Origin of the sequence: Micromonospora sp. NPDC049523 (genome assembly GCF_040676775.1) — a bacterium.
Taxonomy (GTDB): domain Bacteria; phylum Actinomycetota; class Actinomycetes; order Mycobacteriales; family Micromonosporaceae; genus Micromonospora_G.
This window is the reverse complement of record NZ_JBFAPP010000004.1, coordinates 114211-228503: the sequence shown is the minus strand read 5'-3', so window position 1 is coordinate 228503 and position 114293 is coordinate 114211. Positions and strand designations below refer to the sequence as shown.

Sequence of the window (114293 nt, the reverse complement as noted above, 5' to 3'; positions counted from 1 at the left end):
GATCCGCCAACCGATGGCGTAGACCAGGGTGACCAGCCCGCAGCCGGCCAGCACCACCCGCTCGTCGACGTGGTCGACCACGGCGGCGACCACGAGCTGGCTGATCGAGATCGCAAACGTGGCCAGCATCAGGTCGGTGGCGAACACCCGTCCCCGCAGCCGGTCGGGCACCTCGCCCTGCAACGCGAAATTGGACAGCACCCAGTTGCTGCCGCCGGCGAAGTGCGCCACGAAGACCAGCACCAGGACCAGCGGGAACCAGTTGACCACCGACACCCCGAGGTAGGCCAAGCCGTAGCCGGACATCGACAGCGCCAGGCCGGGCAGCAGCCAGGACCGCCGGGTGAGCACCCGGCGCATCAGCACCGGACCGGCCAGCGCACCCGCTCCCCGGCTGGCGAACAGCAGGCCCGCCCCGATCGCACCGACGCCGTACACCCCGGCGAGCAGGGGGAACACGGTCAGCACCCCGTTGCCGAGACCGACCGCCGACTTCACCGTGACCAGCGCGCGCAGCCGTGGCCGGGCCCAGATGTAACGCAACGCCTCGCCGAGCGCCGCCCAACCCCGCTGCACCGGCACCGCGTGGTCGCGCGGCGCCTGCAACGGGCGGCGGATCAACCAGGCCAGCCCGGCCGCGCCGGCCAGCGCCGCCGCCGCGATCCAGAAACAGGCGTACGGTCCGACGACCTCGCTGAGCACCCCGCCGAGCGAGGCTCCGACCACGCCCATGGTGCCCCAGGCCGCCCCCGCCACCGCGTTGCCGGTGGCCAGGTCCTCCGGATCCAGTACGTTCGGCAGCGCCGCCTGGGAGGCGGGTGAGTAGAACGCCTTCGCCACCGCGACCGCCCCGATCGACACCAGCGCCAACCAGGCGGTGTCGGCACTGCGTACCCAGAGCAGCAACAGGAGCGCGACCAGGCCGCACAGGTTCGACACCATCATGATCTTCTTGCGGTCGATCCGGTCGGCGATCATGCCGCTGTACGGCAGCATCAGCGCGGTGAGCCCGGTGTCGACGGCCAACACCAGCGCGCCCCACACCCCGCTGCCGGTCAACTGGGGCAGCAGCACCAGCAGCGGCACCATCACGAACCAGTCGGCGCCGAAGACCACCAGTTGTGCGGCGAACAGGTTCCGGAAGTCGCGGTTACGGACGACGAGTTGCAGCGGGGACGACGACACGGATCGGGACCCTACCCGGCGGCTGTGACCCCACAGACGGGTCGTCCCGGGCCGGTAACCGCACCGACCCGGGACGACCCGGACTAGCTGAACTGCTCGATCCCCCGGACTACTCCGCCGGTGGCAGCGGCGAGCGCCGGGTCTTCGGCAGCCGGAGCACCTCGAACTGGTCGGTGCCGTCGACCAGCGCACCCGACGGCCGGGGTGCCGCGTCGACACCGAAGCCGCCACCGTCGGTCGAGCCGCCGGCCGTACCGGTCACCGGTGCGCCCGCGCCGACCAGCGCCGGCTCGGGAGCCGTACCGGGCGGGGTGCCGCCGTCGCCCTTGGCCAGGTTGCGCCGCTCGCGGCGACGCTCCCGCCGGCCCTCCACCATGGTGTAGAGGGTCGGCACCAGCACCAGGGTGAGCAGGGTGGAGCTGAGCAGGCCACCGATCACCACGACCGCGAGCGGCTGCGAGATGAAGCCGCCCTCGCCGGTGAGGCCGAGCGCCATCGGCAGCAGGGCGAAGATGGTCGCGATGGCGGTCATCAGGATCGGGCGCAACCGCCGCCGTGCTCCCTCGACCACCGCCTCCTTCACGCCCAGTCCCTGTTCCCGGTACTGGTTGATCAGGTCGAGCAGCACGATCGCGTTGGTCACCACGATGCCGACCAGCATCAGCACACCGATCAGGGCCGGTACGCCGAGCGGCGTACCGGTGACCAGCAGTAGGCCGATCGCACCGGTGGCCGCGAACGGGATCGAGACCAGCAGGATCAGCGGCTGGATCAGGCTCCGGAACGTCGCCACCATGATCACGAAGACGATCGCGATCGCGGCGAGTACGGCGAGTCCCAGGTCGGCGAAGGCGTCCGCCTGCTCGGCGGTGACCCCACCGATGGTGAAGGTGGCCCCCGGTACGTCCAGCGTGTCCAGCTTCTTCTGCAGCTCGGTGCTGGTGGCGCCCAGGTTGGCGCCGGTGGCGGTACCGGTGACGGTCACACTGCGCTCGCCGTCGATCCGGGTGACCGAGACCGGGCCGGCCACCTCGTTGACCGTGGCGAGGTCACCGAGCTTCGCCGGGCCGATCGGCAGTGCCTTGAGCTCGTCCACCGTGGCCGGGGCGGAGCCGAAGCGCAGCACCACGTCCTGCTGGTCGTTGCCGAGCGACACCTGACCCAGCGGGCTGCCCCGGAACGCCTGTCCGACGAGCTGCCCGACGGCCGCCTCGGAGAGCCCGAACTGGGCCGCCTTGGCCCGGTCCACCGCGACGTCGATCCGCGGTGCGCTGTCGGCCAGGCTGCTCTCGACGTCCTCCACCTCGGGGGTGTCGGCCATCGCCTGGCGTACCTGCTCGGTCGCCCGCGCCAGCACGTCGTTGTCGGCGGCCTGGACGATCACCGCGAGCTGGTTGGTCGACTGGCTGCCGCCGCCGAAGGTGATCTCACCGGCGTTGCTCAGCTTGTCGAACTCCGCCCGCAGCGTGTCCTTGAGCGGACCTGCCTCGGTGCCCTCGTGCAGCGCCACCGAGAAGCTCGCGTTGGCGGCGCCACCGCCGCCCTCCCACGGGGTGCCTCCGCCACCGGCGGTCACCTGGTACGTCTCGACCCCGTCGGTCTTGGCCAGGATCGCCTCGACCTGCTTGGCCGCGGCGTCGGTGGTCGCCAGGCTGGTGCCGACCGGCATCTTCTGGCTGATGCTGACGGTGTCCTGGCCGGAGTCGTCCAGGAAGTTCGTCTTGAGCTGGGTGGAGAGACCGAACGTGGCGAAGAGCACCACCAGCCCGATCGCCACGGTGGACCAGCGACGCCGGGTGGCGAAGCCGATCACCGGGAGGTACGCCCGCTGGAGCGGACTGCGCAGTTCCTTCTCCTCGGCGGCGGCGCGTACCGCGGCCTCGCCCGCACCACCGGCGGCCGGCTTCAGGAACCAGTACGCGAGCACCGGGATGACGGTCAGCGAGACCACCAGCGAGGCGAGCAGCGCCACCGTGACGGTGATCGCGAACGGGGCGAAGATCTGCCCGACGAAGCCACCGACCAGGGCGATCGGTGCGAACACCGCGACCGTGGTGAGGGTGGACGCGGTCACCGCGCCGGAGACCTCACGTACGCCGGTGATGATGGCCTGGCGCTTGTCCTCGCCGTACCCGAGGTGTCGTTTGATGTTCTCCAGTACGACGATCGAGTCGTCCACCACCCGGCCGACCGCGATGGTCAGCGCGCCGAGGGTGAGCAGGTTGAGCGAGTAGTCGCCGACCCAGAGCGCGATCAGCGCGACCAGCACGGAGAGCGGGATCGAGACCGCGGTGACCAGCGTGGACCGCACCGACAGCAGGAACACCAGGATGACCAGGACGGCCATCACCAGGCCGAGCAGGCCCTCGGTGGTCAGGCTTTCGATCGACTTCTCCACGTACGGCGCCTGGTCGAAGACGATGGTGAGGTCGGCTCCCGACGCCTCGCCGAGGTCGGCGAGCTTGTCCCGGATCTCGTGCGAGATGTTCACCGCGTTGCCGTCCGGCGACGCGGTGACCTGGATGCCGAGGCTCTCCTGGCCGTTGGTCCGGGTGAACCCGGTCGCGGCGGCGACCTGCTGCTCGACCGTGGCGATGTCGCCGAGCTTGACCGCGGGAGCGCCGGGAGCGGTCGGACTGACGAAGATGCCGCGCAGGTCCTCGATGGTGCCGATCCGGGTACCGATCTGCACCGTACGGGCCTGGCTGCCGTCGACCAGCGTGCCAGCCGGGATGGCCACCCCGTTGGCCTTGAGCGCGGTGCCGATGGCGGTCGGCGCGATGCCGAGCCCGGCGAGCTTGGCCGGGTCGGGGGTGATCACGACCTGCTGGTCGGGCGCACCGGTCACCTCGACCGTGCGTACCCCGTCGATCCCCTCGAGTTCGGGTACGACGGTGGCCCGCAGCTTGTCGGCCAGCGCCTGCTTGTCCCCGCTGCCGCTGGCGGCCAGTACGACCGCCGGCAGGTCGTCGGTGCTGCCGGCGAAGACCAGCGGTTCAACGCCCTCGGGCAGCTGGGTGCTGATCCGGTTGAGCGCGGTCTCCATCTTGTTGACCATGCCGTCGAGGTCGCTGCCGAACTCGTACTCGACCTGGACGGTCGTGGCGCCCTCACGCGAGGTCGAGGTGACCTTGGTGAGGCCGGCGACGCCCTGGATGCTGTTCTCGATCGGCTCGGTGACCTGCGCTTCGACGATCTCGGGCGAGGCTCCCGGGTAGCTGGCCACGATGAAGGCCGCCGGGAACTCCAGCGACGGTAGGAGTTGCTGCTTCAGCGAGGGGACGGCGTACACCCCGAAGCCCGTGATCACCACCGCGATGAGGGCGACCAGCCCTCGGTTGGCGAGACTGAGTCTGGCAAACAACGACATGGGCGAGCTCTCCTGGGGAAGTCAGGGCGCGACACGAATATTTTGCCTGACACGAACAATTCGCGTGAGGCCGGGGGTGCCTGCTAACGTCCGGTGGCCAGTGGCAACGACCTCCGTCACCGCCACCACCGCGGCGAGGAGGCGGGCGGAGCGTTGGCCGACCGGACCCGGCTCATCGGGGCCATCATGGATGGTCAACGTCGGATGCAACAGCTGTTCGCCTCCGACCGCTCCGATCCGCTCCTCTCGCTGCACCTCACCCTGCCGCAGCTGAAAATACTGATCCTGCTCTCGTACAGCGGCAGCGCTTCCGGCCGGGAACTGTCCGGCACCGTCGGGGTCAGCCTGGCGACCATGACCGGCATCGTCGACCGCCTGGTCGCGCAGGATCTCGTGGTACGGGGTGAGGACCCGCGCGATCGGCGGGTCCGCCGGGTCGAGCTGAGCCCGTCCGGCCGCAAGCTCATGGAGGGCATCCTGAACGCCGGCAACACCCGGATGCAAAGCGTCCTCAGCCGGCTCTCAGTCGAGGAGCTGGCAACCGTCGAGCGGGCCACCGCCCTGCTCATCGCCGCCGCGTCCGCCGAGCAACTAGATGCCGACCCGTCCACTCCCAACCCCGGCCCGCCCCCCGGCGACAACCCCACCACAGCAGCAAGCCCCCACCCACCACCCCCCCACCGCTAAACCCAGCCCCCCACCGATTCCCTCGACGATCTTGCACTTGTGGCGCCTGGGTTCAGGGCACTCATCCGGATTTGTGTCCCACCACAAGTGCAAGATCGTCGCGCCGCCTGGGATGCGGGCGGGCGGACGGTCAGACCAGGTCGAGGGCGCGGGCGGCGGCGATCACGTCGTTGCCGATGGTGGTCGGCGACGGGGCGGTGGAGATGGCCCACTCCGGGTCCTTCAGCCCGTGCCCGGTCACCGTGCAGACGATCGTCGAGCCGGCCGGAACCGTACCCGCCTCGGCCTGCTGGAGCAGCCCGGCGACACTGGCCGCGCTGCCCAGCTCCACGAACGCGCCCACCTCACGGGCGAGCAACCGGTACGCGGCGAGAATCTCCCGGTCGGTCACCGCCGCGATCAGCCCGCCCGAGGCGTCCCGCGCGTCCAGCGCCCCGGTCCAGCTCGCCGGGTTGCCGATCCGGATCGCGGTGGCGATGGTGGACGGCTCGCGTACGGCCTCGCCGTTGACGATCGGTGCGGCGCCGGCCGCCTGGAAGCCGTACATCTTCGGGTGCCGGGTGGCGTTACCCGCCTGGACGTCCTCCCGGTAGCCCAGCCAGTACGCGGTGATGTTGCCGGCGTTGCCGACCGGCAGGCAGTGGATGTCCGGGGCGTCGCCGAGCGCCTCGACGATCTCGAAGGCGGCAGTCTTCTGGCCGTGCACCCGGTCCGGGTTGACCGAGTTGACCAGCGCCACCGGGTAGTCCTGGGCGAGCTTCGAGGCGAGCGCCAGGCAGTCGTCGAAGTTCCCCTCGACCTGCAACAGCTTCGCCCCGTGGACCAGCGCCTGGGCCAGCTTGCCCAGCGCGATCTTGCCCTGCGGCACCAGCACCGCGCAGCTCAGCCCGCCCCGGGCCGCGTACGCGGCGGCCGACGCGCTGGTGTTGCCGGTGGAGGCGCAGATGATCGCCTTGTTACCGGTCTCGACCGCGCGGGAGACCGCGACGGTCATCCCCCGGTCCTTGAACGAACCGGTCGGGTTGGCCCCCTCCACCTTGAGGTAGACGTCGCAGCCGGTACGGGCGGAGAGCACCGGCGCGGGCAGCAGCGGGGTGTTCCCCTCGTGCAGCGTGACGACCGGCGTGGCGTCGGTGACCGGCAACCGGTCCCGGTAGGCCTCGATCAAACCCCGCCACATGTCGATCTCCTCGTCGATGCGTCGCCGCCGGTACGGGCGGACGCCGGGTGAAGGTGGGTCCAGCGTGACCCAGGGTGCCGGTGGCCGCGCCCGCGCACCCATGGTTACCCATCTGGCGGGACACCACCGTCCCCCACCCGGTCCCACCGTCGGCCCGACCCGGGCGCGGCCCCGCCCGCCAGCCTCACCGTCGAAATCAGCTCGGGCGCGGCCCCACACCCCGCCCCGCCGTCGAATCAGCTCGGACGCGGCCCCACACCCCGCCCCGCCGTCGAATCAGCTCGGACGCGGCCCCACACCCCGCCCCACCGTCGAATCGGCTCAGACGCCGCCCTCGACCCGGAGCACGCTGGCGATCGAGCGGACGATGTCGAGCCCGCGCAGCTCCTCGACGGTGGCGGCCAGGGCCGCGTCGGGGGCGGCGTGCGTCACGATCACCAGGATCGCGTCACCGCCGCGCCCGACGGTCGCCGTACTGCCGGTGTTGCCGCCGGTGCTGGCGGACGCCTGCCGGACGGTCGCGATCGACACCTCGTGCCGGGCGAAGACCCCGGCGACGGTGGCCAGCACACCGGCGCGGTCGGCAACGTCGAGGCTGATGTGGTAGCGGGTGACCGCCTCCCCCATCGGCCGGATCGGCAGCGCCGCGTACGCCGACTCGCTGGGCGTACGGACGCCGGCAAGCCGGTTACGGGAGACCGCCACCACGTCGCCGAGCACCGCGCTCGCGGTCGGCGCGCCACCGGCACCCCGGCCGTAGAACATCAACTGGCCGGCGGAGACCGCCTCCACGAAAACCGCGTTGAACGCGTCGCCGACGCTGGCCAGCGGGTGGCTGCGCGGGATCATCGCCGGGTAGACCCGTACCCCGATCGACTCGGCCCCGGTGGAGTCCGGGCCGCGCGAGGCGATGCAGAGCAGCTTGATCGTGCAGCCCATGGCGTTGGCGCTGGCCACGTCGGCGGCGGTGACCTCGGTGATGCCCTCGCGGTAGACGTCGGCCGCGCTGACCCGGGTGTGGAAGGCCAGCGAGGCGAGGATGGCGGCCTTGGCCGCCGCGTCGAAGCCCTCCACGTCGGCGGTCGGGTCGGCCTCGGCGTACCCCAGTTCGGTGGCCTCGTCGAGCGCCTCGGCGAAGCCGGCCCCGGTGGCGTCCATCGCGGACAGGATGAAGTTGGTGGTGCCGTTGACGATGCCGGTGACCCGAGTGATCTTGTCACCCTGCAACGACTCGCGCAGCGGGCGCAGCAGCGGGATCGCACCGGCGACCGACGCCTCGTAGTAGAGGTCGGCACCGCTCTCCGCGGCGGCGTCGTGCAGCGAACCGCCGTCCTCGGCGAGCAGCGCCTTGTTCGCCGTCACCACGCTCTTGCCGGCTCGCAGCGCCTCGACCAGCCAGGTGCGGGCCGGTTCGATGCCGCCGACCATCTCCACCACCACGTCGACGTCGTCCCGTTTGACCAGGCCGAGCGCGTCGGTGGTGAAGACCGCCGGGTCGACCGGCAGGTCTCCCCGGTTGCGGCCCTGCCGGCGGACCGCGATGCCGGCGATCTCCAGCGGTGCGCCGATCCGGGCGGTGAGGTCGGCGGCCTGCTCGTGCAGCAGCCGTACCACCTCGCTGCCGACCGTGCCACAACCGAGCAGCGCCAAGCGGACAGGCTTCGTCATCCCACATCCAATGCCAGCAGATCGTCTTCGGTCTCCCGCCGGACAATCACGCGTGCCTCGTTGCCGCGGACCGCCACCACCGGGGGCCTCGGGACATGGTTGTAGTTGCTGGCCATGCTCCGGCAGTAGGCACCCGTGCCGGGCACGGCGAGAAGATCTCCGGGCTGTACGTCGGCGGGCAAGAATTCATCCTTCACCACCACATCCCCGGACTCGCAATGCTTTCCCACCACCCGGGCCAGGATCGGCTCGGCGTCGGAGCGCCGGTTGGCCAGCGTGGCCGAGTACGAGGCGCCGTACAGGGCGGTACGGATGTTGTCGCTCATCCCGCCGTCCACGCTCACGTACGTCCGCAGCCCATCGACGTCCTTGACCGTGCCGACCTCGTACGCGGTGAACATGGCCGGGCCGATGATCGCGCGGCCGGGCTCGAAGCTCAGGTGCGGCTTGGCCAGCCGCAGCCCCTCGCACTCACCGTCGACGATCTTGTTGATCCGCTTGGCCAGGTCGTGCGGGGTCGACGGGTCGTCCTGCGTCGTGTACGCGATGCCGAAGCCGCCGCCGAGGTCCAGCTCGGGCAGTTCGACCCCGCGGGCGTCGCGGATCTGCGCCTGCAGGCTCAGCACCCGCCGGGCCGAGACCTCGAAGCCGCTGGTGTCGAAGATCTGCGAACCGATGTGCGAGTGCAGCCCGCGCAGTTCCAGCACGTCGTCGTCGAGGATCCGGAACGCGGCGGCGGCAGCCGCACCGCCGGCCAGCGAGAAGCCGAACTTCTGGTCCTCGTGCGAGGTGGCGATGAACTCGTGCGTGTGCGCCTCGACCCCGACGGTGACCCGGATCAGCACCCGAGGCCGGACCCCGCGCTCCCGGGCCAGCTCGGTGAGCCGGTCGATCTCGTCGAACGAGTCGACGATGATCCGGCCGACCCCGGCGTCCAGCGCCCGGGACAGCTCGCTGACCGACTTGTTGTTGCCGTGGAAGCCGATCCGTTCGGCCGGCATGTCGGCGGCGAGCGCCACCGCCAGCTCACCACCGGAGCAGACGTCCAGGAACAGCCCCTCCTCGGCGATGATCCGGACCACCGCCTTGCAGAGGAACGCCTTCCCCGCGTAAAAGATGTCCTCGCCCGGGAAGGCGGCCCGGAAGTCGCGGCAGCGCGACCGCAGGTCCTCCTCGTCGAGCACGTAGATCGGGGTGCCGAACATCTTTGTCAGCGCCCCGATCCGCAGGTTGCCGACGGTCAGTTCACCGTCGGCGTCGCGGGTGACGGTCCGCGGCCACAGTTGCGGCACGAGGGCGTTGACGTCCTCGGGCGTACGCAGCCACGCCGGTCCCCGGCTGCCGAGGTCGCCGTGCAGCGCCCCGGCCTCGTGAGCACGCATCACTTACATCTTCTCCGGGGCCGAGACCCCAAGTAGTTCCAGTCCGTTGGCAATGACCGTGCGGGTGGCGTCGACCAGCCAGAGCCGGGCCCGGTGCAGGTCGGTGATCTCCTCGTCGCCCTTCGGCACCACCTGGCAGTTGTCGTAGAACCGGTGGAACGACTGTGCCACCTGTTCCTCCAGGTAGCGGGCGACCCGGTGCGGCTCGCGCAGCTCGGCCGCGGTGGCGAGCACGGCCGGGTACTCGGCCAGCGCCTTGAGCAGCTCGTTCTCCTTCTCGTGCGCGAGCAGTTCGGGCCGGAACGCGTCCGGCTCGCCCCGGGTCAGTCCGACCTCGGCGGCATGCCGGCTGACCCCGGCGGTACGGGCGCCCGCGTACTGGACGTAGTAGACCGGGTTGTCGCTCTTGGCCCGGGTCCAGAGCTCCACGTCGATGTCGATCGGCGAGTCGCTGGAGTAGCGGGCCAGCGCGTACCGGGCCGCGTCCACCCCGATCGCCTCGACCAGGTCCTCCAGGGTGACCACGGTGCCGGCCCGCTTGGACATCCGCAGCGGCTGACCATCCCGGACCAGGTTGACCAACTGCCCGATCAGGATCTCCAGGGTCTGGTCCGGGTCGTCACCGAAGCAGGCGGCCATCGCCCGCATCCGGCCGACGTAGCCGTGGTGGTCGGCGCCCAGCATGATCACGACCCGGCCGAAGCCGCGCTCCCGCTTGTCCAGGTAGTACGCGCAGTCGGCGGCGAAGTAGGTCCACTCGCCGTTGGACTTGCGCAGCACCCGGTCCTTGTCGTCACCGAAGTCGGTGGTACGCAGCCAGGTGGCGCCCTCCAGCTCGTACGTCCGTCCCTGGTCGGTCAGCCGGACCAGGGCCAGGTCCAGCTCGCCCCGGTCGTGCAGGTCCTTCTCGTTGAAGTAGACGTCGAACCGGACCCCGAACTGGTCCAGCGAGGACCGGATCTCGTCGAACATCAGCGCGACGCCCTCGACCCGGAACACCTCCTGGGCGACCGCGTCGGGGCGGTCGAGCACGTCCGGATGCAGCGCCTGGACCGCGGCGGCGATCTCGGCGATGTACTCCCCGCCGTAGCCGTCCTCGGGAGCCGGCTCGCCCTTCGCGGCGGCGAGCAGCGAACGGGCGAACCGGTCGATCTGCGAGCCGGCGTCGTTGAAGTAGTACTCGGTGGTGACGTCGGCGCCGGTCGCCCGGAGCAGCCGGCTGAGCGCGTCGCCGACCGCCGCCCACCGGACCCCGCCGATGTGCACCGGTCCGGTGGGGTTCGCCGACACGAACTCCAGGTTGATCCGCTCGCCGGCCAGCACGTCACTGCGGCCGTACGCCCGACCCGCCTCGACCACCACGCGGGCCAACTGCCCGGCGGCGGCCGCGTCGAGACGGATGTTGAGGAAGCCGGGGCCGGCGATCTCGACCGATTTGATGCCGACTGCCCGGCTCAGCTCGTCGGCCAGGCCAGCGGCCAGCTCACGGGGCGGCACCCCGACCCGCTTGGCGAGCTGCATGGCGAGCGTGGAGGCGTAGTCGCCGTGCTCGGGGTTGCGCGGTCGCTCCAGGGTCACCGACTCCGGCAGCAGGGACGGATCGAGCCCACGGGATATGAAGACCGCCTGAGCGGCGGTACGGACGACCTCGGCGAGATTGGCGGGAGTCACCGAAACATGTTACCGGGGGTAGACTCGGTCACTCGGCGGACACCCTGCGCCTTTGTGACCCGCCACCCCCTGACCGACCGACCTGACGAGGCACCATGAGCATCAGCACCCAGGGTGGCGATCAAAGCCGTCCGTCCGTGGTCAGCACCGGTAAGAAGCCGGCGGCCGGTGGAAAGCCGGCGGCGGGTGGCAAGCCAGCAACCGGTAACCCCGGTGGCGGCCGCCCCGGCGGGCAAGGTCGAGGCGCGGGCGGTGGAGGCAAGGGCCCCCGCAAGCCGATCGCCCCGGTCAAGGTCAGCCAGGGCCGCAATTGGGGCCCGATCGCCCTCTTCGTCGCCGTCGGCGTACTCGCCGTCGGGATCATCGGGTGGGGCGGCTGGGCGGTGTTCCAGGGTGCCAAGCCCTGGGCCGACCAGGCCGCCGGCATCGACGGGATCAAGGACTACCGGGAGTCGCCGGACAAGTCGCTGACCGCCTCTGACCACGCCTGGGGCCCGGTCAGCTACTCGCTCACCCCGCCGGTGGGCGGCAAGCACAACTTCAACTGGCAGAACTGCATGGGTGACGTCTACGACGCGCCGATCGCCAGCGAGCACGCGGTGCACAGCATGGAGCACGGCGCAGTCTGGGTCTCGTACAAGACCGGGCTGCCGGCCGACCAGGTGTCGAAGCTGGCCGAGAAGGTACGCGGCAACGAGTACATGCTGATGAGCCCGATCGACAACCTGGACAAGCCGATCTCGCTGCAGGCCTGGGGCTACCAGCTCAAGGTCGACAACGCGGACGACAGCCGGATCGACACGTTCATCCGGGCGCTGCGTACCAACGCTGGCATCGAGCAGGGCGCAAGCTGCTCCGGCGGCATCACCGCCACCGGCACCACCCCACGTGACCTCGGCAAAGACGGCGCAACCCAGTAAGGGACAAGACACCGATGGGTACAGCAACCCGCCCCGACGCGTCGGCTCCGGCCGGCGCGTCGGGCGCCGACGACCCGCGACTCGAACAGCTCGAAGACCTCGGGGACGAGGACTTCGAGCGGGACGGCTCGTCGGGCGACGACGACGATTCCGGCGACTTCGACGACAACTCGGCCACGGGTGAGGGCCGTCGCCGGTTCAGCACCGGCTGGGTGGCGATCGGGATCGCGGTCGGACTGGTCCTCGGCGTGGCCGCCGGGTTGCTGATCCCGGGCCTGACCCGGCCCGGCGAGACCTCGGTCGAGGCCGGGTTCGCGCGGGACATGTCGACCCACCACGCCCAGGCCGTCGAGATGTCCATGCTCGCGCACGAGAAGGCCACCGACCCGGACGTACGGACGCTCGGTGCCGACATCGCGCTGACCCAGCAGGCCCAGATCGGCATCATGCAGACCTGGCTGCGCGACTGGCACCTGACCCCGACCGGCACCACGCCGAGGATGGCCTGGATGCCGGACGGCGGCGGCACGATTCACGACGGCCTGATGCCCGGCATGGCCACCGACGCCGAGCGGGCCCAGCTACGGGCGGCGACCGGCCAGGACTTCGACACGATGTTCCTCCGGCTGATGCTCAACCACCATCTCGGTGGCATCCACATGGCCGAGGCGGCGCTGGATCAGTCCGACGACGAGCAGGTGCAGTCCCTGGCCGGGACCATGGTCGCCGGCCAAAAGAAGGAAATCACTGCAATCCAGGCACTGCTCGACAAAGTAGGCGCGAAGTAGCCCGCTCTACCCTGATACGTACCGTTATGCCCGACTGTGCACTTTAGGGAGTTTTCTCCGTAGATATCGTGACCAGTCATGATCCGGGCTCGTTGCCCCAGTCGTGGGGGTTGTTCTCAAGGACGCGCGACGTTCCGTCACCAGTTGGTGCCGGCGGCACACCATCGGCGGCGACGGCGCGGTGGCCGCTCGGCGCGGGCAGCGGTCGGGCCCGGCAGAGGCGCTCAGCCGCGATCAGGAACTTGAGCTGATCGACGCGCTGCGGGGCAGGTATCCGGACCAGTTCGGGTTCGACGATCCGCTCTGGACCCGACAGAGTGTCACCGCACTGATCGAGCGTCAGTTCGGGCTCACGATCGAACCGACCACCGTCAGCGAGTACCTGCACGCCTGGGGACTCGGCCCACGCGAGCCCACCGACCGTGCCTGCGGCCTCTGCGTCGACGCCGTACGCATCTGGATGCGCCAGGAGTACCCCGGGATCGTCCGCTCCGCCCAGGAGCACCGTGCGGAACTCTGCTGGCTCGGTCGTACGCGACTGCACGGTGTGGCACCGGCGGCGGACGTCATCTCCGCGATGTCCCAACGGGGGCGGATGAAGTTCATGATCACCACGCCCACGGTGGACCCGCCACTTCCCCGGGACTTCCTGCTGCGGCTGAGCGGGGTCGACGGCCGGTTGGTGCACGTGGTGGTGGACGGGTCCTGGGGCCGAGGCGAGTGGCCACGGCGACTCCCGCCCCGGATCGCCCCGTACGCGTTGCCTTCGTGTGGTCGTTCCTGAGGTTGGCGGGGTGGGGTTGGGGGCGGCGTACCCCACTCTGGGCGGTCACGCTTGATTCCGACGTGGGGCACGCCGCCCCCAACCCCTGGCGCCATGCCTGTTGGATACCGATTCGGCTGCCGGGCCGGGTGTTTGCTACTCTTTCCCGGTCGCTGAGCCCCCGTAGCTCAGGGGATAGAGCACCGCCCTCCGGAGGCGGGGGCGCAGGTTCGAATCCTGCCGGGGGCACACTTGCCAAGAAAGCTTCGACCAACACGAAGAGGCCCGTGATGAGGAGAAATCCGATCGCGGGCCTTCGTCGTGTGTCCGGCTGAATTCGGTTGTCGACAGCCATCCGCCGCCGGTAGCGCCAAATACCCGCCAAAATTTCGGGGCTGTCAGTGGTGCCTGCCGGGCGTCAGGCGGTTGCGGCGATCCGCTCGGAGAACTCGACGAGCCGGTTGGAGAATCCCCATTCGTTGTCGTACCAGCCGAGCACCTTGACCTGGTTGCCGACGGCCTGGGTCAGCGGCGCGTCGAAGATCGACGAGTACGGGTTGCCGACGATGTCCGCCGAGACCAGCGGCGCCTCGGAGTACTGCAGGTAGCGTCGCAGCCGCTCGGAGGCAGCCGCCTCGCGGAACGCCGCGTTGACGTCGTCGACGCCGACGCTCTGCCGCAGGACCACGGTGAGGTCGGTGATCGAGCCGACCGGGACGGGGACGCGCAGCGCGGCGCCGGTGAGGCGCCCGTCGAGTTCGGGGATGACCTTGCCGATCGCCTTCGCCGCGCCGGACGACGTCGGGATGGTCGAGACGGCGGCGGCACGGGCCCGGCGCAGGTCGGAGTGCGGGGCGTCGTGCAGCCGCTGGTCACCCGTGTACGCGTGGACCGTCGTCATCAGGCCGGACTCGATGCCGAACGAGTCGTTGAGCACCTTCGCCAGCGGCGCGAGCGAGTTCGTGGTGCACGAGCCGTTGGAGAAGACGTCGTGGCTGTCCGGGTCGAGCCTGTCGTCGTTCACCCCGAGGACGAACGTGGGAACGTCCCCCTTGGCCGGGGCCGAGATGACGACCTTCCTCGCGCCGCCCTTGAGATGGGCCGCGGCCGTGACTGCGTCCGTGAAGCGGCCGGTGGACTCGATGACGACGTCGGCGCCGACGTCACCCCAGGCGATGGCGGCCGGGTCGGGCTGCGCGAGGACCGTGATGCGCTTGCCCCGGACCGTGATCGCGTCGCCCTCGAAGGCGACACCGTCGAGGTGGCCGAAGATGGAGTCCCATTCGAGCAGGGTGGCCAGCGTGCGGGCGTCGGTGAGGTCGTTGACCGCGACCACCTCGACGTCCGCGTCGCTCGCCAGGGCGGCGCGTAGGTAGCTGCGCCCGATCCGCCCGAACCCGTTGATGCCGATGCGTACCGTCATGACGTTCACTTCCTCCTGTTGTTCTTGTCGTTCGGCGCGGATGGTGCCGCCGCCCGGAGCAGGTCGAGGGCGCCGGCACGGGCGTCGTCGAAGAGGCCCGGGTCCTGCTGCGCGATCGCGAGCACGTAGCCGCCCTGCAGGACGGCCATCAGGGTGTGGGCGAGGCGCTCGGGGTCGAGGTCGTCCCGCAGCTCGCCCGCGGCGACCGCCTCACCGAGCACCTTCACCCAGCTGACGTGGACCTGGGCGAACGCACGCGCCACCGGGGCAAGTAGCACCGGGTCCTCGCGGACCTGCGGGTCCTGGGTCATCCGGCCTACCTTGCAGCCCTTGAGGGCGTCGCGAGGACGCATCAGATAGGCCTCGATCCGGGCCATCGGGTCGCCCGGACCGTCGAGTTCGGACGCGGCCGGCAGCAGGTCGGCGACGTTGCGCTCAAGGGCGGCGAGGGCAAGGTCCCGCTTGGTCGGGAAGTGGTGGTACATGCTGCCCTGGCCCACCCCGGACCGTTCGCGTACGTCACGCGGGCTGGTGTCGGCGTAGCCGCGCGCCCACATCAGCTCGCTCATCGTCTCGACCAGCAGTTGTCGCGAGTCCATGCCGACAGTCTGTACATACCAGTAGGTACAGCGCAACCCATCTGCCGCGGAACTCGACGCGAAGCGCTTTGCGGCTGGGAAGTGGATCGTGACTCGGCACGTGCGTAACGTGGGCGAAGTCACGCTGACCCGATGAGGAGAATTGGTTCATGTCGAAGCCGCCGCTGCCCGAAACCGCGATCGCCATGCTGCGTAAGCCGAACCCGGCCGTCATCACCACCCTCAAGGCGGACGGTCAGCCGGTGTCCGCCGCCACCTGGTACCTGTGGGACGAGGGCCGGATCATGGTCAACATGGACGAGGGTCGCCGTCGGCTGAGCCACCTCAAGAACGACCCTCGGGTTTCGCTCACCGTGTTGGACGAGAGCGGCTGGTACACCCACGTCAGTGTCATGGGACGCGTCGTCGAAATGCGTACGGACGACGGCCACGCGGACATCGACCGACTGTCCCAGCACTACACAGGTCGGACGTACCCGCGACGGGATCGCGCTCGGGTCAGCGCGTGGATCGAGATCGACAACTGGCACGGCTGGGGCGCGCTCAAGGACAACAACCAGGTCGGCTGACTCCCGCCACGTTCCGGGGACCGTTACCTGAACTACCGGTCCTCGGCGAGGCGGGCCGCGCGGGTGTTGAGGTAGCGCTGTTGCGGCAGGCTGGTCGCCAGGCTGGCCGCCTTCTCGTACGCTGCGCGGGCTGCGGGGTGGTCGCCGGACATCTCCAGCAGGTGGGCGCGGACGGCGTGCAGGCGGTGGTCTCCGGCGATCCGCTGGTCGGTTTCGAGCTTGCCGAGCAGGTCCAGCCCCGCGTCTGCGCCCCGGGCCATCGCCACCGCGACGGCGTGGTTCAGGGCCACCACCGGGCTGTCGGACAGGCGCAGGAGCAGCTCGTACAGGGCGACTATCTGAGGCCAGTCGGTCGCCTCGGCGGTCGGTGCCTCGTCGTGGATCGCGGCTATCGCCGCCTGGAGCTGGTACGGGCCGGTCTCCCCGCGCGGCAGCGCCTCGGTGAGCAGGCCGACCCCCTCGTTGACCTGCCCCCCGTTCCACCGGCTGCGGTCCTGCTCCGCCATCGGCACCAGCGCGCCGTCCGGCCCCGTACGCGCCAACCGCCGGGCGTCGGTGAGCAGCATCAACGCGAGCAGTCCGGCCACCTCGCCGTCGTCGGGCAGCAGTCGGTGCACCAGTCTGGTCAGCCGGATCGCCTCGGTCGACAGCTCGGCGCGGTGCAGATTGGGCCCGGCGGTGCTGGCGTACCCCTCGTTGAAGATCAGGTAGAGCACGTGCAGCACCGCGCCGAGCCGTCCGGCGCGTTCGGTGGCCGGGGGCAGGCCGAACGGGATGCCGCTGTCCCTGATCCGCTGCTTGGCCCGGCTGATCCGCCGGGCCATGGTCGCCTCCGGCACGAGGAAGGCCCGCGCCACCTCCCCGGTGCTCAGACCGCCGACCGCGCGCAGGGTCAGCGCGATCTGCCCGGCCGGGGTCAGCGCGGGATGGCAGCACATGAACAGCAGGACGAGCGTGTCGTCGGAGTCCGCCGCCGGTTGGTCGGCGGCGGGCGCAAGCCACTGCTCCGGTAGGGCCCACCGGGCGACGGTGTCCTCCCGGCGCAACCGGGCCTGTTCGCTGCGGAGCAGGTCGGTCAGCCGGCGCGAGGCGACCGTGATCAGCCAGCCGCGCGGGTTGTCCGGGACGCCCTCCTCCGGCCACTGCGTCGTGGCCGCGATCAGCGCCTCCTGGGTCGCGTCCTCGGCGGTGTCGAAGTGCCCGTAGCGGCGTACGACCGCGCCGAGGACCTGCGGCGCCAGCACGCGCAGCAGGTTCTCGACCTCGGTGTTCGACACGTCGGCGATCAGAGGTCCAGTTCCTCGATGCCTGCCACGATCGGCCGTACGTCGACGTACCACTCCTGACCGGACCCACCCTGGTCCGGGTGGGGGGTGTTCGCCAGGCGCGCGGCGATCTCGGTCGCCCGGTCGAAGCTCTTGCACTCGACGATGGTGTAGCCGGCCAGGACCTCCTGGGTTTCGGCGTACGGCCCGTCGGTGACCACCGGTACGCCGTCGCGCAGCTGGATCCGCCGGGCGTGGACCGGGGCGCTCAGTCCCTGGGCGTCGACGAACTCGCCGGACTCGACCAGTTCGTTGTTCCACGCCGCCATGAACTCGTGCATCGCCGCCACGTCCGCCGCCGACCAGGCCGGGCCGTCGCCGGGCTTGCCGGCCAGCGCGTCGTAGTCCTGCTGCGAACCGGACAACAAGATCATGTACTTCACGAGCTTCCTCCTTCTCCGCCGACACCTCCTCGGTGCCGTTCAAGCGAGACGTCGGAGCCGCCGGCCCGGTCCGGACAGGTCAACCCGCCGCCGGACCGACGATTTTCCCGTCGTAGCGGGCGCGGGCGGCGTCGATCTCCGGGACGTGGCGCTCGGCCCAGTCGACCACGACCAGCATCGCTTGCAGGAGTCCCGCGCCGAGCGCGGTCAGCCGGTAGTCGACCCGGGGCGGCACCCCGGCGGTGACCGTACGGGTGACCAGCCCGTCACGTTCCAGCCCGCGCAGGGTCTGGGTCAGCATCTTCTGGCTCGCGCCGGCAACCGAGCGGGCCAGGTCGGCATGCCGTCGGGGGCCCGGTCCGAGTTCCTTCAGCACCAGGCTGACCCACTTGTCACCGAGCCGGTCCAGCACCCGGTGCCCCGGACACCCGGCCATCGCGTCCAGGTGCGCCTCCCGTGCCGCCACCCGCCGTTGCGCGGCGCCGCGTGTCACCACACGTCCTCCCGAAAGTGCCCTGGGCACCCGAAAGTGCCTACTACCTGCGGCTGAAGGTCAACCGTAACGTCGGCGCCGGCTCCCACTCCCCCGCGTCCACCCGCACTCGGAGGCACAGATGACCCGCATCGCCATTCTCGGATCCGGCAACGTGGCCCGCGCGCTCGCCGGCCCGCTCGCCGCCCGAGGCCACGCGGTCGTGCTCGGTTCCCGTACGCCGGGAGGCTCGACCTGGGGCGGCGACGGCGTCGCCGTCGCGTCACCGGCCGACGCCGCCGCCCGGGCCGAGATCGTGGTCAACGCCCTGCCCGGCGCGGTGTCGGTGCGGGCCCTGGCGGACCTGCGCGGTTCGCTCGCCGGCCGGATCCTGGTCGACGTCGCCAACGGGGTACGGATCGGCGACGACGGCTTCGCCACCGAATTGCTCCATCCCGGCAGCAGTCTGGCCGAGCAGATCCAGGCGGCCCTGCCGGCGACCTTCGTCGTCAAGGCGCTGAACACCATGCACGTGTCGCTGATGGCCGACCCGGGCAGCCTGCCCACCCCGCCCACCGCGTTCGTGTCCGGTGACCGGGCCGAGGCCAGGCGGGCCGCCGGGCGGTTCCTGGCCGATCTGGGTTGGCGGCCCGAGTGGGTGGTCGACCTGGGTGGCCTGGTCACGGCCCGGTGGACCGAGACCTTCCCGCTCGTCGTACGCCCACTGGTCGGCGCCCTAGGACCGGTTCCGTTCGGGCTGGCGATAGCCCACTGAGCCGCGGCCCCCTACTTCGCCCCGGAGAGGGTGTCGATCGCGTCGAAGAGGCCCAGTTCGCGGGCCGCGTTCGAGGCGAGCAGGAAACCGGCGATGCCGAGGATCCAGCCGGTGGTCTCGGCGGCGCTGCGCGTCATCCATCCGTTGACCCAGACGAGCAGCGGCTGCACCGCATTCGCCGCGACGATCCGGGCACCCAGCAGCACCAGTGCCGGCAGGATCATCACCAGGCAGTACCCGGCGAGTACGGCAGCGGTCAGCGGCAGTGCCAGCTCGGCCGCGCTCAGCAGCCCGATCGCGGCCAGGTACGGCAGCATCGTCGCCGCTTCCAGGGTGACCGCGGTCAGGGCCAGTGCGATCAGTGCCTTCGACGATCCTTCACCGGTCATCGCCCGCTCGCGCCACCGCATCAGCCGCCCCGGCTCGGCCCCTTCCTTCTTCCGGCCGGTGCGGAAGGCGAGCACGAGCAGGACGATGCCGAGGAGAAGCTGCACCACCTGGAACGGTGTGGTGTCGAGCAGGGGCCGGATGTCGTCCAGCAGCGCCGCGGCACCGGCGGTCAGCGCCACACCGAGCACGAGGTAGAAGACGGCGACCGTGCCCAGGAAGACCAGTAGCCGGGACGCGTGCAGGCGGCCGGGGGCCAGCATCATCCAGATCGGGATCAGCAGTGTTCCGAAGCTCGTGCTGTCGATCAGAGCTAGCAGGACCAGGGATCCGATCAACCCGGCGTTCATCGACCATCCTCTCGTACGGCGGTTTCCAGCATTTCGAGCCGTCGGCGCAACAGGTGGCGTACCTGCTCCGGCGGCAGTTCCTCGGGAAAGGTGGCGCCCTGCAGGGTGAGCCCGTCGACGAAGGTGTGCAGGTCCGCCGACTCGGCTTCGAGCACCTCGCCGGGCAACGGCGCGGTGAGGTCGGCCGGCCACGGGCAGCCGGCGATCTCGGCCACGGCGAGCCGGCAGACGTACCGTTCGCCGCGCCAGCCCACCTCGCGCAGGTCGTCGAAGCTGCGGTCGACCCTGGCCCTGGTCAGGAACGCCAGCCAGACCAGCCCTTCGGCGAGTCGTTCCTGGTCGAGTGGCAACAGTTCCTCGATGATCCGTTGCGCCCGGTCGAGGCCGGGCTGGCCGGTCGCGAGCTGGGCCCTGAGCCGTTCGGGCGTACGGCGGAGCATCACCTCCAGGGCGAACCGCAGCAGCCCGTCCTGGGTGGCGAAGTAGTAGCGAAGGGCCCCCATCGACCAACCGGCCTCGGCGGCCACCGCGCGTACGGTCGCAGCCTCGACGCCGGCCCGGGCGACCACGGCCCAGACCGCCCGGGCGAGTTCCTCCCGACGCTGATCATGGTCGACGACCTTCGGCACGACCCTTTGTAACACCCATCGACCAGCGTTTCAACACAAGCGTGCGGAATAAAATCCGACAGTGACCCTCAGTCGGCGAGCAGGGCGGCAATCCGTACCAGGGTGGTCCGCTCCGTCGGTGACCGGACGTCCCTGTCAAGGCGGCGAATCAGGTTGAACCCGCCGACCCGATAGGGAAAGGTCGGTGGGTGCGTTTCCTCTTCAGCTTCGCCGGTGGCAGTGGCCACTTCATCCCGCTCGTGCCGATCGCCCGCGCCGCCGAGGCCGCCGGTCACCAGGTCGCCTTCGCCTGCACCCCGGGCATGGCCGCGACCGTCGAAGCCGCCGGTTTCACGGCCGTCGTCAGCGAGGCAGCCCCGGCCGGCGCACCGCGCGCTACGCCCACCGCGCCCCCCGAGCGCATTCCGTTGCGGCCGATCGACTACGCGCAGATCGACCGCGAGATACACGACATCTTCGCTGGTCGGGCCGCCCGGCAGCGGGCTGCCCGGATGCTCGATATCTGCCCCACCTGGCAACCCGACCTGGTGGTCTGCGACGAGGCGGACTTCGGCAGCATGGTCGCCGCCGAACGCCTCGGCCTGCCGTACGCGAGTGTGCTGGTGCTCGCCGCCGGTTCGCTGATCCGGCCCGATCTCGTCGCCGAACCGCTGAACGGGCTGCGCGCCGCGTACGACCTGCCGCCCGATCCCGAACTCGCCATGCTCAGCCGTTACCTGGTCTTCTCCCCCGCCCCGCCGAGCTACCGCGATCCGGCCTTCCCGTTGCCCGCCACGGCGCACTCGATCCGCCCGGTCACGCCGACGCCGCCGGTCGTACCGGCAACCGCACCCTGGGTCGGGCGTACGGATGATCGGCCCGGGGTCTACCTGACCCTCGGCACCGAGTTCCCGATCGAGTCCGGCGACCTCTTTCCCCGGCTCATCGCCGGGCTTGGGAAACTTGACGTCAACCTGCTCGTCACGGTGGGACAGCAGATCGATCCGGCGGAATTCGGCCGGCAACCCGAACACGTACGCATCGAGCGGTTCGTGCCGCAGGCACTGGTCCTGCCCCGGTCCGACCTGGTGGTATCGCATGCGGGCTCGGGCAGCGTGATCGGGGCGCTGGAACACGGACTGCCGATGGTGCTGGCGCCGATGGGCGCCGACCAGCCGGCCAACGCGGCCCGCTGCGCGGAACTCGGAGTCGGCCGGGTGCTCGACGCGTTCAGCGTCACCCCGGAAGCCGCCGCCGCGGCGGTCAGCACCGTGCTCACCGACGACGGCTACCGCCAAGCCGCCGTACGGCTCCGGGACGAGATCGCCGCCCTACCCGGACCCGAACACGCGGTGCCGCTAATGGAACGGCTGGCAGTGGAAAGACAACCGGTGCTCGCCGCCGGATGAATACCGCCGAAAGGCGGGAAGCAAAACCGATCGCCCGTTCGGGGTAGGGCTGGCCATACCCGAGGTCTAGCCCCAGACGGATGTATCCACCGATGGCAGGCCGTTAGCGTCGATTCCGTGCTTCCTGACAAAGAAACCGCGGTCGTCGAACAGCAATCCGTACTCGACGACACCTCGCGTACCCCGCTGGAATCGGTGACCCGTCGGCGATTCCTGATCGGCGGCTGGCCCTGGCGGTCACTGGCCTATCTGCTCAGCACGGCGCCGGTGGTGGCGGCGGTGGCGTTGCCGGCGCTGGTGCTGGGCTTCCCCTGGCTGATCGCGCTCCGGCGGATCACCACCGGAGACTTCCAGCCACTGGGCACCCTGCTGTCGACCGTACTGTTCGGAGCGGTGCTGGTCGCGGCGTTCGGACCGCTGGTCGCACTGCCGGTGGCGGCGCTGGAACGGCGTCGGCTGCGATTGGTCGACACCGGCCCTCCGGTGGTCGTCCACCACCCCCCGACCGCACCCGGCCTGTGGCCCTGGCTCCGGGGCCGGTACGCCGAGGCGACCACCTGGCGGGCACTGGGCTACACGTTCCTGCTGGTCACCGCCGTCCCGGCGCTGTACGGCGCGGTGCTCGCCGTACCGCTGCTGATCGTGACCTTCGTGGCCAGCCCGTTCCTGGTCGGACAGGATGTCGGCCCGGTGTCGCTCGGTTTCGACACGGTCGACTCGGTCGAAGCCGCCCTGCGGTACGCCCTCGCCGGCCTGCTCCTGCTGCCCGCGGTGCCGTACCTGCTGGCGGTGCTGGCCGGCGCGCACGGCGCGGTCGCCCGGATGCTGCTGCACGACGGCGGCGGGGGCGAACGACTGCGGGCGGAGCTGGTCGAGGTGTCCCGCTCGCGGGCCCGGCTGGTGGACGCGTTCGAGTCCGAACGTCGCCGGATCGAGCGCGACCTGCACGACGGTGCCCAGCAACGACTGGTCAGCCTCACCCTGCAACTCGGCCTGGCCCGGCTCGACCTGCCCGCCGACTCAGCCGCCGCCGGCACCCTGGCCACCGCGCACGAGCAGGCGAAACAGGCGATGGTCGAGCTACGGGAGATCATCCATGGGATCCATCCGCAGATACTCACCGAGCAGGGGCTGCCGGCCGCGCTCGGCGAACTCGCCGACCGCTGCCCGATCCCGGTGACCGTCCACAGTGAACTTTCCGGACGGCTGCCCGGCCACCTGGAGGCGGCGGTCTACTTCGTGGTCGCCGAGGCGCTCACCAACGCGGCCAGGCACAGCTCCGCCACCGGTGTGTCGGTGAGTCTGGAGCGGCGGGCCGGGCGGGTGACCGTACAGGTCACCGACGACGGTATGGGCGGCGCCGACCCGTACCGGGGCACCGGGCTGACCGGGCTGGCCGACCGGGTGGCCGTGGTCGGCGGGCGGATGCTGCTCTCCAGCCCGGCCGGCGGGCCGACCCTGCTCCGGGTGGAGTTGCCGTGCCCCCGGTGACCAGGGTGGTCCTCGCCGAGGACGGGGTACTGCTCCGGGAGGGGCTGGTCGGGCTCCTGCACCGCTTCGGCTTCGACGTGGTCGCGGCCGTGGGTGACGCCGAGACGCTGGTCGCGGCCGTCGCCGAGCACACACCGGACCTGGTGGTGACCGACGTACGGATGCCGCCCGGCTTCACCGACGAGGGCCTCCGGGCGGCGGTACGGCTGCGCCGAACCCGTCCCGACCTGGCCGTGGTCGTGCTCAGCCAGTACGTCCGGCTCGGCTACGCCGCCGAGTTGCTCGACTCCGGCGATGGCCGACGGGTCGGCTACCTGCTCAAGGACCGGGTGGTCGACGTGGCCGAGTTCGTCGGCATGCTGCGCCGGATCGTGGACGGCGGCACCGTGGTCGACCCCGAGGTGGTACGCCAACTGCTGCGCCGCCGCCGCGACCCGCTCGCCCGGCTCTCCGTACGCGAACGGGAGGTGTTGGGCCTGATCGCCGAGGGGCGGTCGAACGCGTCGATCGCGAGGACACTGGTCGTCTCCGAGGCGGCGGTCGGCAAGCACGTCGGCAACATCCTCACCAAGCTCGACCTGCCGCCGACCGAGGACACCAACCGTCGGGTGCTGGCGGTGCTCGCGTACCTGGGCAGCGACGCCGATTTACCGGCGGATTGAACCTTTCCGGCCTCGCCTGCGAACTACCAGGATGGGGGGCACGGGTACGGGTCGAAGGAGGTCGCTGATGACAGGATCGGTACGGGCCGGAAAGAACCCGGCGGTACGCGCCGCACTGCTGGGCGCCCTGGTGATCGGCGCGCTCGGCGGTGGGACGGCGTTCGCCGTACCGGCGCGGGCGGACGTGACCGTGACGCCGGCCCAGGCGTACCGGGGTGACGCCGCCAAGCTCACCTTCCGGGTGCCGGACGAGCGTGCCGGTGCGTACACCACCCGGGTCGAGTTGCGGCTGCCCGAGTCGGCGCCGGTCGCCGAGGTGTACCCGATGTCGGTGCCGGACTGGGGACCGACGACCACCACCCGCCCGGTCACCCAGCCGCTCGGTGGCATCCACCACGGCAAGGTGACCGAAGTGACCTCGGCGATCATCTGGACCCGTACGGCACCGCCGGCCGCGCCGGGCGTCGCCGAGCTGGTGGTGTCGCTGGGCCCGATGCCCGAGACCGAACAGCTCGTCTTCGACGTGACCCAGACCTATTCGGACGGCACCCAGGTGCGGTGGAGCACCCCGCCCGGCTCGGCCGCCGCTGCCGGCAGCGGCCCGGCACCCGTGGTCGCCCTGCTCGCCCCGGCCGCTCCCCCGCCCGCGGCGGCCGGTGCCGCCCCCGGTGACGAGGACGGCACCGAGACCACCGCCAGCGACGACGTCGCCACCGACGGATTCTCGGACGTGTTGCGGGTCGGGCTGCTGATCGTCCTGGTCATCACCGCCGCGCTCGCCGGTGCCGCCATCGCCCGCCGCCGCCAGCCCGAGCCAGCACCGGATCCGGAGCCCACCGCCCCGATCCCGGCCCCGTCCGGTGTCGCCGATCCCACCGCCTCCGCCGCGACAACGTCCGAGCGGTCAACAACCGAGCCCGAACCCGAACCCGCCGATGCAGCGGCAGGGTCCTCGCCGGCCCCGGACACCCCCACCCGCTGGCGCCTCCGCTCCTGACCACCCCTGCCCCCATCACCCGCCCCACCCGCCCGCCCGCAAATCAACGCACTTTCACGGAAAGAGTGGTTATTCAGCGCGGGATAGCGACTATTTCCGTGAAAGTGCGGGTCCGGCGGTCAGTGGGAGTGCGGGTTTGCTGCGGGGGTGGGTGGCCCGGTGGCCGGCGCTGGTGGTGTCGACGCGGGGGCGGGTGGGGTCGGGGTGGACGACTGCCGGTCGCGAGACCAGCGGACGGCGAGGACGACCAGGACGGCGAGGAGAGGGAGACTGCCGAGCGACCAGAGCAGGCGGCCGGCGGCCTGCTGGTCGACCAGGGGTGGGTCGCCCCAGAGGCGGGCCAGCGCGGTGGACCAGTCGGCGGCGAGCAGGGTGTCCGAGCCCGCGAGGACCAGCCCGAACGCAACCTGCGACACCACCAGCAGCGCTACGGCCAGCAGCCGCTCCGGGTAGCCGGTACGCCGTGGCACCGGGTCGGTACCGAGCACGACCCAGAAGAAGAGCCAACCCGCGGCCAGGAACCAGCCGACCGTGACCAGGTGCGCGGCGTGTGAACGCAGGGTCTGGTCGTAGAGCCCGGTGTAGTAGAGCGGGAAACCCGTGCCCGCGAGCAGGACCGCCGCCACCACCGGCCGGGTCAGCAGCAGCCCGGCGCGGGACGCCCCGGCTCCCCGCAGCCACTCCCGTGGACCCGGCCACCCGGGAGTGACGGATGCCGGCAGCACTCGTCGGGCCAGGGTGAGCGGGGCGGCGAGCACGAGCAGGATCGGCGCGATCGTGGTCAGCAGCAGTTGCTGGAGCAGGTACACGCTGAACAGCAGCGGCGCGTACCGGGCCAGGCCGCTGGAGGTGGCGAACACGATCACGGCACAGCCGAGCAGGAACGTGGCCGTACGCCACACCGGCCACCGCTCGCCGGTACGGCGCAGCCGGGCCACCGCACCGAGGTAGTAGCCGGCGGCGGCGAGGGCGACGGCGACGAGGATCGGTTCGGGCAGCCAGTCACCGAGAATCCGACCGGCGTCGGGTGCCGCCGGCAGCGGGTAGCCGAGCAGCGCCTGCGCGATGCTCTCCTCGGGTCCGCCCGGCACCGGCGGCGGGGTCCGGGACAGCGCGACCGCCGTGCCCATCGCGGCGGCGAAGATCAGCACCTCCACCGTGGCGATCCGGACGAACCGGCTCCGGTCGCCGTCGAGCAGACCAGGCAGGGCGGAGCGCCGCTGCCACCAGCCGGCGGCGGCGAGCGTACCGAGCAGCAGGGTCTTGAGCAGGACGAGCTGGCCGTACCGGGTGTCGAGGAGTGCGCCGAGGCCGGGCAGCCGCACGTACGCCGAAACCAGGCCGGAGGCGGCGACCAGGAGCAGGCAGCCGGCGGCGAGCGGGGAGAACCGGCGTACGGCGATGGCGAGTTGGTCGGTCCTGGCGCGGCCGGTCAGCGCCAGGGCCAGCAGCCCACCCGCCCAGAGCGCCACCGGTACGACGTGCAGCAGCAGCCCGGAGACCGCGAGCTTGTGGTTGCTGGCCGCGGCGGCGTGTCCGGTGAAAACCGGCGGCACCATCGCGAGTACGCCGAGCAGGAGCGCGACACCGGCTGTTCGTGGCGTCAGCGCGGCCCGGCAGATCAGGAAGATCGCCCCGGCCAGCCAGCTGGAGAGGGCCAGTGCCTGACCCAGTTGGACGGTGGTGGCGAAGTTGACGACCGAGGTGACCGACACCGCCTCGCCGATCGGCAGGCCGAGTACGTCGGCGAGGGTGAGGCAGAGCGCGGCGACACTGGCTACGCACCAGCCGAGCGCCGACCAGGCCGCCGCCCGTACCCGTCGGTAGCCGGTGGCGGAGAGGCCATCACCGGCGGCACGGGCCGAGAGCAGCACCGCCGCGAGCAGGAGGCCGACGGTGACGACCGCACCGACCTGCATGCCGAGCCGGGCGAGGGGCAACGCCCACGGGGTGATCGGGCCGGCGTCGGCCAGGCCGGGCAGGATTTCCCGGCGGGTGGCGCCGCCGTACCACAGCAGTGCGGCCAGCACCCCGACGGCGACCAGCAGCCCGGCGGCGGCGACCGGCCACCCACCGGGGTAGGCGCGGCCCGCGGCGGTGGGCCGATCGGCGACACCGACCACCTGGTCCGGTGTGCCCACGGCCCGCTGGTCCGGGCCGGTCACGGCTGGCTGGTCCGGCGGCGCCGGACGAGCAGAAATCCGGTGCCGATCACCAGCACGGCGACACCGGCGAGCAGCAGACCGGGTACGAGGCTGCGCCCGCCTTCGGTGCTGGTCTCGTCTCCGGCGAGGTCACCCGGCAGGTCGCCCGGCAACTCGTCCGACGGGGACGCCGTCGCGCCGACGGGTGCGCCGGTCGGGTCGGGCCCGGTCGAGGGTTGGCTCGCCGCAGAGGGGGTCGCCGGTGCGCTGGCGGGCGGGGGCGCGGTCACGGTGAAGGTGAGCTTGCCGCTGACCGGGTGCCCGTCGACCGACACCACCCGGTACGCCACGGTGTAGTCCCCCGCGTCGAGCGGCTGCCGGAGCCGCTGCACCGCGCGCGGGCCGCTGACTTCCGGCTGCCCGGCGCCGACCACCGCACCGGCCTTGTCGGTCACCGCGACCGTGGTGAACTTGGGGTTGAGGCGTTCGGCGAAGTCGAGCACCACCTGGGCCGGCGCGCTGGCGAGTTGGGCGCCCTTGGCCGGGTTGCTGGCGCGCAGCTCGTTGTGCGCCCAGGCGGGTGCGGGCATGGCCGCCAGCACGGTGGCACAGGCGACGGCGATAACGGCAAGTGGGCGGAACACCCGCATCCAGCTCAACTCCCAACGGCGATGGCAAACGGCCCCCACGGGTAGTCGTGCCGGGCGACCGGATGGTTCCCGCCGAATCACCAGTGGCTGTCCTGGCACAACCGGGCCGAGGTTAGCGGCTCGACCTGAAGGGTGGCATGGTCGATGCCGAAGCTCTCGTGCAGCCGTCCCCTTGCCGCGGTGAGCACCTGGCCGACCTCGGCTCCGGGGTCGAGGCTGAGGTGGGCGGAGACGACGTCCATGCCGGAGGTGAGCGTCCAAACGTGCAGGTCGTGTACGTCGCAGACCCCGTCGACGCCGGCCAGGCTGGTGCGTACCTCGGTCACGTCGACGTGCGCCGGGGCGGCCTGGACCAGCACCCGGATCGCGGCACGGGCGAGTTGCCAGGTGCGCGGCAGGATGAACAGACCGACCGCGACCGCGACCACCAGGTCGGCGTAGAGCCAGCCGGTGAACGTGATGACCAGCGCGGCGACGATGACCCCGACCGAGCCGAGCAGGTCGCCGAGCACTTCGAGGTAGGCGCCGCGCACGTTCAGGCTCTCCTTGGCGCCGGAGCGCAGCAGCAGGAAGGCGACGATGTTCGCCAGCAGGCCGCCGAAGGCGACGACGAGCATCGGGCCGGCGGCGACCTCGGGCGGGTCACCGAACCGGCGTACGGCCTCGACCAGCACCGCGATCGCGACTCCGAAGAGCAGTACGGCGTTGCCGAGGGCGGCGAGCACCTCCAGCCGGTAGAGGCCGAACGTGCGTTGGGTGTCGAGTCGGGCGCGGCTGGCGGCGGTGATCGCGGCCAGCGCCATGCCGATGCCGAGCACGTCGGTGAACATGTGTCCGGCGTCGGAGAGCAGGGCCAGCGACCCGGTGAGCCAGGCAGCCACGGCTTCGACCAGCATGAACACGGTCAGTACGGCGAGGGCGGCCCAGAGCGGGCGGCGGTGCTTCTCGCCTGCCCTGAGCATGTGCCCGCCGTGGTCGTGGCCTGCACCCATGGGGTCGCCCTCTCTCCGCGCCGCGCCGACTCCCACAAAGTATGCGTACATCGCTATGTGTGCAAGTCAGAACTGGGACTCATTCCCACCTTCGATGGACGCGGGGAGGTCGAGAGGCCGCGAAAGCGACCCCGGAAGAACGACAGGCAGGGACGGTGCCGGGTCAGCCGGCGAAGAGCAGCAGCAGGCCGGCGACCGTGTAGCCGACCATCAGCACCAGCAACGGCACCTGCGCGGTGACCGCGGACCGGCCGGGGAACAGCACCAACGCCCGGTCGTGGCTGAGCACCGTACCGAGCAGGTGGCCGAGCACGATCAGCGTCACCTGCAACATGGCCACCCCGGTCGGGGTGACCAGGGCCGCGCTGACCGACCAGTCCGCCGTACCCAGCCAGTTCGCGTCCCCGGTGGCGAGCGGGTCGGAGAGCAGCGCGATCGTCCGCTGCCCCTCCAGGACCAGCAGCGAGTAGTAGTGCGCGAGCACGTACCCGACCGCGATCGGCACGATGCAGTGCGCGATCTCGGCCGCCACGTCGACCGGCCGCACCCCCGGTGCCAGCTTCGCCGCGAGCAGGCAGGTGAGGCCGTACGCGGCCAGCACCAGGCCGATCAGCACCAGCATCCCGACGGTGTTGGTGAACACCGCCGGCAGTTGCGTGTTCTGCACGAACCGGAACCACGCCGGGGCGTTGGAGAGGCTGTCGAACAGGGTGGAGCCGAGCAGGACGACCACCACCGCGGTGAGTCCCGGAGCCGGCGCCAGGCCGCTCATCCCCTCCAGCGGGTTGCGCCAGACCAGCACCCCGTCGTCGCGACGGCCGACCACCGCGAGCCGGCCCACCAGGTCGCTGTACACCTCGAAGGCGTCGCCCCGGTCGAAGAAACCGACCCCGAACACGGCCGCGCCAACCAGCATCAGCAGCGCGTACGCCACCAGCCAGGTGCGGATGACCGGCACGGTGGCCCGCTCCGGCGCGACGAGTTCGAGCCAGACGAACGCCAGCAGGCCGAACGCCGCCGGCCAGTAGCCCAGTCGCGCCGGCAATGCCCGCAGTCCCCGACGCGGATCCCGACGGATCAGCGCGGCACCCAGCAGATAGGCCGTACGCAGGGGATTCAGCGCCCGCCAGACCGGCCCGAAGAGTAGCGAGGCGGGCACCAGCCCGACCCAGAACAGCACGTAGAACAGCCCGGCGGTGGGGTTGCGGTCGACGTCCGGGCCGAAGAACAGGCCGATCGCGAAGTAGCCCGCGAACACCAGTCCCAGGCATCGCAGCGCCCACTGCCAACCGGCCGAGTCGAGCAGCCGGGCGACCCGCGCCGGCACCGGCCGACCCGCCTCGGCGTCACCCAGCCGCGGCTCCCGCCAGAACGCACCCAGCACCACGAACGAGATGACCAGGGCGAGCGCAGCACCGGTCACCGCGTACGCGAACGGGATGGGCAGGTCCTGCCGCCCGCCGACCCCGTGGGCGAGCAGCTCCGGGACCGTCCTCATCGGACTAACAGTTGGAACAGCAGCACGCTCGACTCGTGCGTCTCGACCTCGAACAGGCCGTCCATGTCCGCCACGAACTCGACCGTGGCCGGCTGACCGGCGGGCAGTTCCGCGCCGACGTCGTACCCGTGCACGTGCACCCGGTCCGGAACGTCGCTGGTCACGGTGATCCGGACGGACTGGCCCTTCTTCGCGTCCACCCGGCCCGGCTGCGGCTCGGCCCGGCCCTCGGTGATGGTGATGGCCACCTCGACGGGCGCGCTGGCGTCCACCGGTTCGTCGGTCGACCCGCATCCGGTACCCGCGACGGCCAGCAGGACAACACCGGTCAGTACGGCCAGTGCACGGCGACGACCGACAGAGGGCATCATCAACATCTCCCCGATCAGCCGGTCCCGTGACATTGGGAAGCGACTGTAGCGTCTTGCCGGGCACAGCGGAAGCCACCATGATGGGCCGATGCGATCGACCCGGCTGGTTACTGTCCGCGCGGCATGCCGCCTGTTCGCCGTTGTTCTCGGCGCCACGATCGCGCTCGCCGTGGTCGGGTCGCCCGCGTCCGCGCACGGCCAGCTCGCCGTCTCCAACCCGGTTGCCGGCGCGACGCTGTCCCAACCGATGCAGACGTTGGAGCTGTACTTCACCGAGACTCCGGCGGCGAACGCGTACTTCACCGTGACCGCGCCGAGCGGCGTACGCGTCGACGCCGGTTGGCAGCCCGGCGCGGACAAGCGACTCGACCGCCCGGTCACCGAGCTGAACCTGGTCAACGGCAAGTGGGAGCCGAAGCTCTACCACACCGGATACTCGGCGTTCGTCAAGGTTTCGCACTGGCCGGAGAAGGGCGAGTACACCGCCAGCTATCTGTCGGTGGCCTCGGACCGCGAGCCCGTACGCGGCACGGTGAAGTTCTCCTACTCCGGTGCGCCGACCCCGGCACCGAGGGGCTGGACCGCGCCGACGAACGCCGCCGACCCGGCACTGCTGGCCCTCGCCGAGAACCCGGAACGGCCGTCCTCGACCAACCCCGGTGCCGGTACCGGCAACACCGCCGCACCCGCGTCGCCGGTGCCGGACAATGCCAGTCGCGCCTCCGACGACGGCAGCCCGATGGTCTGGTTGCTGCCGGTGCTGCTGCTGGTCGGTGTGATCGTCATCGTCGCGCTGGCGATCCGACCCCGACGTACGGCGCGGATCAACACCGGTCCGGCGAACCGCGGGCGGCCCGCCACCACGGCGGCGGCCAGACGTGCGGCGGCGGCCCGGAAAGCCGCGGCTGGCAACCAGTCGGCCGGAAAAGCGCAGTCGTCGCGCAAACGCGGCAACCGCTGATCTCCTATCGCTGATTCGACAATCGGCACCACCACCATTACAGCGTGTATCCATGGTGGTCGGAACGGGGGATAATAACCGAAAGTTGTTGCACCATAACGCTTTTCGCACCCGACGGGCATGCCCATCGGGACGCGTCACACGGTAAGATTCTTCGCGGTCAACGCCAATCGGCGCCAACCGGTGCCGGCGGGACCGTCGCCTAATCGTCCTGGACGAATCGGGGAACCGAGTACGTGGGGTGAATCCGCGACAGCGGTAGGGATCACTTCCATCCCGAACCCGTCAGCTAACCCGGTCGGCGACCAACGGAAGGATCCTGCATGACGGCACCCCTCCGCCGATGGTTCACGCCTGCCCTGGCCCTGGTCACCACCCTGCTCATGGTGGCGCCGTACTCGACCCCGGTCCAGGCCGCACCATCGACGCCGGCCCCGGCGGCCGAGTCCGACAACCAGTTGCTGAGCGAGGTCCTGGAAGCGACCGGCCGGCGTTTCGCCGACGCCAAGGCCGCGCTCGACGCCTCGAAGAAGCGTCAGGCCGTACTCGCCACCGAGCTGGCGAAGGCCGAGGCCCAGATCGAGGCGCTGACCCCCCAGGTCAGCGAGATCGCCGCGCGCTCCTACCGCACCGGCAAGCTCGGCGCGGTGTCGGCGCTGCTCAACAGCGCGTCCCCGGACTCGTTCCTGGAGCGGGCGGTCGCGCTCGACGAGATGAACGCGGTCAACGACCAGAAGCTGCACGAGCTCAACATCGCCCAGGAGCTGGTCGAACGCGCCAAGGCCCTGGCCGACGCCGAGGTCAAGGAGCAGGAGAAGCAGCAGGCCGTGATGGCACGGCAGAAGCAGGACGCGGAACGCTCGCTCGCCCTGGTCGGCGGCAAGAAGCTCACCAACGGCTTCGTCAACGCCAGCTCACCGGTGGCCAAGGCCGCTCCACGTACGGCCAGTGGTGGTTGGCCGAAGGAGTCGTGCAGCAAGGACGACCCGACCACCAGCGGCTGCATCACCCCGCGCACGCTGCACGCGTACAACGAGGTGAAGAAGGCCGGCTTCAACCGCTTCGTCGGCTGTCACCGCAACGGTGGCCCGTTCGAGCACCCGAAGGGTCGCGCCTGCGACTGGTCCCTGTTGAACAGCGGATTCGCCCCCGCGCGTACGCAGGACCAGCGGCTCTACGGCAACAACCTCACCGCTTTCCTGGTCCGCAACGCGGAGCAGCTCGGCATCCTCTACGTGATCTGGTACAAGCAGATCTGGTTCCCGGCCACCGGCTGGAAGTCGTACAGCGGTGAGAGTGACCACACTGACCACGTACACATGTCCATGCTCTGACCCGTACCCTCTCGTGGATCTGGGGCAAATGGGAGTGGCAGAGATCAACAAGCACCCATTTGCCCTGGATCGACGCAGCACCGCGGTACGCGGGGCCGGTTTGAGCTGGGGTGACGTGTCATCCTGGCGGGTACCATGGGCAGGTGGCGGCGAACGGGGAACGGTGGCTCAGTGAGCGGGAGCAGCGTGCCTGGCGTTCCTTCATCACCATGCAAATGGAGCTACAGAGCAAGCTGAACCGCCAACTGCTCGCCGACACCGGTCTCTCCGAGAGCGACTACGCCGTGCTGGTGCACCTCAGCGAGGCACCCGGGGGACGGCTGCGGATCTTCCAACTCCGGGCCCATCTCCAGTGGGAGAAGACCCGACTCACCCACCACCTGGGGCGGATGGCCCGACGCGGCCTCGTCGAACGGGAGCCCTGCGTCACCGACCCGCGGGGCGCGTTCATCCAGATCACCGAGAGCGGCCTGGAAGAGATCACCAGGGCGGCCCCGAAACACGTCTCGCACGTACGGCGCCTGGTGGTCGACGTACTCACCCCGGAGCAGTTCGACACGCTCGGGCAGCTTTCCGACCTGATCCGGGCCGCGTTCGACCAGGAAACCGACCCCTGCGACACCGAGGCCGACCCGGACGACGCGGAGCGCCTGCCCTGCGACGGGTGAGGCCGGCCCCGAGCTGAGGCCGGCCCCGACAACTGCGAGCACGTGTGGCGGTGAACCGCCCGGTCAGGCGCGGTTGAGCACCCAGGTGAGGCCGCTGGCATCCTTCGGGGTCAGGGTCAACGTGTTGCCCCCGCACTGGTAACGACCCTCACCCAGCAGCGGCTGGATGTCGACCACGTCGCCGCTGCGGCTGGCGCCGTCACCGACGTACTCCGAGATCTTGACGTTCTCGAACAGCGTGGCCGGCGTCGGCTCGGTCAGCGCCACGGTGACCCGGGTGTCGCCCCACTGCAACGGCGGCACCGGCGCCCAGTCGCCGGTGGTGCCGCCACCGGTGCCGGTGCTGACCGTGCCGCTGGCCTTGCCGGCGTAGCTGAACGTGCCGGCGATCCTCGCGTCGCCGAGTTGCGCCTTGAAGGTCACCGGCTTCATCGAGCCGAAGTCGACCGTGGTCGAGCCGGTCGGGCCGATCTTGACCAGCACCCCGTCGCCGCCGCTGATGCTGGCGCTGGCCAACGCCCCGCCGGTCTGCCCGGCAGCCGAGGCGGTACGCCAGTCGCCGGTCACGCAGGACGCCACCGGACCACCGGTCGCCGCCGCGGCGGTCGCGCTGCCGGACGGCGCCGCGGTGCTCGTCGCGCCGGACGGGCTCGGTGTGGCCAGGCCGACGGCTCCCCCTTCGGTGCAGCCGCTCACGGCCAGGCCCAGTCCGGCCAGGGTCGCCACCGCCGCTATCGCCGAAGTACGCATTCGTCCTCCTCCAGTTCGTCCGGGGCGGTTACCCGTCGCGCCGATCGCGGCGCTGGATCGGGCATGCGACGCCGATCACGGCGCCACGGGATCCGCCCACCGCTTCTGCTACCCAGAACCGGACATCGACCAAACCGGAAGCCCTACGCTGCCTTGGGGGCCACCACCACCCCCGCGCCCGACCCGTCCCTCGGAAGGCACCCCATGAAGATCGTCGCCGCCGAAGTGTTCGTCACCTGCCCCGGCCGCAACTACGTCACCCTGAAGATCACCACGGACGACGGCCTGGTCGGGTACGGCGATGCCACCCTCAACGGCCGTGAGCTCTCCGTCGCGTCGTACCTGCGGGACCACCTCGTCCCGCTGCTGATCGGACGGGACGCGGCCCGGATCTCCGACACCTGGCAGTACCTGTACCGGGGCGCCTACTGGCGGCGGGGTCCGGTCACGATGACCGCCATCGGTGCCGTCGACGTGGCCCTCTGGGACATCAAGGGCAAGGCCGCCGGTCTGCCGGTCTACCAGCTCCTCGGCGGGGCGGCCCGGGACGGCGTCACCGTCTACGGCCACGCCAGCGGCGCCGGGATCGACGAGGCCGTGGCCGACGTCGCCCGCTTCCTGGCCGCCGGCTACCGGGCGGTCCGGGTCCAGTCCGCGATCCCCGGACTGACCTCGACGTACGGCATCCGGGTCGGCGGCGGGCTGACCTACGAACCGGCCGCGCACGACCGGCCGGCCGAGGACGTCTGGGACACCGCCGCCTACCTCGACTTCGTACCGAAGCTCGTCGCCGCCACCCGTGAACAGCTCGGCTACGGCTTCCACCTGCTGCACGACGTGCACCACCGACTCACCCCGATCGAGGCGGCCCGGCTCGGGAAGTCGCTGGAGCCGTACCGGATGTTCTGGATCGAGGACAGCACCCCGGCCGAGGACCAGTCGGCGTTCCGGCTGATCCGGCAGCACACGGTCACCCCGCTGGCGGTCGGGGAGATCTTCAACACCATCTGGGACTGCAAGGACCTGATCTCCGAGCGGCTGATCGACTACATCCGTACCTCGGTGCCGCACACCGGCGGGATCACCCACACCAAGCGGGTCTTCGACTTCGCCGACACCTACGGCGTGAAGTCCGGGTCACACGGGGCCGGCGACATCTCCCCGATCGGCATCGCCGCCGCCTTGCACCTCGACCTGACCATCCCCAACTTCGGCATCCAGGAGTACATGGACCACCTCGACCCGGCCGGTGAGGTGTTCCACGTCGGCTACCGGTTCGCCGACGGGATGCTGCACCTGGGCGACGAGCCGGGCATCGGCGTCCGGTTCGACGAGGAGGCCGCCGCGCGATACCCGTACACGCCCAGGTACCTGCCGGTGAACCGGCTCACCGACGGCTCGATGCACGACTGGTGAGCCGCCGCCGGGCCGCGCGGGGTCGGCCTCAGAGCCCCGCCGGGTACGTCTCCAGCTCGCCCGGCTCCGCGAAGGCCTGCAACTCGTGTACGGCGGTGGTCTGGTCGCACCAGATGAACGCGTCGTACCTGTCCGCCAACCGGGTCGGTACGTAGTTGCCCCACTGCTCGAACGACGGGTCGTAGACCACCCCGATCGCCCGGTGGTCGGCCGTTTCGTTCAGCCAGTCCGGCCGGTCGCCGTGGGAGAGCACGAGCAGTGCCCGTTCGGGCAGCATGCCGTGCATCCGGTCCTCCAGCGAGCCGGGTCGGGCCGGCGGCACGGTCATGATCTCGGCCGGTGCCCCCCAGCGTGGCGCGGCGACCACCGTCCCCTGGTAGCCGCCGAAGCCGATCAGGGACACCGCGTCGTCCCCGTGCCGCTCCCGGGCCAACTGGCCGATGTTGATCATTCCGGCCTCGGCCATGTCGGTGGCCCGCGCGTCCCCGATGTGGGTGTTGTGCGCCCAGACCACCGCCCGGGTGTCCGGCCCGTACCGCTCCAACAGCCGGTCCAGCGTGTCCGCCATGTGCGTGTCGCGTACGTTCCACGACTGCGGGCCACCGGCCACCATCGCCCGGTAGTAGCGCTCCGCGCCCGCCACCACCTCGGCGTTCTGCCAGGCGGCGAACCGGTCCGCGCCGTCCGAGGCGGCGCGGGCCCGGACGGCGGCCAGCAACCGCACCACCTCGTCCTCGCAACTCGCCGAGACGAACCGGCTGGCCAGCCCGTACTCCTCGACCTGCTGTCCGTACGGTTCGAAGCAGCGGTACGCGGCGCGCGCGGCAGCCAGCGCGTCCGGGTCGTCCTCGCCCAGGTAGTCGAAGATCGCCTGCATCGAGTCCCACAGGCTGTACACGTCGAGCCCGTGGAAGCCGACCCGCTCCGGCTCCGCCCGGTCCAGATTCCAGGCCCGCAGCCACCGGCAGAACCTGGCCACCTCGGCGTTGGCCCACATCCAGGTCGGCCAGCGCTCGAACCGCTCCAACGCGACCTGCGGGTCCGCGTCGCCGTCCGGCGCGCCGGTCACCGACCGGTGCACCCGGTCGCAGTCGGGCCAGTCACCCTCGACCGCGACGAAGTCGAAGCCGTGCTCGGCGATCAGCCGGCGGGTGAACTGCTCCCGCAGCCGGTAGTAGTCGTGCCCGCCGTGGCTCGCCTCACCCAGCATCACCACCCGGGCGCGGCCGACGTGCTCCAGCAACGGATCGAAGTCGCCCGGTCCCCCGAGCCGGTGCACCTGCATGTCCGGGCCTACCCGGACAACGGGGCGACAAACCGGGCGCGGCGGCCCGCCAGTGCCCGCCGGACCGCGCCCAGGGCCGCCCCCAGCACCGTGGCGGCGGCGAGCAGCAGAAGGTAGCCGCCGCTGTGACCGGTGTGCCAGTGCAGTTCGCCGTACCGGTCGAGCAGGAAGCCGGAGAAGCAGAGGAAGCCGAGCAGGGTCACCGCGACGTCCACCCGCGGGTTCGGTACGACCGCCGCGAACCCACCGACCACCACCGCGACCACCAGCAACCGGGCCAGGGGTGCGGACGCCGGGAAGAGCGCGGCGGCCAGGCAGGTCGCGGCGACGACCAGCGCCGCCCCACCGCCGAGGCAGATGCCGAACGGTGCCGGCGGGACCCCGGGACGATCCGTCCGACCACCGCGCTCCGGGTCCATGGCCGCTCCTTCCCGTACCTCGGTTCGCCGCGCCCGGCGACCCCACGGACGAGCAAAGCGTGGGTGTACGCCCTGGTGGCAGCCGCCTGACGGAGCCCATACGCCGGCCGGCAAGATCGCTACGCGGTCCTGACGGCCGGCGCTCCGGCAATGCCTGCCGCACCCCGGCCAGTACCGGTCGCCCGCCTCGGTCAGCGCCGGTCGCCCGGTCCCGTCACCGACGATTGGCCGGCAAGGTCAGCGCCGGTCGCCCGGTCCCGTCACCGACGATTGGCCGGCAAGGTCAGCGCCGGTTGTCCGGTCCCGTCACCGACGATTGGCCGGCTGGAGCAGGCGGAACAGGGCGAGCCACTGCTCCGGCCAGACGTAGCCGACCGGGGTGTCGACGGCCAGCCGGCTGGCCCGGCAGGCGGCATCGAGTCGCGCCCTGGGGTAGTGCCAGCGCAGCGACCCGTACAGCGAGCCGCCTTCGCCACCGAAACCCCGCTCGACCAGCCGCTGGTACGCCGGCAGCAGCGCCGACGCCACCAGCGGGGTGGTACGCCGGTCGAGCCGCAGGATCCCCGCGTCCACCCGGGGCACCGGACGGAACGCCGCCCGGGGCACCCTGCCAGCCAACCGCCACTGGAAGGACGGCCAGGTCAGTACGGTCAGCCGGCTCCACCGGCCGTAGTCACCGGTGCGTTTGCGGGCGTACTCGAGTTGGGTGAGCAGGGTCGCCGAGGTGAGCCGGGGCGCCCGCAGGCACCAGTCGACCATCCCGGAGGTCAACGCCCACGGGATGTTCCCCACCACCGAGAACGGCCGGTCGGGTGCCCGCGCGGCCAGGAAGTCCTCGGCCAGGCAGGTGACGTTCCCCAGCGGGGCGCAGGCGTCGGCCAGCACCGGGACCAGGTACGGGTCGATCTCGTACGCCAGCACCTGGCCACACTGTTCGGCCAGCGCCCGGGTCAGCACCCCCCGTCCGGCGCCGGCCTCGACCACGAGGTCGTCCGGCCCGGGTCGGGCGGTACGCACGATCTGCCGGATCGCCTCGGGATGGTGCAGGAAGTTCTGCGACAGCGCCCGACGGGAGCGGTCGCGTTCGGCCTTCCGCACCGGTCGGTGCGGCTGCTGTGCCTGGTGTGTCTGGAGCGATTTCTTGACGGGTTGGCGAGATGCCACGGCCGGTGTCCTTGTCTGCCGCCGCGGTGCAGGTGCACCGGGCAGCGATCCGGACAGGCACAACACGAATCGGGGCCTGTCCGAGCGGGATCTGGACTCGGGTGGCCCTGGGCGTGCGCGGCGAACGCGGCGCAGCGGAGAAAGATCAGGCGGCGGCGGGCTCGTCCTGGCAGGCCAGGGCGGTACGCCGGACTCGCGGGCGGGACGCCAGGAGCGGGCCCCACGCGGCCGACGTAGCGGCCACGTTGATCAGGGCATGCGTGAACGTGCACATGGCGGCCACGCTAACCAGGGCCGATATCCCCGGCAACCGATTTCCGCCGACGGCTCGACCGGCCGTCCCCCGCAGTAGCGATCTCGCCGGCTCAGCCAGGCAGCCGGACCGTACGGCTCTGCCTGCGGGCCGCCTCGGCGGCGTCGAGTACGGCCACCACCTCGCGGCCGAACCGGACGTCGCACAGGTTGTTCCGAGCCCCCGAGTCGACGTCCTCGACCAACTGGTCCAGGGCCAGCGAGAGCGCCTGTACGGCGGTGCCGTCCCCGCTCGGCACGCGCTCGACGCCGTTCTCGCCGTAGAAGACGAAGTCGAAGGCGCGGGCGGCCGGTGCCGCGTTCAGGGTCAGCGAGAGGGTGCTGGTGGCACCGGTGGCGTGGGCGAGCAGCAGGTGGACGGTGTCCCGGGGGCCGTCCAGCGCCGCCACCTGGGTCACCCGGCCGAGCACCGGCACGATGATCGACAGGGCGTGTGGGCCGATGTCCCAGAGCGCGCCCCGCTCCCGCCGCCAGGGTGACGCGCCGTACGGGTTGCCGGGCTCGAAGATCGAGGCGTACATGGTGGCGCGGGCGCCGTACCAGCCGCCGGCTGCGGCGGTCGCGGTCAGGAAGCCGGCGACGTTCGCGTGGAACCTGTTGGTGAAGAAGACCAGGGACGCCACCCCGGCCCGGGCGGTGGCGCTGACCACCCGTTCGGCGTCGGGCAGGCTCAGCGCCAGCGGCTTGTCCAGCAGCAGGTGCTTGCCGGCGATGGCGGCCTGGACCGCGATGTCGGCCTGGATGTCCGGCGGCAGCGCGACCGCGACCGCATCGGCCGCGTCGATCAGCGCGTCCACGTCGTCGAAGGCGGGTACGCCGTACCGCTGGGCGAGTGCCTCGGTCTTGTCGTGGTCACGGCCCCAGATGCCGGCCAGTTGCGCCTTCGGGTGCGCGGTGAGCGCCGCCGCGTGTGTCTCGGCGGCCCAGTGACCCGTGCCGAACAGCCCGAACCGTAGCAACGCCGGCTCCTCTCCTCGCCCCGCCAGCCGGGTAGCGCCGATGCCCGTCCGTACCCGGCCACCGTGGTTAACCTAGCGCCTCACCAACCCCCCAACACCCCGGGTCGGCCCCACACCGCCGGTTGGGGACGGCCCCTTCCCGTCGTTTCCGGTTGCCCGAGGGGCCTTTGCCGACCGGCGGGGAAGGCGGCGGCTAGCGGCGGAAGAGGCGGCGACGGGCGGTGTGCCGCTGCACGGTCAGCAGGGCCTCGTCCGCCTCGGCCGCAGATTCGGCCGCCTCGTCGACCAGCGCCTCCGCGGCCACCTCGGCAACCCTGGCCGCCTGTTCGGCCCGCCGCAGCCCGGCCGCGGCCCGGTCGTGGGCCCGCCGGGCGGCGCCCTGCTCGATCCGGCAGCGTTCGGCCGCCCGCTCCCGCTCCTCCTGCGCCGGGTCCCAGTCCCCGGACCGGCGGAACACCTCACGTAACTCCTGCACCGAGATGTCCCCACGCCGGTACGCGGAGAGCGCCGCCCGCGACACCGCCCGTTCCCGGTCCTCGTCGTCGGACGCCGCGCCGTCGGTCACCCTGGCCGCCTGCCTGCCGGCGAGCGCCGCCTGCCAGGCCCGGTCGTACGCCTGCTCGACGGTCTCCTGGGCGGTCCAGGCGGCGTCCCTGGCCTGTTCCGCCACCGCTACCTCGGCCCGCGCCAGGACCGCCTGCTCAGCCGCCGCGGCCGCGTCGAGTTGCGCCTGGGCGGCGTGCGCGGCCAGTTCGTCGGCCTCCGCGCGCAGTCGGGCCAGGTCGGGACGCGGGGTACGGGAGTGGTCGGCCAGCACCGCCAGCCCGAGCAGGGCGAGCACGACAAAACCGCCCGCCATCAGCAACGCCCACACACCCGTCGCGCCCACGCCGTTGCTCCCCACGGTCCGTGTCGCCCAACCGGAGCCTTACCCGGAATGCCGCCCGACGCCGATCGGAGCCGGTACGGCCCCACCGGTGCCCAACCGGACCGATGATAGACGCGTGTTGATGGCGTGACCAGCCGTGACGGATGGTCGGTGGGCAGGTCGGAGGGGCCGTGACCGGCTCACTAGGCTGTCGGGCGTGAACGGCTCCCTGGTGACGGTGACGATCGTGCTCTCGCTCGTACTCGCCGGGTGGAGCCTGATCACGACGCTGCGCAACCGGCCGCCGGACCTGACCCACCTGGTCAGCCTGGCGATCGTGGAGGCGAGCCTGCTCGTCCTGGCCGGCCTGGCGCTCGCCGCGTGGGCCGGCGGCGAGCATCCGGGCGAGCCGGGAACCTTCTTCGGCTACCTGGTCACCCTGGTCTGCCTGCCGCCACTGGCCGGGGTGCTGGCCCGGATGGAGCCGACCCGCTGGGGCTCGGTGATCGTGACCGTGGTCTGCCTGGTCATCCCGGTCGTGGTGGTACGGCTCCAGCAGACATGGGAGGTCACCGGTGGCTGAACCGTCGACGGGCACGTCCGAGACCGAGGCATCGACGGCCGGGGAGCCGCCGGCCCGGCGTACGAACTCCGGGCCGGGTCGGGTGCTGATCGCGGTCTACATCCTGTTCGCGATCGCCGCCACCTCCAGGGCCACCCTGCAGATCGCCACCAAGTTCCACGAGGCGCCGGTGGCGTACCTGCTCTCCGCGTTCGCGGCGGTGGTCTACATCGTGGCCACCGTCGGGCTGGCCAGGGGCGGCCCCGGCGGACGCCGTACCGCACTGGTCTGTTGCACGGTGGAACTCGTCGGGGTGCTCGCGGTCGGCGCCACCAGCCTGCTCGACCGGGCGCTGTTCCCGGACGACACGGTCTGGTCCGGCTTCGGCCAGGGGTACGGCTACATCCCGCTGGTGCTGCCGGTGCTCGGCCTGCTCTGGCTGCGCCGTACCCGCGAAGCGGCCTGACCACGGCGGCCCCGGCCTAGTCGCGCGGGCCGCCCGCGACGTAGATCACCTGGCCGGAGACGAAGGATGCGCCCTCGCTGGCCAGGAACGAGATGGTGTGCGCCACGTCCTCCGGGCGACCCACCCGGCGGACCGGGATCTCGGCCGCGCCGAGCCGCTGGAACTCGGCGAAGTCGACCCCGATCCGGGCCGCGGTCGCGGCGGTCATGTCGGTCACGATGAACCCGGGCGCCACCGCGTTCGCGGTGATGCCGAACGGGCCCAGCTCGATCGCCAGGGTCTTGGTGAAGCCCTGCAGGCCGGCCTTTGCCGCGGCGTAGTTCGCCTGGCCCCGGTTGCCCAGGGCGGAGGTGCTGGAGAGGTTGACGATCCGCCCCCAGCGTTGCTCGACCATGTACTTCTGGGTCGCCTGGGTGAACAGGAACGCGCCCCGCAGGTGCACCCCCAGCACGGTGTCCCAGTCCGCGTCGGTCATCTTGAACAGCAGGTTGTCCCGGAGCACCCCGGCATTGTTGACCAGTACGGCGGGCGCGCCGAGTTCGGCGGCGATCCGCTCGACCGCGGCCTGCACCTGTTCCCGGTCGGCCACGTCGGCGCCGACGGCGAGTGCCCGACCGCCGGCCGCGACGATCGACTCCACTGTGGCTCCGGCCGCGGACTCGTCGAGGTCGACCACGGCGACCGCCAGGCCGTCGGCGGCGAGCCGTTGGGCGGTGGCCGCTCCGATGCCTCGGGCGGCACCGGTGACGACGGCGACTCGGGACTGCTCCGACATGTCTACCTCCGGGTAACTTACGCTCGGTCGGAGGAGCTTAACCCCGACGCCGGCAAGTTGGGCGCTCCCGGCGACGCCGCCACTCCCGAGCCAGGCTCACCCCGGCAGGCCCTGGCCGCGGTGCAGCCGGATCCAGCGGTAGCCGTACCCGGCGACCGCCAGCGCGTCGAGTTTGCCAACCGGGGCGTACTCCTGGTCGGCGAGGACGTCACCGGGGAGTTCCGCCTCGGCGTACAGGTCGCCGAGGTCGACCACCGCGTCGGACGTACCGAGGTTGTGCAGGAAGAGCATCGTCCCGGTCGGACCATCGGCCCGGTGTGCCAGCACCCCCGGCGGCATCACCCGGTCGAGGTCCGTACACCGGCCCGAGCCGACCTCCGGAGCCTCCCGCAGCGTACGGATCATCCGCTCGAACCAGGACAGCAGCGAACCCGGGTCGTGCCGCTGCGCGGTCACGTTCACCGTCTCGTAGCCGTACTCGCCACCGGAGATGACCGGGCGGATCAGGGCCTCCGGCGCGGCGGTGGAGAAGCCGGCGTTCGGCTGGAAGGACCACTGCATCGGGGTACGGATCGCGTCCCGGCCGTCCAGCGACAGGTCCTCCCCCATCCCGATCTCCTCGCCGTAGCGGAGGACCGGCGTGCCGCGCAACGAGAACTGCAACGCGTACGCCAGCTCGATCCGCCGCCGGTCGCCGCCGAGCATCGGGGCGAGCCGCCGCCGGATACCCCGGCCGTAGAGGCGCATGCCCTCGTCCGGGCCGAACTGCTCGAACACCTGGTCGCGTTGCTCGGCGGTGAGCCGGGACAGGTCGATCTCGTCGTGGTTACGCAGGAAGGTGGCCCACTGCCCGCCGTACGGCAGTTCGGGGGTGTCCCGCAGCGCCTCGATGATCGGCTCGGGGTCCTGCCGGGCCAGGGCGAGCACCAGGCGCCCGTTGAGCATGAAGTCGAAGAGCATGTGCAGCCGGTTGGCGGAGCCGCCCCGGTCGCCGAAATAGTGCACGAGCTGCGCCGGTTCGACGTTCGCCTCGGCCAGCAGTACGGCGTCGGCCCGCCGCCACTGGGCGTGCTGACGCAGCTCGGTGATGAACTCGAAGTCCTTGGGTGAGTCGGGGTTGCCCGGCTCGGTCAGCTCGATGATGAACGGCACCGCGTCGATCCGGAATCCGGAGACGCCGAGCTGGAGCCAGAACGAGACGATCTTCTTGATCTCCTCGCGGACCGCCGGGTTGGCCATGTTCAGGTCCGGCTGGAACCTGTAGAACCGGTGGTAGTACCAGGCCTTCGCGGTCCGGTCGTAGCTCCACGTCTCGTCCTGCTCGCCGGGGAAGACCATGCCCTGCTTACGGTCCGGCGGCGCCTCGTCCGACCAGACGTACCAGTCCCGGTACGGCGAGTCCGGCGACGACCGGGCCGACTGGAACCAGGGGTGTTCGTCCGAGGTGTGGTTCACCACCAGGTCGATGATCACCCGGATGCCCCGGTTCTGGGCCTGGTGCAGCAGTTCGGCGAAGTCACCAAGGGTGCCGAAGCGCGGGTCGACGTTGTAGAAGTCGGTGGCGTCGTAGCCGTCGTCCTTGTTCGGCGACGGGTGGATCGGGTGCAGCCAGAGGCAGGTGACCCCGAGCCGGGCCAGGTAGTCCAGCCGCCCGATCAGCCCGCGCAGGTCACCGACCCCGTCGCCGTCCGTGTCCGCGTACGTGTCAATGTCGAGGCAGTAGACGACTGCCTCGGAATACCACCGGTCGCCCATGCCCGACTCCCTTATCCGGTACGCCGTAGCGGCAAACGAACCCCTGGTCAGGCCGGCGGGTGTAGAAGTGGATCGAGATGGGTAGGGATTCTCCGACAGGCGCCCGTCCGGCGGGTTGAGGGACGACGGAGGGAGCGGTGTCGATGTTGGTCACCACCGAGGCGGAGCCGACCGAGATGGGCGGGCTGACGGGCTGGGTGGCCTCGGTCATCGACGCGCTGGGCCCGCTCGGCGTCGGCCTGCTGGTCGCCCTGGAGAACATCGTGCCGCCGGTGCCGAGCGAGATCGTGCTCGCGCTCGCGGGTTATCTGGCGGCCGAGGGCGGCGCCAACGTGATCGTGATGGGCATCGCGGCGACCGCTGGCTCGGTGGTCGGCGCGCTCGCGCTCTACTGGGTCGGCGCGGCCCTGGGCGAGGAACGCCTCAGGCACTGGCTGGACCGGATCCCGCTGGTCGACGCGGACGACCTGGACCGGGCCGACCGCTGGTTCGAGCGGTACGGCAACTGGGCGGTGCTGGTCGGTCGGATGGTGCCGGTGGTGCGCAGCCTCGTCTCGGTGCCGGCCGGCGCCAACCACATGCCGATCGGTCGGTTCCTGGCGTTGACCACGCTGGGCAGCGGTATCTGGAACTCGATTTTCGTCGGACTCGGTTTCGCGCTCGGCTCGCGCTGGCAGCAGGTCGACCGGTACAGCACCTGGTTCGACCTGGCGCTGCTCGCCGGGTTCGTACTCGTGGTTTCGTCCTGGGTGGTCAAGCGGTTGCGTCGCCGCCGCTCCCGGCAGCAGGAGGGCCGGGACCACACCGAACGTACGCCGGCCCACTGACCCCGTACGCGGGACAAGCGGCTGATCGCCGTTGATCAGCCACTCGTCCCGCGCGCCCTGGTTGCGGGCCCTGGGTCGGTGCCGGGCCGGCCGTGTGCCGGGGGCTACCGGTCGTCAGTCCTGGGCGGTGATGGAGGTGAACGCCGTCGGTGCGGCCCCGGAGGTCACGGCAGCGTGGCCAGGTGCGGCTTGACCGTACGGGCGAAGTTGTTGCCGTTGGAGACGTCCCAGTTGATCGACCAGGTCATCGCGCCACGGATGCCGGGGTAGGTGCGCGGCGGCACGAAGCTGCCGCAGTTGGTGCCCCGGGCGAGGCAGTTGAGCGCCTGGTTGACCAGTGCCGGTGCGACGATGCCGCCGCCGGCCGCGCCGGGTCCGGCGGGCAGTCCGAGCGCCACCTGGTCCGGCCGGAGTCCGGCCTCGAGTTGCATGCAGGCGAGCGCGGTCATGAAGTTGACCGTCCCCTGGCTGTACGCGAACTGCTGGTCGCAGCCGAGCATCGACCCCGAGTTGTAGAACTGGGTGTGTACGACGGTGAGGATGTCCCGGATGTCCAACGCGAGCTTGAAGTAGCCGACCGTCGGGGACTGCATGTCGATGGTCTGCGGTGCCATCGTGATGATCAGGTTCGCGCCGACCCTGCTCCGCAGGCTGCGCAACGCCTGTGCCATGTACGTCGGGTTGAGCCCGTTCTCCAGGTCGATGTCGACGCCGTCGAAGCCGTACTGCTGGATCAGGTTGAAGACGCTGTTGCTGAAGTTGGTCGCGGAGGTGGCGTCGTTGACCGCCACCCGGCCGGTCTCGCCGCCGACGGACAGGATCACCTTCTTGCCCCGCGAGTGCAGCGTCTGCACGTCGGTGGTGAAGTCGGCGTTGGTGTAGCCGCCGAGCGCGCTGGACAGGCCGGGGTCGATGCCGAAGGTGACCGCGCCGGGGGTGCTGGTGGCCTCGGCGAAGGCGACCGCGACCAGGTCGTACTCGTTCGGTACGTCGCGCAGCCGCAGCTCGACCGCCGGGTTGTCGAAGTTGTGCCAGTAGCCGGTGAGGAAGTGCTTCGGCAGCGGCGAGTTGGGCGGCGGGGTGACCGGCGGGGTCGTGGTGGGTGGTGGCGTGGTCGGCGGGCGGGTGGTGGGCGGGGTGGTCGGTGGCGTGGTGGGCGGAGTCGTCGGCGGGCGCGTGGTCGGTGGCGTGGTCGGCGTGGTGCCGCCGCCGCAGGACGCGCCGTTCAACGTGCAGTTGCCGGGGCTGCCCGGACCGCTGGCCACGAACCCGAACGACGCCGACGCGCCCGGGGCCAGGTTGCCGTTCCAGGATCGGTTGGTGAAGGTGAAGCGCTGGCCGGACGAGGTCATCAGCGCGTCCCAGAAGGTCCCGACGCTGGTGCCGGCGGGCAGGTCGAAGGCCAGGCTCCAGGACGGGATGGCGGTCGTGCCGCCGTTGGTGATGGTGTACTTCCCCTCCCAGCCGGAGCCCCAATCGGAGGTTTTCACGAAGGTCGCGGTCGGGCCGGCGGCGAACGCCGGCATCGCCACCCAGACCGCCCCGAACGCCGCCACCAGCGACGCGACAAGGGACAGGAGCACAGTTCTGGAGCGCTTCACGCAGTCCTCCACGTCATCAAGCCATCGGCACCCATCAACAGTTGGCCAATTATTAAGACTCTTAACTGTTTCTGTCCAGACCCCACCCTCGGATAGCGTCGATCTTGCAGTTGTGGTGGCACACAAAAGGCACCAAAGGCGTATTACGGCAACCACAACTGCAAGATCGACGGGAGAATGGGCGGCGGGGTGGGTCAGTGGCGGAAGGTTAGCCAGTTGACGTTGGCGAAGTCGGTGGGGTGGGTGCTGGTGAAGGTCAGGTAGACGGTGTGGCGGCCGGTGGTGGGGGTGATGTTGCCGGGGACCGAGCGCCAGCTCTGCCAGCCGCCGGTGTTGGCCAGGGCGAAGCTGCCGATCGGCGGGTTGGTCGGGCTGTCCAGGCGTACCTCGACCAGGCCGCTCACCCCACCGGCGGCACCGGAGGCGACCCGGGCCACGAAGTCGCGCGCCGGGGTGGCGCCGAAGTCGATGTTGTCGTACCGGGCCCAGTCACCCGAGGCCAGGTGGCTCAGGTTCTGCCCACCCTCGCTGCATGCCTCGACCTGTACGCCGTTCTGCCCGTTGTACGCCTCGGCCTGGATCGTCGAGTACGCGCTGCCGCCACCACCCGAAGGCGGGGTGGTCGGCGGGGTGGTCGGCTGGGTGCCACCGCCCCGGCTCCACACCGCGACGTAGTCGACCAGCATCGGCCGACCCGAGACGGTGGCCGCGGTTGGCGTGGTCGCACCGGCCACCCCGTTCGGGAACGAGCCTCCCATCGCGACGTTGAGCAGCAGGAAGTAGCCGGCGTGGCTGGTCATGTTGTTCCAGTACGGCTGGCCGACCTGGTTCTGGGTGACGGTGTGGAACTGCTGGCCGTCGACGTACCAGCGCAACTGCTGCGGGTTGGCGCCGCTGTCCCACTCGAAGCGGTACGTGTGGAACGCCGACTGGCAGGTGCTGCCGGGGCAGGCCCGGTTGGTGCCGATGCCGTTGAACTCGTTGCACGGCCCGCCCGGCGCGACGCCGCAGTGCAGTACGCCCCAGACCGAGTTGATCCCGTTGACGTTCTCCATCACGTCGAACTCGCCGATGCCCGGCCAGTTCTGGTAGTTGCCCCGGTACGGCGCACCGAGCGCCCAGAACGCCGGCCAGTAGCCGGCCGCCGCGGCACCGGTCACGTTCGGCATCTGGATTCGGCCTTCGATGGCGAGCACACCACCGGCCGGCGGCTTGAAGTTGGTGCGTACGGTCTCGATCCGGGACGAGGTCCACTGGCCGTTGGCAGCGCGGATGGGGGTTATCCGCAGGTTGCCGCCGCCGTCGTGGCTGACGTTGGCGGTGCTGTTGGTGTAGGTCTGGATCTCGCCGGTGCCCCAGTTGGCGGGCCCGCCCGGGTAGCTGGTGCCGGTGTCGATGATCCAGTTGCCGGCCGACGGCAGGGTGTTGGCGGCGCCGTTGAAGTCGTCGCTCCACACCAGACTCCAGCCGGGCGGGGTCGGCGGTACGGCTGCGCGGGCGGTCACCGAGACCGTGCTCACCACGGTGACGATCGTGGTGAGCACGGCCAGCAGCAGGAGGCTGCGGCGTCTCGGTGTGATTCCGGCCGGAGCCGGGACGGTGCTGGTCATGATGTTGGCCTCTCTACGGGACGGATGAGAGAGCGCTCTCTCCCCGGTTGTACGTCCCGGACCCACTCATGTCAACGTTTGTCGATGTCTAGGTGGTCGCCACCTGGGCCGGCGGCCGGCGCAGCACCGCCCGTTCGAGTGCCGTCCAGGCGGTGGTGGTGACCAGGTAGAGCACCGCCGCCAGCGGCAACACCAGCGCGGCCAGCACCGTTCCGTACGGCAGCAGCGGCAACAACCGGGTCAGCACGGCCGCGCCGGGCAGTTCCGCGGCAGCCGGCTGCTGGTTGGCCGCGGCCACCGCGGCGTCCCGACGCATCCGCCGGGACGTCCACCACGCCAGGACCAGCAACAACACCAGGAGTACGCCGAACAGCGGCCCCGCCGCACCACCCAGCCCGTCCGCGACGTGGTGCCCGAGCGGCACCCCGGCCAGCCGCTCGGCGAGCATCCCCGGACCCCCGTCGTCCGGGCCGGCGTTGGTGAAAAGGTGGTACATGACCACGAAGAACGGCACCTGCAGCAGCCCTGGCAGGCAACCGGCGACCGGGCTCGCCCCGGCCTCCCGGTGCAGCGTGACCAGCTCTTGCTGCAACCGGGCCCGGTCCTTGCCGTGGCGCCGCTGGAGTTCGCGGATCTGCGGGGCGAGTTCGGCCCGGCGCCGCTCGCCGCGTACCTGGGCCCAGGTCAGTGGCGCGATCAACAGCCGTACGGCGATGGTGAAGAGCACGACGGCGGCGGCGGTCGCGGCGGTGCCGGCCAGTGGCGCGACCGCCGTGGCGAGTGCGTCGACGATGGTGGCGGCGACGCCGACGGCGCCGTCGAGTGGTGCGAAGGCGAGCATGGTGAACCCCTCGGTCCGATTCCGGGAAGGCGGCGCACCGGTGCGTGTGGTCAGCACCGGGTACGGAGCCTGGAGACAACGTCCGATGTGGACGGTGAAGGACGGAACCGGCCGCGTGGCGGCGGGGAGGTGAAGCCGCTACGCGGCCGAGAGGAGCACCGTCGGTGCTCGGGGACGAGGCCGACCGGCCGCGTCCGGGTCGAGCTGGCGGGGAACGCGCGCCCGGCGCGCCCGGTCCCGGATGGTCAGCCCTCGGGCTACCGCACCGGCCGTCCCGTGTGGCCCGCTGACCAGGTGCAGGGCGATCGCGACCGCCAGTAGCGTGGCCATCGCCACCGCACCGGCGAGCAGATCGGACGGGCGGGTAGCCATCGTGGCGACGTGCGCCAGGGCGTACGCCCACCAGCTCACGACGACCATCAACGACTCCGGCACCGGCCCAGTGTAGCCACCCGCGCCACCGGACCGGGCTCGTCCCGCGACGGTTCCTTTGGTCCGGCTTAACAATCGGGCTCGATGGTTGAGCGACGGCTCAGAGGCTGGCTAGGGTGCGGCTGGGCGCTGGCTGCCGGACGCCCGCCCGACCCCCCGGATCGACGAAGAGGTGCGCCCAGAATGGCCGAGCGGGAACAGCCGGGCCTGGCGGAGCGCGACGGCCGGGCGGCCAGCGTGAGCGCGGCCACCGGAGAGTCCCGGCACCGGGCACCATCACGACGGGAAACCGGCGCCGAACGCCGAGGGGCGCCCAACCGGCTGGCCCCGGTGCTCGGCACGATGGCCCGCGCCGCCCGAGCCGGCGAACCGGCCCTGTTCAACCTGCTGCGCAACCGCCGCCAGGTGGTCATCGGGCTCGGCGCCGCCGCGGTCGCCACCGGCGCGGTCGGCTCGGCTGCCGCCGTACTCGGTGGGGGTGGTGGGATCGCCGCGGCCGTGAGCGACCAGGCGACCTCGACCCGGTCGCCCCGGGACGCGGGCTCCTTCGCCGACCGCGACGCCAGCTACAGCCAGTCGCTCGGCGAGTCGATCAACTTCGGCGCCTCCGGGCTGGCCGAAACCCCGGCCAAGGCCGCCGAGGCGGCTCTGAAGGCAACCCCGGTCTTCCCCAATCCACTCAGCCGCGACCCGGTGCTGCACCTGCTGCGCCGGGCCACCTTCGGACCGACCCGGACCGAGGCGGACGCGGTCCGCGCCGTCGGCATCGACGCCTGGATCGACCGGCAGCTCGAACCGGGCAAGGTCGAGGACCCGATCGGCGACCAGGTGCTCGCCTCGTTCCCCACCGTAGGCATGACGACCGCGCAGATCAGGCGCGCGGTCAAGGAGTTCGACTGGGCCGCCCAGTACGAGCTGGGCCACGCCACCCTGGCCCGCCAGTTCTGGAGCAGCCGCCAGCTCTTCGAGGTGATGGTCGACTTCTGGTCCAACCACCTGAACGTGACCAACCCGTTCGACGGCGGCTGGGACGTACGCACCTCGTTCGACAGCCAGGTGATCCGCAAACACGCGCTCGGCAAGTTCTCCGACATGCTCGCCGCCAGCGCCCGCAACCCGGCGATGCTGCGTTACCTCAACAACAACGAGTCGCACCGCAGGTCGGTCAACGAGAACTACGGCCGGGAGTTGCTGGAGCTGCACACGGTCGGGATCGACGGTGGCTACACCGAATCCGACGTACGCAACAGCGCGTACATCATGACGGGCCGGACCGTGACGAACGAGGGCGAGTTCCGGTACGAGAACGACCGGCACTGGATCGACCCGGTCAAGGTGCTCGGCTTCACCGACAAGAACCCGTCCCGGCCCAAGGGACTCGCACTCGGCGACCGCTACCTGCAATATCTGGCCACCCACGAGGCGACGGCGAAGAACATCGCCCGGAAGTTGGCGGTCCGGTTCGTCGCCGACACCCCGCCGCACCACCTGGTGCAGCGGCTGGCCGAGGCGTACCTGGCCAACGGGACCGCGATCGCCCCGGTGCTGCGAGTCCTGTTCCGCTCCCAGGAGTTCTGGATCTCCACCGGGCTCAAGGCACGCCGTCCGCTGGAGAACTTCGTCGCCACCGCCCGCTCGCTCGGCGTGGCACCCGGGGCGGACACCCGGACCGGAATCGAGGGGCTCTACCGGCTGACCCAGCGCTTCGGGCAGCCGCCGCTGGGTTGGGTGCCACCCAACGGCTACCCCGACGTCTCGGCGGCGTGGCGTTCGGCGCACGCCACCCTGGCCATCTGGAACAGCCACCGGGCGCTGGTGCAGGGCGCGCAGAAGGGTTTGTCGTACCCGAAGCCGGAGGGGCTGGTGGGCAAACGGCCGCCCACCACCGGCCAGTACCTGGACGCCCTCGCCGCCCGGTTGCTGCAACAGCCACTCAGCGCCAAGGACAAGCAGGCGATGCTGACCTTCCTCGGCTCGAAGGAGGGTACGGCGGTCAAGAACGCCACCCTGGGCGGCAAGATCGAACACCTGGCCCCGCTGTTCCTCGACTCGATCTACCACGCGCTGCGCTGAGGAGAGACCATGACGCAGGACAACTCTCCCGGTACGCGTGACGACGCCGCGCCGCGCCCGCGTACGGCCGAGGAGTTGCGCCGGCACGGGCCGAACCTGCCCGAGGCGGCGATCCGGGTGCACGCCGAGGCGGTCACCGAGGAACTGACCGAGCAACGCGACCGCTGGCGGCACGGCTTCACCCGGCGTCGGGTGATGGCCGGCGCGGGTGCGGTCGGCGTGGCCAGCCTCGCCGGACAGATCGCCACCACCCGGGTCGCCTTCGGTGCGCCGGCCACCACCAACCGCACGCTGGTGGTGGTCTTCCTGCGCGGCGGCATGGACGGCCTCTCCGTGGTGGTGCCGCGCGGTGACCGGAACTACCTCAACGCCCGCCGCAACATCGCGGTGCAGCCGGGCGCCCTGATCGCCGGGGACGACCGGTTCGGCCTGCACCCGGCGCTCGCCCCGCTGGAGCCGTTCTGGAAGTCGGGCAAGATGGCCGCCGTCCACGCGGTCGCCTCGCCGGACGCCAGTCGCAGCCACTTCCAGGCGCAGGACTGCCTGGAACGCGGGGCCGCCTCGACCGGCGTACACACCGGCTGGCTCGACCGGGTGCTGACCGCGCTCGGTCCGGGCACCACCTTCCGGGCCATCGCCGAGGGCGCGGCGCTGCCCCGCTCGTTGGTCGGTGGCGAGAACAAGCTGGTGCTCCAGGGCATCCGCGAGTTCGACCTGCAGGGCTTCAGCGGCGTACGGGCAAGCACGCTGACCGCGCTGAAGGCGCTCTACACCGGCCTGGACGACCACCCGCTGGCAACCCAGGCCACCGAGACCCTGGCGTCGATCGCAGCCGCCCGCAAGATCGCCAGCAAGGACTACAAGTCGACGGCGCAGTGGCCGGGCGGTGGCTTCGCCGACCAGCTACGAGACGTGGCCCGGCTGATCAAGGCGAAGGTGGGACTTCGGGTGGCCGCGGTCGACATCGGCGGCTGGGACATGCACACCAACATCGGCGGCCCGGACGGCGGCGACATGCGCAACCGGTTGAACGAGTTGGCGGGCGCACTCGGCGCCTTCGCCACCGACCTCGGGCCGGCGCTGGACGACGTCTCCGTGGTCACCATGAGTGAGTTCGGCCGCCGGGTCGAGGCGAACGGCAGCTCCGGCACCGACCACGGGCACGGCGGCCTGATGCTGATGCTCGGTGGCGGGATGAACGGCGGCAAGGTGCACGGCCGCTGGCCCGGGCTCGCCGCCTCGGCGTTGGACCAGGGCGACCTGGCCGGCGCCAACGACTACCGCGACGTACTCACCGAGTTGCTCAAGGCACGGATGGGCGTGGCCGACCCGAAGACCATCTTCCCCGGCCTCAAGCCCCGGGAGATCGGCGTCTTCCGCTAGCCCGCGACCGGGCCTAGCAGCTTACGTCCGGTTAGAGCGTTTCGCAGCTCCGGCCGCTCCTCCCGCGCCCCGATCGTGCCGCGGCAGCGGCTGGTCGGGTACAGAGTGCGTGGCGCCACGCCGATTCGGCGTTTCCCGGAACGACCGCGCTGGGTAACGACGTCGGTAGGCGCCGATCTCGGCGCGACGGCAACCGATGGACGGCGGGTGGTGGCGATGGCCGGCAGCGTGGCGATGGCCCAAGGCGCGACGATTCCCCAGGGCACGGCAAACCAGGGCACGACGAGTTCCCAGGGCACGACGAGTTCCCAGGGCACCGCACCCCAGGCAACCGGACCTGCCGGGCCTGCCGGGACGGCGGGACTGCGTACGGTCGGGGTCGAGGAGGAGTTCCTGCTCGTCGACCCCGATACCGGGCAGGGCGTACCTGCGGTGGACCGGGTGTTCGAGCACGTGCCGGACGACCTGCGGGGTCAGGTGCAGCACGAGTTCCAGACCAGCCAGATCGAGATCGGCAGCCCGCCGGGACTGGAACTGGGCGCGCTGCGGCACTCGCTCGGGCTGCTCCGCGCGGGGCTGGCCGACGCGGCCGAGGCAGCCGGCGTACGGCTGCTGGCGGTTGGCGCCGGGCTGGTCGACGGACCGGTACCACCGGTGGTCGACAACCCCCGGTTCCATCGGATGGTGGAGCAGTTCGGTCCGCTCGTCGACGGTCCCGGCAACAACGGCATGCACGTGCACGTCGGCATCCCCGACCCCGAAACCGGGGTGCAGGTGCTCAACCACCTGCGGCCATGGCTGCCGATCCTGCACGCGGTGACCACCAACTCGCCGTTCCAGAACGGGCAGGACACCGGGTACGCGAGTTGGCGTTCGATGCTCTGGGAGCGCTGGCCGTCGGTCGCGCCGACCCCCTGGCTGGAGTCGCACGCGCACTACCAGTGGCTGGTGGACCAGCTCGTCGCGACCGGCATGCTGCTCGACGAGGGGATGGTCTACTGGTACGCCCGCCTCTCCGCCCACTACCCGACGGTGGAGATCCGGATCGGTGACGTCTGCCCGAGCCTGGACGACACGATCCTGGTCGCGGGGCTGGTACGAGCGCTGGTCGGCACCGCGCTGACCGATGTCGAGCAGGGCCGCGAGCCGGTACGGATCGATCATCACCTGCTCACGGCCGCGCACTGGCGGGCGGCGCACGACGGGCTGGACGGGCTCGCCGTCGACCCGGTACGCGGCGGCACCATGCCGGCCTGGCAACTCCTCGACAGGCTGGTCGAGAAGGTAACCCCGGAACTTGAGCGGCACGGTGACCTGCCGGAGATCTCCGACCTGCTGGACCGGCTGCGCAAGGACGGCACCGGCGCGACCCGGCAGCGGGCGGCGTACGCGCGCCGGGGTGAACTCTCCGACGTTGTTGCCGACCTTGCGCGGCAGACCCGCGGCGACGACTCACAGCAGTGACAATGAGTCATGGCTGACCGACTGATCGTGATCGGCGGGGACGCGGCCGGAATGTCCGCCGCGTCCCAGGCACGGCGTCGCCGGGACCGGGACGATTTGGAGATCATCGCGTTCGAGCGGGGACACTTCACGTCGTACTCGGCCTGCGGCATCCCGTACTGGATCAGCGGGCTGGTCGACTACGAAGAGTTGATCACCCGCGACCCGGAGACGCATCGCAAGGACCACCAGATCGACGTCCGGATCCGGCACGAGGTCACCAAGATCGACCTGGAGCGCCGCGAGGTGGTCGCCCGGGACCTGGAAAACGGCGGGCGCGAGGTCCGGGAGGGCTTCGACGACCTGGTGTACGCGGCCGGCGCGGTACCGACCGTCCCCCACTGGGCGCGTACCGAGGCGGGCGGGGTGTTCGGGGTGCAGACCCTGGACGACGGCAAGGCGCTGCGCCACTGGCTGGACGGAGACCCGAAACCGAAGCGGGCGGTGGTGATCGGCGGCGGCTACATCGGCGTCGAGATGGCCGAGGCGATGATCGAACGCGGGCTCTCGGTGATCCTGGTCGAGCGGGGCGAGCAGCCGATGTCGACCGTCGACCCGGACATGGGCCGGCTGGTCCGCGACGCCCTGGTGGGGCTCGGCATCGACGTGCGTACCGGGGTCGACATCACCGGGCTCACCACCGAACAGGGCCGGGTCACCGGCGTACGGACCGACGACACCACGATCCCGGCGGACGTGGTCGTGCTCGGCACCGGCGTACGGCCGAACGTCCGGCTCGCCGCCGAGGCTGGCCTGCCGATAGGCCCGACCGGTGCCATCCGTACCGACCTGCGGATGCGGGTCATTGGCGTACCCGGGGTCTGGGCGGCGGGAGACTGCGTCGAGACGCTGCACAAGACGACCGGCCAACCGGTCTACATCCCGCTCGGCACCCACGCCAACAAGCAGGGCCGGGTGGCCGGCATCAACATCGGCGGCGGGTACGCCACCTTCCTCGGCGTGGTGGGCACGGCCGTGACCAGGGTGTGTGACCTGGAGGTCGCCCGGACCGGCCTGCTGGAGCCGGAGGCGCGGATCGCCGGGTTCGAGTTCATCACGGTCACCGTGGAGTCGACCAACACCGCCGGCTACTTCCCCGACGCCGCCCCGATGACGGTCAAGCTGATCGCCGAGCGGGGCACCGGCCGGCTGCTCGGCGCGCAGATCGTCGGCCGGTCCCAGTCGGCGAAACGGATCGACACGCTGGCCGTGGCGCTGTGGAACAAGATGACGGTGGACGAGATGTCGATGCTCGACCTCGGCTACGCGCCGCCGTACTCCCCGGTCTGGGATCCCGTGCTGGTCGCGGCCCGCAAGGCGGTCGACAAGCTGCACCCCCTGCGCTGAGTTTGTCGGTCCCCGTCTCTACGGTGTGGTCGGTCGATGCGCCCGGTGCCCCGCCGGCGCCAGTCACGCCACCCCCGGAGGTAACGGCCGATGCCGCAGGAGACGACGTATCTCGAGCTGTCCGAGACCGACGGCGCCTCGCACAAGTTCTACGAGGTGACCGTCGACGGACCGGACCTGACCATCCGGTACGGCCGGATCGGTGACACCGGGCAGGTCAAGCGGAGCAGTTTCGCCAGCGCCGAGCGGGCCCGGGTGGAGGCGTCCCGCAAGGTCGGCGAGAAGGTACGCAAGGGTTACGCCCCGGCCGTGCCGGGCCAGCGACAGAAGCGCAGCGTTTCGCGTCGCCAGATCGCCAGTGTCCGGTCCACCGCTCGGCGGGCCCCGGTGCTGTGGCGTTACGACTCCGGCGCACCGGCGTTCGGCATCTTCGTCGACCGGTACGGCTGTCTGGTCGGCAACGAGCACGGGGTGATCACCGCGTTGAACCACGACGCCGAGGTGGTGCAGCAGTACCGGTTGCCGGACGGGGTGAAGTGCATCGTCGCCGACGACGACTGGCGCTACGCCGGCTGCGACGACGGCAACGTCTACGACATCTCCGGCAAGGTGCCCCGGTTGGCGTACCGGATCGCCGACGACATCGACATCTACTGGCTGGACATCCACGACGGCGTGCTCGGTGTCTCCGATTCCGGCGGCGGGATCGCCAGCATCGACCACGAGGACGAATTCCTCTGGCGGCGGCAGGGCAACGGCTCGGCCGGTTGGATGGTGCGCTGCGACGCGGATGCCGTACATCACGGGCATTCGCGCGGGGTGACCAGCTACGACTGGCGTACCGGCCGCGAGGTGTGGCACCAGCCCACTGGCGCGGTGCTGTTCGGCTGGCAGGAGCCCGGCACCCTCTACGCCGGTACGGCCACCAGTCAGGTGGTGCGGCTGAGCAAGGACGGCCGCTCGGAGCGGACGTACCGCTGCGACGCCCCGGTCTACTCCTGCGCCACCTCGGCCGACGGCGAGTTCGTCTTCGCCGGGGACAGCCACTCGTCGATCTACTGCTTCGACGCCGCGGGCAACCGGCTGTGGAAGCTCGGCACCGGCTGCGGGTCGGCCTACTCGATGCAGTACCACGAGCAGCGGCTCTACCTGGTCACCACGAGCGGGGCGCTGGCCTGCGTCGACGCCAGCGAGTCGGCGATCCGGGCGGCCGAGCAGGGCAGCGTGCCGGACGTGGTGGACGTGAAGGCGCCGCCCCGGATGCCGGCGGTGCCGGTGTCGACCACGGTCGAGGTGACCCACGACGCGGGCGACGGGGTGCTGGTGGAGTGCGTCGAGGAGGGCGGGCGGCTGCGGGTCCACGTACTCTCGCCGGGTTTCCGGCGGGACTGGTTGGTGCAGTTCCCGAAGGGCATCCGGGAGCCGCGGGCGCGCTATCTGGTCCCGGAGGTCCGGGAGTCGGGCCGTGGCGGCTTCTACCGGGCGTACGGCGACATCCGCCGCCTGAGCGAGTAGCGGATCCCCGAGCCCGTACCGGTTCGCCCCACACCGACATTCTCCTCCCCTTATGGTCGGATTGCTGGACGGCGGCGGACCGGGCGGGCGGGGCGGGGTGGTCGATGGCGAATGACGGCAGCACCGAGGCGGAGACGTCTGCGCAGGAGGCGGAACGGCCAGCGTTCCTGGAACTCTTCTTCGACCTGGTCTACGTCTTCGCGCTGCTCTCGCTCGCCGACAAGTTGGTGAACCGGATGACCTGGGCGGGGGCCGGTCAGGTCCTGGTGCTGCTGCTGGCGTTCACGCTGATCTGGGTGCTGACCGCCTGGACGGGCAGCACGGCCGACCTGAGCCGACCGATGGCCCAGCCGCAGGTGATCTGGGCGATGGCCGGCAGCCTGCTGTTGGCGGCCGCGGTGCCCGACGCGTACGGCAGCCGTGGTCTGCTGTTCGCGATCACCTACGTGCTGATCCACCTCGGGTCGATCCTCTACAACCTGAGCACGGGTGCGCCCGGCCCGGAGCTGACAGACTCCCGTCGCTGGGTCCTGCTCTGGGAGGGCGTCGCCGGGATGGGCTGGATCGTCGGCGGTCTGCTCACCGGTACGGCCCGAGGGGTGCTCTGGGCGGTGGCGGTCGGAATCGAGTACACCGGTGTCGTGCTCGGCTGGCCCGGCCTCACGTCGCGTAGCCGCCACCACCGCAGAAGGCACCTGGCCGGGGAGCGGCTCTCCGAGCGCTACCGGAGGTTCGTCATCATCGCGCTCGGAACATCGATCTTCGTGGCCGGCGCCTCCTTCAGCGAGCCGAGGACGCAACGCATCGACCAGGCATGGTCGCTCGTGGTCGTATTCCTGATCACGGTGCTGCTGTGGCGGATCTACATCTACCGCGCCGGCGAGCTGATGACCGTCGCGATCGCCCGGTCGGACGACCCCTCCCGGCTGAGCCAGTTCACCGCGGTCGCCCACCTGATCATGGTGGCCGGCATCGTCGGTACGGCCGCCGCCGGGCAGTTCGTCATCGAACACCCCTTCGAGGAGACCCCGTTGCCCTGGGCGGTGTCCATCCTCGGCGGGTCGGCCCTGTTCCTGGTCGGCCGGGGACTGCTCGACTACATCGTGTTCCGCCGGGTGTCCCGGTCCCGGCCGGCCGGCCTGGTCCTGCTCGGCGCGGTGACGCCCGTGGTCCACCTGTTGTCGATGATCGAGACGGCCCTGACGGTCATGTTCATCCTGCACCTGATCGCGGTGGCGAACCTCGTCACCAATCGGGCCCACCGCCGGTCCCCGACGCCGCCGGCACTGGGCTGATCCACCGGGCCAGCGTCTCGCCGAGCAGGGTCAGCAGCAGGACCAGGTTCGCCACGATCATGATGACGAGCGGTGGCAGGAGCGGCATCGCCGGCCCGACGGCGCCGAGTACGACTATCGCGATCGCACGGGACCAGAGGATCCCGCCGGTCACCACGAAGTCGAAGAGGCAGCCGCCGAGCAGGTACAGCGCGGGGCCTCCCAGGATCACGACGATCCAACTCGTGGGCGACTCGCCGAACGGGCGGCCGATGACGAGGATGGCGCCGGCCGAGATGACCACGACCCCCGCCACCATGACCAGATGGGTGTACGAGGTGGAGGTGCCGGACCGGACCCGCTCCACCAGGGCGACGTTGCGCGGCGCCATCAGTTGCCGGACGCGGTGGAAGTACATCTGGAACAGCAGCACCGCGCTGGCGAACGCCACCGCGCAGGCCGCCACCCGACCAGCCTGGTAGCCGCTGGACGAGAGCTGGATGCCGATGCTCAGGATCAGTTCTCCGAGCGCGATGATGAAGATCTCCCGGTGCCGTTCGGCGAGGTGGGTGCCGGTGAAGATCTGGCTGGCCAGTTCCGTCCGCCCGAGCCTCGGCGTCGGCCAGCCGATCCGGGCCGAGCCGAGATCCAGCGCCACCGCGACGGCCCAGAGCACCAGCCGGGCCGTACCGTCGACGAGCACTCCGGCCACCCAGAGCGGGCCGGTGACGCCGAACCAGAAGAAGACCCGGATGCTCCGGGCCTGGATTGCCGGGTTCACCCGGGTGCCGGGGATCAGCACCGCGTCTCGCACGATGTGGATGCCGAAGTAGCCGATGACGAAGATCCATCCCTGCTCGCCGAAGGCGCGCGGCGTGCTGACCGCCATGACCAGGGTGCCGAACATGACCAGCAGGACCGTGGCCTGGATGATCGGCAACTGCGGGTTGAACAGGTCGGTCAGCCACGCGGTCAGCACCCAGACCCACCACACGGCGAGCAGCACCACCGCCATCCGTGCGGCGATGACCGGGCTGGGGTTGGCGGCCAGGGCTCCCGCGATCCGGGAGAGGATGAAGATGTAGACCAGGTCGAAGAAGAGTTCCAGGAACGTCGGGTACTTGGGCTCGTCACCCTTGCGGAGGATCCGGGGTAGCGGACTCGACGTCACGGCGTACGCCTCCTAGGCACGCCGGACCGGATGAGGAGGCGCTGGCACCCTGGCTGTCTTGATATCACCTCCGAACATACAAAACCCGGAGTGATCAGACAGCCGAACGGCTAGCCGGGCTGGCAGGTCGGGCACCAGTACAGGTTGCGGCCGACCAGTTCGTCCTGACGGATAGACGTACCGCAGACGTGGCAGGGCTGGCCGGCGCGGCGGTAGACGTACACCTCGCCGCCGTGCCGGTCGACCCGGGGTGGGCGGCCCATCGCCTCCGGCAGGTGCCGGTCGTGCACGGTGTCGATCCGGCCGGTGCCCACCGCCGTACGCATCAGCGCAACGAGGTCGATCCAGAGCGCCGTCCAGCCGGTACGGGTCAACTGCCGGCCCGGCGTACGCGGATGTGTCCCGGCCCGGAACAGCGCCTCCGTCACGAAGATCAACCCGGTGCCGGCCACGATCGTCTGGTCCAGCAGCAGCGCGGCGAGTGGTGTCGGGCTGCGCCCGATCCGCGCGTACGCCGGGTCCGGGTCGGCGTCGGCTCGCAGCGGGTCGGCGCCGAGCCGGTGTCGCAGCGCGTCGACCTCGGGCGGGGTGAGCAGTTCGCAGGCGGTCGGACCACGTAGTTCCAGCCAGTGCCGGTCGCTGCGCAGCCGCAGCCGGACCTGGCCCACCGGTGCCGGGGGCTCACCGTCGCCGTCGGCGAACTTGCCGTAGAGCCCCAGATGCACGTGCAGGCTGACGCCGTTGGCGTAGTGGTGCAGCAGGTGCTTGCCGTACGCCTCGGTCTCGTCGAGCACGGTGCCGGAGAGCAGGGCGGCGCCCTCGGCGAACCGGCCCTGAGGGCTGTCGACCAGCACCTTGTCGCCCGCGAAGAGCGCCCGGTGGCGGGCCGCGAGCCGGTGGATGGTGTGTCCCTCGGGCATGACCGACAAGCCTAGACGCCCACCGTCTCACCCGCCCCGGCCCCCGTCGCCGGGTCCGTGTCGGGCGAGGCCAGTGTCCCCCCGGCCATGGCGGAGGCGCGAGGGGACACTGGGGTCCGGGGACATTGACTGTACGTCCGTCCAGTCCACTGTCGACTCGACCCTACGAGCCTGATCATCAGCTAGTCAACAACCGTTTGCAAGTCGACGCCTCAGCCGGGCGCGCGCAACCGCTCCACATCACGGAAACCGTTGGCGGGTAACGGGAGCGGGCCCGGCTCCCCTAGCTGGTAGATCGCGTACAGCCGGCTGCGGACCTCCGCCAGCGGATAGGTGTCCTCGTACACGGCGAGCTTGTAGATCGCGCCTTCGAGCAGGCTGCGCAGGAGCACCTCCTCGACCGCCGGGTCGGCCGCGCCGCGAGCAGCGAAGATCCCCCGCAGTCGGTCCTCGAATGCCCGTACGGCGACGTCCCGCGACCGCTCCACCCGCGCGAAGACCTCGCGGGTGCCGGGCTGCAGCATCAGGCAGAGCATCAGCCGCTGGGTGTCGAGGTTGCCCCGGGCGCCGTACACCGCCCGGTCGATCACCGTGGCGAGCAGCTCGTCGGGCGACGCCTCCGGACCCTGGTCGTCCAGCATCCCGAGGGTGGCGTCCAGCCAGCGGCCGAGCACTGCCTCCAGCAGGTCGCGTTTCGAGGCGAAATAGTAGGAGATCAACCCTCGGGACACCGCCGCACGCTCGGTGATCTGCGAGATGGTCGCGCCCTCGTACCCGTGCGCGGCGAATACCTCCAACGCCGCGCCGATGATCCGCTCCTGGGACCGATGACGCATCTGGACGTTCACCCGGGGGGAACGAGGGGACACCGGTGACCTCCAGTTGGGAGCGCGCAACAACATAGGCATCATTGCGTACCCCGCGGTAACGGCTGCTCGGCGGTGCTCCGGTGCCGTGAACTCGTCGTAGTATCCGGCCCGCCCGCCACCCGCGACAGGTACGTACGGTCAAAGCCGACGCGCGCCAGAGCGCGTACCCGGCCGTCTCGACCCCGCGCGGAAACCCGACGTAGCCCTTTGCCGATCCGATCGGGCAGGATGCGTTCATGCCAGTGATCGAAGGCGCACAGAACGTACGCGAGATCGACGTGATCGCGGTCCACCTCGACCGCGACAGGCACTGGGGCGGGTGGGACGAGGTTCCCGGCGACATCATCGGCACCTGGGACGACGAACGGGTCAACGAGGTGCTCGGGCTCGTGGCGACCCTGCCCGAGTCGGAGCGGATGCGTTGTTTCCTCCCCGCGTACGGGATCCGCCTGCGTCGGGGGCGGACCGTGCTGGCCGAGGTGGCGTTCTGCTTCCAGTGCCACAACGCGCTGCTGCTCTCCCCGGCCGTGGCGGACACCGAGATGTTCACCTTCGACCCCGACAGCAAGCCCGCGCAGGAACTGCTCCGCCGGTTCCAGGCCCTGAAGCCACCGACCGGCGCCGGAGCCTGACCGCCCGGCGATGCCCTTCCTCGGCCCTCGGCCCTCGGCGCTCCGCGGCAGCGTCCGGAACCCGGCCGGGTCAGGCCAGCAACGCCGACGCCCTGGCCAGATAGTCGTTGACCTGCGAACGGTCGTAACCGCGCAGGCCCACCGAGAAGGAGACCTGCCGGATCTCGTCCCGGGCCAGGGCCCGCTGCACCTCGCTGTCCGATTCGAGGGCCGCCCGCACCCGCCGCACCACCGCGTCCACCTGGCCGACGTCGTACCCGCGCATGGCCCTGACGAAAAGCGGATCATTCGACATCCGGCCAGTGTGCAACCCGGGCGCAAGCGGCCGCGCAACGGCGACCTTCCGGCCTGGGTAGAGTCGGCCGGTGCTCGAATCCCCGTGTCCCTGCCTGATCTGCACCGACGCTCCCGCCGCCGGGGACGGGCGGATCCTCGGCACGATCCGCGAGCACGGCTGGTCGGCGCTGCGGATCGGCGGCGGTGCGGTCGAGTTCGCGTACACGGTCGGGCTGTGGCACACGTTCCGCCGGCCCGAGATCGTGATGTTCGGCCTCGACGGCGAGAGCATGCAGCACTGGCTCAACGCCTGCGTGGCGCTCGGGCGGGACCGGGGCTGGCCCGAGCCGGGCGAGCCGTTCGAGGGCGTGCTGGAGGGCTTCGCCACCCAGTTGCGGCCGGTCGACGACTCGTGGCGGGACGCGCTGTTCGGCACCGCACACCGCTTCTACGGCGGCGTCGCGGTGCCCGTACAGCAGTTGGTCTGGCCGGACCGGGACGGACGGTGGCCGTGGGACGACCGGGCCACGGCGAGCAGCCGCAACCGGCAGGCGTTCACCTGGCTTCCCGTCGCCGAGCACCCGGCCGGTGCGTGGCGGCTGGTCGGCGAGTTGGAGCCGGATTTTCCCTTCCCGGTCGGACCGGACGCGTGGGCGTTGACCACCAGGGCGGTGCTGGACGGCGTACGGCCGGTCGCCCGGATCAGCCTGGACGACGGCGCCTACGACGTGCTGGACGGGCGCGGCTACGACGCCGACGACCTCTGCCTGGCTTTCCTCGGCGACCTGGTGATCGCGTACCCGGATCTGGCGATGTGCGCCGATCTCGGCGAGGGGCAGGTGGCGATCACCGGCGACGACCGGGTCTGGATCCGGGCCCAGCTCGCCGAGCACGAGCGCCGGGAGAGCACCCGCGTCTGGGAGTCCGCCAAGCCCCGGTAGTGGCCGGCCCGCCACCAGCTCGGCGGAGCCAGGGGATGTCGCCAGGTCGTCAAGGAGATCTCCGGAACCGGTCAGGGGGCGGTGCCGCAGCTCAGAGTGGTTGTGCCGGCTACCCGGAAGGGTCAGACGGTGGTCGGGCGTTCGGTGCGAGGAAGCTTCGCGACCACCACCTCGTAGGAGGCGTCGATCGCCTCGAACAGCTCGTCGCAGGGGATCGCGCCGCCGATCCGCAGGCTGTTCCACCCGTACCGCCCGATGTACGGCATGACGGCCGCGTCGTTCGGGTAGCGCAGCAGCCATTCGTCGGCGATTTCCCGGTTGGGGCCGCACTTCACCCCGACTGTCGACCGCGACCTCCCGCCGAGGAACGCGAAGATCTTGGGGCCGACCTTCGCCACCACGTCGGTCTCCCACGGCTCGTCCCGCCACGCGCCCGGCTTGGCCAGGCAGTAGTCGAGCACGTCATCCCACTTCACCCGGAACCCCACTGTCATCCGTACCCCCTTCCGGCGACCAGGCTCTACCCCTGGTACGACATTACGTGCGCGCAGAACCCGTTCGACCGGCGTCTACGTTGGTGCGACGATCGCCGGATGCCGGTAACCCGTGGTGATCTCTTGCGTTGGCAGTTCGACCTGACCTGGTCGCTGCTCGATTACCACCTGGAAAGGTTGGAGCCGGCGGACTTCCTCTGGGTGCCCGCCACGCACTGCTGGACGGTCCGACCGACCGCCGACGGCGGCTGGGTGCCGGACTGGGCGGACTCCGAGCCCGACCCGATCCCGGTGCCGACGATCGCCTGGCTCACCTGGCACATCGGCTGGTGGTGGACCACCGCCATCGAGCACGCCCGAGGACTTACCCCACCCGAGCGCACCGAGGTCCGCTGGCCCGGTGCCGGCGAGGCGACGGTCACGTGGTTGCGCGATCTCCGTACGCAGTGGTTGGCCGTACTCGACGGGCTCACCGAGACCGACCTGGACCACACCGCCCCGTTCCCCTGGCAGCACGATTCCCAGCACACCCTCGCCCACACCCTCACCTGGCTGAACGCGGAACTGATGAAAAACGCCGCCGAGATCGGCCAACTCCGCCTCCTCCGCGCCGCCACCCCTGGTTGATCTTGCAGTTGTGGCGCCCAATTCATTCCTCTTACCACCTTTGTCAGCAGCCAGAACTGCAAGATCGACGCGGGCGAACGGCCGAACGACCGGCGCCATATGATCCACTCCATGACGTCCGCGCTGGTGCTGATCGACTTGATGCCACGAATCGTCGCGCTGCCCGTGGCGCCGCACTCCGGCGAAGAGGTGCTGGCCCGCTGCCGCCGGCTGGCCGACGTGTTCCGGGCGAACGGCAAGCCGGTGGCACTCGTACGGGTCGAGCGCCCGAACGTGGCCGCACAGCCGCCGGGCAGCGAATTTGTCGACGGGCTGGTCCAGGACGGCGACATCGTGGTGGTCAAGCGCACCATCGGGGCGTTCCACAACACCGACCTCGACGCACAGTTGCGCAGCCGCGGCGTGGACACGTTGGTGTTCGGCGGGCTGGTCACCACCATGGGCGTGGAGTCCAGCGCCCGGGCGGCCAGCGACCACGGCTACGAGGTGGAGTTCGTCGCCGACGCGATGGCCGCCCTCGACGCCGACGAGCACAACTTCACCGTCGAAAAGATCTTCCCCCGGTTCGGCAAGGTACAGAACACCGACGCCTACAACTGATCACCGGCCGGGTCGCCCGTCGAGCCGTGGATTGTGTCCGCTGTCCGACTGCAAGCGGCGGCCACAACGGGCCATCGACCGATGTGGCATGCGTCTGACCTGGACAAACGTCTGTCGCGAGGTACCGTCTAGGTAAGGCACAGGGGTCGACAGGGAGACCCCCGACATCAGCCGGACGAAGCCTCATTCTCACTGCGGCACGCACCACGACTCCTGGTCCCAAACGACCGACCACCGAACGGCACCGGCTCGCCGGGCACGCTTCGCGATGGCGGTCTCCACGGTCGACGCCAGCAGCCGAGGTACATCGATCAGCACGACGGTGACATCGGCCGGCACGCAGCGACGTGCCGGCCCATGCGTTCATCGGCCTGTTAGGAGAAGTCATGTCCGTACTACCGAACTCGTTGACCTACTGGCCGGGCCCCGCCAACACCGGCGTCCCCGCTGGCACTCCACTCACGTACTCGGGCCCGCTGGATCTGACCGTGGACGGTCAGATCGTCTCGAACCTGGACATCACCGGGCCGGTGAACGTCTACGCGAACGATGTCGTGATCCGCCGATCGAGGATCACCTGCACGGGACGGCCGGCGATTCGAACCTTCGGCTCGGCTACGAACCTCCTGGTCGAGGACGTCGAGATCGACGGCCAGGGACAGGGCGGGGGCACCGCGTACGGCGACAACTACACCCTCCGTCGGGTCGACATCCACGACGTGGTCGACGGGCCCCGGCTCGGATCCCAGACCACCGTGATCGACTCCTGGGTCCATGACCTGGCAAAACTCCCGGGCTCCCACAACGACACCCTGGCGACCACCGGGGCGTCCGGAATTCTCGTACGTCACAACCGCTTGGACGCCTACCGGGACAGCAGCGACGACGCCATGAACGCCTGTCTGGCCCTCAGTTCCACGAGTGGGCCGGTGAGAGACCTGCTCTTCGAAGACAACTACTGCAACGGCGGGAATTACACCATCGGCATGCCCCCCGACCTGGACGCGGCGGACGTCGTGTTCCGCGGGAACAGCTTCGGCCGCAACTACGTCTTCGGCGTGATCGCGCGACCCGACCACCGCGGGCTGACCTGGGAGCGGAGCAACGTGTGGATCGACACCGGCCAGGCGGTGTTCGAGTAGCACGGGTCGGTGACCCGGCCCGGTCGAGCGGGTCAGGATTGGCGGATTGCCTCACCGGCGATTTCGATCCGTACGGTCTTGCCGACCAGGACTCCACCACTTTCGAGGGCCACGTTCCAGAGCAGACCGTAGTCCTCACGGTTGATTTCCGCGGTCGCGCTGAAGCCGAAGATGTCCTGCCCGTACGGATCACGACGAGCACCACCGAACTCCACCTGGAGATCGACGGCGCGGGTGATTCCCTTGACCGTCAACTCACCGCTGAGCCCGAACCGTCCAGGCGTGTTCGCGGACTGCTGCGGCACGTTCTGGGTCCTACCTCGCTGGCCCAGCCGGTGGTTTCGCAAACGTGCCCATTGGAAAATCGGGTCTTCGTTGCCCTGCCATTTGATGCCCGTACTCCGATATTCGAGCGTCGGGTAGCGCTCCACGTCGAGAAAATCCGCGCTGCTCAGATGCGTGTCCCGGTCGACACTGCCGGTGGTGATGCTCGCCGCCCGGATGGTCGCCGTCACCGAGGAGGTCAGCGGGTCGTCGCCCACGAAAATCTGCGCGGTCGCCTCGCTGAACTCACCGCGTACGGGGCTCACCATCATGTGTCGGGCCAGGAAACCGATCCGCTTGTGCGCCTGATCGAGTAGATAGGTGCCGGCTACCGGGATGGTCATGCCGTCCCAGGTACGTGTGGCGAAATCGGTCATCGTGTTGCCTTTCCCCCCGGACGGTGCCCGAGTGTTTACCAGTGTGCTGCTGGAGCGCGCGGAGTCTGGGCAGCAGTCGGCTGCCCGTACTCCTCGCCCAGCATAGGGACGCTCTGGGGCCGCTCCCTGACCTCCACCGTACGGTGGATCTTGACTGACCGCTCGCCGACGAGATGGGTGCGTACGGTGATGATCTTGTACGGCATTTCGGTCATTCCCCCACCGAAATCGACGCTTCCGGGGAGTGATTCCGCCCATAATTCGATAAGACTCGATCGGGACACGACACAGGGCACGACAGAAGATCCCCGTGACAACGCTCACCATTCACCGAATAACCCCGCCCCCCCTCCCGACCCCCTCCCGGTCCCCCCCGGCCCAAACCCCCGGCCGCGTCCGCTGTGGCGGATTGCTACCCCTGGAGGGGTAGTGGAACGCCGCAGCGTCGACGGCACTCGTCCGGCTTCGGCGCTGGCGGCAGCTCGGGCACAGCTCGGGGGCTCAGGTGGTCGCGGGCGCGTGGTGGGCGGGCAGGAGCGAGTCCCAGACCCCGACGCCGACCACGACCAGGGTGGCGAGCAGGGACAGGACCAGCGGCGGGACCACCAGACCCACCGGCACCAGCGCCGCCAGTACGGCGAACGCGACCAGCCGGGGTATCGACACCCCACCGAAGACGGAGTGTTTGAACAACGCGTGGCCGGCCAGGAAGAGGGCCGGGCCGCCCAGCACGGTGACGATCGTGGCCCACCCGGAATGGCCGTCCGGGTGGGCGATCACCAACTCGTCACCGACCGCCGCGACGATGATGCCGGCGACCATCGGCAACTGGAAGTAGGTGTACGCGGACCGGCCGATGCGGCCCGGATCCTCGGATTGGCCGATCACCGCGCTGGCCGCCTCGGCACTGCGGTCGAAATAGAGCCACCAGAGTGCCACGCTGCCGAGGAACGACACGACAAAGGCGAACAGCTGCGGTGCCTCGGCCGGTCGGTCGCCGAAGACCGTACCGGTGATCAGAATGGATTCGCCGAGCGCGATCAAGATGAACAGTTGGCCGCGTTCGGCGAGGTGCCGGCCGTTGATGGGCCAGTCGGCCGGGGTGGATCTGCCCAGCCAGGGAATGTAGAAGCCGGCAGCGGCGCCACTGTATTCGATCACCACGGCAATGGCCCAGAACATGAGTCGCACCGAGCCGTGAGAGAGACCGCCCGCCACCCAGAGCGCGCTGGACACCGACTTCCACAACAGCAGTCGCTGGAAATTCAGCCGCAGTCCGAGCCGCTGGCTTTTCTGTTCCGGCGATTCGTTCGTACCCGCGCGGCCGAGCGTGAGTACGACAAAGACGTTCCGCCCCACCTGGATCGCCGCGTACGCCGAGGCGACCCAGATGCCCCGCTCTCCGTACGCCTCCGGCACCGACGCCGAGATGATCAGGCTGAGCAGCATCAGGACAACCAGCATCAGCCGTACGCCGATCTGGTTGGGGTCGAACCAGTTGGTCACCCAGGAGGTGTCCACCCAGGCGAACCAGAGCGCGAGCAACAACAGCAGGGTCTGCAATGCCCCGAGCGGGGTCAGGTGGGTGATGAGCAGGTGGGTCAACTGCGTGACCCCGAGTACGTAGATCAGGTCGAAGAACAACTCCACGAACGTGACCTGCCCACGCCCCGCCGAGCCCCGCAGAACCCGCACGCTGTCCCCAACATCCGCCACCACCCCCCACCCCCCCAACCCCACCCCCCAACCCCACCCACCCTCCCCCACCCACCCCTCCTCACCCTCCAATTTGGTGCGTTGATCATGAAGTTAGCGACGAATTCACGCCGGAAAATGGTCGCTAACTTCATGATCAACGGGACGGGGGCGGAACGGGGGTGGGGGTGGGTGGGGTTGGGGGGGTGGGGGTTGGGGTAATTCGGGGGGCGTAGACCGCGTGGGTGCCGGGCTGACAGGTTTGGGTAGCCGCGCTACGACCAGGAGGTGTGTTGTGGTCAGAATTCCTTCGCTCTCGCGGCGCGCGGAAAAGGCACCCGAACCGGTGACCGTGCCGACGCGGGACGAGAACGGCGACGGTCGGATCGACGAACGCGACGCCGTACCGGTGGTCCGGAACGCGGATACCGCGCCGCTCGGCACCGATCGACCGACGGATCGGGCCGTCGCGCACAGCGACGCCGTACTGCCGGCGAGCGAGCGGGCGCGTACCGGTGAGGTGACGCCGCCGAGTGAGCGGGCGACGTACCGCAGCTCGTCCGCCGGGGCGGCGACCGCGCCGGTGCTCGACCGCCCGCGTACCGACGACACCACGGTCGACGGACGCCCGGTCGGCGACCCCACCCGGACCGACGACCGCCCGGTCCGCGGCGGCCGCCCGGTCCGCGACAACCTCGACCGGACCGACACCAGCCTCGACCGGACCGGGACCAGGACCGACGACAAGATCGACGACGGTACGACGACCGGCACCGAACGGACCGACCGCGACGCGCCCGTGGTGGTGCCCGCCGGGCCCCGCCCGCGCGCCAGCCTGCTCGCCACCCTCAGCCTGGTCCTCGGCGTCGCCGGCACCCTCTTCGTGCTCACCGGCACCCTCGCCGGGTACGGCATCGCGGTCGGCGCCGTCGGCGCGCTGCTCGGCGTCGCCGGCATCTCGGCCACCAGCCGGCGGCACGTGGCCGGCAAGTCCGACGCACTGCTCGGCCTGGGGCTCGGCCTCACCGCGGTGGTCATCGGCATCCTCGCGATGACCGGCCAGTTCACCTGGCCGACCACCGACGGCGACTGGGTGCTGCGCTTCCGGGAGTGGCTTGACGCACAGTTTGTGGACCGGTTCTAGGGGGCACATATGACCGCGGAGCGGTGGTTCACCGCTCCGGCCTGGCTCACCGGCGGTGGTTCACCGCCAGGGCTCCATCGGTGACGGGGGCGGCGATCCGCCGCCCCCGCAGCGATGTGTCGACCACCCGCATCCGGGCCACCTCGGGCGACGGCGATCACAAGACGCAACGAATCGTCGCTTGTACCCGCTCCAGACGCAACGATCGACGGTACGACGCAAGTTCCACCGGTGGTTTCCGCCGGGTCCTGCCGCATAGCGTTGGGAATCGCGCCAGCCCGTGAGCCGACCTTGGCCGGGCGCGCCCGACCACTGGGAGCAGGGCATGACGCTGGATGCCACCCGCCGCCACTATCTGATGTGTCGGCCCACATATTTTGCCGTCGAGTACGCGATCAACCCGTGGATGGACCCGAGCGCTCCGGTCGACCCGGCGCTCGCCATGGCGCAGTGGGAGACGCTGCGCCGTACGTTCCTCGATCTCGGGCACACGGTCGAGGAGATCGAGCCGGTGCCCGGCCTGCCCGACATGGTCTTCGCCGCGAACGGCGCGACCGTGGTGGACGGTGAGGTTCTCGCCGTCCAGTTCCGTGACCCGCAGCGGGCCGACGAGGCGCCGGCGTACCGGTCGTGGTTCGAGCGGGCCGGGTATCCGGTGCACGAGGCCAAGTACGTCAACGAGGGCGAGGGCGACATCCTGCTCGTCGGCGGGATGCTGCTGGCCGGCACGGGGTTCCGTACGGCGCATGCCGCGCACGCCCAGTTGCAGGAGGTCTTCGGCCGGCCGGTGGTGACGTTGCAACTGGTCGACCCGCGCTTCTACCACCTGGACACCGCGCTCTGCGTACTCGACGACCGGACCGTGGCGTACCTGCCGGAGGCGTTCTCGCCGGGGAGTCAGGCCGTACTGCGCCGGCTCTTCCCGGACGCGGTCCTGGCCGACATCGCGGACGCCGAGGTGTTCGGGCTGAACGCGGTCAGCGACGGCCTCAATGTCGTGCTTCCCGCCCAGGCCACCGGCCTGGCAACTAAGCTGCGCGAGCGCGGATACAACACAATTGGTGTTGATTTGTCCGAGCTGCTCAAGGCAGGTGGCGGGCCGAAGTGCTGCACGCTGGTGCTGCGGGAACGAGAGGCAAGCAAGTGATCGTGGACGACATGCTGCTGACCCCCGAGGCGGTACGCGACGCGGAACGCTGGACCGCGCACAACTACCACCCGCTGCCGGTCGTGATCTCCTCCGCCGAAGGCGCCTGGGTGACCGACATCGACGGCAGGCGCTACCTCGACTGCCTGGCCGGCTACTCGGCGCTCAATTTCGGCCACCGCCACCCCAGGCTGATCGCCACCGCGCACGAACAACTCGACCGGCTCACCCTGACCAGCCGTGCCTTCGTCCACGACCAGTTCGCCACCTTCTGCCATGAACTGGCCGACCTCTGCGGCACCGAACTCGTCCTGCCGATGAACACCGGCGCCGAGGCGGTCGAGACCGCGATCAAGGTCGCCCGCAAGTGGGGCTACCAGGTCAAGGGCGTACCGGCGGGCAAGGCCACCATCGTGGTCGCCGACGGCAACTTCCACGGCCGGACCACCACCATCATCAGCTTCTCCACCGACCCGGACGCCCGCAACGACTTCGGGCCGTACACCCCCGGGTTCAAGATCGTGCCGTACGGGGACCTGACCGCGCTCGCCGAGGCGATCGACGAGAACACCGTCGCCGTACTGCTCGAACCGATCCAGGGCGAGCAGGGTGTGGTCGTACCGCCGGCCGGCTACCTGCCCGGCGTACGGCAGCTCTGCACCGAGCAGAACGTGCTCTTCCTCGCCGACGAAATCCAGTCCGGGCTGGGCCGCACCGGCACCACGTTCGCCCTCGACCACGAGGGTGTCCGGCCGGACATGTACCTGCTCGGCAAGGCGCTCGGTGGCGGCATCGTGCCGGTTTCCGCGGTCGCCGCGGACAAGTCCGTACTCGGCGTACTGCGCCCGGGTGAGCACGGTTCGACCTTCGGCGGGAACCCGCTGGCCTGCGCGGTCGCGACCGAGGTCGTACGCCTGCTCGCCACCGGCGAGTTCCAGCGCCGTTCGGCCGAGCTGGGCGCCCGGCTGCACGCCTCCCTGAACGGGCTGATCGGCGAGGGCCTGGTCGCCGTACGCGGTCGCGGGCTGTGGGCCGGCATCGACATCGACCCGTCCCTGATGACCGGCCGGCAGGCGTGCGAGCGGTTGGCCGAGCGCGGCGTCCTGGCCAAGGACACCCACGGCTCCACCCTCCGCCTGGCCCCGCCCCTGGTGGTCGAACCCGAGGAACTCGATTTCGCCGTCACCCAACTCCGCGAAATCCTCTCCTGACCCACCCCGCCACCCACGCCTCGCGAGGCGCCCAAGCCTCCCGACGCGCCTCGTGTAGAGAAAGAGGGGTCATCCGTACCCGGATGACCCCTCTTTCTCTACACGAGGGAGAACGCGTGGGTCAGGGGCGTTCGATGACGCGCATGGCCATGGTGGGGGCCTCGGCCATGACCGAGGTCGGGTTGATGACGCCGCCGGAGGTCCAGTTGCTGGAGCGGCCGACCTGGACGCCGGGGTAGAGCTCGACGAAGTCGCCGTTGCGCAGCACTCGGTTGGCCTGCTGGGTCAGCGCGATCCGCTCGTCTTCGTCCATCGAACCGCCCGGCCGGATGCCCGAGCCGTTGGTGCTCACGTCGAAGGCGACCAGGTCGCCGCCGCGCAGCTCGAACCGGACGTGGCTCCGGCTGATCCAGCGCCGGGCCTCCTCGCTCAACCACTGGCCGAGCATGATCCCGCCGCTCTCCTCCGGTGCCCGCCCGACCACGACCGGTCGGTCGGCGGAGACCACGAACCGGCGACGTACCTGGCCACCGACCCGGACCGACAGCACGTCGGTGTCCGGCCGGGGGCCGGCGTCGGTGAGTCGCCGATCGTGCCGGGGGCAACTCGGGGCGCCGGAGCGCAGCGTGGGCGGCGGCTGTCCGCCCGGCTCGCGGTCGGAGCGGGCCAGGTCGGCGAAGGATCCGCCGCCACCGCCACCGTCGCCGAACAACACGCAGCCGGGCTCGGGGCAGCGCCAGAGCCGAGCCAGCAGCTTCGCCCCGGTCGGGGACGGACCGGGTGAGGTCCAGACCGCGTTGCCACCGGACTGCGGCACCAGGGTCGGCCCGTTGGCGCTGGTCACCGGGGCGAGCAGGCGGCCAGGCTGCGAGTTCAGCCACGGGTAGCGACCGAGCATGCCGTCGAACCGCATCCGGCTGAGCACCGGCAGGCCCAGCAGGTCGGCCAGTTCCAGCATCCGCTCCACCGGATTGGGCAGCACCTCGACCAGTCCGTCGTCGGCCCAGCGGCGGACCACCATCCGCTCGTTCGAGGTCAGGTCGGCGTCCGAGAGCAGCGCCCGGTGGACCACCGGGTAGACCGGAACGCTGTCCTCCTCCAGCTGCCGGCTCAGCGCGTCGATGACGATGCCGAGCCGCAGCATGCTGGCCGGACGCCCACCGTCGAAGTCGGTGTAGCGGACCACCTCGGCCAGGTCGAGTACGGCCCGAGCGAGCGACGGATCGGTGCAGACCCGGCCCTCGATCGCGTCGAGGACCTTGCTGATCTCGAATCTCACGCCGTTCCCCCGAGGATCTGGTCAATACGTTGAGCGAGCTGGATGTCGCGGCGGGTCACCCCACCGACCGAGTGGGTGGCACACCGGAAGGTCACGGTGCGCCACCTGATGTCGATGTCGGGATGGTGGTCGAGTTCCTCGGCCACCGCCGCCACCCGGTCCACCACACCGATCGCCTCGGGGAAACTACCCAGCTCGACGGTGCGGGTTATCACCGCCGGGTGGCCGGACCAGCCGTCCAACTTCTCCAGCTCACCGCGCACCGCGTCGGCGTCCAGCACCTCTGCCATGAGGCAGACCTTACCGTCGTCGTTCCCGACCGGGGAGGGCAACCGTGGCCGGCCCACCCACCGGGTGCCGGCGGGTCATCGACCGGCACGCAGCTCGGCGCCCACGCTGTGTAGGTGCCGCAGTGCCTGCGCGTACGAGTCGACGAGTCCGGTCTCCTCGTACGGGATGCCCTGCTCCGCGCAGTACGCCTTGACGATCGGCTGCGCCTTGCGCAGGTTGGAGCGCGCCATGCTCGGGAAGAGGTGGTGCTCGATCTGGTAGTTCAGACCGCCGAGCGTGAAGTCGACCACCCGGCTGCCCCGTACGTTGCGCGAGGTGAGCACCTGCTTGCGCAGGAAGTCCAGGTCGTCCTCGGCGGTCAGCATCGGCATGCCCTTGTGGTTGGGCGCGAACGAGCAGCCCATGTAGACCCCCCACAACCCCTGGTGTACGGCGATGAAGACCAACGCCTTCACCGGCGACATGACGGTGAACAGGACCCCGAAGTACGCGGCCACGTGCACCACCAGCAGCACCGCCTCGATCGCCCGGTACCGCATCGGCGAGCGGAACAGCCCCTTGAAGCTGTCGACGTGCAGGCTCAGCCCTTCCAGCGTCAGCATCGGGAAGAACAGGTACGCCTGACGCTGGGCGAGCCAGCGGCTGAAGCCCTTGGTTTCCCGTGCCTGTTCGTCGGTCCAGACCAGGGCGCCCGCGCCGACGTCGGGGTCGTGGTCCTCGTGGTTGGGGTTGGCGTGGTGCCGGTTGTGCTTGTCGATCCACCAGCCGTAGCTGATGCCGGTGGCCAGGTTCGCGGCGAGCAGACCGGCGACCTGGCTGGCCTGGCGGCTGCGGAACATCTGCCGGTGTCCGGCGTCGTGGCCGAGGAAGGCAACCTGGGTGGTGGCGATCGCGAGTCCGACCGCCACCAGCAGTTGCCACCACGAGTCGCCGACGAGGAACACCGCAACCCAACCGGCGACGAACAAACCGGCGGTGATCGCGATCTTCGCTGCGTACCAGCCTGGACGGCGCTCCAGCAGACCTGCCTGGTTGATCCGTCGAGATAACTTTGCGTAGTCACTGCCCCGGCGAAGAGCAGGCTCAACCACCGCGCCGACCGTCATCACTTCTCCTAGGAGCTGGGATTTTATGACGCGCCGGGCGAGACGCGCTTATTCAAGTGTCATGGCTAAGCTTGCGCTGAGTAACCCTGGAAACCCCCTAATGCGGGGTAGGGCCAGCACTACCTAGCTCATCCGGCCGACGGCGGCGCGCCATCGGGCGAGGTCGCGGCGACGGCGCTCGTAGGTGATCGCCAGTCCGATCAGGGCAAGACCGCCGAGGGCGAGGAAAATCCAGCGGGGCAACCGGTCCCAGGCGCCGACCACCTCGTACAGCGCGGCGATGGCCAGGGTGGCGCCGCCGAGCACCGCCGGTGCCTGCCGTCGCCAGTGCGCACCGGCGAGCACCACGACGAGGGCACCGACCCCGAGCAGCAGCCGCCGCCACGGTTGGTCCCCGGCGACCACGATCGAAGCGAGGCTCGGCAGCAGCGCGGCCGTCAGCCCCGGGCCGTACGTCACCCAACTGCTCAACGCGGGCCGGGCCCGCAGCGCTAGCGCACCGACGATCAGCGCGCAGAGGGCCGCTGGCAGGGTGTACGCCTCCAGCAGCGCGACCTGCGCGGAGCTGAGCAGCAGCCAGACCGCGAGCAGTTCACAGCCGACGGCCACGGCGGCGAGGATGGCCCGACGCCGGGCGGGTTCACCGGGGCGCAGGGCGCGCAGGCCCACCGCCACTCCCCAGAGGGTGGCGACGGCGGCCGCGTACCGGATCGCACCGGTGGTGAGCAGCAATCCGACGACGGCGCCCGCGTGCGCGGCCGCCTCGACCGCGACCGACTCGACCGGCCGCCGACCGCGCAGCACGGCACCTCCGGCGAGTGCGGCGGCGGCCACGCCGAGCACCGCGAACGCGGCCAGTCGCAGTGGCAGGTCGGCGGCGCGGGACGCGGCGACCGCGAAGACCAGTCCGGCGCTGATCGCAGCCAGCCAGCCGGCGACCCGTGCCACCGGCGCCCGGCCCCCCGCCGGGTCGCCGGCACCGGCTGCGCCGATCGCCGACCCGGTCAGCACGACCAGGCCCAACGCGACCAGGGTGGTGGCCGAGGTCGGCAGCGCGCCAGCCAGGCCCGCACCGGCAAGCACGACCCCCAGCGGTACGAGCACCAGCCGGCCACCGAGCCCCCCGGCACCACCGAGCCCCGCCGAGCGGCCCGCTGAGTCTGCACCGGTCAGCAGCGCCGCCCGGCGCGTCGGCACGGTGGCTAGGAGCAGGGCGGCGAGACCGCCGAGCAGGGCCACCGCGGGTACGACCGGCCACCGGGCACCCGCCCCGGCGAGTACGACCAGCACCGCCGTCGCGGCCAGTGGCAGCCCGGCCAGGGTCGCCCCGGTGATCGTCCGGTGCCAGCCCCAGCCGGCGAGTGTCGCGGTCACCGCGAGCACCACCAGCGCCGCCGCGGACGCACCGTCGACCGGCCAACCGGTCGGCGCGAGTCCCACTCCGGCGGGCGTCCCGGACCAGATCCGCCCCAGCCAGCCGTACAGGCCGAGCAGCACCGCCCCGATCGCGGGCGCCACCGCGAGGACGGCCGCGAACGCCAGCACCGGCACCCCGAACAGGCTGCCCGAGACCACCCCCACCTCACGCCCGGCCACCTCACGCCCGGCCACCTCACGCCCGGCCACCTCACGCTCGACCACCTCACGCCCGGCCACCTCGTGCGCTGCCGCCCCGCGCCCGGCCACGCCATGCCCCGCCGCCTCGCGCCCGGCCTTGCGTGCGGCGCCGAGCAGTCCGGTGACGTACAGCCCGGCGACCAGCAGCAGCAGTCCCACCGCCGCGTAGAGCCCGACGGGTTCACCGGTCCGGTCGAACAGCGGCGCCAGCCCGGTCACCAGTGCGGTGAGCACGAACGCGGTGTCGGCGTACGGCAGGTGGTGGGGGCGGTGGCGGCGCAGTACGGCCATCACGGCGAGCAGCAGTACGCCGCTGGCGAGTGCCACCCGCGTCTGCCACCACGGCACCACCTCGGCGGCGAACAGTCCCACGGTCACCGTGCCCGGTACCGCGAGCAGCCCGACGCAGAGCCCGATCCCGCCGACCGCCCGCCGTACCCCCGACAGCCGGTCCCCCGCCAGCCGGTCCCCCGACCCGTTTCCGGCGAGTACGGCCATACCCAGCCCGATCACCAGGATCGCGCCGAGTACGGCTGCCGCGCTCACCGGTCGGGCGAGGCCGAGCAGGAACGCGTGCCCGACCAGCACGGTTCCCGTACCGGCTCGGACCAGCAGCGTCGGCGCACCGGGCGCCGGGGCGCGTACGGCGGTGGCCAGCAGGACCGCCGCCACGGTCAGCTCCAGTGCGGCCAGCGCCCACCAGGGCAGCGCCACCGCCGCCGGGATCGCGAGCACCGCGAGCCCGAATCCGAGCACGCCGATCGGTTCCCGGGCCGGTCGGGGCAGCAGCACCGCGAGTGCGACCGCCACCAGCAGCACGGTGACCGACACCTGCCAGTCGAGGATGCTGACCGGACCGGTGCCCGCTCCCCGCCACACCGGCAGTGACCGGGTCGCCGCCTCGTACGCGATCGACAGGGTCATCGCCCCGACCACCTGGGCGAGTACGCCGCCGAGCAGCAGCCCGCCGACGCGGGGGCCACCGCGTACCCCGGCTGGCAGGCGCGGTCCGGTCCGTGCGACCGCGATGGCCAGCCCGGCGACGACCAGGCCGCTGGCGACCAGCAGGAACGATCCGGCCCACTCGGCGACCGGCCGCAGGACCGCACCGGCAAGGCTGATCACGACCACCAGTCCGGCGGCGGCCTGGAAGCCGGCGTTGCGCGCGAGCACCGCGCCTGCCACCAGGACCGCCACCGCGACCAGCAGCGGGCCGCCGGCCAGGGCCGGCATCCCGGGTCCGTCGGCCACCAGCAGCGCGACCAGGCCACAGAGCCCGGCAGCGGCCAGTGCGGCGGCGTACGCCACCCAGCCGAGCACCTGCCGGGCCAGCGCCACCCCTCCGGGCGCCGCCCCGCCAGATCCCCCACCGCCGACACGCACGCCAGCCGCAACCGGTTCACCCGCGGCCGACCCAGCCGCAACCGGTCCACCCGGAGCCGACCCGGCCGCAACCGGTCCACCCGGAGCCGACCCGGCCGCAACCGGTCCACCCGGAGCTGAACCGGCCGCGCCGGCCGCGTCCGGTTGACCCGCTCCCGAACCGGCCGTGCCGGTCGCATCGGGAGCAGCCACGGGCACCGTGCCCCTGGCGGCACGGGTGGTGTGGACGACCGCCAGGTTGAGCGCGGCCAGCGCGGCGAACACCAGCGCCCAGCCGGCGGCGTCGAGCTGCCAGCGCGCGGCCAGCAGCGGCAGCACCGGCTGGGCCAGCACCAGCGCGGTGAACCAGGGCGCCCAGAGCAGGGTGAGCCGCCGGTAGCCGGCCGCCACCGCGGCGCTGGCCCCCCAGACCAGCGCCGCGTAGGAGGTGCCCGGCCAGCCGGCCACCCCGAACAGGTTCACCGACCAGGCGGCGTAACCGTCGAGCGCCACCAGCAGCAGCCCGACCACCGAGAACGTCTCCGCGGTGGCGGTGAGCCCGCGCCGCTTCGTCAGCGGCGGCACGGCCAGCACCAGGCCGGTGATGCCGGCCAGGATCGCCGCCCGCCCGGCCACGCCGACAACCGCCCAGGTGACCGCCATGAAGACGACCGCGGCGGTGCAGAGCAGCAGTCCACCAAGGACGAAGAGCAGATTCTGTACGGCTCGCGTGGACGCCTCGGGGCGTACCGGTGGAACCTGCGGCGCGGCCGTGACCGGGGCAACTCGCGGGACCGGCGCGGCGGCCACCGGGGCGACCGGACGGCCGGCGAACATCGCCGCCCGCACCTGGGAGGCGAGGGCGGCCCGCCGTCGTCGCAGGTCGTCCAGGGCGGCGTTCAGCGCCGTGTACGCCTGCCGGGCCTGTTCGACCCGTCCGGTCAGCGCGACGATCTCGCCGTCGAGCCGGACCACCTCGGCGGCGATCGGATCCGGCCCCCGACCGCAGCGCGGGCAGCCGGTGCTCAGGTTGGCCCCGGCGCCGCACGCGGGGCAGGGATACAGACTCGGCGGAGTGCTCACCCTGGCATGGTGGCCCCGCCGGTCGGCCCCGGCCCAGAGTCCGCGTACTCATCGACGGGCCGACGGTCGGCTTGGGTACTCAGGCCGACGGGTGGGTGCCGGGCGTCAGGTCCGGGTCTGTTCGTGCACCCAGGCGGTGTAGTCCGGGTTTCCGCCCTCGACCCAGTGCACCAGGACCTCCGGCACCTCGTACGGATGCGCGCTGCGCAGGTGCTCGACCAGCGCCTCCACCCGGTCCGGTGCGGTTTTGAACTGCACCGACCATTCCCTGGTGGTTTCCATTCGGGACTGCCACCAATAGGTGCTGTCCATCGGGCCACCGACCTGGGCGCAGGCCGCCAGCCGGCCGGCGACCGCCGCGGCGGCGAGCAGATCCGCCACCGACCGGGCATCCACCACGGTCGTCACGATGCAGAGCTGGTCCACGCCGCGCACCCTACGCGTTGGTGCGGTGGATATCGACCCATTCGTCGATCCGTTTCCACCAGTCGTAGAGCCAGTCGATCCGTTCCTGCTGCCCGGCAGGGATTTCCTCCGGCGGGACCGACCAGAACCGCATCACGATCTTCTTGTCCATCGGCAGTTCGCGCCAGACGTCCGCCACCGTGAGCATCCGATCCAGGCCGGTGTGTGCGACGAAGATGACTCCCGCGTCCGGCGCCGCGTCCAACGCCGCGAGTACGCCACCGGGCTGCGGCGCCAGCACGTGTTGCATCCCCTCCGCGCGTACGGCCATCTTCTCCAGTCCTCGGGCCCGGAGCCGCTCGATGGCCCGGATCCGGCGGCGCGGGGTGAAGTTGCCGCCCTCCGGGAAGATCACGAACGCGTCGTTGCTGTCCAGCCCGACGGCCAGGTGGCCGACCTGTTCGGTGAGCGTCCTGCCCGGTTGCCGGCTGTCTGCGCCGACCACCGGGTCCTGCGCTCGGCCGGGTGCGATGAACCGGTTCGGCAACCGGTTGAGCAGTACGTCGACCGCCGGATCCCACTGCAGGGTCTCCTTCAGCACGATCCGCGGCTCCCGGTCGAACCAGTTGACCAGCGCATGGATCAGGATGAACGAGTCGCCGGGACCGGCGTGCCGGCAGAGCACCAGCTCCGGACGACCGGGCAGTGCGGTGTCGGGGTCGGCGCCGACCACCTCGATGGTCAACCGCAGCGCCCACTGGGCCTGCCAGAAGAGGAAGTCGAGGAACCAGCCGGTCAGCACGTAGTGCGCCCGCTGGAACCGGGGCGAGCGTTTCTTCCAGCCGAAGCCGGAGGCGATCCAGAGGGCGAACAGCGCGATCAGCGCGCTGGCGTCCCAGGCCAGGTAGATGATCGCCATCCAGAGCACCCGCAGCGGGCGCAGGTAGCCCGGCACCAGCGGCGAGGCCGCCGCGGCGAGCAGCAACCAGATCGGCAGCGCGCTGACGAACAGTGCGGCGAGCAGCACCACCGCCGGGCCGAACAGCACCCGTCGCAGCCACCGGGGCGGCAACCGCATCAGACGCCCTCGACGTGCGAGTGCAGGTAACGCCGGGAGGCGGTGTACGCCCGGCTGATCCGCCGCCCGACCGCCGCCATGTCCCGGTACGCCCACGGGGTGTCGTCGCGCGGCTGTGACCCGCCGGTCGGCAGCACGTGCACGTCCACGTCGTCGGGCAGCGCCGCCATCTCGCGGGCGAACCGGTGCCGGCGGGCGATCTCGAACGCGACCTGGGCGATCTCCCAGGGTCTTCGTGGCGGCGACAGCGGCCGTTCGATCCGGCCCACCTGGAGTACGAAGATCTGCTTGGCGCCGCTCTCCACCGCCTCGCCGATCGGGATCGAGTTGACGATCCCGCCGTCGACGAAATGCTCGCCGCCGATCTCGGCCGGTGGCAGCAGGCCCGGTACGGAGGCGGAGGCGAGCACCGCCTCGACCAGCGGCCCGGTGGAGAACCAGTGTTCGGCGGCCCGCTCGATGCTCGCCGCGCAGCAGCGGAACGGCACCTTCAGGTCGGCGAAGGTGGTCCGCTCGCCGAGTTCGGCCTCCAGCAGCCGGCGCAGCGGGCGCGGCGAGTGCAGGTGCGTACGGGCGGCGAACCGGCGAAGCTGCCGGGCGACCGAGTCGCCGTACACCTCGCTGGCCTCGGGGGACGCCCAGAGGCGTACCAGCCGGTCGGTCACCGCCTCGGTCGGGTCGGCGGCGACCAGGGCACCGTTGACCGCGCCGATCGACGTACCGATGACGAGGTCGGGGCGGATGCCGGCGCGGAACAGCGCCCGGAGCATGCCGACCTCGACCGCGCCGAGTACGCCCCCGCCGCCGAGCACAAACGCGACCGGACCTTTGACCATGCCTTTCATCGTGGCACGACCGGTCACGGTCGCACTCGGCGCGCCCGGTCACGACCTCCGGTCGACCGGCTGCTCGGCATGGGAGAGCTGGCCGTCAGTCGGGGTAGATGCCGCCGTCGAGGGTGATCACCTTGTTGGTCAGGTACGAGTTGGTCAGCATCGCCAGCACCATCGCGGCCACGTCGTCGGCGGAGCCCAGGCGCCCGACCGGCACCGGCATTGCCGGATTGTCCGGGTTGACGGCGGTGAAGCCGGTGCCGGCGATCAGCGCCGGGGCGATGGTGTTGACGGTGACGCCGTTGCCGGCGACCCGGCCGGCGAGGTGGTGCATCAGTCCGTGCAGGCCCGCCTTGCTGGCCGCGTAGTGCGGGCCGATGACCCCGCCGTTGAGCGCCGCGATCGACGACAGGAAGAGGATCCGACCGAACCCTCGGCTGATCATGTCCGGGAGTACGGCACGGGTCATCAGCCACGGGGCCCGCAGGTTGACCGCCATCGTCTCGTCCCACAGGTCCGGTTCCACCTGGTCCCAGGAGAGCTGCTGGCCGACTCCGGCGTTCGCCACCAGCACGTCGACGCTGCCGAGTTCGGCTCGGGTGGCCTCGACCGTGGCCGCCGCCACCTCCGGCTGGCGCAGGTCGGCGGGGAGCACGAGTGCCCGCTGTCCCAGGGCTCGGATCTGGTCGGCGATCCCCTCGGCCGGAGCCCGGTGACCGGCGTAGGTCAGGGCGACGTCCGCGCCGGCAGCGGCCAGGCTGAGCGAGATCGCCCCACCGATCCCGCCGGAACCGCCGGTGACCAGCGCGCACCGACCGTACAGATCCTCGCCCTCAGCCACGTTGCCGCCCTTCGCCACCTGGGGTGGTGCACCGAATCAGGACAAACCTAACTCGGCGGCGGTCCGGGCACGCCGGTTTCGGCTGCGCCCGCCGCCGCGGGTGCGATCGGACCGGCGCGGGGTCGATCAGGCGGACTGCTGTTCGGCGGCGGTGGTAGTGGAACCGCTGCCGATGCGGGGGAACGGCTCGGTGGAGAAGACAACCTCCACCGGCACCTCGAAGTACGCCGCGATCCGCAACGCCAGGTGCAGGCTGGGCCGGAACTCGCCCCGCTCCAGATAACCCACCGTCTGGTAGTGCACGCCGAGCGCCTCGGCGAGCTGTCGGCGGGAGATCCCCCGCTCCACCCGGAGCACCGCGATCCGGTCGTAGATCACTTCGTTCATGGTGTTCCCCCGCTCACGGGTTGACCCGCTGCAGGGCCTTCTCCCGGCGGGCGGCGACCCGCGACCCGGACTCGCGGCGGGCCATCCGGCGCAGCACGATCGGCGCGGCGACCAGGCCGACCACGGCCCACGCGCCGAGTACGCCGAACGTCTCCAGGTGCCGCCACGATTGTCCGATCTCGACTACCGACAGGTTGTCCGGGAGCAGTGCCGAGCGCATCCCCAACCCGAGCCAGTAGATCGGAAACACCTGCGCTGTCCCCTGCAACCAGGCCGGGAAGTTGGTGATCGGATAGAAGATACCGGAGGTGGCGACGAGTCCCATGATCGGCAACATGATCAGACCCATGTTGCGCGGGTTGTCGAACAGCGAGCCGAGGATCGCGCCGATCGGCATGGTGGCGACCAGCCCGAGCAGCAGCACCCAGGCCAGCATCGTCCAGCCGCTCAGGCTGTTCACCGCCAGCCCGTCGAGCAGGAACAGCCCGGGTACGAGTTGGAGGGTGAGGCTGACCAGCGTGATGCCGGAGATCAGCACGATCTTGCCGATCAGGTAGCCCAGCATCCCGTTCGGGACCGCCTTGGCCCGTAGCAGGGTGCCGTCCTCCCGTTCGACGATGAGCTGCTGGGCCAGGTTCACCAGCCCGCCGAAGGCGATGCCCATGCCGAGCGCGCTCGGTAGCGTCCGCGACCCCAGTGAGAAGTCCGTGCCCGGCACGGTGGCGCTGCGCGTGAAGACCATCACCACCAGCAGGATGATCGTTGGGAAGAGGTAGGTCCACAGATCCTGCGGGGTGGTGAAGGTCTGGCGCAGTTCGATCCAGCCCCGGGCCAGGCCGGACCGGGCCGCGGTGAGCATCGACGTCATCGGACTACCTCCTCGAAGGTCTGTGCCGCGGCGTCGGCCCGACCCGACTCGGCCTCCCGCACCATGGCCATGTACGTGTCCTCCAGGCTGGCCCGGCGTACCTCCAGGTCGGCGATGGTCTCGCCGTGCTGCTGGAACAGTTCGCGGACGAACCGGGTGGCGTCGGTGCTGCTGTGCACGAACCGTCCGTTGCCCTGGCTCCAGCGCACCTCGGCCTCGGTCGACATCCGTCGGGACAGTTCGTCGGCCGAACCGTCGGCGATGATCCGCCCACCGGCCAGGATCAGGATCCGGTCGGCCAGTTTCTCCGCCTCGTCCAGGTCGTGAGTGGTCAGCAGGATGGTGGTCTCGTCGATGTCGGAGAGCCGGTGTACGAGGTCGTGGAACTCACGCCGGGCAGCCGGGTCGAACCCCACCGTAGGCTCGTCGAGGAAGAGCAATTCGGGGCGGCCGACGATGCCGATCGCTACGTCGAGCCGGCGGCGTTGCCCACCAGAGAGCCGGTTGACCCGCTTGCGGGCGTGCTCGGTCAGACCGACGGCGTCGACCAGTTCGTCGATGTCCCAGGGGCGACGCAGCCTGGGCGTGGAGTAGGGGACGTAGTAGGAGCCGAGGTGGGCGAGGAGTTCGCGTACCTGCCATTTGCCGTGGTCACGCCAGGATTGCAGGACCACGCCGAGCCGTGCCCGCCACCGCTCGTCGCCGCGTCCGGGATCCACTCCGAGTACGGAGACGTCTCCAGCGGAACGCATCCGGAAGCCTTCGAGGATCTCGATGGTGGTGGTCTTGCCGGCCCCGTTGGGCCCCAGCAGCGCCAGCACCTCGCCCCGCTGCGCGGTGAACGTGACCCCGTCGAGCACGTCGGTGGTGCCGTATCGCATGCGCAGGTCGCGTACGTCGAGCACGGTCGAATCGTCGGTCCGGCCGGGTGCATCGGTGGGTACGCCCAGTTCCCGCAGCGTTGTCACAGACCTTCACCTCCCCGTCTAACTGGTCCGGCAGACCATAGCAGGTGTACTACATCTCGTGGCATCCTCTTGTCGGGTAACTGAATTTCTTGCGCCCGCCCGCGCTTCGGTAACATGAGCCGCCCGCACTGACCACCGCGAGTGCTTCGGCCGACGTGTCGGGACCGGACCGGCCGGACCAATCGCGCAACGCCCCTTCGGGGCAGTCCCGAACCCGGTGGCTGAGGAGACCAGCAAGTGCCCCTATCGTCCGGCTCTGACTCCTTCACCCGGCTCCGGCGCACGATCTTCCGTGCGCCCGGTCCACTGCGCTGGGTCGCCATCGGCACGCTGATCGGGCTGGTGGGCATCATCGTGCTGGTCACGGTCGTGGTCGGTAACGGGCTCGGCAGCGTACCCGTGGTGGACGCCCGTCCCCCGGGCAGCGACGGCGGCAACCGGGGCATCGCGGCGGCACCACTCGGCGTGGCCCCGAGTCCGGGCACCGCACCGACGCCGGTCCCGGACACCTACGTACCGCTGGTCGTGACCGCCGGAAAGGTCTGCCCGGAGGTGCCGGCGGCCCGGATCGCGGCGCAGCTCATGGCTGCCTCCGGCTTCGACCCGGACGTGCTCGGCGAGGACGGCGCCGAAGGCGTGGCGCAGTTCCGGCCCGAGCTGTGGCGGGTGTACACGCCGTCGCCCACCGCCTCACCGGCCGACCCCAACCAGGCCGTGCCCGCGCTGGGCCGGGCCATGTGCGCCCTGGTCGACGACTTCGAGCAGCTCGACGGGGACGCGTACCCGATCGCGCTGGCCGCGTTCCAATGGGGAACGGAGGCGGTACGCAAGGCCGGCGGGGTACCGGACGCCCCGACCCTGCGTACGTTCGCCGAGATGGTGTCGGACTACACCGCGTACTACGAGCAGGACCCGAGGCTGGACCCGAGGACGGCCACCCCGACCCGGCGGGCTCCCTCGTCGACGAACCCGAACTCGAACTCCAACCCCAGCCCGACCCCCGGCCGTACGCCGACCGCCGTCCCGACCGCGCCCGCCTCGAACTCCACGAACGCCTCACCCGCGCGGACCTCCGCCGCACCGTCACCTACTCCGGTGTGGCAGGAGCGGGTGGTCCGGGCCACCACCGTGCTGCGACGGGGCCAGGCGTGGACCTCGAACCGGCTGCGTCTCACCCTGGCCGACAACGGTGACGTCACGCTCCAGGACCAGGGACAGACGGTCTGGCGGACGAATACCGGCGGCCGGGGCGGCGAACTCCTGGTCTTCCAGGGCGACGGGAACCTGGTCCTCTACTCCCGTAGCGGCTCGACGGTGTGGAGCACGCGTACGTCCGGCCACAACGGTGCGACGCTCGTCCTGCGGGCCGACGGCAACGTCGTCATCCTGTCGAACGGCCGCACACTCTGGCAGACCGGCACCGCGAAATGACCCGCCGGAGAGCACGAAGATAGGGGTACGACCAGGGGTTGGCGGCAAATGCCGGGTCGGGCCATTGATCGTTGACATAATGGTTACATTCGCGCAACCTGATACGACCCCCTCCCCAGGCAGGTGCTGCGAACGATGGCTGCGATGTACGCGGGCGGCCTGCTCGCCCGCAGGTACCGTCTCATCGACCGAATTGGTGCCGGGGGCATGTCGGTCATCTGGCGTGCCCGCGACGAGGTGCTGGACCGGGTGATCGCGATCAAGGTGCTCTCCGCGTCCCTGGCCGCCGACGCCAAGTTCCGCGACATGGTACGCGAGGAGGCCCGCGCCGCCGCCCAGCTCGTCCACCCGCACGTCACTGCCGTGCACGACTACGGCGAGGAGATCGCCCCGGACGGTACGGTCACCGCCTTCGTGGTGATGGAACTGCTGACCGGCGAGGAGTTGGAGACCCGGCTGCTCGACGGGCCGCTGCCCTGGGCCGAGGCGGTGGAGATCTGCGCCCAGGTCGCGGAGGCGCTGGCCGCCGCGCACGAACTCGGCATCGTCCACCGGGACATCACGCCGTCCAACATCATGATGACCTCGGTCGGCGCGAAGGTGCTCGACTTCGGCATCGCCACCCACATCGGAGCGCCGGACGAGGACGAGGACGGCGAGACGTTCGGCACGCCCGCGTACGTGGCGCCGGAACGGCTCGACGGCACCCCGGCGCAACCCGCCACCGACACGTACTCGCTGGGCGTGCTGCTCTACGAGACGCTCACCGGACGGGTGCCCTATCCGGCCGAAACCTGGGACGACCTGACCGAGGCGCTGCGCACCGGCAGCCCGGTGCCGCCGCTGACCGGCGTACCCGATCTGCCGCCGAGGGTGGCGGACGCCTGCCTGCGGTGCCTGGCCCGCGCCCCGGCGGACCGGCCGACCGCGTACGAGGTCGGCAAACTGCTCCGGGACGAGTTGCTGGCCGCCGAAACACCGAAAGCGCCGACCATCCGGCCGGCGACCATCACCCTGCCCCCACTCGCACCGGCCGCGGTGGCACAGGCCCGGGAAAGGGCAACTGCCGGCGTACGGGTGCTGCCGCCGCGCCCCGACCACAGTGAGCCGCTGCCCCCGGAGAGCCCCGTCGTGACGCCGCGGGCCTTCTCCCCCGGCACCGGGATACCCGCTGACCAGCCCGGCCGGTACGGCGGGCGACCTCGGATCGGGACCATCGGCCTCGCCTTCGGCGCGGTCGCCTTGCTCGGCCTGGCCGTCCTCGTCGGCGTCTTCCTCAACGACTCGCCCCCGGCCAGGGAGGTCGGCCTGCCCACCGCACCAACCCCGACCAGCTCGGAGTTCCGGTCGTCGGCCGCCGCACCGCCACCGGCTGGCACCCCGTCGGCCGGTTCGGGTACGAGCGCGCCGGGCCTCGTCGCCGCACCCACGTTCAGCGAGGCGGTAGACCAGTTCGACCAGCTCGTCGGTCAAGGTCTGGCCGATGGCGCGATCCGCGAGGACGTCGGGCTCGACCTGCGCAACCAGTTGCGCAATCTGGAGGCGTCGATGATCGACGGACCGGTCGAGCTGGCGGGGCCGGTCGACCGGATACGCCGAGCCGTCACCCTTCGGGTACGCGAAGGCAGCATCACGGTCGACTACGCGGAGCAACTCGACGCCGCCCTGACCCGCCTCGCCGCCGCCGCAGGCTGAGCAAACGCCAGGTGGGGGCACCCCTCAAGGGCACCCCCACCTGCTTTCCCTACCCCCTTGGGCGGGCACGGGCTTCACCGCGAGCGTTGCCGGCGCTCCGGTTGCCGTGCCCTGTTGGCGTCGACCGACAGGGGGCGGGGTGTCTCGATGCCGCTATCTCAGAAGGCTCCCGACTCGACCTCGGCCATCGTCAGTTGGAAGCAATTCGAGTACGTACGGCAGCCATCAGGGCAGCAAGGAGCCGCTGGTCGGCGCCGTTGTCCAGTCAGATTGAGCGGCGGTTCCTCCGCCGCTTGGCGTCCTGTACGGCCACCCAGCCGAGGATGCGCGAATGGAGAGTTTGGGGGTCCGGCCGCTCTCCCGCGTCGACCACGATCGTGTCGAGTTCGGCCAGGGCCGTGACGAACTGGGCGCCGAGGTACAGGTACAGCTCGATGCGGCGGGCGGGGTAGTAGCCGGCCAGCAGGTTGAGCCGTACGTCCGCGCACGGCCAGGGGTGGGCGTCGACCCGGCAGATCCAGAGTGGCCGCAGCGGCGTGTGCTCGGCCAGTTCGGGGACGATCGGGTCAACGGTCACAGTTCCCCGCGTCCGGGCAGCGGGGACACGAAGTGAGGCTCGGCCAGGTGCAGGTGAGGGTGGCCGTCGGGCAGTGCCCGACGATGCACAGCGAGATCCAGCTTCTCGCCATCGTCGCCTTCGTCCAGGACTTCGACGCCGACGAGGGCCACCCACTGCGCGACGACCAGGCCGAGGCGGTCGGGAATATGCGTCACCCGCATGAGTAGTGGACGCTTACTGCCCGGGTCCTCGCCCTCCCGCTCGTAGTCCGAGGGCTGGAGGTCGAGCACGTCCCCCACTTGGAGCATCATCGTCGCTCGCTCCTTCCCATGGTCCCGTAGCAGGTCAGTTGGCCCAGGGTCCATGGGCGCTCTTGGAAGAGGGTGGTCTCTTCCGTGGCCCAAGCCGGCAGCACCGGGGATGGGGTATCTGGCGGTGGGGCCGCCAGTGGTGACGGTGGCGCGAGCAGTCTCACGATCCAGTCGCACCAGACGGGCCAGGCAAACATGTTGCACCTCCTCGACGTTGGAAGCGGGGCTGTCCCGCGGGGAGGCTGGGACAGCCCCGCGCACTCCCGCCCGTCCTTGCCGCGTGGATCCGAACGGGAGCGCCTGTTTCCACCCTGGACCGATGACGCGGGGTGACGGAAGATATTCGCAGAGCATTATGGATGGATAGCCCGGGTGCGTTCCTTCGAGAGGAGCGCGACCGCTTATACAGGGGGGATAAGGGTGAATAACCTTCCGACGCGACTCAAACAGCTACGCGCGGAACGTGCGGTTACCCAGGACCAGTTGGCCGAATCGATCCAGGTCAGCAGCTCATTGATCGCGGCCTTCGAGACGAATCGACTGGTCCCACAGCCTGATACGGCCAAGGCTCTGGACGAATACCTTGGGACCGGGAACGAAATCCAGCGGGCGGCGGCCGAGGCCCGTAAGAACCGGAGGCCCGCGCCGAGTTGGTTCCTTCCCTGGCGGAAGGTGGAGGAGACCGCCGCAACCCTGCGCTACTTCCAAGCGACCCTGATTCCCGGCCTGTTGCAGACGGAGGCTTACGCCCGAGAAATATTCGCCAGCACATGCCTGCATACGGATGAGGAGGTGACGAACCGGATCGCCTCCCGGATGGAGCGGCAGGCCGCGATCCTCGACCGAGAAGACCGCCCCGCGTTCATCTTCATCCTGGATGCCGCCACCCTCCGGTGCGGCCCCTCCGCGATCGCCAAAGACCAGTTGTTGCATCTAGCCGATGTGGGAGCCCGACCGAATGTCTTCGTGCACGTCATCCCGGACTACGCCGCACTCCACGCGGGTCGCAGTGGTTCCATCACTCTGGCAAACATCGAGGGCGGGAGCATGGTCGGTCTTCTGGAGGACTTTTACGAAGATCGAGTAGAAGCGGATCCAGCCCGCGTGATCGGGATGGATCGCACGTGGCACGCTATAGCGGCGGTCGCCCTGCCCTGCGACCAGTCAAGAGACCTTATCCTGAGGTTGGTGGATGATCATGACGACTCAGCGGCCGACCTGGCGCAAGTCCAGCCGTAGCGGCCAGAGCGGCGGGAACTGTGTGGAGGTTGCTGACAACCTGCCCGGCCGCGTGCTCGTGCGGGACACCAAGGACCGTGACGGCGGCACCCTGACCTTCGGCCCGGCCGAGTGGTCGGCGTTCGTCGGCTTCGCGAAGAGTGCCAGCTAGTCCCCGAGCAACGGCCGTACTTCGGTCCCCTGTTTATGGGATCCCAGCCAAGAGAGCCCCGGCGCGATGCTGGGGTTCTCTTCGTATCTCGCCCAAATCGACTCCCACCTGCCCCCGGTGCGGTACGACTGCCCGCGGCGCCTCCCGGATCATCTGCTCCGACCAAGTCGAGGGTGGCCTGGAAGTGCATGCCAAGCTTGTCGTACCTGGCGGCACGGCAGCGCGACGACACCCAGGTGCGCGAAGGCACCCGCTCGGCTCCGCCCCTTCGGGTGGCCCTCCGACTGGCCGCCCTGCCGGCCTGACGCGGGGCCGGGGTGTCCGTCGCCCGCTACCAGCTCCCACTGCGCCGGGCGTGCCAGGGACGGCCGTCCGGGTCGTAGACCAGGCGGTAGACCGGCACCGCCCAGACCCGGGTCAACCAGCGCAGCCGTTCCGGTTGGTGCGGGCGTAGCCGACCCGGCGGCCGGGGCCCGAGTTGGCCACCGTCATGCCACGCCTGTAGCGCCGCCGCGCCGGCCGCGATGGCTCGCACCGCCTCCTGCGGATCGAGCAGGTCGTCGTCCTCGCTGCCGTCGGCGGCCCGGTCCAGGTGCTCACGCCACAGCCGCAGCCGCAGTTCGCGGGCAAACCGGCGGGCCCCGTCGCCGAGCCCGGACGGGTCGGTGGGCGTCCGGTCGTCGGCCGTGTCGTCGAGTACGGCGCAGGACAGTTCGCTGTCGTGGGTCCACGATCGGCGGTTGAAGTTGTCGCTGCCCACGCTCGCCCAGACGTCGTCCACCACACAGACCTTGGCGTGCACGTACACCGGGTCACCGGACCGGTTCTCCACGTCGAAGACGTGCACCCGCTCGGGTGCGGCGCGCTCGCAGAGGGCGAGCGCCTGCTCCCGCCCCACCATGTTCGGCGGCAGGGCCAGCCGACCGTCCACGTCGGGGTAGCGGGGCACCACGGCGACCAGGTGCAACTCCGGGTTGGCCCGCAACGCGGCGGCGAACAGGTCGGCCACCTCGGTCGACCAGAGGTACTGGTCCTCAAGGTAGATCAGCTTTCGGGCCCGGTGGATCGCCTTGGTGTAGCCACGGGCCACCGTACGCTCCCCGTCCGGGGCGAACGGGTAGCGCGGCCGGACCGCCGGATAGGTGCGCAGCACCTGGATGTGGTGCGGCCCGCAGGGCGGCGGGTCGGGGGGCTGGGCCGGCAGCGGGTCGGCTCTCAGGTCCGCCCCGCGCAGCCGGTCCCGCAGGTACGCCATCGGGTTCTCCGAGTCCAGCGGCATCGGATCGGTCCAGCGCTCCCGGAAGACGGTGTCCAGCGCACCGACCACCGGCCCCCGCACCGCCAACTGCACGTCGTGCCAGGGTGGGCGGTCGCCGTAACGGGGTGACATCGCCACCGCCTGCGGGTCGCCCCGGTGGTCGGCGTCGTCGCGCCGGCTGTGACAGAGGTCGATCCCACCGGCAAAGGCGATGTCCCGCTCCGGCTCGTTCGGGTGCCGCAGCACCACCAACTTCTGGTGGTGCGAGCCGCCCCGCCGGACCCGCTGGTCGAGGAGCACCTCGCCACCGGCGGCCGAGACGGCCTCGCTGAGGCTGCGGTTCTCCTCCTCGCTGTACTGGAGCCGGTCCAGGTGGGAACGCCAGATCAGACCTTTGACCACCACGCCACGTTGCGCCGCCTGGCAGAACAACTCGGACACGGTGGGACCTTCCGGGCGCATCCGTTGGTCCGGGTCACCCCGCCAGTCAGTGAAGAACAGGTGGTCCCCGGCCCGCAACGCCTCGACCTCGGTCACCAACCGATCGAAGTACGCCGCGCCATGAATCAGCGGTTCGGCCTGGTTTCCGCTGGTGGAGGCGGGTAGGTGGGAGGTCGGATTGCCGCGCTCCTGCGCGGTGAGGAACCAGTCCTCCGTCGCCACGTGCCAGCCCTCCAAGGTCGATTACGTCCTCACCGTATGCCGACGGGGCCGGGCTCCGCACCACGAAGCGCGTTCGCCTGCCGCTCCGGGGGGCTCCGGCTAGCCCCGTCCGGCAGTGGCGCCTGCTCTTCTACACGTCGTCCGACCGCTACAAGGCCCTGGAGGCACACCTGTTGAAGCACCACCCCCCGGCGTAATCCCCAGGTAATCGCGACACCGAACGCTACCGACGCCACCGAGTGCTTGGAATGGCTTCGCCATCAGTCGCCGCGACCGAGTCCACTCCGTAGCCACGAGGAGCACCCGCTAGACGCGCGACGATCTTGCACTTGTGGCGGTACACAAATCCGGGTGAACCTCGCTTATCCGGGCGCCACAACTGCAAGATCGTCGGCGAAGTCGGGCCGTCCGAGCCCTCTGTCGACGGGGTTTCCGCGACGGACGGGGTTCTCGCGAAGGACGGGGTTCTCGCGAAGGACGGGGTTCTCGCGAAGGACGGGGTTCTCGCGAAGAAGGACCCCGGCGGGGTGCCGGGGTCCTTCTTTTGTGTCTGGCGTACGGGTGCGGGGGTCAGGGGAGGGCGTTGAGGAAGGGTTCGTGGCTGTTCTTGAACTCCCAGTTGTAGAAGCGGTCCCAGTTGATGGACCAGGTCATCAGGCCACGGAAGTTCGGGTTGGTGCCGCTGCGCGGGGTGTAGCCGCCGCAGTTGGTGCCCCGCACCAGGCAGTTCACCGCCTGTTGTACGCCTGCCGGTGCGACGTACCCGTTGCCGGCGCTGCTGCCTGCGGGCGTACCGAATGCGATTTGGTCCTCGCGTAGGGCGGGGAAGACGTTGGCGGTGTTGCCGGCGACCGGGAAGCCGGCGAGCAGCATGTCGGTCATGGCGATGTGGAAGTCGGCGCCGCCCATGGTGTGGTACTGGTTGTCCAGCCCCATGATCGGACCGGAGTTGTAGTCCTGCACGTGCAGGACGGTGATGTCGTTGCGCAGCGCGTGGATGACCGGCAGGTACGAGCCGGCGCGCGGGTCCTGGCCGCCCCACGGCCCCGAGCCGTAGAACTGGTATCCGAGCTGCACGAAGAAGGTCTCCGGCGCCATCGTGAGCACGAAACCGGCGCCGTAGCGGGCCTTGAGCGTACGGATCGCGGAGATCAGATTGACGATCACCGGGGTGGTCGGGTTCCTGAAGTCGGTGTCGCCGGTGTTCAGCGACAGCGAGTGCCCCTCGAAGTCGATGTCGAGCCCGTTGAGGCCGTACCGGTCGATGATCGCGGCGACCGAGCTGACGAACTTGTCCCGGGCGGCGGTGGTGGTGAGCTGCACCAGCCCGTTCTGGCCGCCGATCGAGATGAGCACCTTCTTACCCTGCTGCTGCTTGGCCCGGATGGCGGCGGTGAACTGCGCCTCCGTCTCGACGCCGGGGCATTCCGCGATCGGGCAGAGCTGGAACCGGATGTCGCCGGAGGTGACGGACGTCGGTTCACCGAAGGCGAGGTTGATGATGTCCCACTCGGCCGGTACGTCGGCCATCTTCACGTAGCCGGAGCCGTTGGCGAAGCTGCTGTGCAGGTAACCGATGAGCGCGTGCTTCGGCAGCCCGGTGTTCGGCGGCGGGCCGGTGGTCGGCGGTGGCGTGGTCGGCGGGGCGGTGGTGGGTGGCGGGGTGGTCGGCGGCCGGGTCGTCGGCGGTGGCGTTGTCGGCGGCCGGGTGGTCGGCGGGGCGGTGGTGGCCGGTGGTGTGGTCGGGGTGGTCCCGCCGCCGCACGCGGCCCCGTTCAGGGTGCAGTTGCCCGGTGTGCCCGGACCGGTGGCGTTGAAGCCGAACGACGCGGACGCACCGGGAGCCAGGTTTCCGTTCCAGGACCGGTTGGTGAAGGTGAACCGCTGCCCGGAGGAGGTCATCGAGGCGTCCCAGAACGTCCCGACGGTGCTCCCCGACGGCAGGTCGAACGCCACCGTCCAGGAGGCGAGTGTTGTGGTACCGCCGTTGGTGACGGTGTACTTGCCCTCCCAGCCGGAGCCCCAGTCGGAGACCTTGACGAAGGTCGCCGTCGGACCGGCGGCGAAGGCGGGCACCGCCACCGCGATCGCGCCGACCCCGGCCGCCAGCGCGGCGACCACACCGATGAACAACGATCTGGAGCGTCTCATCCAGTCCTCCCGACCGGTCGTGGCGCGGGCGGCCATCGACAGTTGGCCAATTATTAGGACTGTTAACTGTTTCTGTAAAGCCCTGCCGACCATCGATGACTTGGATCGATGTCCGCCGAAGCATGGTCACCTTCGGGTAAACAGCCGACGAAGACCATCGAGCTTCGTTGACACCCGGCGCGGGCGCGGCAAGAGTTCCGTACCAAACGGGCACATCGCTATGTCCAAGGAGGATTCTGGTGAAAGCACGGACATCGCTCGTCACGGCGCTGGTCGCGACCCTGCTGATCGCCGCCGCCGGGCCGGTCAGCGCCGCACCGGCCGGCGATCCGACCGGCAGCGCCGTCGAGAGCGACGGCGTCGCCGCCGCCGCGGTCACCCTGAACGCGGCCAACTTCCGGTTACAGGCCAGCGCGTACGGTGGCCTCATCGACGACCTGGACGCCGCGCTGCCGAACGTCAGCGTGCCGACCGTCGTCGGTGACGGGAACCGGGTGGCGACCGGCTGCTCCCCCGCCGCCGCCAACCGGGTCGCCTCCTTCTGCTGGAACAGCGGCGACAACAACGTGACGTACTGGATTCCGCAGGCGATCACCACCACCGCGGACGCGTACGAGGTCGGCACCTACGAGGGCGCCACCGCGATCCTGGTGAGCTGGTACGACGACGCCTCCGACGGCATCGACCGGGGCGTACGGGTGTCCTTCGTGGACTACTCCACGCCGAGCGCACCGACCTACCGGCACGTGCTGCTGGTCGAGCCGTACGCGCGCAGCGACGGCAAGGCCTCGTTCCGCCCGGTGAACGTGCACGCGGGCGGCATGTTCTGGTACGGCTACTACCTCTACGTCGCCTCCACCAGCGCCGGCTTCCGGGTCTTCGACATGCGGCACCTGTGGCAGACCGCCACCAGCAACGACGCCGTGATCGGCCTCCAGTCCGACGGCAGCTACCAGGCGTACGGCTACAAGTACGTGCTGCCGCAGGCGCTGACGTACACCCGCTCGACCACCGGCGGGTACACCAACCTGACGTACTCGTTCGTCGCCCTGGACCGGACCAGCACCCCGGACAGCGTGGTCGTCGGCGAGTACGCCAACCCCGGCACCGGCACCCGGCTGGTCCGCTTCCCGATCGACTACACCACCCGCATGCTCACCACCGGCAGCGACGGTTACGCCCACGGCTCGCAGGCGTACGACGTCTCGGTCACCAGCATGCAGGGCGCGACCGCGATCAACGGCAAGTTCTACCTGTCCACCAGCGACGGCAGTGGCAACAAGGGCGACCTGGCCACGTTCAGTCCCGGCGGCTCGGTGGTCATGCACACCGACGCGCTGCCGATCGGCCCCGAGGACCTCTCCTACTGGCCGGCGAAGGACCAGCTCTGGTCGCTGACCGAGTACGCCGGCAGCCGGTCGGTGTTCGCGGTGCGCGCGTCGGCGTACTGAGCTGATTCACCTGCCCGGCGGGGCCGGTCAGTCGAGTCTGATCCGGTGACCGGCCCGGTCGAACAGGAGCAGCCGGTCCAGGTCGACGGCGAGCGCCATCGGGGCACCGGGCCGGGGCGGGGTCAGCGCGGGCAGCCGTACCACGAGGTCACCGGCGGGTGGCTGCTCGTCGCCGGACGCCGGGTCGTACACGGGGTAGAAGCCGTACTCGGTGCGGGCGGTCGCGGGCGGCTCGGCCGTACGTTGGTGCGGGATCATCCGGGCGATGGTGTGCCGGAACGGGTGCCCGGTCGGCGGCTCGTCGGCGAGTACGTCGGCCAGGTGCCGACCGGTGTCCGGGTGCTCCAGCCGGGACTCCGCGACCGAGGTCGGCACCCCGCCGATGTCCACGTGCACCAGCGCCTCGTGCCCGAGTTGCTCCACCGACCGTACGGTGCCGCGCAGCACCGCGCCCGACTCGGTGTCACCGACCACCGGGGTCAGCGCGTCCGGGCGTACGGCCAGGGTCACCCGCTCGGTGTGCCGTTCGAGCAGGGTCCGGGTACGCGGGTCGTGGCGGGACAGTTCCAGGAGTTGTGAGCCGAGGTCGATCAGGATCCGCTCGGTCTCGACGTAGACCGCACCCTGGAACAGGCTGGGTCGCGGCGTGCCGAGGAACGCGGCGACGAACAGGCTGACCGGGTCGCCGTAGACCTCGGCCGGCGTACCGACCTGTTGCAGCCGGCCCCGGCGCAGCACCGCCACCCGGTCCGCCATCGTCATCGCCTCGACCTGGTCGTGGGTGACGTACACGGTGGTGACCCCGAGGCGGCGGGACAACCCGGCGATCTCCGTACGCAGCTCGGCCCGTACGCCAGCGTCCAGATTGGACAGCGGTTCGTCGAGCAGGAAGGCGTGCGGCCGGCGGACGAGCGCGCGGGCCATCGCGACCCGCTGCTTCTGGCCCCCGGAGAGACGACCGGGGCGACGGGACAGCAGGTCGGTGATGCCGAGTTGCGCCGCCGCCTCGCCGATCCGGGCGGCGAGGGCACCTTCCGGCTCCGCGCCGAGCCGCAGCGGGAAACCGATGTTCTGGGCCACGGTCAGGTTCGGGTAGAGGGCGTAGTCCTGGAAGACCATCGCGACCCGGCGCTGGTGCGCCGCCCGTTCGTCGGGCACCTCACCGTCGAACAGCACTCGTCCGGCGGTCGGCTCCTCCAGCCCGGCGACCAGCCGCAGGATCGTCGACTTGCCGCAACCGGTCGGTCCGAGCAGGGCCACGAACTCCCCGGTGGCGACCTCCAGACTCAGGTCGTCGACCGCGACGACCCCGCCGTCGAAGACCTTCGTCAGCCGGTCGATGGTGATGGTGACCAATACGACCACCTCCTGCCCCCATCGTCCGGGCCGGTACGGCAACCGCGCTACCCCCGTGGCGTGGTTGCGCCCGACGCCCCACCCCCTGCGCCCGACGGGGACGCCGTTGCCGGGTTACCAGGCGCCGGTAGGGGTGAGGGCGGCGTGGGCCGGGCGTTCGCGGGCGGTGTTGGCCCACTGCCGGTAGACCCGCTCGTACCCTTCGGCCATCATCTCGGCGGAGAAGGCGTTCCGTACGTGAGTCACGCAGGCGGCCGGGTCGAGATCACCCGCATCGAGCAGGGCCTGCGGCAGGTCGTCCGGGTCGACGCAGATCATGCCCGTCTCCCCCGGCCGGACCAGTTCCGGTACGGCACCCCGGTCGAGTGCCACCACCGGCGTACCGGTGGCCATCGCCTCGACCATCACCATGCCGAACGGCTCCTCCCACCGGATCGGCATGATCAGGCAGCGGGCGTCGAGCATCAGTTGGAAACAGGTGGCCCGGTCCGGGTTGCGCAGCACGGTCAGGTCCGGGCCCTGCAACGGCTCGATCACCTCGGCTAGGTAACGCTGCTCCTCCGGCTCGTCGCACTTGCCCGCCAGCACCAGCGACAGCCCGGCCGCCCGGCAGGCGCGTACGGCCAGGTCGGGGCCCTTGTCGGGGCTGAACCGGGCCAGCCACAGTACGGGTCCGGTGGCGGGCACCGCCTTGTGCGGTACGTCGTCCAACGCCAACCCGTTGTGCACCGTCGCCGCCCACGGCAGGTACGGCCGCAGCCGCCGCTGGGCGTGCGAGATAGCGACCAGTCCCACCGAACGGTCGACGTCGGCCAGGATGTCCCCGAGTTCCCCAGTGGGTCTGTTGTGGACGGTCGCGACCGTGGGCACCGAGCGCCGGGGTGCGACGAACGGGCCGATAGTGGTGTGGTCGTGCACCACGTCGAAGACGTCCGGATTGATCATCTGGTCGGCCCGGGCCAGGTGTGCCAATTCGGGCAACGACTGCCCGAGGCGCTCGTGCTGCAACTCCGGCATCGTCCCGACGAAACGGGCAGCGGTGCCGGAACCGGTCCCGGCGCCGAAGAGGGTCACTTCGTGCCCACGGGCGGCCAACGCGTCCACCAGCGACGCACAGACCTGTTCGACCCCGCCGTACCCCTTGGGCGGCAGCTCGTACCACGGCGGTACGACCATGGCGATCCGCAACGGTACGGTCTGGTCGAATCGGTCGATCGGCATGTGGTTCACGACGTCGAGCCCTCCCCACTGCTCCGGCTGACCCGCCGGATAGTTCGGGTTTCCCTGCTCGGCCGGGGATAACCGGCCGGACCGACAGGTGGGGAAAAGGGTGCGGCGGGCGACGTGACCAACCCCCTTGGTCACATCGCCCGCCGCTTGGGGAGGAGGCGCACTTCCGGGTTACGGAAGAACCGCCTTCAGGTACGAACGGGTTCTCCTGCTATGACGTCTCGGCCAGCGTCACGGTTGCCGTCTTCTCCACACCATTTCGGGTGAAGGTCAACTGCACCTTGTCGCCCACCTTGCCGGTCTGCACGGCCCCCACCAGATCGTTGGAGTCGTTGATCGTCTTGTCGCCGAACTTGCTGATGACATCGCCCTGCTGGATACCGGCCTGGGCGGCTGGGCTGCCCTCGGTCACCCCGCCGACCACGGCACCGCCGTTGTCCGCCTCGGTCACGCTCACCCCGAGGTACGGGTGGCTGACCTTCTGACCCTGCTGGAGCTTGCCGGCCACGTCCTTGGCCTTGTTGCTCGGGATCGCGAAGCCCACACCGATGTTGCCGTTGCTGCCGGCGGTGGCGATGGCGGTGTTGATGCCGATCACCTCGCCCTTGGTGTTGATCAGGGCACCGCCGGAGTTACCCGGGTTGATCGGGGCGTCGGTCTGGAGCAGCCCGGAGATCGAGCTGGCCGCCTGCGGCGGCTGCTGCTGCTGGAACGGGTTCTGCGGCTGAGACTCGTCCTCGCCACCGGCCTGGATGGTCCGGTCCTTGGCGCTGAGGATGCCCGCGGTCACCGAACCCTGCAGCCCCAGCGGGCTGCCCAGGGCGAGCACCGTGTCACCGACCTGCATCGCGTCGCTGTCACCGAACTTCGCCGGGCTCAGGTCGCTGACCCCCTGTGCCTTGACCACCGCGAGGTCGGTCTTCGGGTCGGTGCCGATGATCTTCGCCTGGGCGGTCTTGCCGTCCGCGAAGACCACCTTGACCGTGTCCCCGGTGGCGCTGGCCACCACGTGGTTGTTGGTCAGCACGTAACCGTCGGCGCTGAGCACCACGCCCGAACCTTCACCGCTGCCGGTGGTGATCGAGACGACGCTGTTCTCCACCGAGGCGGCGATCTTCGGCAGGTCTGCGCTGTTGATGATCGGCGCGGCGGTGTACGTCCGGGTGGTGCCGGAGGAACCTCCGTCGAGTGCCAACGCGACCGCGCCACCGGCGATGCCGGAGCCGGCCATCAGCACCAGCGCGGCGGCGCCGATCGCCGCGAACCTGCCCAGCCGGCTCGGCTGCGGCTGGTGACCTGGCCCACCCGGGCCCTGGGCCCAGATCGGCGGCGGGTTGCCACCGAGGTGCGGCGGCTGCGGCGGCATCGGGGCACCGGGCGTGTGCTGCCCGGCGTAGCTGGGGTTGCCGGTCCAGCCCGGCTGGTTCTGGGCGGCCGGGTGCCAGGGGCTCGGCGGGTAGGAGGCCGGCGCCGCGGAACCGGGCTGGGCGCCGCCGTACTGGCCGGCGTAGGGGTCGGTCGGCCTCGGGTAACCGGCGTACGGCCCGGCCGCATGCGGCGCCGGAGCGCCGTGCCCGGCGTACGGGTTGCCGTACGGGTCGGTGGTCGCTCCGGTCGGCCCGGCCGGTCCACCGGTCGTCGGCGCGGTGCTCTGCTGCTCCGGGAGGGCGGCGGTCGGCTCGGCGGTGGTCGGCTCGGTGCCGTCGGCTGCCTGGCCGGGAGCCGTGGGGGTGGAGTCGGCCGGCCCGCGCTCGACGGGCGACAACTCCGCGGTGGGAAACGACGGCTTGGCGTCGGCGTCGGCGTTGGCCGAAGGCCGCTGCGGGTCGGTTTCGTACTCGCTCATGACACCTACCTTGCCCCGTAGCTCTGCGACCCACCTGGAATCGCACTGGACGTTCGCTGTGAATCGCGCAACCTGCGGCTAGTTTGCCGCTACTCGCTCTCGGCCGGCTCGGCGACGGACGGGGCGAGCGGCACCTTGACCCGGAAGGTGGCGCCGCCACCCGGCGTCTCCAGCACCTCGACACTGCCGTGGTGTGCCGCCACCAGCGCGGCGACGATCGCCAGCCCCAGACCCGTACCGGCGGCACCGCCGACCCGGCGGGTACGGGCCGCGTCCGCCCGGTAGAACCGTTCGAAGACCCGTTCGGCCTGCTCCGGCGGGAGGCCCGGACCGGTGTCGGCGACCTCGAACACGGCCAGGTTGCCGGCCTCGGTACGCAGCCGCAGGGTCACCGAGGCGTCCGGTGGCGTGTGCGTGAGCGCGTTGGTCATCAGGTTTCCGAGCACCTGACGCAGGCGTGCGTCGTCGGCGAGGACAACGAGGTCCCCGGCACCCGGAGTCGTCTCCAACGAGATGTTCCGCTCCGGCGCGATCGCCTGCGCCGCCTGCACCGCCTCGGTCGCCAGCACCGGCAGTTCCACCGGGCCAAGCACCAGCGGTCGCTCCCGGTCCAGCCGGGCCAGCAGCAGCAGGTCCTCGACCAGCAGCCCCATCCGGGCCGCCTCGTCCTCGATCCGGCGGACCAGGCGGGCGGTTTCCTCCGGGGAGCCGGCCGCACCCTGCCGGTACAGCTCGGCGAAGCCGCGGATGGTGGTCAGCGGCGTACGCAACTCGTGCGAGGCGTCCGCCACGAACTGCCGCATCCGCTCCTCCGAACGGCGGGCCCGGGCCTCGGAGGCCTGTGCGGCGAACGCCGCGTCCCGCGCCCCGAGTTCGGCGTTGCGGGCGGCGGTCTCGGACGCGGCCCGAGCGGTGAACGCCGCCTCGATCTGGGTGAGCATCGCGTTCAGGGCACGGGAGAGCCGACCCAGTTCGGTCTTCGGCTCCTCCGCCCCCGGCTCGGGGTCGGGCACCCGCCGGGTCAGGTCGCCGTCGGCGATCGCCGCCGCGGTCTGCTCGATCTTGACCAGCGGGCGGAGGCTGGTCCGGACTATGGCCGCGCCCAGCGAGGCGAGCAGGATCAGCACCGCGCCGCCGACCAGCAGGTCGATCCAGACGAGCTGCTTCACCGCCTGGTCGACGTCGGTCAGGTGCTGCCCCACCGCGGCCATCTGGCCGCCGGGCAGCTCGGTGTAGAGCATCCGCCAACGCACCGTGCCGTCGTGCGCCTTGACGGTGAACGGGTCACCCTGCAACTTGGCGAACCCGTCCGGGTCGGACGGCCACGGCGGCAGGTCGGCGGGGGTGAACCGGTCGGTGTCGTACCGCAGGTCGGGCTGCTTGGGGTCGTCGGTGGTCAGCACCACGATGTAGTCGGCCAGCGGCAGCGAGATGGTCCCGCCGCGCGGCGAGATGGACAGCGACTGGAGGCTGCGTACGGACGTGTGCAGTTCCGCGTCCACCTGGCTGACCAGGTAGCTGCGCAGGAAGAAGGTCGTCATCACGCTGATCACCAGCAGCGCGGCGGCGACCAGCGCGAGCACCGCGGTGACCAGCTTGAACCGCAGCGGGGTGCTCCGCAGCCGACTCTTCAGCGAGGAAACCGGACTGGTCACGCCGCGGGCTTACGCAGCACGTAGCCGACGCCCCGCAGGGTGTGGATCAGCCGGGGCTGACTGGTGTCGACCTTGCGCCGCAGGTAGGAGATGTACGACTCGACGATGTTGTCGTCGCCCCGGAAGTCGTAGTTCCACACGTGGTCGAGGATCTGCGCCTTGGACAGCACCCGGTTCGCGTTGAGCATCAGGTAACGCAGCAACTTGAACTCGGTCGGCGAGAGCTGCACCCGCTGCCCGGCCCGGTGCACCTCGTGCGTCTCCTCGTCGAGTTCCAGGTCGGCGAAGCTGAGCCGGGACGGCGCCTGCTCCCCGGTCGCCGTACGCCGCAGCACGGCCCGGATCCGGGCGGTCAACTCCTCCAGGCTGAACGGCTTGGTGACGTAGTCGTCGCCGCCGAGGGTCAGTCCACGGATCTTGTCGTCGGTGGCGTCGCGCGCGGTCAGGAACACCACCGGCGTACGCGTGCCGCTCTCCCGCATCAGCCGGATGACCTCGAAACCGTCCAGGTCGGGCAGCATGACGTCGAGTACGACCAGGTCGGGGCGGCGGTCCTTGGCCGCGGTGACGGCGGCACTGCCGCTGGTCGCCGTGGCCACGTCGAAGCCGGCGAAACGCAGGCTCGCGGAGAGCAACTCCAGGATGTTGGGGTCGTCTTCCACCACGAGTAGTCGTGCCTCGGTCTGCGCAGCCATGACCACATCATCCGCCGCCGGCCTGCGCGCCGGCTGGAGGTAGCCTGAAAACTGCCTGGGAACAGCTCGGAGCCGGCTGGGAACTGCCCGGACGCGGTGGAAGCGCCCGGGCCACGAGTCAGCGCAGCAGCCGGCGCAGTCCGTCGAGCGCGCCGTCCAGGGTCCGGATCAGCGTACGGAGTTGGGTGTCGGTGAGCCGCCGGTTGTGCACCAGGGCGCGTACCTCGCCGGTGAAGTCGGTGAGTCGACGGTCGAACTCCGCCCCGAGGTCCGCGTCCGGGGGTGGCGGGGCGTGTCGGGTACCGCCCGGTACCGTCCAGCCGCCGTACCGGGTTTCCCTGGTGGCAGCGCGCAGTTCCCGCTTCAGGTCGCGCACCGAGCCGCGTACCTCGGTCTGGATCTCCCCGGCCAGGCTGGAGAGATCGGCCACCGAGGCCTTGATGTCCGATTCGAGATCGGCCAGTTCGGTGTCGCGCTGGCCCAGCTCGGCCCGGCCGGCGTCGGTGATCTCGTAGACCTTGCGCCCGCCGGCCGCGGTGTGGGTGACCAGGCCCTCGACCTCCAGCCGCTGGAGCCGGGGGTAGATCGTGCCGGCGCTGGGCGCGTAGTGGCCGAGGAACCGGTTCTCCAGCAGCCGGATCAACTCGTAGCCGTGCTTCGGTCCGTCGTCGAGCAGCTTGAGCAGGTAGAGCCGGAGCCGCCCGTGACTGAACACCCCGGTCACGCCGCCCCCTCCCGGTCCTCGTCGGCGAACTCGTCGTCGATGTCCACCGGCCGGGCCAGCAGCGCGATGCTGCCCGAGGTGGAGTTGGCCCAGAGCTTGCCCTCGCCGGCACCCAGCACCCCGTGGCTGTCCTTCGACCAGTGCGTGCTGCCGGCGTTGAGCTGCGGGAACGCGCTGGTGATCCGGCCGGAGGTGGTGTGCAGGTGCACCGCCATGTCGCTGTCCGCCCGCACCCGTACGGTCACGCTGCCGGAGGTGGTACTGAGCCGGATCTCGCTGCGCCTCGGGTTGTCGAGGTCGCAGGTGATCGCGCCGGAGACGGTGGTGGCGCGTACGCGAGCAGCGGAGCCGTCGGCGAGGACCAGTTCCCCGGAGACCGTCTCCATGACGAGTTCGCCGGAGACACCGAGTGCCTCGACCGGGCCGGAGATCACCTTGGCGCTGGTTTCACCGGCCAGCCCCATCAGGGTGACCTGTCCGGAGGTGACGTCGACGTGGGTGTGCTCACGGAGTCCGGAGACGAGCACCGCACCGTCGATCAGCCGCAGGTCCGCCACGACGTGCGCCGGTACGGCGATCGACACGTCGACCCGGTAGCGGTGGCCGAGCCACCAGAAGAGCCGCTGCCACTTCCGGGGCCAGTCCTGGCGTACGGAGAGCCGGCCGTCGTGCTGCTCCACGGCGATCAGCGGTCGGGTGCTGGCTCGGGTGATCTCCACCTGGGCGGGACCGTCGGTGGCCATCACGCTGAGCCGGCCGCCGATCAGGTGGACCTCCAGCCGGGTGACCGGTTCATCGAGCGTGATCCGCTGCGGCCCGTCGATCGTCCATCTCGCCATGATCACCCATCCCGTCGCCTGCCCCGTACCCGCACCTCGATCCTAACGCGATACATCGCGACACACCAGCCCCGCCAAGCCCCGCCCACTTGCCGTCGATCTAGGGCAAATGCGTGGTTGGTCCCTGGTCAAACACTGTTCGCCCTAGATCGACGAAACGGGCGGATGGGGCACGGCAGGTGGAGGCGAGTCAGCAGGCAAGGGCGGGGACGGATCAGGCCGCGAGGGAGAGGCCGGTGGGCTCCATCTGGTTCGGTGCGGCCAGCGGAGTGGGGGCGGGATGCGTGTGGGAGCTGTGCGGGCCGGCGAAGCGGACCGCGGACTCGGCGGCCTGGGCCAACCGGCGGCGGGACGCGGACTGCTCCGGGTGCAGGGCCGGCGCGGCGGTCACCGTGACCGAGAGCCCGCGTACGGCGAGGACCCGGCGCAGTGACACCCAGAGGCTGTCCTCACCTAGGAAGGCGGCCGCGGTCGTACCGTCGCGCCCCGGTCCGGTGCGGTAGTTGATGGTCAGCGGCACCACCGGCGCACCGGCGTCGATCGCCGCCTGGAACATCGCCGGCCGGAACCGCCCACCCGCCGGGCAGGCGCCCGCCGCACGGGGTTTGCCGCACCAGGTCGTACCCTCCGGGAAGACCGCGACCACCCGGTCGGACCGCAGCTCCGCGGCCACCTTGGCCACCGTCTGCGGCAGCGCCCGGGGCCGGGTGCGGTTGACGAAGATGGTGCCGCCAGAGGCGGCCAGCGGCCCGATGAGCGGCCACTGCCGTACCTCCTGCTTGGCCAGCATCCGGGCCGGCGACACCGCCAGCGTGGCCATGATGTCCAGCCAGGAGATGTGGTTGGCGGCGAGCAGCGCCCGCCGCCGGGGCAGCCGGCCGCGTACCTGGAGGGTCACGCCCAGGGATCCGAGCACCAGCCGGGCCCACCAGCGGCCGGCGGCCTGGCGACCGGCCGAGGGCAACACCGGAAGTACGGGGACCAGCAGCGCCCCGAACAGCAACGCGCCGAACAGGGCGGTCAGCCGGCCGGCCTGCCGCAGCCGGGACACCGTCGGCGTCTCGCGGGGGCCGGGCAGGCAGTGCGGCCCGCAGGCCGAGCGGGGCTGCCAGAGGGGGTTCATCCGTCTTCTCCGAGTCCGAGGAAGTGGCGCCGGTAGCGGGGGTGCATCCGATCCATCGAGAGCAGTACGTAGAGGTCGGCGACGCCGAAGTCCGGGTCGTACGCGGGCTCCCCGCAGACCCAGGCGCCGAGCCGCAGGTAGCCCTTGAGCAGGGCGGGAACGGCTGCCGGCGGGTTCTCGGTCCGCTCGGCCCGGGCGGCGAGCGCGGCCACCCCGGCGGGTTCGGCCAGCCAGGGCCGGTGTGGGCGTACCCGCAGCGGCGGCGGGGCCATGTTCCGGGCGGAGACTTGCTGCCAGACCGCGGCGGCGTTCGCGCCACCGTCGTCCAGCGGCAGCGAGGCGCAGCCACCCAGCCAACGCAGCCCGCGCAGGTGCAGGTAGCGGGCGATGCCGGCCCACATCAGGTTGATCACCGCTCCGGTGCGGTGGTCCGGGTGCACGCAGGATCGCCCGATCTCCACCAGCTCGTCGCGGAGCGGGGCGAAGGAGGACAGGTCAAACTCGCTCTCCGCGTACCGCCGGCCGGCGCGCAGGGCGCGGTCCGGCGGCAGCATCCGGTACGTCCCGACGACGGCGCCGGTGCTGTCGTCCCGGACGAGCAGGTGGTCGCAGTGCGCGTCGAACTCGTCGGTGTCGAGTCCCTGGACGGCCGAGTGGAGGTTGGCGCCGAGTTCTTCGGCGAAGACGTCGTGGCGCAGCCGCTGTGCGGCGGCGATCTGAGCCGCGTCGTCGGCGATCAGCAGGGTGTAGCCGCTGGTCCCGGTGGGTGCGGGAGCGGTGAGCAGAACAGCCATGGGGTATGTGTAAGGTCGCTGCCCACCGTCGGCGTGTCGCGCACCGGATGCGTGGGTGTCGATCGGGTGAACGGCCCTGTACGGAGTGCGCGCCCGGCGCGTGGCGCCGCCGCGGCATCGATCGTGGCCCGGTACGCCGGCCCAGACCGCCGCGACCGGCCGGCCTCAGCGGCTTGAATACCAGGTGAACAAGACCTTCACGCTGTGAATCGCGACACGGGCCGGATGCGGCAATGCCGGCCGATAGCGTACGGCGTAGCCTGGACAGTGATTTCTGACCCCGGTACCAGGCGGTGGCAGAACCCGCGTGAACCGCAGAACCCGCGTGAAAGAGGCGATCACTGGCCGTGTCGACCCAGCAGACTTCGCAGGAGAACCCACTGGCGGGTTTCGGCCCGAACGAGTGGGTCGTCGAGGAGATGTACCAGCGTTACCTCGCCGACCCCACCAGCGTCGATTCAGCCTGGCACGACTTCTTTGCCGACTACCGTCCGGCAACCGACACGGCTACAGCCGCGGCTGACGGCAACGGGTCGGGTCCGAAGACAGCAGCAGCGGCCAAGCCGGCACCGGGGGTGAAGAAGGAAGCGGCCAGCGTGCCCCCGGCAGCCGCGAAGACCCAGCCGGCGACCGCTCCGGCCGCCGAGCCGAAGCCCGCCGCACCGAAGCCGGCTCCGGCCGAGCCGGCGCCGAAGGCCACCGCCCCGGCCGCCGCCCCGGCCGCCGCCCCGGCGAAGCCGAAGGCCGCACCGGCCCAGCCGCCCGCCGCGGGCAGCAGCACCACCCCGTTGCGCGGTGTCGCGGCGAAGATCGTGCAGAACATGGACGCCTCGCTGTCGGTGCCGACCGCGACCAGCGTGCGCGCGGTGCCGGCGAAGCTCGTGGTCGACAACCGCATCGTGATCAACAACCACCTTGCGCGGGGTCGGGGCGGCAAGGTCAGCTTCACCCACCTGATCGGGTACGCCCTGGTCCGGGCGCTGGCCGAGCACCCCGAGATGAACCACTCGTACGCCGAGGTCGACGGCAAGCCGGTGATGGTCAAGCCGGAGCACGTCAACCTGGGCATCGCGATCGACCTGGCCAAGCCGGACGGCTCGCGCAACCTGGTGGTGCCGTCGATCAAGGCGTGCGAGCAGATGGACTTCCGTCAGTTCTGGCAGGCCTACGAGGACGTCGTCCGCCGGGCCCGCCGCAACGAGCTGACCATGGAGGACTACGGCGGCACGACGATCTCGCTGACCAACCCGGGCGGGATCGGCACCGTGCACTCCCAGCCCCGGCTGATGGTCGGGCAGGGCACGATCATCGGTGTCGGCGCGATGGAGTACCCGGCGCCGTACCAGGGCATGTCCGAGGAGACCCTGGCCGAACTGGCCGTCAGCAAGATCATCACGCTGACCAGCACGTACGACCACCGGATCATCCAGGGCGCCCAGTCCGGCGAGTTCCTGAAGGTCATGCACGAGCTGATCCTGGGCGAGCACGGCTTCTTCGACGAGATCTTCACCTCGCTGCGGATCCCGTACGAGCCGGTGCGCTGGATGCGCGACGTCGCGGTGAGCTCCGAGGGTCAGATCAACAAGACCGCCCGGGTCATCGAGATCATCCACGCGTACCGGGTGCGCGGTCACCTGATGGCCGACACCGACCCGCTCGAGTTCAAGATCCGCAAGCACCCGGACCTGGACGTGCTCCAGCACGGCCTGACCCTCTGGGACCTGGACCGCTACTTCCCGGTCGGCGGCTTCAACGGCAAGCAGAAGATGAAGCTCCGCGAGGTCCTCGGGGTGCTGCGTGACTCCTACTGCCGCCGCGTCGGCGTGGAGTACATGCACATCCAGGACCCGGAGGAGCGGCGCTGGATCCAGGACCGGATCGAGCGGAAATACGAAAAGCCGTCGGCGGACGAGCAGAAGCACGTACTCAACCGGCTGAACGCGGCCGAGGCGTTCGAGACCTTCCTGCAGACCAAGTACGTCGGCCAGAAGCGCTTCTCGCTGGAGGGCGGCGAGTCGCTGATCCCGCTGCTCGGCGAGGTGCTGGAGGCCGCGGCCGAGGGCTCGCTGGACGAGGTCGTCATCGGCATGGCCCACCGGGGCCGGCTGAACGTGCTCGCCAACATCGTCGGCAAGCCGTACGAGAAGATCTTCTCCGAGTTCGAGGGGCACCTCGACCCGCGCTCGACCCAGGGCTCGGGTGACGTGAAGTACCACCTCGGCCAGGCCGGCAAGTTCACCACGCCGGACGGCGAGCACGCGATCAAGGTGTCGGTGACCGCCAACCCCTCGCACCTGGAGGCGGTCGACCCGGTGCTCGAGGGCATCGTCCGGGCCAAGCAGGACCGGATCGACCTGCGCCTGGAGGGCTACACCGTGCTGCCGGTGGCGGTGCACGGCGACGCCGCGTTCGCCGGGCAGGGTGTGGTGGCCGAGACGCTCAACCTGTCGCAGCTGCGGGGCTACCGCACCGGCGGCACCGTGCACGTGGTGGTCAACAACCAGGTCGGCTTCACCACCGCCCCGGAATACTCGCGGTCCAGCCTCTACAGCACCGACGTCGCCCGGATGATCCAGGCGCCGATCTTCCACGTCAACGGGGACGACCCGGAGGCCGTGGTCCGGGTCGCCCGGCTGGCCTTCGAGTACCGCCAGGCGTTCAACAAGGACGTCGTGATCGACATGGTCTGCTACCGGCGGCGCGGTCACAACGAGGGCGACGACCCCTCGATGTCCAACCCGCAGATGTACCAGATCATCGATTCGAAGCGGTCGGTCCGCAAGCTCTACACCGAGGAACTGATCGGGCGCGGGGACATCACCGTCGAGGACGCCGAGGAGTTGCTGCGCGACTTCCAGGCCCAGCTCGAACGGGTCTTCAAGGCCACCCGCGACGCCGCGGTGCCGGGCCGGCAGCCGACCCGCCCGCGCCGCCAGGCCGAGCCGGAGCCGCAGGTGGAAACCGCGATCAGCGCGGACGTGGTGCACGCGATCGGCACGGCGCACACGACGCTGCCCGAGGGCTTCACCCCGCACAAGCGGATCCAGCAGTTGCTCGACCGGCGAGCCAAGATGGCCACCGACGGCAACATCGACTGGGGCTTCGGCGAGATCATCGCGTTCGGTTCGCTGCTGCACGACGGGGTGACCGTCCGGCTCGCCGGACAGGACTCGCGCCGGGGCACGTTCGTCCAGCGGCACGCGGTCATCGTGGACGCGAAGACCGGCCGGGAGCACCTGCCGCTGTCCGCGCTGACGAACGACAAGTCCCGGTTCTTCGTGCACGACTCGCTGCTCAGCGAGTACGCCGCGATGGGCTTCGAGTACGGCTACTCGGTGGAGAACACCGAGGCGCTCGTGCTCTGGGAGGCGCAGTTCGGTGACTTCGCCAACGGCGCCCAGTCGGTGGTGGACGAGTTCATCTCCTCCAGCGAGGTGAAGTGGGGCCAGCAGTCGGCGGTGACGCTGCTGCTGCCGCACGGCCACGAGGGTCAGGGGCCGGACCACACCTCCGGGCGGCCGGAGCGCTTCCTGCAGATGTGCGCCGAGGACAACATGCGGGTGGCGATCCCGACCACCCCGGCGAACCACTTCCACCTGCTGCGCCGCCAGGCGCTGTCGGAGAAGCGCAAGCCGCTGGTGGTCTTCACGCCGAAGTCGCTGCTGCGGCACAAGCTCTGCGTCTCGAACGTCGAGGACTTCACCACCGGCGGTTTCCAGCCGGTGCTGGGCGACCGGACCATCGGCAAGCCGGAGGCGGTCAAGCGGGTGCTGCTCTGCACCGGCAAGATCTACTACGACCTGCTCCAGGCCCGCGACGAGCGCAAGATCACCGACACCGCGATCGTACGGATGGAGCAGCTCTACCCGCTGCCGGTCGAGGAGATCAAGGCGGCCCTGGCCGAGTACCCGAACGCCGAGGACTTCGCCTGGGTGCAGGAGGAGCCGGCCAACCAGGGTGCCTGGTCGTTCGTGGCGCTCAACCTGCTGGAGCACCTCGAAGGCGTACGGCTGCGGCGGATCTCCCGTCCGTCGGCCGCCGCCCCCGCGGTGGGCTCGGCGAAGATGCACGAGGTCGAGCAGGGTGCACTGATCGAGGCGGCACTGCCCCGCCCCTGATCGCCGTACCGCGTTGAGTTGAGACCGGGGCGGATCGAGGTTCACACCTCGATCCGCCCCGGAGTCTGAGAGGACCCACCATGTACTTCACCGACCGGGGTATCGAGGAACTGGTCGAACGCCGGGGCGACGAGAGCGTCACCCTGGAGTGGCTCGGCGAGCGCCTGCGCGACTTCGTCGACCTCAATCCCGAGTTCGAGACGCCGATCGAGCGGTTCGCCACCTGGCTGGCCCGGCTCGACGACGAGGACGACGAGTAGCGACCCGGCACGGCCGGACTGTGTCCGGATAGACCTCCTCCGGAGCGAGCCGGCGGGCTGCCCGATCTTGTAGGTTGAGGGCGTGGCACGCAGTGTCTATATCGCCGGGCTGGGGCACGGCGGCGGCAAGTCGACGATCGCACTCGGGCTGGCCGAACTCCTCTCCCGGCAGGTCGAGCGGATCGGCGTGTTCCGGCCGCTGGTCAGCGGCACCGAAGAGGACCCGATCCTGGCCCTGCTGCGCGAGCGCTACCGGATCGACACCCCCGCCGACGACCTGTACGGCACCACCTACGCCGAGGCGTCCAGGCTGGTCGCCGACGGGCAGCGGGAGGAACTGATCTCCCGGATCGTGGAGCGCTACCGTACGGTCGAACGCGGGTGCCCGGCCGTGGTGGTGGTCGGCAGCGACTTCGACGACGCGGCCGAGGGCGGAACCGGCGGGCTCTCCCGCGAACTCGCCTTCAACGCCCGGCTGGCGACCGAGTTCGGCAGCGTGGTGGTGCCGGTGGTGGACGGCTTCGAGCAGGAGCCGGAGGCGATCGCGGCGGCGGCGCGCAGCGCGTACCACGATCTGGAAGACCTGGGTGCGACCGTACTGGCGGTGGTGGCCAACCGGGTGCCGGTGGCGATGACGCTGCCGGAGCTGCCGGTGCCCGCGTACGCGATTCCCGAGGTGCCGGCCGTGTCGGCGCCGACGGTGGCGGAGGTCGCCACGGCGCTCGGCGCCACCCTGCTCACCGGTGACCGGGCCGCGCTGGAGCGGGACGTGCTCGATTTCGTGGTCGGCGCGGCGCACGTGCCGACCCTGCTCGACCACCTGACCGACGGCGCCCTGATGATCACTCCGGGGGACCGGGCCGACCTGCTGGTGGCCGCCGCCGCGGCGCACGTCGCCGGTCAGGTTTCGGTGGCCGGACTGGTGCTCACTCTCGGCGAACAGCCGGACCCGAGGGTGATGCGGCTGGTGGAGCGGTTGCGTACCGGCCTGGCGGTGCTCTCGGTGCCCGGCGACAGTTACCACACGGTGGCCGCGTCCAGCCGGATCGAGGGCCGACCGAGTGCCGCGAACCCGCGCAAGGTGGAGGCCGCCCTGGGCGCCTTCGAGGCCGCGGTGGACACCCCCGAGTTGGCCCGGCGGCTGCGGGTCGCCCGGTCCGCGCGGGTCACTCCGCTGATGTTCGAGTACGACCTGATCGACCGGGCCCGCGCGGTCCGGCGCCGGCTGGTGCTGCCCGAGGGTACGGACGAACGGATCCTGCGCGCGACCGAGATCCTGCTCCGCCGTCGGGTGGCCGACCTGACCCTGCTCGGCGACCCGGACGAGATCCGCCGGAAGGCCCGTGAGATCGGCGTCGACATCGAGCAGGCCGACCTGGTCGACCCGGTTGCCAGCCCGTGGCGGGACGAGTTCGCCGCCGAGTACGTCCGCCTGCGCGCGCACCGGGGCGCCACCCTGGACCTGGCCCAGGACGTGGTGGCGAGTCCGAACTACTTCGGCACGATGATGGTGCACCAGGGTCGCGCCGACGGCATGGTCTCCGGCGCCACCCACACCACCGCCGCGACGATCCGCCCCGCCTTCGAGATCATCCGTACCGTGCCGGACGTGTCGGTGGCCTCCAGCGTCTTCTTCATGCTGCTGACCGACCGGGTGCTGGTGTACGGCGACTGCGCGGTCAACCCGGACCCGGACGCGACCCAGCTCGCCGACATCGCGCTCTCTTCTGCCGACACCGCCGCCCAGTTCGGGGTCGAACCCCGGCTGGCGATGCTGTCGTACTCGACCGGCGCTTCCGGCGCGGGTGCCGACGTGGAGAAGGTCGCGGCCGCCACCGAACTGGTCCGGGCCCGCCGGCCGGATCTGCTGGTCGAGGGACCGATCCAGTACGACGCCGCGATCGACCCCGCGGTGGCCGCCGCCAAACTCCCCGGCAGTACGGTCGCCGGCCGGGCCACCGTATTCGTCTTCCCCGACCTGAACACCGGCAACAACACGTACAAGGCGGTGCAGCGCTCGGCCGGCGCGGTGGCGGTCGGCCCGGTGATGCAGGGCCTGCGCCGCCCGGTGAACGACCTGTCCCGGGGAGCGACGGTGAAGGACATCGTCAACACGGTGGCGATCACCGCGATCCAGGCTGCGGCAACCGGTGCCACCGAGGTCAAGCCGGACGGGGTGTAGTCATGAGCCGGATCCTCGTGGTCAACTCCGGTTCTTCGTCGCTGAAGTACCGCCTCTACGACGGTGTCGACGCCGACGACGAGACACCGGTGGCCGGTGGCGACGGGCCGGTGGTGCTCGCCCAGGGCACGGTGGAGCGGATCGGCGAGCCGGGCGGCGGGCCGGCGAACCACGAGAGTGCGGTCCGGCAGGTGCTGGACCGGATCGACCTGACCGGTCTGACCGGGGTCGGGCACCGGGTGGTGCACGGTGGGCAGCGGTTCGCCGAGCCGACCCTGGTCGACGACGAGGTGTTCGGGGAGATCACCGACCTGGTGCCGCTGGCCCCGCTGCACAACCCGGCGAACCTGACCGGGATCGCGGTGACCCGACAACTGCTGCCCGGTGTGCCGCAGGTGGCCGTCTTCGACACCGCGTTCCACCGCACCCTGCCCGAGGCCGCCGCCACGTACGCGATCGACACGGAGACCGCCCACCGGTACGGCATCCGCCGATACGGCTTCCACGGCACCTCACACGCGTACGTCTCCCGGCGTACCGCCATGCTGCTCGGCCGGCCGTACGGGCAGGTCAACACGATCACGCTGCACCTGGGCAACGGGGCGAGCGCGTGCGCGGTCGCCGGTGGCCGCAGCGTCGCCACCTCGATGGGGATGGCGCCGCTGGAGGGCCTGGTGATGGGTACCCGCAGCGGTGACCTGGATCCGACCGTCGTGCTCCAGCTCCAGCGGGTCGCCGGCCTGTCCGTCGACGAGATCGACGACCTGCTCAACCACCGCAGCGGCCTGCTCGGGCTCACCGGTGCGAACGACATGCGCGAGGTGCTGCGCCGCCGGGCGGCCGGCGACCCGGCCGCGGAGCTGGCTTTCCAGGTCTACTGCCAGCGGATCCGGTTCTACGTCGGCGGTTACTACGCGCTGCTCGGCCGGCTCGACGCGATCACCTTCACGGCCGGTGTGGGCGAACACGCCGCCCCCGTCCGCGCCGCCGCCCTGGAAAACCTGACCCACCTGGGCATAACCATCGACCCGGACCGCAACAACAACCAGTCCGGGGACCGCCCCATCTCCCCCGACACCTCCCCCACCCCCGTCTACGTGATAGCCACCAACGAGGAACTAGAGATAGCCCACCAAACCACCCGCCTCCTCACCCCCCGCCCTCCCGGTTGATCATGAAGTTGGCGCGCTCGGCATCGGCGTGTCGTCGCGCCAACTTCATGATCAACGAGGCGGTGGGGTCAGAAGGCTAGCCAGGCGATTAGGGCGAGGACTACCACTGCGGCGATGGCTGCGCCGATGATCAGGGGTAGGTTCGGCGACGGCTTGGCGGCCGCGGCGGGCGGTTCGGCGGACGGGTGCGCGAAGGCACGGAACGCCTCGGTGTTGCCACTGGGGTCCTGGTAACTGTCAGGCATGCCGAAGACCATAGCGAACAGCCGCTGGAAGTCGGTCGAGTGCTGGCGACGAGGGCGCTCGGGTCCGTACTGAACCGGGTGAATCCCACCGTAATCGGCTGGGGTACCCGGATCTTCGAGAACCACCGGGCGTAGCCGGGCGACGCGCCGGGTTACGCCCCGCGACCCGTACCGCCACCGCGTGGCCCGTCCGGCGGCGCTGCGGCCACCGAGGTGGCTGGCCAACATCGACCGGCTGGCCGCCGTACCACAGCCGGAAGGGTGGCCGCGTACGGCGGAGCGGACGCTTACGGTCAATGTGGTGCGCGGAAACGACCGTGGATCGGGTCTGTCATCCCGCCCGGTCGCACACGCACACCGGTCGCGGGCGGGCGGTCGCCGCCCCGGGGCGCGTGTGCACCGCACCGCAACCCGCCGAGCGCCGGAGAGAACGTACGCGGTCGGCGTGCGTACGCTCACTCCCGGCCGCGGTACCGCCCGCCCGCTCTCCCACGCGCGACGCCGCCCCTGGACAGGGCCACCGCCTCCCCCGTGAACGAAAGCATCGCGGGCCCGTGCGTAAACACGGGCCCGCGATGGGGGGTGGCGCGGGTAGAGCTACGGGACCACCGGCTTGCGGTTGTCCACCCAGACGTTGC

The 114293-nt window shown here is 70.7% G+C and carries 104 protein-coding genes, 1 tRNA gene and 1 riboswitch (2 of these 106 only partly in view); of the genes, 41 read left to right on the top strand and 64 right to left on the bottom strand.

The features are described from left to right. On the bottom strand, positions 1–1185 hold the 5' portion of the coding sequence (locus AB0J90_RS07825) for an MFS transporter (protein WP_363593318.1). The gene continues 63 nt to the left of window position 1, outside the view; only the first 1185 of its 1248 coding nucleotides appear in the window; it begins with the start codon at positions 1183–1185; the stop codon falls past the left edge of the window. A 109-nt stretch (positions 1186–1294) separates the two neighbouring features. Beyond that, a complete protein-coding gene (locus AB0J90_RS07820; protein WP_363593316.1) occupies positions 1295–4555 on the bottom strand; it encodes an efflux RND transporter permease subunit in 3261 nt (1086 codons plus the stop codon). Between the two features lie 204 nt (positions 4556–4759). On the opposite strand from AB0J90_RS07820, the gene AB0J90_RS07815 reads away from it, so the two are divergent. Further along, positions 4760–5242 carry a MarR family transcriptional regulator gene (locus tag AB0J90_RS07815; RefSeq protein WP_363593314.1) on the top strand — a complete coding sequence of 161 codons (483 nt, stop codon included), beginning with the start codon at positions 4760–4762 and terminating at the stop codon, positions 5240–5242. 130 nt (positions 5243–5372) lie between these two features. On the opposite strand, the gene thrC is transcribed toward AB0J90_RS07815, so the two are convergent. From thrC to argS, 4 genes are all read right to left on the bottom strand, one after another. After that, the gene (gene thrC, locus AB0J90_RS07810; RefSeq protein ID WP_363593312.1) at positions 5373–6422 is read right to left on the bottom strand and encodes a threonine synthase; all 1050 of its coding nucleotides are present in this window, start codon (positions 6420–6422) and stop codon (positions 5373–5375) included. A gap of 321 nt (positions 6423–6743) precedes the next feature. Then, positions 6744–8090 carry a homoserine dehydrogenase gene (locus tag AB0J90_RS07805; protein ID WP_363593310.1) on the bottom strand — a complete coding sequence of 449 codons (1347 nt, stop codon included), beginning with the start codon at positions 8088–8090 and terminating at the stop codon, positions 6744–6746. Beyond that, positions 8087–9472, bottom strand: a complete 1386-nt coding sequence (gene lysA, locus AB0J90_RS07800; protein WP_363593308.1) for a diaminopimelate decarboxylase — start codon at positions 9470–9472, stop codon at positions 8087–8089. The genes AB0J90_RS07805 and lysA overlap by 4 nt, the downstream gene beginning before the upstream one ends. Before the next feature lie 3 nt (positions 9473–9475). Beyond that, positions 9476–11143 (bottom strand): arginine--tRNA ligase, encoded by a 1668-nt coding sequence (gene argS, locus AB0J90_RS07795; RefSeq protein ID WP_363593306.1) that lies wholly within the window; start codon positions 11141–11143, stop codon positions 9476–9478. Between the two features lie 95 nt (positions 11144–11238). On the opposite strand from argS, the gene AB0J90_RS07790 reads away from it, so the two are divergent. From AB0J90_RS07790 to AB0J90_RS07775, 4 genes are all read left to right on the top strand, one after another. Continuing rightward, complete coding sequence (locus AB0J90_RS07790) at positions 11239–12063, top strand: DUF3105 domain-containing protein (protein ID WP_363593304.1); 825 nt, start codon at positions 11239–11241, stop codon at positions 12061–12063. Between the two features lie 14 nt (positions 12064–12077). Beyond that, positions 12078–12851 (top strand): DUF305 domain-containing protein, encoded by a 774-nt coding sequence (locus tag AB0J90_RS07785; protein WP_363593302.1) that lies wholly within the window; start codon positions 12078–12080, stop codon positions 12849–12851. A 103-nt stretch (positions 12852–12954) separates the two neighbouring features. After that, complete coding sequence (locus tag AB0J90_RS07780) at positions 12955–13635, top strand: winged helix-turn-helix domain-containing protein (RefSeq protein WP_363593300.1); 681 nt, start codon at positions 12955–12957, stop codon at positions 13633–13635. A 156-nt stretch (positions 13636–13791) separates the two neighbouring features. Then, positions 13792–13863: transfer RNA gene (locus AB0J90_RS07775), tRNA-Arg, on the top strand. Positions 13864–14032: 169 nt separating this feature from the next. Here the strand turns inward: AB0J90_RS07775 and gap are convergent. Continuing rightward, positions 14033–15037, bottom strand: a complete 1005-nt coding sequence (gene gap / locus AB0J90_RS07770; RefSeq protein ID WP_363593298.1) for a type I glyceraldehyde-3-phosphate dehydrogenase — start codon at positions 15035–15037, stop codon at positions 14033–14035. 5 nt (positions 15038–15042) lie between these two features. Next, positions 15043–15636 carry a TetR/AcrR family transcriptional regulator gene (locus AB0J90_RS07765; RefSeq protein ID WP_363593295.1) on the bottom strand — a complete coding sequence of 198 codons (594 nt, stop codon included), beginning with the start codon at positions 15634–15636 and terminating at the stop codon, positions 15043–15045. A 149-nt stretch (positions 15637–15785) separates the two neighbouring features. On the opposite strand from AB0J90_RS07765, the gene AB0J90_RS07760 reads away from it, so the two are divergent. Beyond that, positions 15786–16205, top strand: coding sequence for a PPOX class F420-dependent oxidoreductase (locus AB0J90_RS07760; RefSeq protein ID WP_363593293.1), 420 nt, complete (start codon positions 15786–15788; stop codon positions 16203–16205). A gap of 32 nt (positions 16206–16237) precedes the next feature. On the opposite strand, the gene AB0J90_RS07755 is transcribed toward AB0J90_RS07760, so the two are convergent. The 3 genes from AB0J90_RS07755 to AB0J90_RS07745 form a co-directional block, all read right to left on the bottom strand. Further along, positions 16238–17482, bottom strand: coding sequence for a DUF6596 domain-containing protein (locus tag AB0J90_RS07755; RefSeq protein WP_363593291.1), 1245 nt, complete (start codon positions 17480–17482; stop codon positions 16238–16240). Between the two features lie 8 nt (positions 17483–17490). Then, the gene (locus AB0J90_RS07750) at positions 17491–17904 is read right to left on the bottom strand and encodes a YciI family protein (RefSeq protein WP_363593670.1); all 414 of its coding nucleotides are present in this window, start codon (positions 17902–17904) and stop codon (positions 17491–17493) included. 88 nt (positions 17905–17992) lie between these two features. After that, positions 17993–18406, bottom strand: a complete 414-nt coding sequence (locus tag AB0J90_RS07745; protein WP_363593289.1) for a helix-turn-helix domain-containing protein — start codon at positions 18404–18406, stop codon at positions 17993–17995. A gap of 121 nt (positions 18407–18527) precedes the next feature. Here AB0J90_RS07745 and AB0J90_RS07740 point away from each other — a divergent pair, with 121 nt between their 5' ends. Then, positions 18528–19160, top strand: coding sequence for an NAD(P)-binding domain-containing protein (locus tag AB0J90_RS07740; RefSeq protein WP_363593287.1), 633 nt, complete (start codon positions 18528–18530; stop codon positions 19158–19160). A gap of 11 nt (positions 19161–19171) precedes the next feature. Here the strand turns inward: AB0J90_RS07740 and AB0J90_RS07735 are convergent, their stop codons facing one another. Both AB0J90_RS07735 and AB0J90_RS07730 read right to left on the bottom strand, forming a co-directional pair. Continuing rightward, a complete protein-coding gene (locus tag AB0J90_RS07735; RefSeq protein WP_363593285.1) occupies positions 19172–19897 on the bottom strand; it encodes a GAP family protein in 726 nt (241 codons plus the stop codon). Further along, positions 19894–20526, bottom strand: coding sequence for a TetR family transcriptional regulator C-terminal domain-containing protein (locus tag AB0J90_RS07730; protein ID WP_363593283.1), 633 nt, complete (start codon positions 20524–20526; stop codon positions 19894–19896). The genes AB0J90_RS07735 and AB0J90_RS07730 overlap by 4 nt, the downstream gene beginning before the upstream one ends. Positions 20527–20714: 188 nt before the next feature. Between AB0J90_RS07730 and AB0J90_RS07725 the strand changes: the two genes are divergently transcribed. The 4 genes from AB0J90_RS07725 (at position 20715) to AB0J90_RS07710 (ending at position 25064) form a co-directional block, all read left to right on the top strand. Continuing rightward, positions 20715–21914, top strand: coding sequence for a glycosyltransferase (locus AB0J90_RS07725; protein ID WP_363593281.1), 1200 nt, complete (start codon positions 20715–20717; stop codon positions 21912–21914). 117 nt (positions 21915–22031) lie between these two features. Beyond that, complete coding sequence (locus tag AB0J90_RS07720) at positions 22032–23405, top strand: sensor domain-containing protein (protein ID WP_363593279.1); 1374 nt, start codon at positions 22032–22034, stop codon at positions 23403–23405. Further along, positions 23393–24067 (top strand): response regulator transcription factor, encoded by a 675-nt coding sequence (locus tag AB0J90_RS07715; RefSeq protein WP_363593277.1) that lies wholly within the window; start codon positions 23393–23395, stop codon positions 24065–24067. Before AB0J90_RS07720 ends, AB0J90_RS07715 begins: the two co-directional genes overlap by 13 nt. A gap of 67 nt (positions 24068–24134) precedes the next feature. Next, on the top strand, positions 24135–25064 hold the full coding sequence (locus tag AB0J90_RS07710) for a DUF1775 domain-containing protein (protein WP_363593275.1): 930 nt from the start codon (positions 24135–24137) through the stop codon (positions 25062–25064). Positions 25065–25183: 119 nt separating this feature from the next. Here AB0J90_RS07710 and AB0J90_RS07705 read toward each other — a convergent pair whose 3' ends face one another. The 5 genes from AB0J90_RS07705 to AB0J90_RS07685 form a co-directional block, all read right to left on the bottom strand. Further along, complete coding sequence (locus tag AB0J90_RS07705) at positions 25184–27229, bottom strand: cytochrome c oxidase assembly protein (protein ID WP_363593273.1); 2046 nt, start codon at positions 27227–27229, stop codon at positions 25184–25186. Next, the gene (locus AB0J90_RS07700; RefSeq protein WP_363593271.1) at positions 27226–27858 is read right to left on the bottom strand and encodes a copper resistance CopC family protein; all 633 of its coding nucleotides are present in this window, start codon (positions 27856–27858) and stop codon (positions 27226–27228) included. Before AB0J90_RS07700 ends, AB0J90_RS07705 begins: the two co-directional genes overlap by 4 nt. Before the next feature lie 77 nt (positions 27859–27935). Next, positions 27936–28850 carry a cation diffusion facilitator family transporter gene (locus AB0J90_RS07695; protein WP_363593269.1) on the bottom strand — a complete coding sequence of 305 codons (915 nt, stop codon included), beginning with the start codon at positions 28848–28850 and terminating at the stop codon, positions 27936–27938. A gap of 163 nt (positions 28851–29013) precedes the next feature. Further along, positions 29014–30348: a hypothetical protein gene (locus AB0J90_RS07690; RefSeq protein WP_363593267.1), complete on the bottom strand. Its 1335-nt coding sequence runs from the start codon at positions 30346–30348 to the stop codon at positions 29014–29016. After that, positions 30345–30719 carry a hypothetical protein gene (locus tag AB0J90_RS07685; protein WP_363593265.1) on the bottom strand — a complete coding sequence of 125 codons (375 nt, stop codon included), beginning with the start codon at positions 30717–30719 and terminating at the stop codon, positions 30345–30347. The genes AB0J90_RS07690 and AB0J90_RS07685 overlap by 4 nt, the downstream gene beginning before the upstream one ends. An 88-nt stretch (positions 30720–30807) precedes the next feature. Here AB0J90_RS07685 and AB0J90_RS07680 point away from each other — a divergent pair, with 88 nt between their 5' ends. The 3 genes from AB0J90_RS07680 to AB0J90_RS07670 all read left to right on the top strand — a co-directional run bounded on the left by AB0J90_RS07680 (position 30808) and on the right by AB0J90_RS07670 (position 33682). Then, complete coding sequence (locus AB0J90_RS07680; protein WP_363593263.1) at positions 30808–31680, top strand: copper resistance protein CopC; 873 nt, start codon at positions 30808–30810, stop codon at positions 31678–31680. Between the two features lie 189 nt (positions 31681–31869). Beyond that, positions 31870–32000: riboswitch (cyclic di-AMP (ydaO/yuaA leader) on the top strand. Between the two features lie 3 nt (positions 32001–32003). Further along, complete coding sequence (locus AB0J90_RS07675; RefSeq protein WP_363593261.1) at positions 32004–33014, top strand: hypothetical protein; 1011 nt, start codon at positions 32004–32006, stop codon at positions 33012–33014. A gap of 143 nt (positions 33015–33157) precedes the next feature. Then, the gene (locus AB0J90_RS07670; protein ID WP_363593259.1) at positions 33158–33682 is read left to right on the top strand and encodes a MarR family winged helix-turn-helix transcriptional regulator; all 525 of its coding nucleotides are present in this window, start codon (positions 33158–33160) and stop codon (positions 33680–33682) included. Between the two features lie 63 nt (positions 33683–33745). On the opposite strand, the gene AB0J90_RS07665 is transcribed toward AB0J90_RS07670, so the two are convergent. Next, complete coding sequence (locus AB0J90_RS07665; RefSeq protein WP_363593257.1) at positions 33746–34432, bottom strand: hypothetical protein; 687 nt, start codon at positions 34430–34432, stop codon at positions 33746–33748. Positions 34433–34636: 204 nt separating this feature from the next. On the opposite strand from AB0J90_RS07665, the gene manD reads away from it, so the two are divergent. Further along, entirely contained in the window at positions 34637–35848 is a 1212-nt protein-coding gene (gene manD / locus AB0J90_RS07660) for a D-mannonate dehydratase ManD (protein ID WP_363593254.1), read from the top strand. Between the two features lie 28 nt (positions 35849–35876). Here the strand turns inward: manD and AB0J90_RS07655 are convergent, their stop codons facing one another. From AB0J90_RS07655 to AB0J90_RS07630, 6 genes are all read right to left on the bottom strand, one after another. After that, entirely contained in the window at positions 35877–37133 is a 1257-nt protein-coding gene (locus AB0J90_RS07655) for an erythromycin esterase family protein (protein ID WP_363593252.1), read from the bottom strand. A gap of 8 nt (positions 37134–37141) precedes the next feature. Beyond that, positions 37142–37552, bottom strand: coding sequence for a hypothetical protein (locus AB0J90_RS07650; RefSeq protein WP_363593250.1), 411 nt, complete (start codon positions 37550–37552; stop codon positions 37142–37144). A gap of 306 nt (positions 37553–37858) precedes the next feature. Continuing rightward, positions 37859–38650, bottom strand: a complete 792-nt coding sequence (erm, locus tag AB0J90_RS07645) for an ErmE/ErmH/ErmO/ErmR family 23S rRNA (adenine(2058)-N(6))-methyltransferase (RefSeq protein WP_363593668.1) — start codon at positions 38648–38650, stop codon at positions 37859–37861. Between the two features lie 211 nt (positions 38651–38861). Further along, the gene (locus tag AB0J90_RS07640; RefSeq protein ID WP_363593248.1) at positions 38862–38990 is read right to left on the bottom strand and encodes a hypothetical protein; all 129 of its coding nucleotides are present in this window, start codon (positions 38988–38990) and stop codon (positions 38862–38864) included. 91 nt (positions 38991–39081) lie between these two features. Continuing rightward, the gene (locus tag AB0J90_RS07635; protein WP_363593246.1) at positions 39082–39987 is read right to left on the bottom strand and encodes a Gfo/Idh/MocA family oxidoreductase; all 906 of its coding nucleotides are present in this window, start codon (positions 39985–39987) and stop codon (positions 39082–39084) included. A gap of 193 nt (positions 39988–40180) precedes the next feature. Further along, positions 40181–40876: a hypothetical protein gene (locus AB0J90_RS07630; RefSeq protein ID WP_363593244.1), complete on the bottom strand. Its 696-nt coding sequence runs from the start codon at positions 40874–40876 to the stop codon at positions 40181–40183. A gap of 187 nt (positions 40877–41063) precedes the next feature. Here AB0J90_RS07630 and AB0J90_RS07625 point away from each other — a divergent pair, with 187 nt between their 5' ends. Then, entirely contained in the window at positions 41064–41438 is a 375-nt protein-coding gene (locus AB0J90_RS07625) for a hypothetical protein (protein WP_363593665.1), read from the top strand. An 82-nt stretch (positions 41439–41520) separates the two neighbouring features. Continuing rightward, on the top strand, positions 41521–41883 hold the full coding sequence (locus AB0J90_RS07620) for a hypothetical protein (protein WP_363593663.1): 363 nt from the start codon (positions 41521–41523) through the stop codon (positions 41881–41883). Between the two features lie 16 nt (positions 41884–41899). Here the strand turns inward: AB0J90_RS07620 and fabG are convergent, their stop codons facing one another. Both fabG and AB0J90_RS07610 read right to left on the bottom strand, forming a co-directional pair. After that, the gene (gene fabG, locus AB0J90_RS07615; RefSeq protein ID WP_363593242.1) at positions 41900–42658 is read right to left on the bottom strand and encodes a 3-oxoacyl-ACP reductase FabG; all 759 of its coding nucleotides are present in this window, start codon (positions 42656–42658) and stop codon (positions 41900–41902) included. A gap of 96 nt (positions 42659–42754) precedes the next feature. Further along, complete coding sequence (locus AB0J90_RS07610) at positions 42755–44413, bottom strand: alpha-amylase family protein (RefSeq protein ID WP_363593240.1); 1659 nt, start codon at positions 44411–44413, stop codon at positions 42755–42757. Positions 44414–44556: 143 nt separating this feature from the next. Here AB0J90_RS07610 and AB0J90_RS07605 point away from each other — a divergent pair, with 143 nt between their 5' ends. Then, positions 44557–45240: a DedA family protein gene (locus AB0J90_RS07605; RefSeq protein ID WP_363593238.1), complete on the top strand. Its 684-nt coding sequence runs from the start codon at positions 44557–44559 to the stop codon at positions 45238–45240. Positions 45241–45404: 164 nt separating this feature from the next. On the opposite strand, the gene AB0J90_RS07600 is transcribed toward AB0J90_RS07605, so the two are convergent. From AB0J90_RS07600 to AB0J90_RS07585, 4 genes are all read right to left on the bottom strand, one after another. Beyond that, entirely contained in the window at positions 45405–46841 is a 1437-nt protein-coding gene (locus tag AB0J90_RS07600; protein ID WP_363593236.1) for a cellulose binding domain-containing protein, read from the bottom strand. A gap of 194 nt (positions 46842–47035) precedes the next feature. After that, the gene (locus AB0J90_RS07595) at positions 47036–48451 is read right to left on the bottom strand and encodes a carbohydrate-binding protein (protein ID WP_363593234.1); all 1416 of its coding nucleotides are present in this window, start codon (positions 48449–48451) and stop codon (positions 47036–47038) included. Positions 48452–48539: 88 nt separating this feature from the next. Beyond that, positions 48540–49292, bottom strand: a complete 753-nt coding sequence (locus AB0J90_RS07590) for a membrane protein insertase YidC (RefSeq protein ID WP_363593232.1) — start codon at positions 49290–49292, stop codon at positions 48540–48542. A gap of 138 nt (positions 49293–49430) precedes the next feature. Further along, positions 49431–49727: a DUF6412 domain-containing protein gene (locus AB0J90_RS07585; RefSeq protein WP_363593230.1), complete on the bottom strand. Its 297-nt coding sequence runs from the start codon at positions 49725–49727 to the stop codon at positions 49431–49433. 180 nt (positions 49728–49907) lie between these two features. Here AB0J90_RS07585 and AB0J90_RS07580 point away from each other — a divergent pair, with 180 nt between their 5' ends. The 6 genes from AB0J90_RS07580 (at position 49908) to AB0J90_RS07555 (ending at position 58840) form a co-directional block, all read left to right on the top strand. Then, on the top strand, positions 49908–51797 hold the full coding sequence (locus AB0J90_RS07580; RefSeq protein ID WP_363593228.1) for a DUF1800 domain-containing protein: 1890 nt from the start codon (positions 49908–49910) through the stop codon (positions 51795–51797). Positions 51798–51806: 9 nt separating this feature from the next. Then, on the top strand, positions 51807–53180 hold the full coding sequence (locus AB0J90_RS07575) for a DUF1501 domain-containing protein (protein ID WP_363593226.1): 1374 nt from the start codon (positions 51807–51809) through the stop codon (positions 53178–53180). A gap of 216 nt (positions 53181–53396) precedes the next feature. Continuing rightward, positions 53397–54644 carry a glutamate--cysteine ligase gene (locus AB0J90_RS07570; RefSeq protein ID WP_363593224.1) on the top strand — a complete coding sequence of 416 codons (1248 nt, stop codon included), beginning with the start codon at positions 53397–53399 and terminating at the stop codon, positions 54642–54644. Positions 54645–54653: 9 nt separating this feature from the next. Next, on the top strand, positions 54654–56030 hold the full coding sequence (locus AB0J90_RS07565) for an FAD-dependent oxidoreductase (RefSeq protein ID WP_363593222.1): 1377 nt from the start codon (positions 54654–54656) through the stop codon (positions 56028–56030). 90 nt (positions 56031–56120) lie between these two features. Continuing rightward, positions 56121–57545 carry a WGR domain-containing protein gene (locus AB0J90_RS07560; RefSeq protein ID WP_363593220.1) on the top strand — a complete coding sequence of 475 codons (1425 nt, stop codon included), beginning with the start codon at positions 56121–56123 and terminating at the stop codon, positions 57543–57545. A 104-nt stretch (positions 57546–57649) separates the two neighbouring features. After that, positions 57650–58840 (top strand): low temperature requirement protein A, encoded by a 1191-nt coding sequence (locus AB0J90_RS07555; protein WP_363593218.1) that lies wholly within the window; start codon positions 57650–57652, stop codon positions 58838–58840. Here AB0J90_RS07555 and AB0J90_RS07550 read toward each other — a convergent pair. The 3 genes from AB0J90_RS07550 to AB0J90_RS07540 form a co-directional block, all read right to left on the bottom strand. Next, positions 58791–59990 carry a low temperature requirement protein A gene (locus tag AB0J90_RS07550; protein WP_363593216.1) on the bottom strand — a complete coding sequence of 400 codons (1200 nt, stop codon included), beginning with the start codon at positions 59988–59990 and terminating at the stop codon, positions 58791–58793. The genes AB0J90_RS07555 and AB0J90_RS07550 overlap by 50 nt on opposite strands. A gap of 110 nt (positions 59991–60100) precedes the next feature. Continuing rightward, positions 60101–60910 carry a DNA-formamidopyrimidine glycosylase family protein gene (locus AB0J90_RS07545; RefSeq protein ID WP_363593214.1) on the bottom strand — a complete coding sequence of 270 codons (810 nt, stop codon included), beginning with the start codon at positions 60908–60910 and terminating at the stop codon, positions 60101–60103. A 212-nt stretch (positions 60911–61122) separates the two neighbouring features. Then, a complete protein-coding gene (locus AB0J90_RS07540) occupies positions 61123–61746 on the bottom strand; it encodes a helix-turn-helix domain-containing protein (RefSeq protein WP_363593212.1) in 624 nt (207 codons plus the stop codon). 269 nt (positions 61747–62015) lie between these two features. Between AB0J90_RS07540 and AB0J90_RS07535 the strand changes: the two genes are divergently transcribed. After that, a complete protein-coding gene (locus AB0J90_RS07535; RefSeq protein ID WP_363593210.1) occupies positions 62016–62411 on the top strand; it encodes a hypothetical protein in 396 nt (131 codons plus the stop codon). 70 nt (positions 62412–62481) lie between these two features. On the opposite strand, the gene AB0J90_RS07530 is transcribed toward AB0J90_RS07535, so the two are convergent. Beyond that, positions 62482–62706 (bottom strand): DivIVA domain-containing protein, encoded by a 225-nt coding sequence (locus AB0J90_RS07530; protein WP_363593208.1) that lies wholly within the window; start codon positions 62704–62706, stop codon positions 62482–62484. 70 nt (positions 62707–62776) lie between these two features. Here AB0J90_RS07530 and AB0J90_RS07525 point away from each other — a divergent pair, with 70 nt between their 5' ends. Then, positions 62777–63628, top strand: coding sequence for a DUF4262 domain-containing protein (locus AB0J90_RS07525; RefSeq protein WP_363593206.1), 852 nt, complete (start codon positions 62777–62779; stop codon positions 63626–63628). Positions 63629–63750: 122 nt separating this feature from the next. On the opposite strand, the gene AB0J90_RS07520 is transcribed toward AB0J90_RS07525, so the two are convergent. After that, positions 63751–64122 carry an MmcQ/YjbR family DNA-binding protein gene (locus AB0J90_RS07520; protein ID WP_363593204.1) on the bottom strand — a complete coding sequence of 124 codons (372 nt, stop codon included), beginning with the start codon at positions 64120–64122 and terminating at the stop codon, positions 63751–63753. A 99-nt stretch (positions 64123–64221) separates the two neighbouring features. Between AB0J90_RS07520 and AB0J90_RS07515 the strand changes: the two genes are divergently transcribed. From AB0J90_RS07515 to AB0J90_RS07505, 3 genes are all read left to right on the top strand, one after another. Next, positions 64222–64749 carry a DinB family protein gene (locus AB0J90_RS07515; RefSeq protein ID WP_363593202.1) on the top strand — a complete coding sequence of 176 codons (528 nt, stop codon included), beginning with the start codon at positions 64222–64224 and terminating at the stop codon, positions 64747–64749. Between the two features lie 111 nt (positions 64750–64860). Continuing rightward, positions 64861–65349: an isochorismatase family protein gene (locus AB0J90_RS07510; RefSeq protein WP_363593200.1), complete on the top strand. Its 489-nt coding sequence runs from the start codon at positions 64861–64863 to the stop codon at positions 65347–65349. Between the two features lie 386 nt (positions 65350–65735). Further along, positions 65736–66491 (top strand): hypothetical protein, encoded by a 756-nt coding sequence (locus AB0J90_RS07505; protein ID WP_363593198.1) that lies wholly within the window; start codon positions 65736–65738, stop codon positions 66489–66491. A 32-nt stretch (positions 66492–66523) separates the two neighbouring features. On the opposite strand, the gene AB0J90_RS07500 is transcribed toward AB0J90_RS07505, so the two are convergent. Next, the gene (locus tag AB0J90_RS07500) at positions 66524–67192 is read right to left on the bottom strand and encodes a YceI family protein (protein ID WP_363593196.1); all 669 of its coding nucleotides are present in this window, start codon (positions 67190–67192) and stop codon (positions 66524–66526) included. Between the two features lie 501 nt (positions 67193–67693). Continuing rightward, positions 67694–68887, bottom strand: coding sequence for a low temperature requirement protein A (locus tag AB0J90_RS07495; RefSeq protein ID WP_363593194.1), 1194 nt, complete (start codon positions 68885–68887; stop codon positions 67694–67696). A gap of 295 nt (positions 68888–69182) precedes the next feature. Here AB0J90_RS07495 and AB0J90_RS07490 point away from each other — a divergent pair, with 295 nt between their 5' ends. From AB0J90_RS07490 to rocD, 3 genes are all read left to right on the top strand, one after another. Further along, positions 69183–70031, top strand: coding sequence for a thrombospondin (locus AB0J90_RS07490; RefSeq protein WP_363593192.1), 849 nt, complete (start codon positions 69183–69185; stop codon positions 70029–70031). Positions 70032–70356: 325 nt separating this feature from the next. Continuing rightward, entirely contained in the window at positions 70357–71178 is an 822-nt protein-coding gene (gene ddaH / locus AB0J90_RS07485; RefSeq protein WP_363593190.1) for a dimethylargininase, read from the top strand. After that, entirely contained in the window at positions 71178–72389 is a 1212-nt protein-coding gene (gene rocD, locus AB0J90_RS07480) for an ornithine--oxo-acid transaminase (RefSeq protein ID WP_363593661.1), read from the top strand. Before ddaH ends, rocD begins: the two co-directional genes overlap by 1 nt. Positions 72390–72510: 121 nt before the next feature. On the opposite strand, the gene AB0J90_RS07475 is transcribed toward rocD, so the two are convergent. The 11 genes from AB0J90_RS07475 to AB0J90_RS07425 form a co-directional block, all read right to left on the bottom strand. Then, positions 72511–73668: an FHA domain-containing protein gene (locus AB0J90_RS07475; protein WP_363593188.1), complete on the bottom strand. Its 1158-nt coding sequence runs from the start codon at positions 73666–73668 to the stop codon at positions 72511–72513. After that, entirely contained in the window at positions 73665–73958 is a 294-nt protein-coding gene (locus tag AB0J90_RS07470) for a 4a-hydroxytetrahydrobiopterin dehydratase (protein WP_363593186.1), read from the bottom strand. The genes AB0J90_RS07475 and AB0J90_RS07470 overlap by 4 nt, the downstream gene beginning before the upstream one ends. A gap of 75 nt (positions 73959–74033) precedes the next feature. Then, positions 74034–75065, bottom strand: coding sequence for an acyl-CoA desaturase (locus AB0J90_RS07465; protein WP_363593184.1), 1032 nt, complete (start codon positions 75063–75065; stop codon positions 74034–74036). Between the two features lie 123 nt (positions 75066–75188). Then, positions 75189–79127 (bottom strand): hypothetical protein, encoded by a 3939-nt coding sequence (locus AB0J90_RS07460; RefSeq protein WP_363593182.1) that lies wholly within the window; start codon positions 79125–79127, stop codon positions 75189–75191. Positions 79128–79232: 105 nt separating this feature from the next. Then, the gene (gene cutA / locus AB0J90_RS07455) at positions 79233–79553 is read right to left on the bottom strand and encodes a divalent-cation tolerance protein CutA (protein WP_326562763.1); all 321 of its coding nucleotides are present in this window, start codon (positions 79551–79553) and stop codon (positions 79233–79235) included. Between the two features lie 10 nt (positions 79554–79563). Then, positions 79564–80610: a 1-acyl-sn-glycerol-3-phosphate acyltransferase gene (locus tag AB0J90_RS07450; protein WP_363593180.1), complete on the bottom strand. Its 1047-nt coding sequence runs from the start codon at positions 80608–80610 to the stop codon at positions 79564–79566. Then, a complete protein-coding gene (locus AB0J90_RS07445; protein ID WP_363593178.1) occupies positions 80610–81446 on the bottom strand; it encodes a patatin-like phospholipase family protein in 837 nt (278 codons plus the stop codon). The genes AB0J90_RS07450 and AB0J90_RS07445 overlap by 1 nt, the downstream gene beginning before the upstream one ends. Positions 81447–81540: 94 nt before the next feature. After that, a complete protein-coding gene (locus tag AB0J90_RS07440) occupies positions 81541–82284 on the bottom strand; it encodes an SDR family NAD(P)-dependent oxidoreductase (RefSeq protein ID WP_363593176.1) in 744 nt (247 codons plus the stop codon). Between the two features lie 126 nt (positions 82285–82410). Continuing rightward, positions 82411–82671: a helix-turn-helix transcriptional regulator gene (locus tag AB0J90_RS07435; RefSeq protein ID WP_363593174.1), complete on the bottom strand. Its 261-nt coding sequence runs from the start codon at positions 82669–82671 to the stop codon at positions 82411–82413. Between the two features lie 13 nt (positions 82672–82684). Further along, positions 82685–83539 (bottom strand): ABC transporter permease, encoded by an 855-nt coding sequence (locus AB0J90_RS07430; protein ID WP_363593172.1) that lies wholly within the window; start codon positions 83537–83539, stop codon positions 82685–82687. Continuing rightward, on the bottom strand, positions 83536–84420 hold the full coding sequence (locus AB0J90_RS07425; RefSeq protein ID WP_363593659.1) for an ABC transporter ATP-binding protein: 885 nt from the start codon (positions 84418–84420) through the stop codon (positions 83536–83538). The genes AB0J90_RS07430 and AB0J90_RS07425 overlap by 4 nt, the downstream gene beginning before the upstream one ends. A 324-nt stretch (positions 84421–84744) precedes the next feature. On the opposite strand from AB0J90_RS07425, the gene AB0J90_RS07420 reads away from it, so the two are divergent. Next, a complete protein-coding gene (locus tag AB0J90_RS07420; RefSeq protein ID WP_363593170.1) occupies positions 84745–85938 on the top strand; it encodes a hypothetical protein in 1194 nt (397 codons plus the stop codon). A 135-nt stretch (positions 85939–86073) separates the two neighbouring features. Next, positions 86074–87633 (top strand): serine/threonine-protein kinase, encoded by a 1560-nt coding sequence (locus AB0J90_RS07415; protein WP_363593168.1) that lies wholly within the window; start codon positions 86074–86076, stop codon positions 87631–87633. Positions 87634–87898: 265 nt separating this feature from the next. Here AB0J90_RS07415 and AB0J90_RS07410 read toward each other — a convergent pair whose 3' ends face one another. Both AB0J90_RS07410 and AB0J90_RS07405 read right to left on the bottom strand, forming a co-directional pair. Continuing rightward, the gene (locus tag AB0J90_RS07410; protein ID WP_363593166.1) at positions 87899–88210 is read right to left on the bottom strand and encodes a hypothetical protein; all 312 of its coding nucleotides are present in this window, start codon (positions 88208–88210) and stop codon (positions 87899–87901) included. Then, positions 88207–88503 (bottom strand): hypothetical protein, encoded by a 297-nt coding sequence (locus tag AB0J90_RS07405; protein WP_363593164.1) that lies wholly within the window; start codon positions 88501–88503, stop codon positions 88207–88209. Before AB0J90_RS07405 ends, AB0J90_RS07410 begins: the two co-directional genes overlap by 4 nt. A gap of 372 nt (positions 88504–88875) precedes the next feature. Between AB0J90_RS07405 and AB0J90_RS07400 the strand changes: the two genes are divergently transcribed. Together AB0J90_RS07400 and AB0J90_RS07395 are read left to right on the top strand one after the other, a co-directional pair. Next, positions 88876–89742 carry a Scr1 family TA system antitoxin-like transcriptional regulator gene (locus tag AB0J90_RS07400; RefSeq protein WP_363593162.1) on the top strand — a complete coding sequence of 289 codons (867 nt, stop codon included), beginning with the start codon at positions 88876–88878 and terminating at the stop codon, positions 89740–89742. Beyond that, positions 89702–89893 (top strand): DUF397 domain-containing protein, encoded by a 192-nt coding sequence (locus AB0J90_RS07395; RefSeq protein ID WP_363593160.1) that lies wholly within the window; start codon positions 89702–89704, stop codon positions 89891–89893. The genes AB0J90_RS07400 and AB0J90_RS07395 overlap by 41 nt, the downstream gene beginning before the upstream one ends. A 331-nt stretch (positions 89894–90224) precedes the next feature. On the opposite strand, the gene AB0J90_RS07390 is transcribed toward AB0J90_RS07395, so the two are convergent. Both AB0J90_RS07390 and AB0J90_RS07385 read right to left on the bottom strand, forming a co-directional pair. After that, positions 90225–91814: a phospholipase D-like domain-containing protein gene (locus AB0J90_RS07390; RefSeq protein ID WP_363593158.1), complete on the bottom strand. Its 1590-nt coding sequence runs from the start codon at positions 91812–91814 to the stop codon at positions 90225–90227. A 570-nt stretch (positions 91815–92384) separates the two neighbouring features. Then, positions 92385–93965 carry a cellulose binding domain-containing protein gene (locus tag AB0J90_RS07385; protein ID WP_363593156.1) on the bottom strand — a complete coding sequence of 527 codons (1581 nt, stop codon included), beginning with the start codon at positions 93963–93965 and terminating at the stop codon, positions 92385–92387. Positions 93966–94204: 239 nt separating this feature from the next. Here AB0J90_RS07385 and AB0J90_RS07380 point away from each other — a divergent pair, with 239 nt between their 5' ends. Beyond that, on the top strand, positions 94205–95416 hold the full coding sequence (locus AB0J90_RS07380) for a hypothetical protein (RefSeq protein WP_363593154.1): 1212 nt from the start codon (positions 94205–94207) through the stop codon (positions 95414–95416). Positions 95417–95443: 27 nt separating this feature from the next. Here AB0J90_RS07380 and AB0J90_RS07375 read toward each other — a convergent pair whose 3' ends face one another. The 9 genes from AB0J90_RS07375 to AB0J90_RS07335 form a co-directional block, all read right to left on the bottom strand. Beyond that, positions 95444–96772 (bottom strand): ABC transporter ATP-binding protein, encoded by a 1329-nt coding sequence (locus tag AB0J90_RS07375; RefSeq protein WP_363593152.1) that lies wholly within the window; start codon positions 96770–96772, stop codon positions 95444–95446. Between the two features lie 114 nt (positions 96773–96886). Beyond that, positions 96887–97993: a glycosyltransferase family 4 protein gene (locus tag AB0J90_RS07370; protein ID WP_363593150.1), complete on the bottom strand. Its 1107-nt coding sequence runs from the start codon at positions 97991–97993 to the stop codon at positions 96887–96889. A 220-nt stretch (positions 97994–98213) separates the two neighbouring features. After that, positions 98214–99848 carry a trypsin-like peptidase domain-containing protein gene (locus AB0J90_RS07365; protein WP_363593148.1) on the bottom strand — a complete coding sequence of 545 codons (1635 nt, stop codon included), beginning with the start codon at positions 99846–99848 and terminating at the stop codon, positions 98214–98216. An 89-nt stretch (positions 99849–99937) separates the two neighbouring features. Continuing rightward, a complete protein-coding gene (locus tag AB0J90_RS07360) occupies positions 99938–101503 on the bottom strand; it encodes a HAMP domain-containing sensor histidine kinase (RefSeq protein WP_363593146.1) in 1566 nt (521 codons plus the stop codon). Continuing rightward, entirely contained in the window at positions 101500–102198 is a 699-nt protein-coding gene (locus tag AB0J90_RS07355) for a response regulator transcription factor (RefSeq protein ID WP_326562744.1), read from the bottom strand. The genes AB0J90_RS07360 and AB0J90_RS07355 overlap by 4 nt, the downstream gene beginning before the upstream one ends. A 118-nt stretch (positions 102199–102316) precedes the next feature. Next, positions 102317–102922 carry a PadR family transcriptional regulator gene (locus AB0J90_RS07350; protein WP_363593144.1) on the bottom strand — a complete coding sequence of 202 codons (606 nt, stop codon included), beginning with the start codon at positions 102920–102922 and terminating at the stop codon, positions 102317–102319. Beyond that, the gene (locus AB0J90_RS07345; RefSeq protein WP_363593142.1) at positions 102919–103761 is read right to left on the bottom strand and encodes a DUF4097 family beta strand repeat-containing protein; all 843 of its coding nucleotides are present in this window, start codon (positions 103759–103761) and stop codon (positions 102919–102921) included. Before AB0J90_RS07345 ends, AB0J90_RS07350 begins: the two co-directional genes overlap by 4 nt. Before the next feature lie 214 nt (positions 103762–103975). Continuing rightward, a complete protein-coding gene (locus tag AB0J90_RS07340; protein ID WP_363593140.1) occupies positions 103976–104884 on the bottom strand; it encodes a lysophospholipid acyltransferase family protein in 909 nt (302 codons plus the stop codon). Next, positions 104881–105678, bottom strand: coding sequence for a GNAT family N-acyltransferase (locus AB0J90_RS07335; RefSeq protein WP_363593138.1), 798 nt, complete (start codon positions 105676–105678; stop codon positions 104881–104883). The genes AB0J90_RS07340 and AB0J90_RS07335 overlap by 4 nt, the downstream gene beginning before the upstream one ends. 347 nt (positions 105679–106025) lie before the next feature. Between AB0J90_RS07335 and AB0J90_RS07330 the strand changes: the two genes are divergently transcribed. From AB0J90_RS07330 to AB0J90_RS07315, 4 genes are all read left to right on the top strand, one after another. Continuing rightward, complete coding sequence (locus AB0J90_RS07330) at positions 106026–109796, top strand: multifunctional oxoglutarate decarboxylase/oxoglutarate dehydrogenase thiamine pyrophosphate-binding subunit/dihydrolipoyllysine-residue succinyltransferase subunit (RefSeq protein WP_363593136.1); 3771 nt, start codon at positions 106026–106028, stop codon at positions 109794–109796. An 80-nt stretch (positions 109797–109876) separates the two neighbouring features. Beyond that, entirely contained in the window at positions 109877–110056 is a 180-nt protein-coding gene (locus AB0J90_RS07325; protein WP_121156858.1) for a DUF6104 family protein, read from the top strand. 82 nt (positions 110057–110138) lie between these two features. Further along, positions 110139–112238, top strand: coding sequence for a phosphate acetyltransferase (gene pta, locus AB0J90_RS07320; protein ID WP_363593134.1), 2100 nt, complete (start codon positions 110139–110141; stop codon positions 112236–112238). A gap of 2 nt (positions 112239–112240) precedes the next feature. Beyond that, on the top strand, positions 112241–113410 hold the full coding sequence (locus tag AB0J90_RS07315) for an acetate kinase (RefSeq protein ID WP_363593132.1): 1170 nt from the start codon (positions 112241–112243) through the stop codon (positions 113408–113410). Positions 113411–113478: 68 nt separating this feature from the next. Here the strand turns inward: AB0J90_RS07315 and AB0J90_RS07310 are convergent, their stop codons facing one another. Both AB0J90_RS07310 and AB0J90_RS07305 read right to left on the bottom strand, forming a co-directional pair. Then, complete coding sequence (locus AB0J90_RS07310) at positions 113479–113655, bottom strand: hypothetical protein (protein WP_363593130.1); 177 nt, start codon at positions 113653–113655, stop codon at positions 113479–113481. Between the two features lie 597 nt (positions 113656–114252). Further along, positions 114253–114293, bottom strand: partial view of a hypothetical protein gene (locus AB0J90_RS07305; RefSeq protein ID WP_363593128.1) — the final stretch only. 1231 nt of this gene lie beyond the right edge of the window; 41 of the gene's 1272 nt are visible here — the last part of the coding sequence; its start codon lies off the right edge, out of view; it ends in the stop codon at positions 114253–114255.

Excerpts from the sequence above, each read along its gene's own strand:
- AB0J90_RS07680 (WP_363593263.1), top strand. The coding sequence starts at position 30,808 with ATGCGATCGACCCGGCTGGTTACTGTCCGCGCGGCATGCCGCCTGTTC.
- AB0J90_RS07565 (WP_363593222.1), top strand. The coding sequence starts at position 54,654 with ATGGCTGACCGACTGATCGTGATCGGCGGGGACGCGGCCGGAATGTCC.
- AB0J90_RS07740 (WP_363593287.1), top strand. The coding sequence starts at position 18,528 with ATGACCCGCATCGCCATTCTCGGATCCGGCAACGTGGCCCGCGCGCTC.
- AB0J90_RS07805 (WP_363593310.1), bottom strand. The coding sequence starts at position 8,090 with ATGACGAAGCCTGTCCGCTTGGCGCTGCTCGGTTGTGGCACGGTCGGC.
- AB0J90_RS07640 (WP_363593248.1), bottom strand. The coding sequence starts at position 38,990 with ATGTGCACGTTCACGCATGCCCTGATCAACGTGGCCGCTACGTCGGCC.
- AB0J90_RS07430 (WP_363593172.1), bottom strand. The coding sequence starts at position 83,539 with ATGACGTCGATGCTCACCGCGGCCCGGTCCGGCCTGGCCCGGGGCTGG.
- AB0J90_RS07510 (WP_363593200.1), top strand. The coding sequence starts at position 64,861 with ATGACGTCCGCGCTGGTGCTGATCGACTTGATGCCACGAATCGTCGCG.
- AB0J90_RS07465 (WP_363593184.1), bottom strand. The coding sequence starts at position 75,065 with ATGACGGTCGGCGCGGTGGTTGAGCCTGCTCTTCGCCGGGGCAGTGAC.
- AB0J90_RS07560 (WP_363593220.1), top strand. The coding sequence starts at position 56,121 with ATGCCGCAGGAGACGACGTATCTCGAGCTGTCCGAGACCGACGGCGCC.
- AB0J90_RS07515 (WP_363593202.1), top strand. The coding sequence starts at position 64,222 with ATGCCGGTAACCCGTGGTGATCTCTTGCGTTGGCAGTTCGACCTGACC.
- AB0J90_RS07710 (WP_363593275.1), top strand. The coding sequence starts at position 24,135 with ATGACAGGATCGGTACGGGCCGGAAAGAACCCGGCGGTACGCGCCGCA.
- AB0J90_RS07435 (WP_363593174.1), bottom strand. The coding sequence starts at position 82,671 with ATGAACGAAGTGATCTACGACCGGATCGCGGTGCTCCGGGTGGAGCGG.
- AB0J90_RS07700 (WP_363593271.1), bottom strand. The coding sequence starts at position 27,858 with ATGCGGGTGTTCCGCCCACTTGCCGTTATCGCCGTCGCCTGTGCCACC.
- AB0J90_RS07315 (WP_363593132.1), top strand. The coding sequence starts at position 112,241 with ATGAGCCGGATCCTCGTGGTCAACTCCGGTTCTTCGTCGCTGAAGTAC.
- AB0J90_RS07335 (WP_363593138.1), bottom strand. The coding sequence starts at position 105,678 with ATGGCTGTTCTGCTCACCGCTCCCGCACCCACCGGGACCAGCGGCTAC.
- AB0J90_RS07340 (WP_363593140.1), bottom strand. The coding sequence starts at position 104,884 with ATGAACCCCCTCTGGCAGCCCCGCTCGGCCTGCGGGCCGCACTGCCTG.
- AB0J90_RS07605 (WP_363593238.1), top strand. The coding sequence starts at position 44,557 with ATGTTGGTCACCACCGAGGCGGAGCCGACCGAGATGGGCGGGCTGACG.
- AB0J90_RS07735 (WP_363593285.1), bottom strand. The coding sequence starts at position 19,897 with ATGAACGCCGGGTTGATCGGATCCCTGGTCCTGCTAGCTCTGATCGAC.
- AB0J90_RS07405 (WP_363593164.1), bottom strand. The coding sequence starts at position 88,503 with ATGATGCTCCAAGTGGGGGACGTGCTCGACCTCCAGCCCTCGGACTAC.
- AB0J90_RS07545 (WP_363593214.1), bottom strand. The coding sequence starts at position 60,910 with ATGCCCGAGGGACACACCATCCACCGGCTCGCGGCCCGCCACCGGGCG.
- fabG (WP_363593242.1), bottom strand. The coding sequence starts at position 42,658 with ATGTCGGAGCAGTCCCGAGTCGCCGTCGTCACCGGTGCCGCCCGAGGC.
- AB0J90_RS07310 (WP_363593130.1), bottom strand. The coding sequence starts at position 113,655 with ATGCCTGACAGTTACCAGGACCCCAGTGGCAACACCGAGGCGTTCCGT.
- AB0J90_RS07675 (WP_363593261.1), top strand. The coding sequence starts at position 32,004 with ATGACGGCACCCCTCCGCCGATGGTTCACGCCTGCCCTGGCCCTGGTC.
- AB0J90_RS07790 (WP_363593304.1), top strand. The coding sequence starts at position 11,239 with ATGAGCATCAGCACCCAGGGTGGCGATCAAAGCCGTCCGTCCGTGGTC.
- AB0J90_RS07395 (WP_363593160.1), top strand. The coding sequence starts at position 89,702 with ATGACGACTCAGCGGCCGACCTGGCGCAAGTCCAGCCGTAGCGGCCAG.
- thrC (WP_363593312.1), bottom strand. The coding sequence starts at position 6,422 with ATGTGGCGGGGTTTGATCGAGGCCTACCGGGACCGGTTGCCGGTCACC.
- AB0J90_RS07575 (WP_363593226.1), top strand. The coding sequence starts at position 51,807 with ATGACGCAGGACAACTCTCCCGGTACGCGTGACGACGCCGCGCCGCGC.
- AB0J90_RS07595 (WP_363593234.1), bottom strand. The coding sequence starts at position 48,451 with ATGACCAGCACCGTCCCGGCTCCGGCCGGAATCACACCGAGACGCCGC.
- AB0J90_RS07470 (WP_363593186.1), bottom strand. The coding sequence starts at position 73,958 with ATGGCAGAGGTGCTGGACGCCGACGCGGTGCGCGGTGAGCTGGAGAAG.
- AB0J90_RS07530 (WP_363593208.1), bottom strand. The coding sequence starts at position 62,706 with ATGTCGAATGATCCGCTTTTCGTCAGGGCCATGCGCGGGTACGACGTC.
- AB0J90_RS07555 (WP_363593218.1), top strand. The coding sequence starts at position 57,650 with ATGGCGAATGACGGCAGCACCGAGGCGGAGACGTCTGCGCAGGAGGCG.
- AB0J90_RS07505 (WP_363593198.1), top strand. The coding sequence starts at position 65,736 with ATGTCCGTACTACCGAACTCGTTGACCTACTGGCCGGGCCCCGCCAAC.
- AB0J90_RS07365 (WP_363593148.1), bottom strand. The coding sequence starts at position 99,848 with ATGAGCGAGTACGAAACCGACCCGCAGCGGCCTTCGGCCAACGCCGAC.
- AB0J90_RS07765 (WP_363593295.1), bottom strand. The coding sequence starts at position 15,636 with ATGGACTCGCGACAACTGCTGGTCGAGACGATGAGCGAGCTGATGTGG.
- AB0J90_RS07610 (WP_363593240.1), bottom strand. The coding sequence starts at position 44,413 with ATGGGCGACCGGTGGTATTCCGAGGCAGTCGTCTACTGCCTCGACATT.
- AB0J90_RS07570 (WP_363593224.1), top strand. The coding sequence starts at position 53,397 with ATGGCCGGCAGCGTGGCGATGGCCCAAGGCGCGACGATTCCCCAGGGC.
- gap (WP_363593298.1), bottom strand. The coding sequence starts at position 15,037 with ATGACGGTACGCATCGGCATCAACGGGTTCGGGCGGATCGGGCGCAGC.
- AB0J90_RS07685 (WP_363593265.1), bottom strand. The coding sequence starts at position 30,719 with ATGATGCCCTCTGTCGGTCGTCGCCGTGCACTGGCCGTACTGACCGGT.
- AB0J90_RS07355 (WP_326562744.1), bottom strand. The coding sequence starts at position 102,198 with ATGGCTGCGCAGACCGAGGCACGACTACTCGTGGTGGAAGACGACCCC.
- AB0J90_RS07820 (WP_363593316.1), bottom strand. The coding sequence starts at position 4,555 with ATGTCGTTGTTTGCCAGACTCAGTCTCGCCAACCGAGGGCTGGTCGCC.
- AB0J90_RS07815 (WP_363593314.1), top strand. The coding sequence starts at position 4,760 with ATGCAACAGCTGTTCGCCTCCGACCGCTCCGATCCGCTCCTCTCGCTG.
- AB0J90_RS07370 (WP_363593150.1), bottom strand. The coding sequence starts at position 97,993 with ATGCCGATCGACCGATTCGACCAGACCGTACCGTTGCGGATCGCCATG.
- AB0J90_RS07690 (WP_363593267.1), bottom strand. The coding sequence starts at position 30,348 with ATGAGGACGGTCCCGGAGCTGCTCGCCCACGGGGTCGGCGGGCGGCAG.
- AB0J90_RS07750 (WP_363593670.1), bottom strand. The coding sequence starts at position 17,904 with ATGATCTTGTTGTCCGGTTCGCAGCAGGACTACGACGCGCTGGCCGGC.
- AB0J90_RS07450 (WP_363593180.1), bottom strand. The coding sequence starts at position 80,610 with ATGCGGTTGCCGCCCCGGTGGCTGCGACGGGTGCTGTTCGGCCCGGCG.
- AB0J90_RS07325 (WP_121156858.1), top strand. The coding sequence starts at position 109,877 with ATGTACTTCACCGACCGGGGTATCGAGGAACTGGTCGAACGCCGGGGC.
- lysA (WP_363593308.1), bottom strand. The coding sequence starts at position 9,472 with ATGCGTGCTCACGAGGCCGGGGCGCTGCACGGCGACCTCGGCAGCCGG.
- AB0J90_RS07500 (WP_363593196.1), bottom strand. The coding sequence starts at position 67,192 with ATGACCGATTTCGCCACACGTACCTGGGACGGCATGACCATCCCGGTA.
- AB0J90_RS07590 (WP_363593232.1), bottom strand. The coding sequence starts at position 49,292 with ATGCTCGCCTTCGCACCACTCGACGGCGCCGTCGGCGTCGCCGCCACC.
- AB0J90_RS07650 (WP_363593250.1), bottom strand. The coding sequence starts at position 37,552 with ATGGACCCGGAGCGCGGTGGTCGGACGGATCGTCCCGGGGTCCCGCCG.
- AB0J90_RS07785 (WP_363593302.1), top strand. The coding sequence starts at position 12,078 with ATGGGTACAGCAACCCGCCCCGACGCGTCGGCTCCGGCCGGCGCGTCG.
- manD (WP_363593254.1), top strand. The coding sequence starts at position 34,637 with ATGAAGATCGTCGCCGCCGAAGTGTTCGTCACCTGCCCCGGCCGCAAC.
- AB0J90_RS07540 (WP_363593212.1), bottom strand. The coding sequence starts at position 61,746 with ATGCGTCATCGGTCCCAGGAGCGGATCATCGGCGCGGCGTTGGAGGTA.
- AB0J90_RS07695 (WP_363593269.1), bottom strand. The coding sequence starts at position 28,850 with ATGGGTGCAGGCCACGACCACGGCGGGCACATGCTCAGGGCAGGCGAG.
- AB0J90_RS07425 (WP_363593659.1), bottom strand. The coding sequence starts at position 84,420 with ATGCGATACGGCACCACCGACGTGCTCGACGGGGTCACGTTCACCGCG.
- AB0J90_RS07415 (WP_363593168.1), top strand. The coding sequence starts at position 86,074 with ATGGCTGCGATGTACGCGGGCGGCCTGCTCGCCCGCAGGTACCGTCTC.
- AB0J90_RS07385 (WP_363593156.1), bottom strand. The coding sequence starts at position 93,965 with ATGAGACGCTCCAGATCGTTGTTCATCGGTGTGGTCGCCGCGCTGGCG.
- AB0J90_RS07580 (WP_363593228.1), top strand. The coding sequence starts at position 49,908 with ATGGCCGAGCGGGAACAGCCGGGCCTGGCGGAGCGCGACGGCCGGGCG.
- AB0J90_RS07445 (WP_363593178.1), bottom strand. The coding sequence starts at position 81,446 with ATGGTCAAAGGTCCGGTCGCGTTTGTGCTCGGCGGCGGGGGCGTACTC.
- AB0J90_RS07535 (WP_363593210.1), top strand. The coding sequence starts at position 62,016 with ATGCCAGTGATCGAAGGCGCACAGAACGTACGCGAGATCGACGTGATC.
- AB0J90_RS07655 (WP_363593252.1), bottom strand. The coding sequence starts at position 37,133 with ATGCAGGTGCACCGGCTCGGGGGACCGGGCGACTTCGATCCGTTGCTG.
- AB0J90_RS07760 (WP_363593293.1), top strand. The coding sequence starts at position 15,786 with ATGTCGAAGCCGCCGCTGCCCGAAACCGCGATCGCCATGCTGCGTAAG.
- ddaH (WP_363593190.1), top strand. The coding sequence starts at position 70,357 with ATGACGCTGGATGCCACCCGCCGCCACTATCTGATGTGTCGGCCCACA.
- AB0J90_RS07520 (WP_363593204.1), bottom strand. The coding sequence starts at position 64,122 with ATGACAGTGGGGTTCCGGGTGAAGTGGGATGACGTGCTCGACTACTGC.
- AB0J90_RS07665 (WP_363593257.1), bottom strand. The coding sequence starts at position 34,432 with ATGCGTACTTCGGCGATAGCGGCGGTGGCGACCCTGGCCGGACTGGGC.
- AB0J90_RS07345 (WP_363593142.1), bottom strand. The coding sequence starts at position 103,761 with ATGGCGAGATGGACGATCGACGGGCCGCAGCGGATCACGCTCGATGAA.